Raw genomic sequence first — 112,131 nt, 5'->3', positions numbered from 1 at the left:
GGCGAGCTGGCACAGGCGGCCAGCAAGGACAGCATGCCGACGAGCACACCAAGGCGCAGCACACGGACGCTTGATCGGTGTTTGTCCGTATCCCCTGGGCTGGCTTGGGCCATGCGCAAACCTCGGCGGTGTCGATGCGCCGAGGTTATAACAAATCAATGGCTTGCAGAAAAGTTTTTAGGAATTGGAGGAGCTTGTGCGAGCGGGGTCCATCATTGAGCAGGCACTTCGATGTCCTGTTGCTGCAGGGTTTTGCCGGCGGCATCCCAGGCGACCAGGCGGTAGTGGCCTGGGTAGAGATAAAGCTGGTTATGCGAGTGATTGCGCAGGAAGGTGTAGCGATCGGCCGGCGTGGCGTTATCCGGTTCGCTCGGATAATGGGCGTCGATGACGCAGGGTATCGTTCCTGCGCACAGGTCGCTGCTGATCCGGTAAGGCACGCGTTTGCCGCCCAGCGTAAGCCACGATGGTCGTTGGGTGGGATCGAGCGGCATGCGTGGCATCATCACTTCGCGGCGCAATACGTCGCTGCGCATGATGCCTTGCACATCCAGGTCGCGTTCGAAGGCAGGCGGCACGATGACCGTGACGTCATGCTGGCTCGGATCTGAACTCCAGATCGTGTCTGCGCCATGCTGGCGCAGCACGTAAGGCACCGGCGAGGAGAATTTGCCGGCAATCGTGTTGTAGAACCCGAAGTCCAGGCCACCCACCGCAACATCGCGGAATTGCACCTGGTCCACGCTCAGCGGATCGTAACCACTGAGGCGTTTGAGCTGCGCCGCCATGGGCTGGATGGACCCACCGAGGTTGCCCGCTCGCTTGTCGATATGGGCATAGCCGGCATGCACGAACAATTTGGCCTGCGGGTCCTTGGCGAACACTTTTTCGTAGAGGCTATTCGCTTCAGCAGTATCGCGGTCGTCGACGGGTACGTTGTCCGGATCATAGGCCACGATGGTGTAGCCGAGCCGGATCGCCTGGCGCACGATCTCGCCATACAGGGGTTCAAGCAGGTATTCGCTGCCCGATGTATCGGTCACATAGCCGCGGTGCATCAGGTCGGTGTCCTTGGTGCTCAACGCCTCCACCGCAAAATACTGGAAGCCCAGTGCACGCAGGCGCGGAAGCAGGGCCAGCGTGAGTTCGCGGGTATGGGCATCATGGTGCGCCTCGTTCACCATCACGATGTGGCGCTTGGCGGCGAGCTCGGCCACTGCGGTGGCGGCGTCCACCTCCTGCCATTGGCTGGAATCGGGCAGCGGCAAGGACCTGGGCGGCGCGATACGGTTGTCGAACGGGAAGACCATTACCGCTTCGTTGTAGAGACCTAGCTCGCTGTCCACCGTGGCCAGCAATTGCTGCGCGAGCGACCTGTCGTCGCCACTCAGCAAAGGGATCACTGAAGCGACGTATTCGTGCCGCGCCAGCCCATTGGGGGCGCTGCCGAAGCGGGTCACTACTTCGCGGGCGGAGGGGGGCGAAGGCTGTCCATACGCGCTGATCGAGAGCATCAGCACGGTCGGACAAAGCAGGCACAGCACGTTCATCAGACGCATGGGCGTGGGGACGATGTCGTGGATGCGGCATCAGCCTGCACCCTAAGACAGGTAGCACGCAAGTACTTTTCTGTGGGTGATGTCGAGCTCGCCGAGGAGCCGGATTGGACCGCGCAAAATCAAGTACCAATGGGTTCGAAACGCGGCAGGCCATCGGTGGCCCGGCGGCCCGCAGTTTTTCAACAGCCCGTTCGCTCCCCGCTACAATGGTCCGATGAATGCTTCCCGCAGTGACGTACTGATCCTTGGTGGCGGAGTGATCGGCCTTGCCTGTGCGCTGCATCTGCTCAAGGGCGGAGCAAGGGTGCGCGTGTTGGAGCAAGGCACGCCCGGTTGCGGCAGTTCGCACGGAAATTGCGGCACGATCACGCCCAGTCATGCCGCGCCGATGACCATGCCGGGTACCTTGGGCGTGGCTTTGCGCTCGCTGCTACGCGCCGATGCGCCGCTTTACCTCAACCCGCGCCTGGATGGGCCCCGCTTGCGCTGGCTGATGGGTTTCGCGCGGCGCTGCACGTGGCGCGACTTCGAGCGCGCCGCGCAAGCACGGGCGGCCATTTTGCAGCGCTCGTACCGGCTGCTTGCCGAGTTGGTCCGCAGCGAGCGGCTGGATTGCGAATTCGTCGAAGAAGGCTTGCTGTACGTCTATCGCAGCAGCGCGCAGATGGCCGATGACGAGCATCACCACGCGCAGTTGCTCGACCGCTTGGGGATTGCCGTGCAACGCCTGCGTGGCGGCGAAGTAGAGGCCATTGAGCCGTCGCTTAAGGCGGGCGTGCAGGGCGGGATGTTTCATCCCGGCGATGCGCGCCTGCGGCCGGACCGCTATGCCGCCGAACTGGCGCGGCTGGTGCGCGAGCGGGGCGGCATCATCGAAACAGGCGCGAAAATCGAGCGTATTGCCACCGATGGAAAAGGCATCGTCAGCGTGGCGACGGCACTTGGCGATTTCACCGGCGATCGGGTGGTGCTGGCATTGGGTGCGTGGTCGCCGTTGCTCGGCAAGCAACTGGGCTTGCGCCTGCCAATGCAGCCGGGCAAAGGCTATTCGCTTACCTACACGCGCCCGGCACAGGCTCCGCGGCATGCGCTGGTGCTGCGCGAAGCCAAGGTTTGCGTGACCACCTGGAACAGCGGTTTCCGCCTGGGCAGCACGATGGAATTCTCCGGTTACGCGGAAGGAATCAATCGCACGCGCATCGACGCACTCCGGCGTGGCGCGGCCGAATGCCTGCGTGAACCGGAAGGCCCGCAATTGCAAGAGGAATGGTGGGGCTGGCGGCCGATGAGCGTGGACGAAATACCGATCATCGGTCCCAGCGCACGCTGGTCGAATCTGCATCTGGCCACCGGCCATGGCATGCTCGGCGTCAGCATGTCCGCGGCGACAGGGGAGCTGGTCGCCGCGCAGATGCTTGGCGCTGCGCCGGCGATCGATCCCGCGCCGTATGCGCCGTCGCGCTTCCATCTGTGAATACGCGTACGACCCACGCAATGAGCCATACGCTTTGAATATCCATCGCAGGAGTGATGCATGAGCGAGCGTTTCGACCTGATCGTGCTGGGAGCGGGTTCCGGCGGCTTGAGCGCAGCACAGCGCGCGGCCCGACTGGGTGCGCGCGTGGCCTTGTTCGATCCGGACGCACTGGGTGGCACTTGTGTCAATCGCGGCTGCGTACCGAAGAAAGCGATGTGGTTTGCCGCGCAAATCGCCGACATGCACCGGCTTGGCGCCGAGATCGGTTTCGAAAGCTCGCCGCTACGGCTGGACTGGGCGCGCTTTCGCACTCTGCGCGATCAATACATCGCCGGCATTCGCCATCGTTATGCAACGCGACTGGACACGGCCGGCATCCGTGTGATCACGCAAGCGGCGCGACTTGTTGCTAGCGACACGGTGCTTACGGCCCAGGGTATCGAGGCCAGTGCACCACATATCGTGATCGCCACTGGCGCAAGCCCGCGCCGGCTCGACATGCCGGGCTTCCAGCTCGGCATGTTGTCGGACCAGATCTTTATGCTGGATGCGCCGCCGCAACACATTGCGATCGTGGGCGGCGGTTACGTAGCGGTGGAGTTCGCTTGCCTGATGCGTGGACTCGGCTGCCGGGTGGACTTGCTGGTTCGCGAACATCTGCTGACCGGTTTCGATCGCGAGCTGGTCGAGGCGCTGGCAATGCAGATGCAGGCGCACGGCATCCGCATCGTGCGCAACACACGGCTCAAGCGTGCGCGCGGCGAGCCTGGCAAGATCACGCTGGAAGCGAACGATGGTGTCGAGCATGGCGTATACGATGCCGTGCTATGGGCCATAGGACGTGTTCCCAATAGCCATGACCTGGGCCTGGAGGCCCTTGGTGTGGAGCGCGACGAAGCCGGCCACATACTGGTCGACGCGTCCCAGGTTACCAGCGTGCCTGGCATCTACGCCGTGGGCGACGTAACCGATCGCAGGGCGCTCACGCCGGTGGCGGTTGCCGCAGGGCGAGCCTTGGCCGAGCGGCTGTTCGCAGGCCATGGCGAGGAGCCATTCGAAGACCAGGACATTCCCAGTGTGGTGTTCTCCGAGCCGCCGTTGGGGGCAATCGGCCTTACCGAGCAACAGGCACACGCCCGCTACGGCGATGCCGTGAACGTGCATACCGGCCGCTACACGCCCTTGCTGTGGATGGTGGCCGGGCGCTCCGAGCAGAGCATGGTCAAGCTGCTGAGCGTGGGCGAGGAGCGCAAAGTGGTCGGCATCCACGTCCTGGGGCCGGGCAGCGACGAGTTGCTGCAAGGCTTTGCCGTGGCCATGCGCAAAGGCCTGTACTGGCGGGACCTGAAGTCGACCATCGCGATCCATCCCACCGCGGCGGAGGAGCTGCTGTTGCTGCATTGAGCGCGGACGGGCGAAACTGGGCGGATGGATACCTTCACCCTGACCCGCGGCCACGCGCCACTACTGATCAGCCTGCCGCATGACGGCAGCTGGCTTCCCGAAGAACTGGCCGCGCGGATGCAGCCCGCTGCGCGCTGCGCGCCCGATACCGACTGGCACGTTGCCCGACTGTACGAGCCGCTGGCGCAGGAACTGGGGGCCAGCCTGATCAAGCCGGTGGCCTCGCGCTACCTCGTCGATTTGAACCGCCCGGCCGATGGCCACGCCCTGTATCCGGGCAGGCGCGAGACGGGGTTGGTGTCCACCATCGGCTTTGATGGCGAGCCCTTGTACCTGAGTGGGCAGGAGCCGGATGCGGATGACATCCAGCGGCGCGTCGAGACCTGGTGGCGCCCCTACCACGAAGCGCTGGCCGGGGAGCTGGCGCGGCTGCTGGCTCAGCATGGCCGGGCGGTGCTGTGGGACGGCCATTCCATCAAGAGCCGGGTGCCCATGCTGTTTGAAGGGCGCCTGCCGGATTTCAACCTGGGCACCGCCGATGGCGCGAGCTGCGACGCGGACCTGCAGTGGAGCCTGACCCGGGTGCTGGAAGCCCAGCGCCGTTACGACTTTGTGGTCAACGGGCGTTTCAAGGGCGGCTACATTACGCGTCACTACGGCCAGCCGGGGGAGGGGGTGCAGGCGGTGCAGCTCGAGCTGGCGCAGTGCCAATACATGGACGAAGAGAGCTTTGCCTGGGATCAGGCCAAGGCGGCGGGGGTGCAGGCGACCATACGTGAGCTGTTGCTTTGTTGCCTGGCCAAAGACTGACAGGTAGCGGGGTGGTAGCGCGGGTTTTGTTTAAATAGCTAGCGGCGACCTCGAAATTTTCCTACGTCCGTTCAGTTTCGGTATGCCGAGGTGGATGCATTGTTAGGGCCGTCACGCCGCCCGCGATAGCCGGGTTCCGGCCGGGTCCGTGGCAACCAAAATCTCGAGGCTCATGATCATGATGCGTAAACTTGCGATTGCTTCCCTGCTCGTGGCAGGTGTCGCTCTTTCCGGTTCGGTGCTGGCTCAGGATACGTCGGCTGCTCCGGCATCCGCGTCGACGTCGGCCACCACGGCCAAGCACGCCGCCCACCACAAGTCCTCGACGCACAAGACCCACAAGGCGAAGAAGGCCAGCAGCGGCACCACCGAGCCGGCCTCCAGCAGCACCGCTGGCAAGTAATTCCCTTCATCCGTTGCGGATGCAAAGACCCGGTGGGCGCAGGCCCCCGGGTTTTTTTATGGGCGCGCCAACGCTGCGATGCATGTAGGCTGGGATGATAGTCCCAGCTTTCTACGTAGCATCCCGATGCTGGGATTGCCATCCCAGCCTACGTGCAGCCAGACGTGCATACAGTGCGGTGCCGGGCACGTGGAATAGATCAGAGCACCCCTACAGCGGCGATGCACTTCAGTTCGATCGCGATCGGCGTCGGCAAGGCAGTGATGCCCAGCGTGGTGCGGCAGGCATCCACGCCCTGGAAGTATTCCGCGTAGAGGCGGTTGTAGACGGGGAAGTCGCGCGCCATGTCGGTGAGGAACACGGTGACGTCGACCAGGTCCTCCCAGCGCGCGCCGCTGGCTTCGAGAACTGCGCGCACGTTGGCGAACACCTGTCGGCACTGCTGCTCGATGTCGTAGCCGATCAGCTTGCCATCGGCGTCATGCACGTTGCCCGGGATCTTGTTGCTGCCCGGTTCGCGCGGCCCGACGCCGGAGAGAAACAGCAGGCCGCCCACGCGGCGCGCATGCGGATACGCGCCAACCGGGGCAGGGGCGGTGTCTGTGCGCACCACGCCGCTCATCGCAACTCCCCTGAGCGGGCCATCAGCAGCTCAAGCGCCTGCTCGTAATGGGGCCGCAAGGTTTCGCGCGACGAAACATGCATCCCTAGGTCATGCATATGGCCATTGGCAAGGCTGTAGCACCATGCGTGCACGGACAGCGGCTGGCCACGCTCCCAGGCATCCATCACGATGGTGGTCTGGCACACGTTGACCACCTGCTCGATCGCATTGAGTTCGCACAGACGCATATTGCGCAACGGCATCGAGTCCAGCGTGCCCAGCTTGTCCACGTGCTTGTAAGCCACGTCGCCGACGTGACGCAGCCAGTTGTCGACCAGGCCTAGCCGACGCTCGTCCAGCACCGCCTGCACGCCGCCGCAGCCGTAGTGACCCACCACGATGATGTGCTCCACTTTCAACGCATCCACCGCGAACTGGATGGTGCTGAGGCAGTTGAGGTCCGTGTGCGATACCACGTTGGCGACATTGCGTTGGACGAAGATCTCGCCGGGCGGCAGATCCACGATCTGCGTGGCGGGCACGCGCGAATCGGAGCAGCCTATCCACAGGTATTTGGGCGACTGCTGCTTGGCCAGGCGCTCGAAGAAGCTCGGATCGGCCTGCGTCACCGACGCCGACCAGCGGCGATTGCTGTCGATCAGATCCTGCAAAGGGCTGCTCATGATTTTTCCTTAGTAACGAATGCAGATATTGCGCGGCTCGGTGAAGAAGCGCAGCGCTTCGGCGCCGCCTTCCCGGCCGAGGCCGGATTGCTTGCTGCCGCCGAATGGCGTGCGCAGATCGCGCAGCAGCCAGCAATTGATCCACACGATGCCGAATTCAAGCTGGGCGCCCATGCGATGCGCGCGTGACAGGTCCTGTGTCCACAATGAGGCCGCCAGTCCGTAGCCTGAGCCGTTGGCGATGGCAATGGCTTGCTCCTCATCCTCGAAAGGAATCAGCGTGACGAGCGGACCGAAGATTTCCTGCTGGTTGGTAAGCGTGTCGTTGGCCAGTCCCTCAACCACGGTGGGGGCGATGAACCAGCCGTCGGTGCAGCGTCCGTCGAGTCGCAGCGCTTCGCCGCCGCAGAGAATGTTGCCGCCTTCCTCGCGCGCCTGTTCGATGCAGCGCATAACCTTGTCGAAATGCTCGCGCGAAACCATCGCGCCAAGATCGGTTGAAGCCAGCTCAGGGTCGCCCACGCGCAGTGCTTGCACCTTCGCGAGATAACGTTCGCGGAAGCTGTCAAAGATCGAGCGCTGCACCAGCAGGCGCGAGCCGCACAGGCAGATCTCGCCCTGGTTGGCAAAGCCCGAGCGCACGATGGTGTCGAGGTTCGCGTCGCTCAGATCGGCATCGGCAAACACGATGGCGGGGTTCTTGCCGCCCATTTCCAGCGACACTTTCTTGAATTGCGGCGCGGCCGTGGCGGCGATGCTTGCGCCGGTGCGTGTGCTGCCGGTAAAGGAAATGGCCTTGATTGCCGGATGCTCGATGATCGCCTGGCCGGTACTGGGGCCGCGCCCTTGCACGATGTTCAACACGCCGGGTGGAAAGCCCGCTTCAAGGCTCAGCTCGCCGAGCAGGGCGGCGGTGCAGGGTGTGATTTCCGAAGGCTTGGCCACCACGGCGTTGCCGCTCGCCAGGGCCGGTGCAATCTTCCAGGTGAACAGATACAGCGGCAGGTTCCACGGGCTGATGCAGCCGACCACGCCAAGCGGACGTCGCAACGTGTAGTTGATCGCGCCGCTTTCCATCGCATGCGATTCGCTTTCCCAACCCATGATGGCGGCGGCGAAAAAGCGCAGGTTGGCTACGGCACGTGGGATGTCCAAACGCTTGGCCAGCGCGACGGGCTTGCCGCTGTCGCGCGACTCCAGCGCCGCGAATTCTTCGAGCCGGGCTTCGATCAGATCGGCAAGCTTGTGCAGCAAGCGCGCACGTGTTTCGGCGGGCGTTGCCGCCCATCCCGGCGCCGCTTGTTGCGCGGCCTTGGCCGCTGCATCGACATCCTCGGCGGTGGAGTCGGGGCATTGCGCGAACACCGCGCCGGTGGCCGGCTCGTGGACGTCGAGCCATTGGCCGCCCGCAGAAGCCTGCAGGCGACCGTCGATCAGATTGGCGAGGCGGGTGCTTGGCATCCGCCCAAGCTTAGAGCCTGTCCGGGTGGAATGCACCGGACGCGTCCGTATGTCTTTATCTCAAGGAGTCGGGCTTGGCGTGGCGCTCCACGGATCGCTGATGGCACTCACATTGGCGGCATTGGCGAAGGGCGCAAGGCCGTACATGTCGAGCAAAGTGCGCAACACGTTGTAGTGATTGGCCGGGGTATTGCTCTGCGTGCCGGGCGCAATGCCTTGACCGACCCAGAACATCGGTATCTGGTTGGCCGAAGTTGCCGAGTCGTCTTCGTCGAACGTTACGATCAGCAGGCTATTGTGGGTTTGAGCCCACTGCGCGTAGGCGTCCATGTTGTTCTGCAGCCAGCTGTCGCCGGTACCCACGTCGCAGTCGTGCATGTCGTCGCACATGTTGGGGATTACGAACGAGACCGTGGGCAGTTGCGTGAAGTCAGTGGGGAACTCGCTGAACATCAGGCTGCTGGTGGTTGGCACGTTCGAGAAGTCCACCCATGGGGCGTGCTTGCGCGCGTACAGGCGATCGCTGCTCCAGCAATCGGTGGCGCCGTCAGAGGGCAGATTTTCCGCGTAACCGGTGAAGCTGTAGCCGGCCGTGATCAAGGCCGCGCCCAGGTTCGCGATATTGCCCAGATCCTGCGGACAGGAGTCGTCCGTCACGCCCTGCGTATCGCCTGAGAACAGCGCCAGGTAATTGGGCTGGCTCGGGTGGGTGATCGCAAAGGCCTGGTTGAAGATCACGCCTTGCGCGGCGAGGCTGTCCATATACGGCGCGGCGCCGCTGCCCAGGACCTGGACGTTTTCCTTGTTCTCCATCACTACGATGACGACGTGATCGTATTTGGGCGGTGCCGCCAACGCGATTTGCGCCGTGGCAGCGGCAAACAGGGCGAATATCCACTTCACTGTGTGTCTCATTCGTAACCCCTCAAGTGTGTGTGATTGACAATGACCATGCTTCGCGCGATCGGCCGCGCGCCGGGCACGCTACCGAGCAGCCATGACATTGAAATGACCTGGCCGGTAGTTTTTAAGCGCGATGGTCCCCGTGCGGGGCGAATGTGATTTGTGCGTGATTTTGAGGTGTTTGCTACGTCGAATTCGTAGGCTGGGATGACCATCCCAGCCTGCGCGATCAACTAAGCGCTTTGGTGCGCCCACCATCTACCGCAATACTCACACCATTGACGTAAGCGGCTGCCGGCGTGCACAGGAAGGCGATGACCGCCGCGACCTCTCCGGGCTCAGCAAAGCGCCGCGCGGGGACGGCGGCGGCCATTTCCTTGGCCAGCTCCTGTTCGCTGCGACCGGTTTTCTGGGCTTGCACGGCCAGTAAGCCGTCCAGTCGCGCCGTGCGCGTATAGCCGGGCAGCACGTTGTTGACGGTGATGCCATCGACAGCCACCTCGCCGGCCAGCGTCTTGGCCCAGGCGGCCATGGCGGCGCGCACCGTGTTGGAAACGCCCAGGCCCGGGATCGGTTCTTTCACCGAGGTGGAAATCACGTTCACCACGCGTCCGTAGCTACTGTCGCGCATGCCAGGCAATACCGTTTGCAGTAGCGTGTGCGCAGCCAGCACGTGTTGGCGAAAGGTATCTTCGAAAGCGGTGGTTTCGGCGCCATGAATCGGGCCGCCCGGCGGGCCACCAGTGTTGTTGACCAGGATATGGACCGGATGGGTTTGGACGATACCGAAAGCTGCGGCTTTCAGTCCGTCGCTGTCGGACATGTCCACACTGCGCCATGCATGCTGTTGCGAGGCGTGTTTGCGCGGCAAGCTGTCCGCGAGTGCGGCGAGGCGTTCGGCCGAACGCGCCAGCAGGGTGACGTCGGCGCCCAGTTCGGCAAGTTCGATCGCCGTCGCCCGGCCGATGCCCTGCGACGCGCCACACACCAGGGCGTGACGTCCGCTCAGATTCAAATCCATGGGGATCTCCCGGTCAGGAACGGCTGAACCATTGCATGGCCAGCGCGGCGACCCAGCAGGCCCAGGCCAGCCATTGACTGTAGCGCCAGCGTCGCCATAAGCGCGTGATCGCGGCATCGTCGATGGCGGCGATCGCCGGCGAGCGCAGCACGCTTTGCATGCGCAACCATAATTGCGGTCCATGCGCAGCCTGCGCGCTGCCGGTATCCACGATCACTTTCCAGTGTTGCGGATAGTCTTCGCGCAAATGCTTGGCGATGCGAAAGGGCAGCACGGCATGGGTGATGAAGCAGGCGAGGCCGATCACCAGCAAGCCGATGTAGACCACCACAAGAATCAAGGGCTTCTCCGCGGCAGGCCAAGATCCGCGCCAAGGGAATTGAGCAGGCCGTCGCCCTGCGGGGCCTTGCCGCAGACCGCGCCGCTCACTGCGCGCTTGTAGGAGTTGTCCATCAGGCCAATCCAGACTACGCCTTCCGGCCCGTGCTGGATTTTATAGCTGCCGCCCATGGTGGTGGTGGTGGGCGCGGTGCTGGGCGTGGTGCTGCTGGCAGTGGAGAACGTGCTGGCCGATTGCTCCCAGTAGGTGTTGTCCGTTTGCTGCTTGGACGAGCTGTACACCACCAGGTAGCGCGCACGGTCGCTGGTGATTTCAACGCTGCCGAACGCACCGCTGTCGCTGTTGGTCCAGCCCATGTATTCGCACAGCTTCACGTCCTGCGAGTCGATCGGCTGGAAGGCTTCATCGAGCTGCACGATGGTAGGCGCGAACAGATAGCTGCTGCTGGTGACGGAGCGCCCGACCAGCTCCGATTTCAGGCCGACCTTGTACGGCAGCTTCACGTCCTGCGGCAGCGCGAAGCTAAGGAAGTAGCTGCGCGAACCGTTGATCGCGGCCACCTGGCTGCCTGGGCCGAGTTCAAAGCGCTGCGGCCGCCAGGGCAGGCGCGTTTGATAGGAGAAGTCCGCGAAAGTCGTGCAACAGGGCGTCGCGTCGCTGAGTGCTTTCTTGGCGTCTGCCAAGGGCCGGATCGGCTGGCTCTGCGGCAGCAGGTCGGTAGGTCGCGGCAGCTTGACGCTATGGCAAGCGGCAAGCGCCAGGACGGATGCGAGGACGAGTAGCAGTTTGAAACGCATGAGTATTGCCCGAGGAATTAAAATTCGGCGCTCCCTGCCGCGCGTGGGTAGGGAATGGCATCACGGATATTGGTCAGGCCGCACACGTATACAAGCAGGCGCTCGAAGCCGAGGCCGAAGCCAGCATGCGGTACGCTGCCGTAACGGCGCAGGTCACGGTACCAGCCGTAGGTGGCAGGATCGAGACTGAACTTGGCCATGCGGCGATCCAGGTAGTCCAGGCGCTCCTCGCGCTGGCTGCCGCCGATGATTTCGCCGATGCCGGGGGCCAGCACGTCCATCGCGGCGACGGTTTTTTCGTCGTCGTTCAGGCGCATGTAGAAGGCCTTGATCTGCTCCGGGTAGTTCATGACCACGACCGGGCGGCCGACGTGCTTTTCGGCCAGGTAGCGCTCATGCTCGGTCTGCAGGTCCACGCCCCACACCACCGGGAATTCGAACTTCTGGCCGGAGTTCTTGAGGATCTCGATGGCATCGGTGTAGTCGATGCGCTCGAACGGCTGGCTGATGAATTTCTCCAGGCGCGTGATGGCTTCCGGCAGCACGCGCTCGGCGAAGAACGCCATGTCGTCCGCGCGCTCCTCCAGCACCGCCTTGAAGATCGCCTTCAGGAAGGCTTCCGCGCAGTCGGCGTTGGCGGTCAGATCGGCAAAGGCGATCTCCGGCTCCACCATCCAGAACTCGGCCAGGTGGCGCGGCGTGTTGGAGTTTTCCGCGCGGAAGGTCGGGCCGAAGGTGTAGACCTTGCTCATCGCCAACGCGTAGGCCTCGACGTTGAGCTGGCCTGACACGGTGAGGAAAGCCTCGCGGCCGAAGAAATCCTTGCGGAAATCGATCTTGCCTTTCTCGTCGCGCGGCAGGTTGGCCAGGTCCAGCGTGGACAGGCGGAACATGTCGCCCGCGCCCTCGGCATCGGAGGTGGTGATGATCGGGGTGTTGATCCAGAAGAAGCCCTGTTCGGTCAGGTGGCGGTGGATCGCCGTCATCATCGTGTGGCGTACGCGCGTGACGGCGCCAAACAGGTTGGTGCGCGGGCGCAGGTGCGCCACCTCGCGCAGGAATTCCATCGAGTGCTGTTTGGGCTGGATCGGATAGGTTTCCGGATCGTCGACCAGGCCGGTGACTTCCACGCGGTCGGCTTGCAGCTCGAACGCCTGGCCCTTGCCCTGCGAAGGCACGAGCGTGCCGCTGACGATCACGCCGGCACCTGCGGTGAGGTGTTTCACCTCGCTTTCGTAGTTGTCCAGGGTGGCCGGCACCACGGCCTGGATCGGATCGAAGCAGGAACCATCACTGACATTCACAAACGACAGGCCGGCCTTGGAGTCGCGGCGAGTGCGCACCCAGCCGCGTACAGTCACTGTGCTGCCGGCTTGAAGCTTGCCGGAAAGGGCCTGTTTGACGCTGACCACCGTCATGGATTGAAACTCCTAGGGAAGGCGCCCATCTGTTCATGGGCGTGAAGGCAAGCGGGCATGATAATGTAGCCCTTGCCGCACTGCGACACGCTGCATGCGCTCAAGTGCCCGATTCAAGACCGCAAGTCCTTATGACCATCTCGATCACCCCCTCCGCCCAGCAACGCATGCGCCAGTTCCTCGCGCAGGCGCCGTCCGCCGCAGGTGTCCGCTTTGGCGTGAAGCGCACCGGCTGTTCAGGTTTCGCCTATGTGGTGGATCTGGCCCAGCAGGTGGGCGAGGAAGACCAGACCTTCCAGATCGAGGGCGTGCCGGTGATCGTCGACGCCAAGAGCCTGCCGCTGGTGGAAGGCACCGAAATCGACTTCCAGCGCCAGGGGCTCAACGCCAGCTTCGTGTTCCATAACCCCAATGCCACCGGCGAATGTGGCTGTGGCGAGAGCTTCACGGTCGGCTGAGCGTCGGCCAGGGGACGATCCCGCGCAGATCCCGCTTCGGCGCGAGCGTCGGCATCCCAGCCAATTCAGCGACTTGCGCCGTTTCGCTCATCCCGCTTACAATTCCGCTTCTGTCCGCGCCGTGAAGGTGTTGGACAGCCCTTGCCTCACCGCCTGTCGCGGGAGGCTACGAGGCCCGTAAGGGTCCCATCCATAAGGAGTTTTCCCAATGACCTTGCGTCATTACGAAGTTGTATTCCTGGTCCATCCCGACCAGAGCGAGCAGGTTCCGGCGATGATCGAGCGCTACAAGACGCTGATCAGCTCCGACGGCGGCAAGATCCACCGCCTGGAAGACTGGGGCCGCCGCCAGCTGGCGTACCCGATCGTGAACCTGGCCAAGGCTCACTACGTGCTGCTCAACATCGAAGTGAGCCAGAACGTGCTGAACGAGCTGGAGTCGGGCTTCCGCTTCAACGACGCCGTGCTGCGCCACCTGGTGATCAAGCGCGACGAGGCTGATACCGAGCAGTCCTTCATCCTCAAGAGCAAGGAAAAGGATGACGCCAAGTCCTCGCGCCGCCGTGACGACGACGCCGAAGGCGATGACCGCCGCGTGGGTCGTGCCGATAGCGACGACGCCGACAACGAAGACTGATCCAGGAGCCAGCCGCCATGTCCAAGTTCTTCCGCCGCCGCAAGTTCTGCCGCTTCACGGCCGAAAAAGTCAAAGAGATCGACTACAAGGATCTCAACACCTTGCGCCAGTACGTCACCGAAAACGGCAAGATCGTGCCCAGCCGCATCACCGGCACCAAGGCGCGTTACCAGCGCCAGCTGGCCACGGCCATCAAGCGTGCACGCTTCCTCGCGCTGTTGCCGTACACCGACAACCACGACGTTTGATCGCTATACCCGCCTCGCCCTTGAAGGGCGGGGCGGTTTTCATCCCTTCGGACAACCGTCCACGGCTGCATCGGGCCACTCCGGTGCTAACGAATCGAGGAATCAATCATGGAACTCATTCTGCTTGAAAAGGTGCGCAACCTCGGCAACCTTGGCGACAAGGTCAATGTAAAGCCGGGTTACGGCCGTAACTACCTGCTGCCGCAGGGCAAGGCCGTGCGCGTGAACGCCGATAACCTTGCCGCGTTCGAAGCCCGTCGCGCCGAATACGAGGCCAAGGCCAACAATCTGCTGAGCAACGCCCACACACGCCAGGCCAAGCTGGCCGACGTGACGGTGACCATCAGCGCCAACGCTAGCCCCGAAGGCAAGCTGTACGGCTCGGTCGGCCCGCGCGAGATCGCCGACGCCTTGCAGGCGGCCGGTCATGACATCCACAAAGGTGAAGTGATCCAGGGCGAAGGCCCGATTCGCCACATCGGCGAGTTCGAAGTGGTGGTCAGCCTGCACGCCGACGTGCAGGGCTCGGTCAAGGTGGTAGTGGTTCCCGAGAAGCAGTAAGCCTCGGCGACCCTACGGATCGCGGTGCGCATGGCGCCGCCGTTCGATCTGGACCTAAGCAACCGACAAAGGCATTCGCGTCAACGCGAGTGCCTTTTGTTTTCTACGTGGGCGCACTTATCCCCGCCAGCCCACAAGATATCCACAGACTTATTGTCTTACACCGTGAGACAGCACCGCGTATGCTCGCAGCTTATGCCTGCCTACGCGGCTTTGCGCGTCTACCCTGCTACAGGGAATGTCCATGTCCTTTGCTCCCGAACGCAAACCCGCCCATAACTCCGTCGAAGCGTTGCGGGTACCGCCGCACTCCATCGACGCCGAGCAGGCTGTGCTGGGCGGCTTGATGCTGGCGGCCGATGCATTGGACCGCGTCGCCGACAAGCTCGGCGAGCAGGATTTCTATCGCAAGGATCACCGGTTGATCTGGCGCGCGATCAGCGAGCTTGCCAACAAAGGCATGCCTTGCGACGCGATCACGCTGGGTGACTGGTTCGAGGCCAACGGCCTGGCCGAAATGGTGGGCGGTGCGAGCTACCTGGTGGAGCTGGCCAACGCGACGCCGAGCGCGGCGAACATCATCGCCTATGCCGAAATCGTGCGCGAGAAATCCGTGCTGCGCCAGCTGATCGACGCAGGCACCGCGATCACCGAAGACGGCTACCGCCCGGAAGGCAAGACCGTGCACGAGGTGCTGGAGTCCGCCGAGCAGCGCGTGTTCCACATCGCCGAGTCCGGTGCACGCGGCAAGAAAGACACCGTATCCATGCGCGAGGCGGTGAAGGACGCCTTCCGCCAGTTGCACGAGCGGTACCAGAACCGCGGCCAGCTCACCGGCATCTCCACCGGATTCAGCGATCTGGACAACCTCACGTCGGGTTTGCAGCCGTCGGACCTGATCATCGTGGCGGCGCGACCGTCGATGGGGAAGGCCCAGCCGCTGGATGCGCGAATCAAGACGCTGACCGGATGGAAGCGCATGGGCGAACTGGAGGTCGGCGATGCGCTGGCTTCCGTCGATGGCGCGCCATCCATGGTGACTGGTGTTTATCCGCAGGGCGAGCGCCAGGTTTATCGCGTCCGCTTCTCGGATGGCCGTTCGGCTGAATGTTGCGACGAGCATCTTTGGACGGTTCACTATCGTCAGTGGGATCGTCCGCGAACCATAACCACGGGCGAAATCCGCAGCTTGCTGCAGCGCCGACGCTATCAGAAACGCCTGTGGATCGATCTCCCCAGCGGCGACTTTGGCCACAGCGAAAAACTGCCGCTTGATGGCTGGTTGTTGGGTGCCTTGCTGGGCGACGGCTCGCTTGGAGGCACTGCCGTGCGTTTCAGCGTCAAGGCCGAGGAAACTCTGAACCGCATGCGCGCCCGTGTCGGCGCGGAGCTGGAGCTGCAGTATGCCGGCCAGTACGACTGGCGCATCAAGCGTTGCACCAGCGAAGGCGCGAAGCGGGCACGGGTCAATCCGGTCAAACAGGGGCTTGAACAACTGGGTCTGTGGGGCCGAACCAGCTACGACAAGTTTATCCCGCGGGTTTATCTGGATGCCGCCAAGGATGTGCGGCTGGACGTGCTACGTGGCTTGCTTGATACGGATGGCTGGGTGGAGTCCTGGGGTAGCGTGCGTTTTTGCACAGTCAGCATCGAGCTGGCGCGCGACGTGTGCGAACTGGTGCGCTCGCTGGGTGGCTGGTGCTCGATGGCCGAGAAGCAGACTTCCTTCACCCATGAGGGCGAACGTCGGAATGGCGCGTTGGCCTACGTATGCACGATCAGCCACCCCGATCCGCAAAACTTGTTCCTGTTCGAAGGTAAGCGCGAGCGCCTGGAGAAAGGGCGCGTTCGTCGCAAGCAACCGGTCATCGTCTCGATCGAGCCGACGCGGCAGGCTGCGACGCAGTGCATATCGGTCTCGCATGCTTCGCGACTGTACCTGACTGACGACTATGTGGTGACTCATAACACCGCCTTCTCGGTCAACATTGCCGAAGCCTGTGCTCTGCGCGCCAAGAAGCCGGTAGCGATTTTCTCGATGGAAATGTCCGCTTCGCAGCTGGCCTTCCGTCTGATTTCTTCGGTAGGCCGCATTCACGCACAGCACCTGCGCACGGGCGACCTGGCTGAGGAAGATTGGCCGCGCGTCACCAACGCTATCGCGCTGTTGTCCGAGGCGAAGATCTTCATCGATGACACGCCGGGTCTTTCGCCGGTGGAAATGCGTTCACGCTCGCGACGCCTGGCGCGCGAGCATGGCGGCCTGGGCTTGATCGTGATCGACTACCTGCAGCTGATGCAGGTGCCCGGCAACAAGGAAAACCGTGCTACGGAAATTTCCGAAATCTCGCGCTCGCTGAAAGGCCTGGCGAAGGAACTCAACGTGCCGGTGATCGCACTGTCGCAGTTGAACCGCTCGCTGGAGCAGCGCGCGGACAAGCGGCCGATGATGTCGGACTTGCGTGAATCGGGCGCTATCGAGCAGGACGCGGACGTGATCATGTTCATCTACCGCGACGAGTACTACAACAAGGAATCCCCGGACAAAGGCCTGGCCGAGATCATCATCGGCAAGCAGCGTAACGGCCCCACGGATACGGTCAAGCTGACCTTCCTCGGGCACTACACCAAGTTCGAGAACTACAGCCCCGACTCATATACCGGGCACTTTTGAGCGACGTCTGCCCGCTCATTGCCATCTCCTTGCCCCGATCAGAGAGGGTGCTTGCCGGTAACCTATGCTGCAGCGGGCAGGAGCGGCAGACTTTATTGTTTGCGCGTCTTGTTCCCTTGAAGCTGCCAACGCCACTACAGCCAGGATCATGAGCCGCACCACCGTCGCTACCATCCATCTGGGCGCATTGCGCCACAATCTCGCGCGCATCCGGCAACTGGCCGCGCCCGCCAAGGTGATGGCGGTAGTCAAGGCGGATGCGTACGGACATGGCCTGGAGCGTGTCGCGCGCGCGTTGGATGGTGACGCTGACGCGTTCGCGGTGGCGTCGCTGGGCGATGGTTTGCGCCTGCGTGCGGCGGGTCATCGCCAACGCATCGTGGTGTTGTCGGGGCCGGATCAGGCCGGCGATATCGCGGAAATGCAGCGGCTGGGGCTGGATGCGGCGATTCATCATGAAAGCCAGTTGCGATGGCTGTCAGAAGCATCCCCGACGCGCGGGCGTCTGCGAGTATGGGTGAAGGTGGACAGTGGCATGCATCGCCTCGGTTTTGCACCCGAGCGTGCAGCGACCGTGCATGCTCAGTTGGCAGGCATGGCCGGCATCGACCCCGATATCGGCCTGATGACACATTTCGCCGAATCGGAGGTTTTCGACGGCGCGCGCACGCGCCAGCAGATTCTACGATTCCAGGCGGCGACCGAAGGCTTGTCCGGCCCGCGCTCGCTTTCCAATTCCGCCGCCGTGCTCGGTTGGCCCGACGCACGCGGCGATTGGGTGCGCACCGGCGGTTTGCTCTACGGCCTTTCTGTAGTGGAGGGGGGGAGTGGCGGCGATTTCGGCTTCCAGCCGGCCATGACCCTGTCCACGCGACTGATCGCCATCAACTCGATCAAACGGGGTGAGCGCATCGGCTACAACGGCCTGTGGGAGTGCCCGCAAGACATGCCGGTTGGCGTCGCCGCTATCGGCTACGGCGATGGTTATCCGCGCAGCGCTGTCGCCGGGACGCCGGTGCTGGTCGGAAACCGGCGCGTCCCGCTGATCGGGCGCGTCTCGATGGATCTCATCACGCTCGATTTGCGCGAAGCGCCGGAAGCCAAAGTCGGCGATCGCGTAGTGTTGTGGGGGCCGGAGTTGCCGGTGGAGATCGTCGCTGCGCAGGCTGGCACGATCAGTTATGACCTGACGTGCGGAATGACCCGGCGCGTACTTTTCGTAGAAGATGAGAATTGAAGGAAGGCTTTGAGTTCTATATTCAGTTCCCATCCAGCCGTCGGAGTACGCCATGGGTCTTGCGTCGCGAATTAAACCAATCAGCTATCTGAAAGCCAATGCGGCCGCAGTCCTGAAGCAACTCGCGGAGACCCGCGAGCCTATGGTCATTGCCCAGAATGGCGAGGCAAGGGCGGTTATCCAAGATATCGCTTCTTATGAGAGAACGCAGGAGACTCTGGCGTTGCTCAAATTGTTGGCGATGGCGCAAAAAGATCTGGAATCTGGGCGCACCACTCCGCTAGACGAGATTGTCACTCAGCTTCGCAATAAATACAGGTCGTGCTGACGCGGCACGAAGTGCAGTGCCTGAATCGCCACGGATCGGCGGTGCAGTCTCCGGTCGCGCTATAGCAATCGTCGTCTCGCGGTCTGCGATTGCCACGCGCTATGCTCGCTCCAACTTGAACTATTTCTACTACGTCATGGCCAAAGCCAAAACTGCCTATGTCTGCGCCGATTGCGGCGCCGAACACACCAAATGGCAAGGCCAGTGCATCGAATGCGGCGCATGGAACACGCTGTCGGAATTCGTGGTACAGCCGGCGCAGAAGTCCGTGGGCGCCGCAAGGCAAGGCGGCTATGCCGGCGCGGTCAATGGCGTGGCGCGGGTTACGCCGCTCACCGACGTGCTGGTCACGGCCGAATCGCGCAGCCTGACCGGCATCGGCGAACTGGATCGGGTGCTTGGCGGCGGCCTGGTCGATGGCTCGGTCGTGTTGATCGGTGGCGACCCCGGCATCGGCAAATCGACGCTGTTGTTGCAGATGCTCGGCACGCTGGGCGAAAAGCTGCCCAGCGTGTACGTGACCGGCGAAGAATCGCTGGCCCAGGTTGCGGCACGCGCGCAGCGCTTGGATCTGCCCTTGCAGCCGTTGCACGCCCTCGCCGAAACCGGCATCGAGCGTATTCTCGAACAGGTTTCCGCTACGCGGCCACGCGTGCTGGTGATCGATTCGATCCAGACGATCTGGACCGACCTGCTGACAGCGGCCCCCGGTTCCGTCAGCCAGGTACGCGAGTCGGCCGCCAAGCTCACCCGTTTTGCGAAGGAAACCGGCACCTCGGTGTTCCTCGTTGGCCATGTCACCAAGGAGGGCGGCATCGCCGGTCCGCGCGTGCTCGAACACATGGTCGACGCTGTGCTTTACTTCGAAGGTGAATCCGGCAGCCGCTTCCGTGTGTTGCGCGCCTTCAAGAACCGTTTTGGCGCAGTGAACGAACTGGGCGTGTTCGCCATGTCGGAAAAGGGCTTGCGCGAAGTGCCCAATCCTTCGGCGATTTTTCTTTCCGCCCACAGCGGTCCTACCTCGGGCAGCGCCGTAATGGTTACGCGCGAAGGCACACGTCCCTTGCTGGTGGAAGTGCAAGCCCTGGTGGATCAGTCCTCGTTGGGCAACCCGCGACGTGTGGCATTGGGCCTTGAACAGAATCGCCTGGCCATGCTGTTGGCCGTCTTGCACCGGCATGGTGGTGTGGCGGCCTACGATCAGGATGTGTTCGTCAATGTTGTAGGCGGCATCCGTGTGCAGGAGACTGCCGCCGACCTTCCGGTGCTGCTGGCCGTACTCTCGTCCTTGCGCGACCGCCCACTCCCGGAGAAAACCATTGCCTTCGGCGAAGTGGGGCTTTCCGGGGAAATCCGTCCGGTTCCCAACGGCGAAGAACGCATGAAGGAAGCGGCCCATCATGGCTTTCGGCGCGCCATCGTACCGAAGGCCAATGCGCCCAAGCAGGGACGGGTGGGCGAGATGGAAGTGGTGGGGGTGGAGCGTCTGGCGCAAGCGATCGACGCTTGCCGCTAGGCTGGGATTATCATCCCGGCCTACGTGTTGCTTAATCGACGGCGCGGTGCAGGATCAGTTCCAGCACGAATTTCGAGCCGAAAAACGCCAGTGCCAACACGCTCATGCCGATCAGCGTGAGGTTCACCGCGCTGCGTCCGCGCCAACCGTGCCGCCAGCGGCCGTAGACCAGGGCGCCAAACACCAGCCAGGCGATGATCGAGAGCACGGTCTTGTGCACCAGGTGCTGGCCGAACAGGTTGTTTACGAACAGGGCGCCGGTAAGCAGCGCCACCGTGAGCAACGAGAAACCGGCGCTGATCAGGCGAAACAGCAGGGATTCGGTCAGCGTCAACGGCGGAAGCGCGCTTAGCCATGGGCCGATATGACGGTGCCGCAGGGCCTGCTCCTGGATGGCGAGCAGTATCGCCATCGCCGCGGCAATCGAGAGCACGCCGAAGGCGAGCAGCGCCAAGGTCACATGCAGCTTGATATGCCAGTCCATCGACATGGGCGCGGTAGGTGGCGCGAAAAAGCTGTCGACGAACAGCAGCAGGGCACTTAGCGGAAACACGATCACGCCGAGTGCGACCACGGGGCGGGTGAGATTAACCAGCAGCGTCAACGCCGACACTACGCAGGCCACCAATGAAAGCGCGGCGAAGAAATGCAGGTCGAGTGCGCCCCGATGCGCCGCCAGCAGCCAGCCGGCATGCGCCAGCACGGCAAGGGTGGCAATGGCCAGGGCAGGCCGCGCTACCTTGGCTGGCGCAACGGTAGCGCGGCCGAAAAGCGGCCATGCCAGCAGCCCGCTGGCGAGCAGGTAGCAAAGGATGGCGAAGATGGACAGGGTCGCGAGCATGGCGTGCAAGTGTGGCACAGGGTGGGCATACGGTGAACGCGGCAGATGGCGGCACTTGCAATATTTAGATATTTGTCTAAATATCTATGGGTCGTTCAAGTCGATGGTGGGTCGTGAAGCAGCAAGCCGTATTTCGAGCCCTGGCCGATCCCACGCGCCGCGCGATTCTCAAGCGGCTGCATGGTGGGGCCATGAGTGCGGGCGAAATTGGTGAGGCTTTCGATATCACCGGTGCGTCGCTTTCGCATCACTTCGCCATTCTCAAGCAGGCCGATCTGGTGCGCACCGAGCGGCGTGGCCAATACATCGTGTATTCCCTTAACAGCACCGTGATGGAGGACCTCATGAGGTTGATGCTGGACCTGATTCCGCCGGCCGGGGGGCGAGGAGGCAAGCGATGAAACCCGTACACAGTCTGTTTTTGTCCGCGCTTTTTCTGCTGATCTTGCTGGCTGCCTTTTTTTGGCTGTATCCGCACATGCCTGCGCTCGTCCCCGTGCATTGGAACGCACATGGCCAGGTCAACGGCTATGCGAGTCCGCTCAAGGCCGTTGCCCTGCCATTGGCCATCATGGCGGTCATGGCGTTGCTTACCGTCGTATTGCCGGCCATCTCGCCGCGCGGCTTTGAAATCAGGCCGTTCATGACGGCGTTCGTGATCGTGATGCTGGCGGGCCAGGCTTGCCTATTGATGGTCAGCTTGGGCATTTTGTTGAATGCGGCAGGCCATCCGGCCGGTACCTTCGTGCTCAGAATGCTGCCGCTAGGTGTGCTGTTGATGATCGTCGGCAACTACATGGGCAAGCTGCGCAAGAATTTCTTCGTCGGAATCCGAACGCCGTGGACGCTTGCAAGCGATGAGGTGTGGGAACGCACGCATCGCGTTGCCGGATGGCTGTTCATGCTGGCCGGGCTGATCGTGGTTGTCGCGACCCTGGTCGATGCGCCGATCACTCTGTCCATCAGCGTGATCTTGGCGGCTGTATTCATTCCTTTTGTGTATTCCTACGTCATCTATCGACGCGTCGAACGCGACCGCTGAACGCAACATCGACTGCATGCATTCCCGACATTAGTCGGGTTGGTGGAGCGTTGTCTTTCGTTTGGGTTCCTTTGGCTTGCTACATGGAGAGGGCACATGAGCGTATCAACACCAAATAGTCCGCATTGCAAGCTTGCACTATGGCTTGGCGCTGCCGGTCTGCTTGCAACGGTGGCACTTTTCCCCTATGTCATCCAGCTTACGCCGCAGAAGTTCTCCGCGCTGCACAAGCCGCTATGGCTTGTCGTTTCGCTGGCGTCGCTTGAGACGGGCCTGCTGTGCTTTGCGTTTGCCTGGCTTGGGCTTTATCTGGGAGCATCCCTCGGTCTTGATGCGCCGTGGCTGCGTGCTTTTGTGTATCGGCGTCCTGTCCAGGGCGAGTCGCCAGCGCGCTGGCGATTAGCCGTGCTGTTTGGCTTGTTGGCGGGGATGGTTGTGGTTGGGGCATCTGCGCTGTGGCCGGAGTCAGCCGGTCAAGCCGGCTACATCGCGAGTGCAGTCAGCCAAGCCTGGCGTGGAGCACTGGCCTCTCTGTATGGTGGTGTCGTCGAAGAGACCTTGTGTCGACTGATGCTCATGACGCTGTTTGTATGGCTATTGTCCAAGTTGCGTCATGGGCAAGCTAAGGCATGGATGTATGTTGCGGCAGCTTTGTTCGCAGCCCTGCTCTTCGGGGGCGGCCATTTGTCATTCGCCGCTGCACTGGGAATGCATGCGCCCATGCAAATCGCGCGCATCGTACTGCTTAACGCAATGGTCGGTTGCGTATTTGGCTGGCTGTTCTGGAGGCATGGTTTGGAGCACGCCATGCTGGCGCACTTCAGTGCGGATATCGTGGTGCACGTAGTCGCGCCACTGGGATTTTCCTAGGCGGCCAGCCCTCCATGGCCGGTGCGGTCAGCAGCAAATCGCCAACGGATAAGTCGCGGACTTTTCTGGTATATTTGCTCGTTTCTCAGGTCATCAGCCCTCACCATGTTTGAGTCGCTCAGCCAACGCCTCTCCGCCACCGTCACCCGCCTGCGCGGCCGCGGCCGGCTGACCGAGGAAAACATCCGCGAATCGCTGCGCGAAGTGCGTATCGCGCTGTTGGAAGCCGACGTGGCACTGCCGGTGGTGCAGGCCCTGATCGAGCGAGTGAAGGTGCGTGCGGTCGGCCAGGAAGTGCTCAAGAGCCTGTCGCCCGGCCAGGCGCTGGTGAAGGTGGTCAGCGACGAGCTGACCGCGGTGATGGGCACCGCCAACGCCGAATTGAATCTCGCTCAGCAGCCGCCGGCCGTGGTGCTGATGGCCGGCCTGCAGGGCGCGGGCAAGACCACCACGGTGGCCAAGCTGGCGCGCTTCCTTACCGAGCGCAAGAAAAAGCGCGTGATGGTGGTGAGCTGCGACGTGTATCGTCCGGCCGCCATCGAGCAGCTGCGTACGCTGGCCGAACAGGTTGGCGTGAACTTCTTTCCGTCGGAGGGCGGCCAGAACCCGGTCGACATCGCCAAGGCCGCGATCAGCGCCGCGCGCAAGGAAGTGATGGACGTGCTGCTGGTGGATACCGCCGGCCGCCTGCACATCGATGAAGCGATGATGGCCGAGATCAAGGCGCTGCACGCCGCGATCACCCCGGTCGAAACCTTGTTCGTGGTCGATTCGATGACCGGCCAGGATGCGGCCAACACCGCCAAGGCCTTCGCCGAGGCGCTGCCGCTTACCGGCGTGGTGCTGACCAAGACCGACGGTGACGCTCGCGGCGGTGCGGCGCTTTCGGTGCGCTACGTGACCGGGCGTCCGATCAAGTTCCTCGGCGCCGGCGAGAAGACCGACGCGCTGGAGCCGTTCTACCCGGATCGTGTCGCCCAGCGCATCCTCGGCATGGGCGACGTGCTGTCGCTGGTCGAGGAAGTAGAGCGCAAGGTCGACCAGGAGAAGGCGCAGAAACTGGCCGAGAAGGTCATCAAGGGCAAGCGCTTCGACCTCAACGACATGCGCGACCAGCTCGAGCAGATGAACAACATGGGCGGCCTGGCCGGCCTGATGGACAAGCTGCCTGGTGTCTCCGCCTTGCCGGAGAATGTGAAATCCAAGGTCAACGATGGCGAGATCAAGCGCATGATCGCGATCATCGGTTCGATGACCAAGAAGGAGCGCCGCCATCCGGACCTGCTCAATGGTTCCCGCCGCGCCCGCGTGGCGCGCGGCTCCGGCACGCAGCCGGCGGACGTCAACCGTCTGCTGAAGCAGTACATGCAGATGGAAAAGATGATGTCCAAGCTGTCCAAGGGCGGCACCAAGGGCCTGCTGCGGCAGATGCGGGGCGCCATGAAGGGCATGGGCGGCATGGGCGGCGGGTTCCCGCCGATGCGCTGAGCGCCAACCCCTTCCTTTTTCCACCAATTTCATTAAACTATCGCGTTTACCGCGTCCGGCCTAGGGCGTGCTTGCCGGGTCTGCCGGCAACTCTGGAGCTTTCAACTATGGTCAAGATTCGTCTTTCGCGCGGCGGCGCCAAGGGCCGTCCGTTCTACCACGTCGTTGTGACCGACTCGCGCAGTGCGCGTGATGGCCGCAATATCGAGAATGTGGGTTTCTACAACCCCGTCGCTGCGGGCAAGGACAAGCGCCTTGAGCTGAACGTGGCGCGCGTGCAGGAGTGGGTGGCCAAGGGCGCCCAGCTGAGCGACAAGGTCGCCTCGCTGGTGAAGGAAGCCGCCAAGCAGGCTGCCTGAGCATGACTGCAGCCGGTCGGCGCGTCCTGGTCGGACGCATCGTCGGATTGCACGGCGTGCAGGGCTGGGTCAAGCTCGAATCCTGGACCGAGCCCCGCGCGCAGATCTTCAAGTACCAGCCCTGGCAGCTCACCGCGCCGGGCGGGGAAACAGAGGTCAAGGCTGTTATCGGTCGACCCCAGGGCAAGGGCCTAATCGCCAAGCTGCCGGGGGTGGACGATCGGGATGGCGCCGCGGCACTGGTAGGGCAGGACATCTACGTCGCCCGCGAGCTGCTGCCGCCGCCCGGTAAGGATGAGTATTACTGGGTCGATCTCGAAGGCCTCGAGGTCGTCACCACCGAAGGCGTGGCGTTGGGACGCGTGAGTCATGTGTTCGCGACCGGTGCCAACGACGTGGTGGTCGTAAGGGATGGCGAGCGCGAGCGGCTGGTTCCTTTCGTCCAGGGTGTGTACGTGCGTTCGGTGGATCTTTCCGGCGGGCGCATGGTGGTGGACTGGGATCCCGAGTTCTGAGGGTCCGATGCGCATCGATGTCGTCACGCTGTTTCCGGACTTCATGCGCCAGTGCGCCGCCGTCGGCGTCGTAGGGCGCGCGCAGCAGCGCGAGCTGTTGCAGGTGGAAACCTGGAACCCGCGCGATTACGCCACCGACAATTACCGTACCGTGGATGGCCGCACCTGCGGCGGTGGTCCCGGCATGGTGATGCTGATCGAGCCCTTGCGCAAAGCCCTGGCGGCGATGCGGGGGGCGGCACCCGAACCGGTGCATGTGATTTACCTCAGTCCGCAAGGAGCGCGGCTGACGCAGGGCCGGGTGGAAGCGCTGGCGAAATTGCCGCGCATCGCCTTGCTTTGCGGGCGTTATGAGGGTGTGGATGAGCGTCTGCTGGCGCACGAGGTCGACGAGGAGCTTTCCATCGGCGATTATGTGTTGTCCGGCGGCGAGCTGGGTGCCGCGGTGATCATTGACGCGGTGGGCCGCTTGCAGCAAGGCGCGTTGAACGATGCACAATCGGCCGAGCAGGATTCCTTCTCGAACGGTTTGCTGGATTGTCCGCACTATGCAAAACCGGTGCACGATGCACTGGGTGACGTACCGGAGGTGCTGCTTTCCGGCGACCACGCGGCGATCCACCGCTGGCGTCTGAAGCAGGCGCTGGGACGAACCTGGTTGAGGCGTCCCGACTTATTGGCGCAGCGCGCGCTGGATGCGAAATCCCGTGCGCTGTTGGATGAATTCCGCCGCGAGCATGCGATGGCGCAACAGCGGCAAAACGATGCGGCCGATGAAGACCGCAATCATTGAAAAAGACAGGTGTTGTCATGAACAAGATCATCGAACAGTTCGAAGCCGAGCAGATCACCCGCCAGCTGCCGGAGTTCGGCCCTGGCGACACCGTGGTGGTCAACGTCAAGGTGAAGGAAGGCAACCGTGAGCGCGTGCAGGCGTTCGAGGGTGTCGTGATCGCCAAGCGCAGCCGCGGCCTGCATTCGGCCTTCACCGTGCGCAAGATTTCGCACGGCACCGGCGTGGAGCGCGTGTTCCAGGCACACAGCCCGAGCATCGAATCGGTGCAGGTGAAGCGCAAGGGCAAGGTGCGCGGCGCCAAGCTGTACTACCTGCGCAACCTGGAAGGCAAGGCAGCGCGCATCAAGGAAGACATCGGCGCTTCGACCTCGGCCGACTGATTTAAGGCGGCGACCGCCTCAAGCAAAAAGCCCTGCGGAGCGATCCGCGGGGCTTTTTTGTGGCTGGGATGACCATCCCGGCAAGCTGTAAAAAAAGCTGGGATGGTCATCCCAGCCTACGTGTTCGGCCTACGCGGTGACCGCCAGCGGCTGCGGTTCCTGCAGGAAGTTGCCCTGCACGAAATCCACCCCGCAGGCGAACAGCAGCGAGGTGCTGGCGGCATCCTCCACCCATTCGGCCACGCTCAGGCGTTTCATCTCGTGCGCCTGCGCGCAGATCTCGGTGATCTTCTTCTGGTTTTCCGGGTGCTGCGGCAGGTCGGCCATGAAGCTGCGATCGATCTTCAGATAATCCGCGTCGATGTGGTTGAGCAACTGGAAGGAGTTGAGGCCGGAGCCGAATTGCTCCAGGGCGAAGAATCCGCCGAGCTTTTTCCAGGCGTTGATGAATTCCTGCGCGGGACGCAGCATCGTCACCACTTTGCTCTCGGTCATCTCCAGCACCAGGCGGCCATGCTTGAGGGCGGCCTGTTTCAGTGTGCGGTCCAGCCAGCTCAGCAGGTTGGCCTGCTGCTGCATGGAATCGGGAGTGAGCTTCACGAAGAACGTGGTCGGGATACCGTGCCGGTCGCGCGCCTTCAGTGCGTTGATGGCCTGGTTGAGCACCCAGCGATCGATCTCGGCATTGAGCCCGTATTTCTCCGCAATCGGCATGAAGAAGCCTGGCGAGACTTCCCCTTGCGGGCCGTTCATGCGCAGCAGGATTTCCGAATAGTCGCCCTCGGCATCCTGCAGGCTGATGGTCTGCTGGTGATAGAGCATGAATTCGTTTTGCGTAAGCGCGCGGCGCAGCAGGTCCAACCAGTTGCGCTCGCGTTCCGCATCGGCTTTTTCCCTGGCGGCCGGATCATGCAGCTCGCTGCGGTTGCCGCCCTGGCCCTGCGCGCTGCGCAAGGCCAGGCTGGCCTGGTTCAGCAGCATTTCCGAATTGGCGTTCTTTTCGCCCAGCAGGCTGCCGCCGATGCTTGCGGTCAGCGTGATCGACTGCGTGCCCAGATCGAAAATTCCATTGGAAATGGCTTTGTGCAAGCCGTCGATCCAGGCCCTGATCGCTTCGTCGGTGTCGGTATGCAGGATTACGCCGAGGGTGTGTTCGGCGAGCAGGCCGGCAATGTCTTTCGGGCCCAGTTGCGCGCTGACGCGATGCGCAAAGAGCGTCAGCAATTCGTCGGCCTTGCCGAGGCCGATGTTGTTGACGATCGGTGCCCAATTGTCCGGCTCGATCAGCAGCATGGTCTGGCCTTTATGCCCCTCACTGGCGGCCGCCACGGCGTTATCGATGTATTCCAGCGTACGGGCGCGGTTGAACAGGCCGGTGACCGGATCGCGCTGCAGCTGTTCCACCAGGGTCGGGTCGACCTGCTGGCGGCGGAACACGATCTGCAGGCACGGTTCGCCCTCGAAGGTGGCGTGCGCGAATTCGGCCGTGGCCGGGAACGTACTGCCGTCGGCGCGGCGGGCATGCAGTTCCAGGCGGTATTCGGCCTTCTCGCCTTTGGACAGGGCGCGCAACAAGTTCTTGAAGGCGTCTGCGTCGGCTGGGCCGATCAGGTCCAGCACCGGCAGGCCGAGCAGGTCGTCAAAATCGGTGTAGCCGAAGGTATCCAGGTAGGAGCGATTGGCGCGCACGTGCATGCCTTCGTGCACGTAGGCGATAGGGTCGTTCGAAGAGTCCAACAGGGCGTCGCAGCGGCGCTCCGATTCGCGCAGGGCCGCTTCCAGCCGCCGCACCTGGCGGCGCGCGTGCAGCGACTCGAATTCACGCCGCATCACGGTAATCAGCTGCTTGGGCTGGCTGCGTGCACCCACACCATGCACCACGCCATCCTGGAACATGTCGGCCACGCTTTGCTCGTCGATCTTCGCCACGCAGGCGATCAGGGCGATGTCGCGGGCACTGGCGTCGATCTGCTGGGCAACGCTACGCAACGACAGGTCCTTCACGGCCGGGTTGTACAGGACCAGGTCGGGACCGAGTTCCTCCAGTGCCGCATGCACCTGTTCGATCGTCGTGGCCCGCGCCGGGCGGACAGCGGTACCCGCGTTGCGCAACAAGGTGATGATCTGTTCCGCGTCCTCGACCGAGTTTTCGATGAAGAGGATCTTGATGACGGAGTCTGTCTTCATGGGCGTGTCGTGCTTTCCTTACGATCAGGCTGCTGGCGCGGAAGGTATCCGAGGACTAGCCGGCACAGGATGAGTGTTGTAACGGATTCCTTGCGTACCTGCCAGGGTTCATGCATGCATTTGGTGACGAAGCGCAGGCATTGGGGGATCCGCGGTGGTCGGCCATGCGGCCGGACTGGCCGGTCAGAGCGGCCGTTTGGACGGATCGCCGCCCACCTCGCGCACCAGCTTGGGTACCAGGTAGCCGGGCAGGCGGCCGCGCAGCTGCTCGATCAGCGACTGCGCCTGGGCATCGCTCACCTCGAAATGCGCCGCGCCCTGCACGCGGTCGAGCTGATGCAGGTAATACGGCAGCACGCCCGCGGCGAACATGCGCTCGGACAAGGCGATCAACTTATCGGCATCGTCATTGATTCCCTTTAGCAGCACCGCCTGGTTGAGCAAGGTGGCGCCAGCTTCGCGCAAGCGTGCGCAGGCCTCGTCCACGCCCGAATCGAATTCATGGGCGTGATTGGCGTGCAGGACCACCACCTTTTGCAGCGGCAACGCCTTGAGCCAGTCGATGAAAGCCGTGTCGATGCGCTCGGGCAACACCACCGGCAGGCGGGTATGGATACGCAGGCGGGCGACGTGGGGAATCTCCAGCAGGCCACGACTGAGTTCTTCCAGCTTGCCGGTGGCCAGGGCCAACGGGTCGCCCCCGGACAGGATCAGTTCGCTGATGGAGGCGTCCTGCCGGACATGCTCCAGCGCCTCGCACCATTGGCCGGCCGCCGCCATTTCCTCGCCGTAAGGGAAATGGCGGCGGAAGCAGTAGCGGCAATTCACGGCGCAGCTGCCGCTGGCGATCAGCAAGGCGCGCCCCTGATATTTGTGCAGCACGCCCTTGGCCGAGCGAGCGGCCATGTCACCCACGGCATCCATGCTGAAGCCGGCCAGCTGCTGCGTCTCAGCCAGTTGCGGCAGTACCTGCAGCAGCAGCGGGTCGCGGGCGTCGCCATGGCGCATGCGGGCAACGAAGCCGCGCGGCACCCGCAAGCTGAAGCCGGCATCCTCCGTAGGCAACTCATGGGCAAGCTGTTCCAGGCCCAGCAACGTCAATAATTCGCGGGCATCGGTAATGGCTTCGCGCCATAGCGTGCGCCAGTCGGCTCCAGGCAGTGATAGGCGTGCGGCGTGGCTTGCGGTTATCATAGTGAGTCTTGAACCGGGGTCAGTGCCCGGGAAATCCCTATTCTAGCCGCCTGTTGGCGTCATCACATCTGGAGCACAAAGCGCATGGCCACCGTCGGTCTCAACGACGTCAAGAAGGGTATGAAGATCCTTCACAACAACGACCCGTGGGTCATCACCGACGCCGACTTCATCAAGCCCGGCAAAGGCCAGGCGTTCACCCGCATCTTCATCCGCAACCTGAAGAACGGGCGCACCACCGAGCAGACGATGAAGTCCAGCGACAGCTTCGAAGTCGCCGACGTCGTCGATACCGACATGCAGTACCTGTACTCCGACGGCGAGTTCTGGCACTTCATGCACCAGGAGAGCTTCGAGCAGCACCAGGCCAGCAAGGTCGGCATGGGCGAGGCGGCCAAGTGGCTCAAGGGCGAGGAAGAGTGCGTGGTGACGCTGTTCAATGGCGAGATCATTGCGGTGCAGCCGCCGAACTTCGTGGAACTGAAGATCACCGAAACCGATCCGGGCCTGCGCGGCGACACCTCCGGCGGCGGTGGCAAGCCGGCCACGCTGGAAACCGGCGCCGTGGTGCGCGTACCGCTGTTCGTCAACACCGAAGAAATGATCAAGGTCGACACCCGTACCGGCGAGTACGTCAGCCGCGTCGGCAAGTGATGCATCGGCCCGCGGCGTAGGCTGGGATGCCAATCCCAGCATCAGGAAACCGCAAAGAAAGCTGGGCTGGTCATCCCAGCTCATGAACGAATCGGGGCGGGCATCGTAAGATGTGCCGCCCCGTCTCATATCCCCGATAGAAGACATCATGACGAGCCCAACCTCGCCGCAGTCCGTAGATGTACTCATCGAAGCCCGCTGGGTCGTGCCGGTCCAACCGCATGGCGTGGTGCTGGAGCACCATGCGGTGGCCATCCAGGCCGATCGCATCGTCGGCATCTTGCCGATTGTCCAGGCACGCAGCGCCTATGCTCCGCGCGAGCGCGTGGAGCTGGGTGAGCATGTGCTGATTCCCGGCCTGATCAACACCCACGCCCACAATCCGATGACGCTGATGCGCGGCCTCGCCGACGACCTGCCGCTGATGGTCTGGCTGCAGCAGCACATCTGGCCGGTGGAAGCGAAGGTGATCGGTCCGGAGTTCGTACGCGATGGCGTGGAACTGGCCATTGCCGAGATGCTGCGTGGCGGTACCACTTGCGCCAACGAAAACTATTTCTTTCCCGATGCGATCGGCGCGACCTACCGCAAGCATGGATTCCGTGCCGTCATCGCCTTGCCGGTGATCCAGTTTCCGACGGCGTGGGCGCGCACGCAGGACGAATACTTCGAGCGCGCCGGCGAAACGCATGACCAGTTCCGCAACGATTCGCTGATCAGCACCGCGTTTGGGCCGCATGCGCCTTATACGGTGTCCGACGAGTCGTTCGAGCGCATTCGTGTATTGGCCGACCAGCTGGATATTCCCGTGCATCTGCATCTGCACGAAACCGCGCACGAAGTGGACGAGGAGCGCAAGAAAAGCGGCCTGCGCCCATTCCAGCGGTTGCAGAAATTGGGCCTGGTCAACGACCGGCTGATCGCCGTGCACATGACCCAACTCACCGATGGCGAGATCGCCGCCTGTGCCGAGGCCGGCGTGTCGGTGGTGCATTGCCCGGAATCCAACCTCAAGCTGGCTTCCGGTTTTTGTCCGGTGGAAAAGCTGCGCAACGCGGGCGTCAACGTGGCATTGGGCACGGACGGCACCGCGTCCAATAACGACCTGGACATGTTCGGCGAAATGCGCACCGCCGCGCTGCTGGCCAAGGCGGTAGCCGAGGATGCCGCAGCTTTCGACGCTGGCTTTGCCTTGCGCACCGCCACCATCCAGGCCGCCAAGGCGCTCGGCCTGGAGGCAGAAATCGGTTCGATCGAAGCCGGCAAGCAGGCAGATCTCGCGGCGGTCCGCTTGAGCGATCTGGAAACCCAGCCCTTGTTCCACATCGTGTCGCAACTGGTCTATGCGACCGGCCGCCACCAGGTTACCGACGTGTGGATTGCCGGCAAGCGCAAGCTGGCCGCGCGCGAGCTGGTGGACATGGATCTCGAAGGCATCCTGTCGCGGACCCATGCCTGGCGCGAGCGTATCGCGGCCCTGGATCCGGCATGAAACGCTTTCTGGTCATGCTGATGCGCAAGCCGCCGATCGACCCGGCGGTCATCCCTCTGCACCAGCAGTTCCTGGCCTCGCTGCGCGAGCAGGGGCGTAATGAAATGTCCGGCGGTTTCGCCGATCAGTCCGGCGGCGCCTATCTGCTGCGTGCCCAGTCCATGCAAGAGGCGCTGGCCATCGCTCATCGCGACCCGGCGCATACTAGTGGTTGTTGGAACGTCACGGTCTACGAGTGGAATACGCATTAGCAGTGTGAAGGAGTGTTTCGCCATGCAAGCCACGCAAAACGTCAGCCACAAGGAAATCGCGCGCTTCGACAAGCTGGCCTCGCGCTGGTGGGATCCGGACGGTGAATCGCGGCCGTTGCACGATCTCAATCCAGTGCGCCTGGACTATGTTGCTGCGCGCGTGGCGCTGCGTGGCGCGCGCGTTGCCGACGTGGGTTGCGGTGGCGGCTTGTTGAGCGAGGCACTGGCCCATGCCGGCGCGGATGTCGTCGGCATCGACATGGGCCTGAAGGTAATCGAGATCGCGCGCTTGCATCTGCACGAATCGAAGCTTGAGGTCGATTACCGCAAGCAATCGTCAGCGGAACTGGCCGTGGCCGAACCGGCCAGCTTTGATGCCGTGTGCTGCATGGAGCTGATCGAGCACGTCCCCGATCCGGCTGCCCTGGTGCGCGATCTGGCGGCGATGCTCAAGCCCGGCGCGCGACTGTTCATGTCCACCCTCAATCGCACGCCGGCTTCGTTCGGTGCCGCGATCATCGGGGCGGAATACATCGCGCGGCTGCTGCCACGCGGCACCCATCACTACGCGCAATTCCTCAAGCCTTCGGAACTGGCGCGCCTGCTCCGGCAGGAAGGGCTGGAACTGGAAGACATCAGCGGCCTGGGCTACAACCCGCTCACGCGCAAGGCGTGGCTGAGCCGCATCACTGCCGTCAACTATCTGCTCTCAGCCCGCAAACCCGCATGAAGCCGTTACCCGCATCTGCCCAAGGCGTTTTGTTCGATCTGGACGGCACCTTGCTCGACAGCGCCCCCGATCTGCACGCCGCCTTGGGCATTTACTGTGCTGAAGTGGGTGCCACCGTGCCTCCGTATGCAGCGGTGCGCACCGTGGTGTCGCGTGGTTCGCGCGCCATCCTGCGCTGTGCTTTCGATGAAAGCGACGAAGCCCTGCTTGAGCGCATGCCGCGCTATCTGGAGCTGTATCACAGCATGATGTCGCGCCACACGCGTCCGTTCGAAGGCGTCGAACCGCTGCTCGATGCACTCGAACGCAGCGGCATCGCCTGGGGCATCGTCACCAACAAGCCGGGCTATCTCACCGACGACCTGGTGCGGCAGATCGGTTGGGCTGAGCGCGTGTGCGCGGTGATATCCGGCGACACCTTGCCGGTACGCAAGCCCGATCCCGCGCCGGTACTGCTGGCGTGCGAACGCGCCGGGCTCGATCCCGCGCGCAGCCTTTTCGTCGGCGACGATCGCCGCGACGTGCAGGCCGGTCATGCTGCCGGGCTCTACACCGTCGCGGTGCAGTGGGGCTATCTGGATGGTGGCGATCCGCATGCCTGGGGCGCTGATGCGGTGATCGAACATCCACGCGGATTGACCGAACTGCTCAAGTTGAAGGTCCCCGCGTGAGCGAAGAGGTTTCCCTCCACGGTGCCCTGCAAAGCTACGTCGACAAATGGCTGGCCGTGCAGCCGCAGCAGCGTACGGCGCTGGTGTTCGTCGACCCGGCCAAGTATCCGGGCCATGTCGCGTTGGCGGCATGGGAGCAAGAGCTGCTGTCTGCGGCTTACGGCATCCGTGAGCCGCACGTGGCGGCCACCAAGCTCAACTGGTGGGCCGAAGAACTCAGTGGTGCGGCGGCCAGCGGCGGCCGGCACCCGCTGACCCGGGTGCTGTTCGACGACGAGCGGGCGCATGCGATAGCGCCGGAACGCTGGCTGGCACCGGTGCTGGCGGCCATGGCGCAGCTGGAGGAGGGCACGGCGGTGGATTTTTCCGCCCAGCTCGCCGCTACCTCCGCCTTGCATGGCGCCCTGGCCGCGCTGGAAACCGCATGGTGGTATGGCGAAGCCGCATCGCCCGTGCGCGCCACGCGGATGGCCACGTTGAGTCACCTGCTCTTTGCCTTGCGTCGCCTGCAGGACGATGCGGAGCGGGACCGCCTGCCGCTGCCGATGGCGCGGCTGGCCCGTTTTGGCCTGAGTCGCGCCAGTTTGCGTCAGCCCAGCGGGACACGCGACCAGGCGATCAAGGCCCAGCTGGATGACTTGCGTTCGGCCTGGGCGGAAGCTGCCCGGCTCGACGGCCCGCTCAGCGTGTTCCGCGCGCTGGAGGCTGGCGAGGGCGAGCGGCTGCTGCGCAAGGCGGCTCGCGCCGCCGAGCCATTGAAGGTGCTGCAGACTGGCACGCCGAACAGTGGCTTGCTGGCGACTCTGCGCGCGTGGCGGGCGGCCCAGCGCTGGCAGCAACGAGTGGCCGGACAGCCCCGGTAGGCGGTCATAAACGCACTGTTTCCCGCGCGCCCCCTGTTGCGACGCGGCGAGCTGCCCCAACATAAGCCGAGCAAGCCTCGCTCCAGGGAATCCCCATGCATAGCCATGAAAATACCGTACGCCTGATGCCCGACGTCGCCAGCCAGGCACAGCCGCATCTGGCCGGCGCGCTGGATTGGGTTGGCATGGACGGCATCGAAGTGCCAGTGCTGTTCGATGCGGGGGATGGCACCGTCCAGCGCTCCAGCGCTCAGGTCGGCGCGTTCGTGAACCTTACTCGGCCAGACAAGCGCGGCATCCATATGTCGCGTCTTTACTTGCTGGTCGACGAACACCTGAGCGCCACGCCGGTCGATGCGGCCATGCTGCATGGTCTGTTGCGCGCCTTCCTCGATTCGCACAAGGATCTGGCCGATCGCGCGCGCATCAGCATCCGCTTCGATCAACTGGTGCGCCGCGCCGCGCTGCGTAGCAGCAACAGCGGCTGGCGTGCGTACCCGGTTTCCATCGAAGCCAGCCTGTGCGAGGAGGGTTTTCGCCTGGAACTGGGTACGGAAGTGGTCTATTCCTCCACCTGTCCCGCCTCGGCGGCCCTGTCGCGGCAGCTGATCCAGGAGCAGTTCGCCAAGGACTTTGGCGCCGGCAAACCGCTGGACCACGCCGCCGTACTGGCCTGGCTGGGCAGCGAGAAGGGCATCATCGCCACGCCGCATGCACAACGCAGCGTGGCGCGCCTGCTGGTGCGTTTTGCCGAGGACGCATCGCTGGACCTGATCGGCCTGCTCGACCGCGTCGAACAAGCGCTGGGTACGCCGGTGCAGACCGCGGTGAAGCGCGAAGACGAGCAGGCCTTCGCTCTGGCCAACGGCGGCAACCTGATGTTCTGCGAGGATGCCGCCCGCCGCATCCAGCGTGCGCTCGATGCCGACGACCATATCGCCGACTTCCATGTGCGGCTGGAACATCAGGAAAGCCTGCATCCGCATGATGCGGTGGCCTATGCCAGCAAGGGTGTGCCCGGCGGTTACGGGAACGGCCGCAGCTGATGCTATAGCCGGCAGCTGCGGTTGCTATCATCTCGCGCATTTGCCGCTAAGGAGTTCCCATGAAAGTTTGCCACGGACTGCTGCTGGCAGGTTTGCTCGCTCTCGCCGGCTGCAGCTGGATGCCGTTCGGGCACCACAAAGCGCCGCAGCAGCAGACGCTGATGAAATCCTTAAGTGGCGAAGTCGACTATCAGCTTGCGCACGAGCTGCCGCCCGATGCCTATCTGGAGGTCACGCTGTCGGACATCAGCAAGCGTGATGCGCCCGCGCGTGTCATTGCCAGCGATCACGTCGCACCGATTGGCCCGTCGCCGGTATCGTTCGTGCTGAGCTATGAACCGGACAGCCTGGCCGGCGGCACCGATTTCACCGTGTCGGCCTCCATCAAGCAGGGCGACCGCACCCTGGCCGCCAACGATGCGCAGGCGAGGGTGCTGGGCAATTCCGGCAACCATGGGCCGGTGCAGGTGGTGGTTTCCGAATCGCACTAGCGCCCACTGGACCTGTTTTTCAGCCCCCTGTGGGAAACTCAAGTAAAAACAAGTTTCTATAGAGGATGCTCGCGCCTGTTTGCCCTTGCGCCCAAGCAAATACATGCGCGCTCGGCAGCTATGCTACGATTTGCATCGCAAATGCAATGCATGGGCCGGCGCCAATGAAAACAGCCACTATTCCTTCCCTGCGTGTCGATCCCGGACTGCGGGAGGCCGCGGAAAGCGTGTTGAACAAGGGAGAGAGTCTCTCATCCTTCATGGAAGAGTCGTTGCGGGCGAACATTGCGCGGCGCCAAATGCAGCGCGAGTTCATTGCGCGCGGTTTGGCTTCCTATGAAGAGGCACAGCGGACTGGAGTCTACTTTTCTTCAGACGAAGTGCTGGCTGAATTGGACGGCATGTTGCGGGATGCGCAAGCAAAGGGAGGCCATCGTTGATCTATCAGGTTCGTTACACGGACGCAGCGCGCCTCGATCTGATCCGGCTTTATCGCTTTTTACTGCAAAAGGACCCGAATGCCGCCGAGCGGGCTCTGGATGCCATCCGCAAGGCCACCGGTGTGCTTGAATCCTTCCCGTTTACCTGCCGCAAGGCGGATCCGGACGATCCTTTCCTGCGCGAGTTGCTGATCTCATTCGGCAACTCGGGCTATGTCGCGTTGTTCAAAATCGATGGCGATCATACGATCACCATCGTAGCTATTCGCCATCAGCGCGAAGACGACTATCACTGAATGCCGTCTTTCAGCGGTCGAACGTCAAGCGCTCGCCGCGCACGCTTTCGTCGACGCGCAAGCCATCCCACACATGCTGTCCGTTGACGAACGTAGCGGCAATGGAGTGCTGGAAGGTATGGCCCTCGAACGGGGACCAACCGCACTTGGACAGCACCTCTTCGCGGCGCACGCTATGCGGTTTGCGCGGATCGACCAGCACCAGGTCGGCGGCGTAGCCTTCGCGCAGGAAGCCGCGTTCGTGCACGCTAAATAGCGTAGCCGGCGCGTGGCTGACGGCCTCCACCACACGTTCCAGCGTGAGCTTGCCCTCGGTAACGCGCTGCAAAGCCGCTTGCAGCGCGAATTGCACCAGCGGCAGGCCGGAGGGTGCCTTGTCGTACGCCTGCGCTTTTTCTTCCAGCAGATGCGGCGCGTGATCGGTGGCCAGTACGTCGATGCGGCTTTCCGCCACGGCCTTGATGATCGCTTCGCGATCCGCGGCGGTCTTGATCGCGGGGTTGCACTTGATCAGGAAGCCCAGCTGTTCGTAATCGGCATCGCTGAAATGCAGGAAGTGCACGCAGGTCTCGGCCGTGATCTGCTTGCCCTTGATCGGACCGGGCTGGAACAGCGCCAACTCATCGGCGGTGGAAATGTGCAGCACATGCAAGCGCGTACCGTGCTTGCGCGCCAGCGCGATCGCCAACCGGGTGGATTTGATGCACGCCTCGCGCGAACGGATCAGCGGATGCTCGCGCGCGGGGATGTTTTCGCCGTATTGCTCCCGCGCCTTGGCGTGCAGGGCGTCGATCATCGGGGTATCTTCGCAGTGCGTGATGATCGGCGTGGGCGCTTCGCGGAAGATGCCGTCCAGCGTATCCGGGTTGTCCACCAGCATGTTGCCGGTGGAGGCGCCCATGAACACCTTGATGCCCGGCGCGGCTTTTGGATCCAGCGCGCGGATCGCCTGGAGATTGTCATTGCTGGCGCCGAGATAGAAGGCATAGTTGGTGGCCGAGGTTTCTGCCGCGCGCGCGTACTTGGCCTCCAACGAGTCGCGATCCAAGGCCGGCGGCTTGGTATTGGGCATCTCCATGAAGCTGGTGATGCCGCCGGCTGCGCAGGCGCGTGATTCGTGGGCGATATCGGCCTTGTGCGTGAGCCCCGGTTCGCGGAAGTGCACCTGGTCATCGATCATGCCCGGCAACAGCCATAGGCCAGTGGCGTCGATCACCGGTTCGCCGGGGCGTGCGTTCAAGCTGTCGCTTATGGCGTCGATGCGGCCGTGCTTTACGCGCAGGTCGGCATGCCAACGGCGCCCTTCGTTGACCAGTTCGGCGTTCTTGATCAGCCAATCGGTGGACACGGAAACTCCTCAATCAAAGAAAATCCAAAAGGTTCGGGACTTGCGCTGTGCTCAGGAGGCCCCATGTTCCGGTTCCCTGTGGGGGGCGCGGCAGCTTGCCAGGTGAAAGCGCTCCGGCACCGGATCGTTGCCGCCCGAGCACAGCGGCTGGCAGCGCAGTATCCGCCAGCCGGCCAGCACGCCGCCCCGCCATGGACCGAAGCGGGACACGGCGATGCGTGCATAATCGGAGCAACTGGGGTAAAAGCGACAACGCTGTCCCAACAGCGGACTCACGTAGCGTTTGTAGAGGTTGAGCAGGAAGATGATCAATCGACTCACGGTGTTCACACGGCCGAAACCGCTTTGAGACCCAAGGACGCAAGTATTCCAGAAGGATGGTTGCCGGTGTGAAGGGTATTGGGCTATAACACCCGGCCGCCAAGGCCAAAACGGTGAAGGTAAATGGCGAAAACGACGCATAATCCGACCGCCGCCAAGCAAGCTGCCAAAGGAAAGGCAGCGGGCAAGGGCAACGAAACCAAGGCCACCAAGGCCAAGGTCGCTGCGCCCAAGTCCGTGAAAAAGGCGGCCCCGGCCAAGAAGGCCGAGGTGAAGAAGGCGCCAGCCAAGACAGCGGCCAAGCCGGCGCCGGCCAAGAAGGTCGTGGCCAAGCCGGCCCCCAAGCCGCAACCGAAGAAGGCCGAGCCAGTCAAGGTAGTGAAAAAGGCAGCCAAGCCCGAAGTGAAGAAGCCCGAGCCCAAGCATGCCGCGCCTGCCGCCAAGCCGGCACCGGTACCAGCCAAGAAGGCGGTCGAAAAAACCGTCGCCAAGCCGCCGGCCCATGCTCCTGTCGCGGCTTCGGCAACGCCCAAGTCGCGGGCGGAACCTACACAAACTGCAACACCTGAGGCCGTATCATCACCCGCCACCCGGCCCCTGACGGGCAAGGTAGCCAGCGCCGTGGGCCCCACGGCGCAGCGCGTAGCAAATGCCACTGCGCATAATTCCTCCAGCAAGAAGCAGAAAAGCACGCAGTCATCAATGAATAGCTCCGCCACAACGCTAGATAACGGTGTAACCCGCGAAGACGGCCGTTACGCCCTGCCCATCACCACGAACATCGATCTGCCTCAGGGCTATCGTCCTTCGTCCGACGAGGAGTACATGAATCCCCGTCACCTGGCCTACTTCCGCAACAAACTGCGCGCCTGGCGCGAGCAGCTGGTGGAAGAGTCGCGCCAGACCATGGAAAACCTGCGCGACGAGGTCCGCGACGTGGGCGACGAAGCCGAGCGCGCTACCCGCGAGACGGAAAACTCGCTGGAACTGCGCACCCGCGATCGCTACCGCAAGCTGATCTCCAAGATCGACAAAGCGTTGCGCCGCATCGAGGAAGGCCGCTATGGCTATTGCGAAGAGACCGATGAAGAAATCGGCCTCGAGCGCCTCGACGCCCGCCCCATCGCCACCTTGTCGCTGGATGCGCAGGAGCGTCGCGAGCATTTGCAGAAGCAGATGGGCGATTGACGTTCGTCCGATCGATATAACGAAAGCCCCGCCTAAGAGCGGGGTTTTTCGTAGGCTGGGATGCCAATCCCAGCATCGGGAAGTGGCCAAGAAGCTGGGATTGTCATCCCAGCCTACAGAGCCGCGGCTGCGTACGCCTTCAGCTTCGCCAACATCGCCGCCAGGCCGTTCGAACGCGTCGGCGACAAATGCTTGGCCAGCCCGATATCCTGGATGAAGGCAGGCTCGGTGGCGACGATCTCGGCCGCCGGGCGATCCGAATACACGCGCAGCACCAGCGCGATCAGGCCCGAAACGATGGCCGAGTCGCTGATCGCCTCGAAGTGCATGTTCGCGGCGTCGCCGCTGGGCACCAGCCACACCATCGACTGGCAGCCGTGTACGCGGTAATCCTCAGTCTTGCAATCGTCCGGGAACGGCGCAAGCTGCTTGCCGAGGTCGATCAGGTATTGGTAGCGCTCGGTCCAGTCGCCGAAGAAGGCGAATTCATCGACGATATCGTGTTGAGCCTGGGCGGCGCTGGCGGGGGCGAGAGTATTCATGGACCTATTATCGCGCGGTCCGTCCTAACTCGGGCCGAACCGCTCCATTTCAATGCTTGTCAATGCTTGGCCACGCTCCAGCGCGTGCCCTGGGCGCCATCCTCGATCACCACGCCCATGGACGTCAGCTCGTTACGGATCGCGTCCGCCCGGGCGAAGTCGCGCGCGGCGCGGGCGGCGCGGCGTTCTTCCAGCAGGGCCTCGACTTGCCCGGCATCCACCTCGCTACCACCGGCCTGCTTGAACCAGGCTTCAGGATCCTGCTGCAGCAGGCCCAGCACCGCGCCGCCGCCCAGCAAGGCGGCCTTGGTGGCCGGGCTGGGCGCCTGCCGCGCGGCATCGGCTAGCACCGACAATTCGGCCAGGGCTTGCGGCGTGTTGAGGTCATCGCAAAGGGCGGCTTCCAGGCGCTCCGGCACGGGCAGCGGCTGGGTGCCGTCAAGCTCGATGCCGCTCAACTCGCGCAGCACGCGGTACCAGCCATCCAGTGTGCTGATGGCCTGGGCGATGGCCGCATCCGACCAGTCCAGCGGCTGCCGGTAATGGCCGCGCAGCAGCAGCAAGCGCAACGCCTCATGCGGATGCATTTTGAGCAGGGCATGCACGTGCAGCACGTTGCCCAGCGACTTGGACATCTTGCGTCCATCGAAGGTAAGCATGCCGTTGTGCATCCACCAGCGCGCGAACACCTTGCCGCCGTGCGCGCAGGTGGACTGGGCGATTTCGTTTTCGTGATGCGGGAACAGCAGGTCCACGCCACCGGCATGGATGTCGATGGTTTCACCCAGGTGGGCGGCGCTCATGGCCGAGCATTCGATGTGCCAGCCGGGCCGCCCGCGGCCCCAGGGGCTGTCCCAGCCGGGAAGTTCCGGCGTGGACGGCTTCCACAGCACGAAATCGGTGGGATTGCGCTTGTAGGGCGCCACTTCCACCCGCGCGCCGGCGATCAGCTCGTCGGTGTCGCGGCCGGACAGTGCGCCGTAGGTCGGGTAGGCGGCCACGTCGAACAGGACATGGCCTTGTGCCTCGTAAGCATGACCGCCACGGATCAGCGCCTGGATCATTTCGATGATCTGGCCGATGTGCGCGGTGGCATGGGGTTCCACGTCCGGCGGGGCAATGCCCAGGCCGGCCATGTCCTCGCGATAGGCCTGGGCGAAGCGGCTGGTGATGCTGCCGATCGCCACACCCTGTTCAAGGGCGGCGGCGTTGATCTTGTCGTCCACGTCGGTGATGTTGCGGGCATACACGACCTGGGGGTAATGCCGTCGCAGCAGCTTCACCAGTACGTCGAACACCACCGGGCCACGCGCATTGCCGATATGCACGTAGTTGTAGACCGTGGGTCCGCACAGGTACAGCGTCACCCGGTTCGGATCGAGCGGCGCAAAGGGCTCGAGACGGCGGCTGAGGCTGTTGTAGAGCGAGATCGGCATGGCGGGCGGCGCGGTCGGGGCGAAGCCCGCCATCTTATCAAGCTCTTGCGGCGCCGCCGCCGGAAGCTCGAAAAAGTTCCGGCAACCGGCACGCAGCGTGGCACCAAATTGCGCCCGTTCTAAGCGTGGATTCAGAGTGAATTTGTTGCAATTTGACTATGCGCCAAAGGCGCCCTCAAGCCCTCTTCCGGAGGAATTTATGAATAACAAGATGCGGTTGATCGTTCTGCTCGCGCTCGCCGTGACGGCCACCGGCACGATGGCCCAGCAAGGCGGCTACTACCCCCCGCCGCCCCCTCCGCCGGGCGGTGCCGGCGCCGATAACGCGCACTATGCCTGGGCCGACGTGCTGCGCGTCGACCCGGTCTACGGCGTGGCGCGCACCTCCGCTCCCAGCACCCAGTGCTATGACCAGCAGGTGGTGCAGCAGACCCCGGGCAACAAGGGTGTCGGCACCGTGCTTGGCGCCGTGGTCGGCGGCGTGCTCGGCAGCACCATTGGCCATGGCCGCGGCAACACTGCGGCGATCGTGGGCGGTGCGGTGGCGGGTGGCGCGGTGGGTAATTCCGTCTCCAGCGGCGGACAGACCTACACCAGCAACCAGACGGTGTGCCAGCCGGTGAACCAGGTCAGCGAGCAGCGCCAGATCATCGGCTACGACGTGGAATATCGTTATCACGGCGACGTCTATATTTCGCGCCTCAGCTACGACCCGGGCGAACGCCTGCGGGTGCGGGTAAGCGTTTCGCCGGCCGACTGACCGGCACCTGCGCCCACTGAAGGCGGCCTCGCCTAGGGAGCCTCTGATCTCACTGCAGCACCCGTCACCGCACTGTATGCGCGTCTGGCGGCGCCCCAGTGGCGAAGGCAGACTGGCCGTCTGTCTAGACGCTGGGGCGCCGCCAGACGCGCATACAGTGCGGCCCCAACATTTTAAATTTTGATGACGGGGTGACGTCCAGAAGGCCCGCAGGGAGTGCCCCGCGGCTTGAACAGACGGCCAGTCTGCCCTGTGCCGCGCGGCACTGCCTGCGGGCCTTCTGGACGTCATGCCGGGTGTTGCAGTGAGATCAGAGGCTCCCTAGCGCGGCCGCTTTTCTTTTTGCGGCGCGAATTTTTTCTGTTGCATGGCAGCGAAATTCCCGTCATGATGGCCCTTCAACCACCCGGACCTCTCATGTCTTCAGCCGTCTATACCGCTACCGTGCTTACCAGTGCCCGCATGGCCGCTGGCATGACCTCGCGTGCGCGTCGACCGCTGAACCGACAATTGGCCGGGTAGGCTGTCGCTTTCGTTGCATGTGTAATACGACGACTAAACCCGGCCCTAGCGCCGGGTTTTTTGTTTTTTGGACTGGAGTCAACGATGTCGCTTCGTCACTTCCTCACCACCCAGGATTACAGCCGCGCTGAAATCGATGCCTTGCTTGAGCAGGCTGCGGTCTTCAAGCGTTCCCCGCGTGGCCAGCAGCTTGCCGGCAAATCCGTGGCGCTGCTGTTCTTCAATCCCTCGATGCGCACGCGCACGAGCTTCGAGCTGGGCGCATTCCATCTCGGTGGCCATGCCATCGTGCTTGCGCCAGGCAAGGATGCATGGCCGATCGAATTCCGTCCCGGCGTGGTGATGGACGGCGAAGCCGAAGAGCACATCGCCGAAGTGGCGCGCGTGCTCAGTCGCTATGTCGATCTGATCGCGGTGCGCGCTTTTCCCAAATTCCAGGATTGGTCGGTGGATCGCGAGGATGCGGTGATCAAGGCCTTCGCGCAGCACGCAACGGTGCCGGTGATCAACATGGAAACTATCACCCATCCTTGCCAGGAACTGGCGCATGCGCTGGCGCTGAAGGAGCGCTTCGGCGACCTCACTGGCCGCAAGTACGTACTCACCTGGACCTATCATCCCAAGCCGCTGAACACCGCCGTCGCCAACTCGGCGCTGCTGATCGCGACCAAGCTGGGCATGGACGTCACGCTGTTGTGCCCCACGCCCGACTACGTGCTGGATGAGCGCTACATGGCCTACGGCGAACAAAACGCCAGGGAAAACGGCGGCACGCTCACGGTCAGCCACAACATCGAAGAGGCCTACCGTGGCGCCGATGTGGTGTATGCCAAGAGCTGGGGTGCGCTGCCGTACTTCGGCCGCTGGGAAGCGGAAAAGCCGATCCGCGACGCGCACAAGCACTTCATCGTCGATGAAGCAAAGATGGCGCTCACCAACAACGGTGTGTTCAGCCACTGCCTGCCGCTGCGCCGGAACATCAAGGCCACCGACGCCGTGATGGATTCGCCGGCCTGCATCGCCATCGATGAAGCCGAAAACCGCTTGCACGTGCAAAAGGCGGTGATGGCATCGCTGATTGCGCAACGCTGATCACTGCGAGTCCATCATGTACCTGCCCAAGAGCTTTCACGAAACGCGCGTCGACATATTGCATGCGCTTATGCGCGATTACCCGTTTGCCACGGTCGTCATGCACGGTGCCGACGGCCTGGTGGCAAATCACTTGCCGTTGGAACTGGTCAGTGACACCGCGCTGCACGGACACGTCGCGCGTGGCAATGAACTGGCCAAGGCCGATGGCGTGTCGGTGCTGGTGATCTTCCACGGCGCCGATGGCTACGTCAGTCCCAACTGGTATCCGAGCAAACACGAAACCGGCCGCGAGGTACCTACCTGGAACTACGCGGTGGTACAGGTCCATGGTCGACTGCGGGTGGTGGAAGATCCGGCATGGCTGCGCCAGTTGCTGGAGCGGTTGACCGATCGCCATGAAGCTTCGCAGCCCAAGCCCTGGCACGTCAGCGATGCGCCGGCCGACCACATCGAGAAAATGCTGAGCCTGATCGTGGGCCTCGATATCGCGATCGAGCGTATCGAAGGCAAGTTCAAGCTGAGCCAGAACCATCCTGACGGCAATCGTGCGGGCGTGCTGCAAGGCCTGGCCGAACGCGAGGGCCGGCGCGATGCCGAACTGTCCGATCTGATGCAACAAGCCGAGGAACGTGGAAATGGGAGATAAGCAGCACCAATACCCGGTGCAGGTCGTGTGGACCGGCAATCACGGCACTGGCACGAAAACCTACCAGGGCTACGGCCGCGAGCACGAAGTGCATGTGGCCGGCAAGCCGGTGATCGCCGGTTCGTCGGATGCCGCCTTCCGCGGCGACGGCAGCAAGCACAACCCCGAAGACATGCTGGTGGCGGCGCTGTCGAGCTGTCACATGCTGTGGTACCTGCATCTGGCGGCGGTGGCGGGCGTGGTGGTCACCGCTTACGTCGACGAAGCTGTCGGTACGCTGGTGGAACATGGCAACGATGGCCGCTTTACCGAGGTCGTGTTGCGTCCGAGCGTAAGCATCAGCAAAGACAGCGATCCCGAAGCCGCCAAGCGGGTGCACGACGATGCGCACCATGCCTGCTTCATCGCCAATTCCGTCAATTTTCCGGTGCGCTGCGAACCGCGCATTGTCATCGAATCCGTGTAACCCACCTTTTTTGGATCTTGCATCATGAGCAAAGACATCGTTCTGGCCTTTTCCGGCGGTCTCGACACCAGCTTCTGTGTTCCCTACCTACAAGAGCGTGGCTGGGCCGTGCATACCGTGTTCGCCGATACCGGCGGCGTGGACGCGGAGGAACGCGCGTATATCGAGGCGCGCGCCAAGGAACTGGGCGTAGCCAGCCACGTCACCGTCGATGGCGGCCCGGCGATCTGGAACGGTTTCGTAAAACCCTTCGTCTGGGCGGGCGAGGGCTACCAGGGGCAGTATCCGCTGCTGGTGTCCGATCGCTACCTGATCGTGGACGCCGCGCTCAAGCGTTGCGCGGAGCTGGGCACCAAGGCGATCGCCCACGGTTGCACCGGCATGGGCAACGACCAGGTGCGTTTCGACCTGGCGGTGAAGGCGCAGGGCGACTACGAGATCGTGGCGCCGATCCGCGAGATCCAGAAAGAGCACACCGAAGTGCGCGCCTACGAGCAGAAGTACCTGGAAGCCAAGGGCTTCGGCGTGCGCGCCAAGCAGAAGGCCTATACCATCAACGAGAACCTGCTCGGTGTGACCATGTCCGGTGGTGAGATCGATCGCTGGCTGGTACCCGGCGAAGGCGCGATCGGCTGGTGCAAGCCGCGCTCCGAATGGCCGGCCAAACCGCTGCGCCTGAAGCTGAGCTTCGTCAACGGCGAAGCGGTGGCGCTGGATGGCGAGAAGATGGCCGGCCACCAGCTGCTGGCCAAGCTCAACACGCTGCTGGCGCAGTATGGCGTGGGCCGCGGCATCTACACCGGTGATACCACCATTGGCCTCAAGGGTCGCATCATTTTCGAGGCGCCAGGCTTGACCGCCTTGCTCGCCGCACATCGTGCGCTCGAAGAAGCCGTGCTCACCAAGCAGCAGAACCGCTTCAAGCCGGACGTGGCGCGCAAATGGGTGGAGCTGGTGTATGAAGGCTTCTTCCACGATCCGCTGAAGACCGATCTGGAAGCCTTCCTTGCTTCCAGCCAGGCCACCGTCAACGGCGAGGTCACGCTGGAAACCAACGGCGGCCTCATCACCGCGGTCGCGTTGGAGTCTGGACACATACTCAACGCCAAGGGAGCCACCTATGCGCAGGCGGCGGACTGGGGCGTGGCCGAAGCTGAAGGCTTCATCAAGCTGTTCGGCATGAGCAGCACGCTGTGGGCCGAGGTGAATCGATGAGCGCTGCGCTCGGCAGCTCCACCTTGCTGGATGCCACCCTGCAGCATTTGCGCGCACTGGTGTCATTCGACACGCGCAATCCGCCGCGTTCGATTGGTACCGGCGGCATCTTCGATTACCTGCGCGAACAGTTGCCGGGTTTCGACGTGCAGGTGACCGATCAAGGCGCCGGCGCGGTAACCCTGTACGCCGTGCGCGGCAAGCCGAAGTATCTGTTCAACGTGCACCTGGACACGGTGCCGGATTCGCCGCACTGGACGCGCGATCCGCACGTGCTGGAAGTGACGGCGGATCGCGCGATCGGCCTGGGCGCCTGCGACATCAAGGGCGCCGCCGCTGCGCTGGTTGCCGTGGCGAACGCCTGTGACGGTGATCTGGCCTTGCTGTTCTCCACCGACGAAGAAGCCAATGATCCGCGCTGCATTGCGGCCTTTCTCAAGCAAGGGCACCCCTACGAGGCGGTGATCGTGGCCGAGCCGACGCGTGGCGAAGCGGTGCTCGCGCATCGTGGCATCCATTCGGTGCAGATGCGTTTCAGCGGGCAGGCTGGTCACGCTTCGGGCGAGATCAAGGCCACCGACAGCGCCGTCCACCAGGCGATACGTTGGGGTGCTGCAGCGCTGGATCATGTGGACAGCCTGGCGCACGAGCGCTTCGGCGGTCTTACCGGCTTGCGCTTCAACATCGGTCGAGTGGAGGGTGGCATCAAGGCCAACATGATCGCGCCCACCGCCGATGTGCGCTTCGGCTTCCGTCCGTTGCCGAGCATGGACCCGGATCAGCTGCTGGAAACCTTTCGCAGCTTGGTGGAACCCGTGCCGATCAGTTATGAAGAGCTGTTCCGCGGGATGTCTTTGCCGGCGGGCGATGTCCCCAACGCCGAGGCACGGCGCCTTGCCGCACGCGACATCGCCGATGAACTCGGTATTCCCGTGGGCAACGCGGTGAATTTCTGGACCGAAGCGGCGCTGTTTTCCGAAGGCGGCTATGTCTCTTTCGTTTACGGCCCTGGCGACATCGCCCAAGCGCACACCGCCGACGAATGGGTCGCGCTGGATCAATTGCAGCAGTACGCCCAAACCATCTACGAGATCGTGAACCGTGGAAGCGCATAAGAACACTCGCCAGACCATCGTGCGCCTGCTCTCCGCCATGGGCAGCGCCAAGGAAATCCAGCAGTACCTCAAGCGTTTTTCGCAACTGGACGCCAAGCGCTTCGCGGTGGTGAAAGTGGGCGGCGCGGTGCTGCGCGACGAACTCAACGACCTTACTTCCTCGCTGACCTTCCTGCAGCAGGTGGGGCTCACCCCGATCGTGCTGCATGGCGCGGGACCACAGCTCGACGCGGAGCTGGAAGCGGCCGGCATCACCAAGCAGACCGTAAGTGGCCTGCGTGTTACTTCGCCCAAGGCGTTGGGCATCGTGCGTCGCGTTTTCCAGCAGCAGAACCTGCGGCTGGTGGAAGCGCTGCAGGCGATGGATACCCGCGCCACGTCGGTGCCTTCGGGCGTGTTCATGTCCAGCTTTCTCGACCGGGACGTCTACGGCATGGTCGGCAAGGTCGACAGCATCAATCTTGCGCCGATCGAAGCGAGCCTGCGCGCAGGTTCCATTCCGGTCATCGCCAGCCTGGGCGAAACGGACGAAGGCCAGTTCCTCAACATCAACGCCGATTTCGCCGCCAATGAACTGGTGCGCGTGCTGCAACCGTACAAGATCATTTTCCTCACCGGCACCGGCGGCCTGCTCGATGACCAGGGGCAGGTCATCGATTCGATCAACCTGAGCACCGAGTACGAGCACCTGATTCAGCAGCCCTGGATCAGTGGCGGCATGCGGGTGAAGATCGAACAGATTGCCGACTTGCTGCAGAGCCTGCCGCTGACCTCGTCGGTATCGATCACGCGTCCGTCGGAACTGGCCAAGGAACTGTTCACGCACAAGGGCTCGGGTACGCTGGTGCGCCGCGGCGAGAAAGTGTTCTGCTTCGAAAGCTGGGATGGCGTCGACCAGGTTCGCCTGCGCGGACTGATCGAATCCAGCTTCGGCCGCAAAGTGGTCGAGGACTATTTCGAACGCACCAGGCCGTATCGCGTCTATGTCAGCGAAAACTATCGCGCCGCGATGATCCTGACCCGCGAAGACGGCCTGGTCTACCTCGACAAGTTCGCCGTGCTGGACGATGCGCAGGGCGAAGGCTTGGGCCGCGCCGTATGGCTGGTGATGCGTGAGGAGAACCCCAGCCTGTTCTGGCGTTCGCGGCACGGCAACAACATCAACCATTTCTATTACGCGGAGTCGGATGGCTGTTACAAGCAGGAACGCTGGAAAGTGTTCTGGTATGGCCTCGATGGCTTCGACACGATCGCGCGTTGCGTGGAACATTGCGCCGCGCGCCAACCCACCTTGATCGACTGACGAATATGGTTATTTCCAACAAACGCATCGGCATTGTCGGCGCGCGCGGTCACACTGGCGCGGAACTGATCCGGCTCGTGGCGGCGCACCCCTCGCTTGAGCTGGCCTATGTTTCGTCGCGCGAGCTTAACGGCCAACGAGTTGAGGACCATGTCGAGGCCTATCGCGGCGATCTGCGCTACAGCTCGCCTGCGCATGAGGAACTGCCGGCGCTGGCGGCGGACGTGGTGGTGCTGGCCCTGCCTAACGGCAAGGCATCAGCCTGCGTGGAAGCCTTCGACGCAGCGGGCCAGGACCCACTGATCGTGGATCTGTCGGCCGACTATCGCTTTGACGATCGCTGGTATTACGGCTTGCCCGAACTCACCCGCCACAAATGGCGCGGCGAAAAACGCATCAGCAATCCCGGCTGCTATGCCACCGCCATCCAGCTAGCTGTCGCGCCGCTGAAGGATCTGCTCGCCGCGCCGCCGGTATGCTTCGGCGTATCGGGCTATTCCGGCGCCGGTACCACGCCCTCGGACAAGAACGATCCGGAAAAGCTGCGCGATAACCTGATGCCGTACTCGCTCACCGGTCATATGCACGAGAAGGAAGCGAGCCGGCATCTTGGGCTGCCGGTGGAATTCATGCCGCACGTGGCGCCGCATTTCCGCGGCTTGACCGTTACCACCAATCTCTACCTGTCGCGCGCCTTGAAGCGCGAGGACGTGCTGGCGCGCTTCCAGCAAGCCTATGCAGGCGAAAAGCTGGTACGCGTGCTCGACGAGGCGCCTTGGGTCAGCAAGATCGCCGGCCGGCATCACGCCGAGATCGGCGGCTTTGCCCTGTCGGCGGATGGCAAGCGCGTGGTGGTGGTTTCCACGCTGGACAACCTGCTCAAAGGCGCTGCGACGCAGGCCATGCAGAACATCAACCGTGCGATCGGTGTGGACGAATACACCTCGATTCCCACCGGACAAGAGGCTCACGCATGAGCGACCTCCTTTGGCAAAAAGCCGGCGTCGAAACCAACGCGAAGATCATGAAGTTTCTGGCTGGCGACGACGTGTTGCTGGACCGGGAATTTTTCCTGCATGACATCGTGGCCAGCAAGGCCCATGTGGAAGGGCTGGCCAACATCGGCGTGGTCAGCGCGAAGGAAAGCGAAGATCTCAGGCGCGAGCTGGAGGTGTTGGCCGAGGATTTTCGCGCCGGACGGTTCGTGCTGGATGAGTCCTACGAAGATGGCCATTCCGCCATCGAGGCTCGCTTGACCGAGCGCCTTGGTGATGCTGGCCGCCGCGTGCATACGGGCCGTAGCCGCAACGACCAGATTCTCGTTGCCACGCGCTTGTGGCTGAAGGAAAAGCTTGGGCTGCTGGAAACCCATTGCCGCGCTATCGCCGATGTGTGCTTGCAGCGTGCGGCCCAGCCGGCATTGCCCTTGCCTGGTTACACGCACCTACAGCGAGCCGTGGTGTCGTCCACCGCGATGTGGTTTGCCGGTTTCGCGGAAGGCTTCGTCGACAACGCCTGGCGCGCGCGACAAACCGCCGCGTGGATCGACACCAATCCCTTGGGTACCGCCGCCGGCTACGGCGTGAATCTGCCGTTGGATCGCGCGCATACCACGCAGGCGCTGGGCTTCGGCCGCATGCAGGTATCGCCCATCTACGCGCAGTTGTCCCGTGGCAAGTTCGAAATGGCCGCGATGGAAGCCTTGAGCAGCGCCATGCTGGACGCACGCCGCCTGGCTTGGGACCTGTCGCTGTTCACCACCGCCGAATTCAACTTTGTAACGCTGCCGGCCGAATACACCACCGGCAGCTCGATCATGCCCAACAAGCGCAATCCGGACGTAGTGGAGCTGCTGCGCGCATCCTATGCCACGGTTGCCGCGGCACGTTGCGAGATCGAGCAACTGCTATCGCTGCCATCGGGCTATCAGCGTGATCTGCAATTCTCCAAGGGATCGTTGTTCCATGGCGTGACCCATGGTCTGGCTGCGCTGGAACTGTTGCCCGATCTGCTCGCGCGCATGCAATGGAACGAAGCGAGCATGCGTGCCGCCATCGAGCCGGCGATGTACGCCACCGACGTGGCGATCGAACAAGCTGCCGCAGGGGTGCCGTTTCGTGAGGCGTATCGAGCGGCAGCGCAAGCGGCTCAGGCAGCTGGGGAGGGGCGTACGCCCGAATCCAGTCTTGCCGCACGCACCTCGCCAGGTTCGGGCAATGATCTGCAACTGGATACATTGAGACAACGTCTGGAAAATCTTTCGGCCTAGCGTATCGGTAATGAGCATCGTCAGTCTGCCCGAACACGCCTTGCCGCCATGGCGCCGCGCGGTGCTAAAGGTCGGCAGCAATTTGCTGGCCGCCGACGGCGGCGGCCTCACCTCGCGCTATGCGCAAGCATTGGCTGGATTTATCGACGCAAGCCAACGTGCAGGGCGCGAAGTGGTGCTGGTTTCTTCCGGTGCCGTTGCCGCCGGCCGTGCACTGTTGCGTACGCGCGCCTTGCCTGGGCCGGAGCTTGCGGCAAAGCAGGCGCTTGCCGCCCTGGGCCAGGCGCCGATGATCGCGTTGTGGCAGAGCCTGACGGAGCGCCCAGTGGCGCAGGTGCTGTTGACTCACGACGATCTGCGCAATCGCCGTCGCTACCTCAACGCGCGTGCCACCTTGCGCGAATTGCTGATGCTGCGCGTATTGCCGGTCGTCAACGAAAACGACACCGTGGCCGTGGACGAACTCAAGCTGGGCGACAATGACAATCTCGCCGCCATCGTCGCCGCCCTGGTCGATGCCGACCTGCTGCTGATTGCCTCCGACGTGGATGCGCTCTACAACGCCGATCCCCGTCATGATCCGGCAGCGCAACCTATTGGCCATGTGCCGCAATTGACGGCGCAAATCATTGCCATGGCTGGCGGCAGCGGTACTGGCGTGGGTACCGGCGGCATGCGCACCAAGCTGCAGGCGGCTGAGAAGGCAGCCGCTGCAGGCATCCCCACCGCACTGTTCAGTGGTCGCGAGCCCACTACGGTGAAAGCACTGGAAGCCGACTGTTTGCGCGGCACGCTGGTCGATGTTGCCGGCAATCGCCTGCAGGCACGCAAATACTGGTTGCGCCACGCGCCAGCCGGCAACGGTCACGTCAGCATCGATGCGGGGGCGGTGCGTGCCTTGACCGGCGGGCGCGCCTCGCTGTTGCCCGGCGGCATTGTTGATGTAGCCGGCGAATTCCACCGCGGCGACCTGGTGGAAATCGTCGACGCCAACGATCGCCCGGTGGCTCGCGGACTATGCCAGTACGGCGCGGCCGAGGTACGCCGCCTGGCTGGCAGGCATAGTCGTGATATTGCGTCCCTGTTGGGCTATAGCTACGGCGCAGAGGTCGTCCACCGCGATGACCTGGCCATCATCGCAGGAGAATCGGAAGCATGAGCGAGATTCGTACCCTGGCCCTGGCTTGCAAGGACGCCGCGCAAGCCATGTTTGCACTCGACAGCGAGAGCAAGCGCAGGCTGCTGCACGACATGGCGTCCGCGCTGGAAAACCAACGCGATGCCATACTCGCAGCCAATGCGCGCGACCTGCAGCACGCCACCGCCAAAGGCATCCAGGGCGCCATGCTGGACCGGTTGCGACTGGACGGAGCGCGCATCACCGGCATCGCCAACGCCGTGCGTGAAATCGCCGCCTTGCCCGACCCGGTCGGCCTGGTCACCCGGCGCGACACGCGCCCGAACGGCCTGGAAATAGAGCGCGTGCGCATTCCGCTCGGCGTCATCGCGATGATCTACGAGGCGCGCCCCAACGTCACCGCCGACGCTGCAGCCCTGTGCCTGATGGCTGGCAACGCTGTGATCCTGCGCGGCGGTTCCGAAGCATTGCATTCCAACCAGGCGATTGCTTCGGCCTTGCATGCCGCGCTGGAAAAGCACGACATTCCCGTTGCCGCAGTCACCCTGATCGAGGACTTGCGTCGTGAAACGATGATCGAGCTGCTGCAGCTCAGCGACATCGTGGACCTGGCCATTCCACGCGGCGGCGAAGGCCTGATCCAATTCGTCGCCGAGCACGCCCGCGTGCCGGTGATCAAGCACTATAAGGGCGTCTGCCATCTCTACGTCGATGCTTCGGCGGACGAGGCGCTGGCCCTGAACCTGCTGGTCGACGGCAAGACGTCTCGCCCCGGCGTGTGCAATGCGTTGGAAACGGTGTTGGTCCATCGAGACATCGCCGCGACCTTCTTGCCGAAGGCTGTGCAGGCATTGCAGGAGCGCGGCGTTGAACTACGCGGCTGCGATCGTTCGCGCGCGCTGGTGGATGGTTTGCGGCCAGCCACGGATGAAGATTATGCCGCCGAATTTCTCGACTTGATTCTCGCGGTCCGCGTGGTCGACGACCTGGGCATGGCCATCGGCCATATCCAGCGCTTCGGTTCCGACCACACCGAGGTCATTGCCACGCGCAACGACGAATCCGCTCGCCGTTTTGTACAAGCGATTCGCTCGGCGGTGGTGATGGTCAATGCTTCGTCACGTTTTTCCGATGGTGGGGAATTGGGACTGGGGGCGGAGATCGGCATTTCCACCACGCGCCTGCATGCGTACGGCCCGATGGGCGCGGAGGCGTTGACGGTGGAGCGATTCGTCGTGCGTGGCGATGGACAGGTGCGTCACCCGCAGAGCCGGGTCGTTGACTAAGCTTGCATGCAGATCTGTCCCGGATGTCCATGCTCCAGCGTTGAGCGGCGCCTGGCTGTGGGATAGGCTGGGCGCTCCATAAGGACACAAGGGGAGCGGGACGTGAAGGCATTTATTTGCGCAATGGCGATGGCCGGTATTTTCGCGGCAGGCTCAGCCTGGGGGACGGACGCAGCGCCGGCTAGCGACGCATCGATTCGTCAGCTGCTGGAAATTACCAATGCTCGCACCATGCTGGATGGCATCATGTCGCAGATGCGAACGACAATGCAGAAATCGGCATTGCAATCCGTGGGGCATCCGCTGGATGTGCAGGAACAGCAAATTTTGAGCAGCGGGATAGGCAAGGTGATGGATACTTTTCAGAACCAGCTCGCGTGGGACAAATTTGAGCCGATCATGGTGGAAATCTATCGCAAAAATCTGTCGCAACAGGAAGTCAACGACATGCTGGTGTTCTATAGGTCGCCGACGGGACGGGCATTGATTGCAAAAATGCCGGTGCTCCAGCAGGAAGGCGGAGAGGCCGGACAGAGATTGACGCAGGCTGCGATTCCTCAGGCTCGTCAGATCTTTGCGCAGATGATGGATGATATGAAAGCGCATGAGCTTGATAAGGCCAAAAAGGCCAGCCAAGCCGCCAAGCCCTGACGTCGGAAAAGAGGGCGCCGGGAAGTCTTGGCGAGATCCATTCGATCGTCGGCTATGAAGTCGGTGTGGGCCGGACTATCAACACTTGAGTCGGAGTGGAGTCGAGCCTAACTGCAGCTTGCGGGCACGGTTCGTAGCGAACAGGCAAGCAGGCTGGGATGTCATTCTCAGCTATCTGAAGCATGGGAGTGCTGGGACTGGCATCCAGCCTGCGCATCTAATGCATTGCGGCGCAGCGTTGGCTTAGGGCGAGAGTAGATCGCATTAAGCCTGCTCTTTCCAGCGCCGTACCGCTTGCGCAAACGCCAAGCAATCAGCAAACCGGTTATACAACGGCACCGGCGAAATCCGGATTACATCCGGTTCGCGCCAGTCGCCGATGATGCCGTGCTCGATCAGATATTCGAACAGGGTGCGCCCTTGCGCGCGGCCGCCCAGCACACGGATGGAGAGTTGCGAGCCGCGGCGCGCGGGATCTTTGGGCGTAACCACTTCCAGCACATCGGGTAGCTGCGTTTCCACCAGCCATTGCAGGTAGCCGGTGAGTTGCAGCGATTTCTCGCGCAGGCGTTGCATGCCGGCGCGATGGAAGACGTCCAGCGATACGCGCAGGGGGGCCAGCGCGAGGATCGGCGGATTGGAAAGCTGCCAGCCGTCCGCGCCGGGCGTGGGCACGAATTCCGGCCCCATCTGGAAGCGTGTGGTCTTGTCGTGGCCCCACCAGCCGGCGAAACGTGGCAGCGTGGCGCGTGCATGGCGCTCATGCACGAATGCGCCGCCCACCGCGCCAGGGCCGCCGTTGAGGTATTTGTAGCTGCACCAGATCGCGAAATCCATGCCGCTGTCGTGCAATTGCAGCGGCAAGTTGCCCACCGCATGGGCGAGATCGAAGCCTACTTGGCAGCCTTGCCGGTGCGCGAGCTCGGTGATCGCCTTCAAGTCGAACACCTGGCCGGTGCGGTATTGCACGCCGGGCAACAGTACCAAGGCGATGCGCGAGCCGTGTTCGGCAAGCGCGCGTTCAATGGCTGCCATCGATAGCGTGCCGTTGGGTTCGTCGCCTTCCAGTTCGATCAGCGACAGATTGGGACTGAAGCCGTGATAGCGGATCTGCGATTCGACCGCGTAGCGATCGGTGGGGAAGGCGCCGGCTTCGATCAGGATGGCGTGCCGGTCCGGCGTGGGGCGGTAGAAGCTCACCATCATCAGGTGCAGGTTCACGCCCAGCGTATTCATTGCCACGACTTCATCAGGCTGCGCGCCGACCACTTCGGCGAGGTGATCGCGCACGAACTCGTGATAATCCATCCAGGGCAGGCGGCCCTTGAAGTGGCCCTCGACCGCCAGCTCGCCCCAATAATCGAGTTCCGTATTGATGGCATCGCGCACCGCACGCGGCTGCAGGCCGAGCGAATTGCCGCAAAAATAATGACTGTCGCCGTGCTCGTGCGGCGGGATCAGGAATTCGTTGCGAAAATCGCGCAGCGGATCGGCGGCGTCACGGGCCTGGGCCCACTCGATGGTGGCTTCGTAGGAAATGGGCATCAATGCATCCGGGCAGGGCGTGGGGCGCATTTTAAGGAACTTCAGCCGGCTGTGCCGTCATGCTCGTGAAAGGAGGATGACAGCGGCGGCGCCAGATCACGCAATCAGGTGTTCAAATTGGCGGCGATAGCCTTGCAGCCCTGGTCGAAGCTTGCGGCCCAGGATTGCCCGGCCTGGCTGGCCGACGGGCGCGCGCAGCGCAACTGGATGGCGTGGCCGTTGCGGAACCAATAGCGTTCAATATAGGTATACGGCGTACCGCTTTCGCTCGCGGTATAGATGAAACTGTTCTGGTCGCCGGATGAGCGGGCGCTGGGCTGGTAGTCCTTCAGGTTTTTCGCCTTGGCCATTGCACCATTGACGTAGTCACCAAAGGCCTGGGCATCGGCTTCCTGCTTCACGGTCACGCTGACGCGTGCGAGCGTGCTGCCGGCGCTGGGAGAAGGATCGGGTACCTGGAACACGCGCACTTCCGGATCGCCGTCCACCTGCATGATGCCGACCCAGTTGGACGGAGTGCTGAAGTGCACATTGCCGGACGCCATGGTGACATCGTCTGCATTGGCCATCGCGATGCTGCTCATGGCAAGCAAGACTGTCACGACGATGTAGCGGCTGAATTTCATGCGTGTTCCTCGGGAAGCGTATTGGGTACAAAACGGCGTAACGGCAGCCCCAGCCATTCCAGCGCGGTGCCGTGAAACAGGCGGGCGCGGGCCGGTTCATCCAGTTCAAGCGATTCGATGCCGCTGCCGGGCTCCTGCTCCCCCAGCGGGAAAGGATAGTCGGTGCCGAGCATCACGCGGTCGAAGCCGGTCACATCCAGGAGATATTGCAGTGCCCGGGTGTCGTGCACGCAGGAATCGAAATACAGGCGCTTGAGGTATTCGCGCGGATTGCGCGGGTTGTCGGTGGCGACCAGGTCCGGGCGCATGCGGAAACCGTGCTCGATACGGCCGATGCTCCATGGAAAGCTGCCGCCGCCATGGGCCAGCATCACGCGCAGTTTGGGCAGCCGCTCCAGCACGCCGCCGAAGGCCAGGCAGCATCCGGCACGTGACTGTTCGGCCGGCATTCCCACCAGCCACGGCATCCAGTACTTGGGCATGCTGGCCGCGCCCATCATGTCCCACGGGTGCACCATCAGCGCCGCGCCCAGATCCGCCGCGGCCTCGAAGAAGGGGAACAGTTCCGGCGCGTCCAGGTTCCAGTCGTTGCAATGCGAGCCGATCTGTACGCCGCACAGGCCCAGTTCGTCGATGCAGCGCTCCAGTTCGCGAATGGCCAGTTCCGGCGCCTGCAGCGGCACCGTGCCGATGCCTGCGTAATGCCTGGGAAAATCCCGGCAGATGCCGCCCATGTGATCGTTGAGATGGCGGTGCAGTTCCAGCGCCTGGTAACCCGGTGCCCAGTACGAGAACAGCACCGGCACGGTGGAGATCACCTGCACGTTCACACCGAAGCGGGCGTAATCGTCAACGCGGTACTGCGGATCGAACGAAGAATCCCATACCTCGCGGAAGAACTTGCCGTCCTTGTAGATGCGATGCCGACCATCGCTGTGCGTCATTACTGGAAAGGCATCGTTGCCGTATTTGGCGGCAAGGTTGGGCCAGTCACGCGGGAGGATGTGGGCATGGGTATCGATTTTCAGCATGCCGCCAAGTGTAGCGCCTGCCGGGGCTGCCGGCCGTGAGGAGCGCGTGGCTACTCATGGATGCACGGGACGTTCGCCTTGCGCCGCCGCGGCTTCGAGCGGCCCGCGACTGACCACGTGGGCCAGCGTGTCGATGTTGTCGACCAGGCGGTCGCTGATACGGACCAGTTGTTCCGCGCGCGGACGGTCGTCCGCCATGGCCAGCAGGGTGGCCAGGCTGCGCTGCAGCTGGCGCAGTTCCGGGGCCGGTCCCGAGACCTGGTTGTTACGCAGCGCCACCGCCAGGGCGTGCAGCTGGGAAGCGGCCCGTTCCACAAAATGCGTCACTTCCACCTGCTCGGGCAGGCTGTCGCAGTCGTGCAGCAAGGCTTCCAATGTCATCCCCGTGCGCGCCAGGCGGTTGCCGTTGAGGAACAGCGCATTGGCCAGTTCCAGCAGGATCAGCGGGGTGGCCGGTTCGGCCTGCATGCGATCGATCGAGGCCTGCGCATTGGTGCGCGCGGTGCGCACGGCGGTGCGGGTTTCACGATGCGGGTGGCGTTGTTCCGGCCGCGCCAGCGCATGCAGGTAATCGGCATAGGCATCCAGCATGTCCGACAACGCGGGACGGGCGCGCTTCCGTTCCCAGGTGGGCCAGATCACGTAGGCGAGCAGGGCCATGCCGCTGCCAAGCACGGTGTTGAGCACACGATCCATCACGGCGGTGTCCGAATTCACGCCCTCGAACGACAACAGGATCACCACCGTGCCGGTCAGCGTCGCAACGGCAATGCCGTAGTGCGCGGTCGCCAGGTAGCGGAACGCCATGCACAGCACAGCCATCAAGGCGAGATGCGCCCATGGGTCGTGCGGCGTGACGTACAGCAAGGCGGTCGTCAGCACCAGGCCGAGAATGGTGCCCGCAACGCGCAACAGGCCGAAATTCAGCGTGGCCGCAAAATCCGAGCGCAGCACGATCGCCACCGTCATCGGCAGCCAGTAGCCGTGCGGCAAATGCCATAGCCGCGAGACCAGCAGCGCGATGCTCAGGCACACCGCGCAGCGTAGCGCATGCCGGAATGCCACCGAATGCGTGGTGAGATTCGCGCGCAGGGTGGCCAAGGCCGAAGTGCCTCGCAGTGCGCTCGGCAGGCGCGTTTCTGCCGCGGCCGCGCGCTGCTCGCCGCTTGCGCCGGCCCAATTGGCATTGCGCACGGCCGCGGCGAGCTGGCCGGAAAGTGCGTGGATATGCGCGGCAACGCTGTCGCTGCGGCTATGGTTGTCCAGCAGGGCGCGTTCGCTGGCTTGCAGGGTTTGCAAGGCGCGCGCGGCCTGCTCCGGCGAATCGCCGCTTTCCAGGGCCGCGACCAGTGCTGTCAGCACGCGCGCGGCATCGGCACGGAACATCGCAAGGATGCTTGCCGCGCCATGCAGCTCCGCCATCGCGACCAGTTCCAGGCGCATGCGTTCGGCCAGCTCCAGCAGCACGGCAAAGGCTTCCATTGCACGCCCGTGTGCACGATGGCGGCCAAGCAGCGTCTGCTGCAGCATTGTCATCGCATCGGCAAGCGCCGGTACTTCCTCTTCGTTTTGCTTGTTGTCCCTGGCCAGGGTCGCCAGGCCGCGGTAGACGGTGGCCAGCGCATGCCGCTCCGGGCCGTAGCGCTGCAATGGCCAGGCGGCAACGGAGAACAAGGTCAGCAGCAGACCGCCGGCGAATATCAGCGCGGCGCCGATCAAGGCGTCTGCAAGCGTGGTTGGCGTGGCCGCTGTGATCACCAGCAGGATCATGCTGGTCATGCCCACGCGCGCGATGTCCACCCCGAACACCACCAGCAGGCCGCCGAAGAAGCCGAATGCTGCGGTCGCGGTGAGGATTAACGGTAGATTCCCTCCGACCAGAAAGCCGCATAGGGAAGCGAGCCCCGCCGCCAGCGAAGCCAGCAGCAACTGCTGCAGGCGCTGCCGATAAGGGCCGGGCTGATCGGAAAACATGGTATCGAGGGCGCCGGCGCCGATCGCGAGGCCCGCTTCCCCGTGGCCAGTGAGCATGCCGACTGCCAGCGGCAAGACCACCGCGGCGGTATTGCGGATTACCACCCACACCGGTACGTCCGGACGCTTGGTTGCAGTCAGGCTTTGCAGCACGCTGGCGCTTAGCGAGTAGGCTCGGGTGGACATGGCGGGGAAAGCTGCCGGATTGCCAAGGATTTTGCCCTACCGGCACCGCCCTGTCGCGTGGCGATCGCACGAAAAAACGGCGCCCCGAAGAGCGCCGTTCTGTCAGAGTTCAATGCGGGTACTCCGCTTAGAACGTCTTTTCCGAGCCACGTCCGGCAAATTCGCCAGTGAGGGTGTTCACCCAGACCTTTTCGTCAGTGGTGATGTACTCCGGCACCTGGATCTCGATGCCGGTGTTGAGCTTGGCCGGCTTGGTGCGCTTGGTGGCGCTGGCGCCCTTCAGTTCCGGGGCGGTGTCCGCCACGATAAGCAGCACGCTGGTCGGTACCTGCAGGCCCACCGGCGCATCGTCGATGAGCTGCACGTAATAGCCCTCCACGCTTTCCACGATGTAGCCGGCGTTGTCGCCGACCAATTCCGGGCCGAGTGTGTATTGCGTGTAGTCCTCGTTGTCCATGAAAACGTAGGCGTCACCGTCCATGTACGAGAAGTTGGCCGCGCGCCGCACCAGTTCCATTTCCTTCAAGTCATCGTCGGCACGCAGGCTGAGATCGAACTTGCGACCGCCGGGAATGGAATACAGCGTGAAGCGGAAAGTGACATTGCCGCCACGCGCGGTAGGCGAACTGCGTTCGATGTCGCGCACCTGGTAAACGGTGCCTTCGTGTTCGACCACGTTACCTTTTTTGACGTCGGAAGCTTTCATGAGTGAGCCGATGGTTTAGGAATGAAAGGTTATTGGCCAGGGCGCTGGACTTTACTTCGGCTGCAGGCGCACCGCGCCATCCAGGCGGATCGTTTCGCCGTTGATGTAGCGATTGCCCAGGATGAACGCCACGGTGTTGGCGAATTCGTCCGGCTTGCCCAGGCGTGAAGGGAAGGGAATGGACGCTGCCAGCGACTCCTGCACCTGCGGCGGCATGCCATCCACCATCGGCGTCCAGAAGATGCCCGGCGCAATCGTCGCCACGCGAATGCCGAAGCGGGACAGCTCACGCGCCATCGGCAGCGTCATGGCCACTACGCCACCCTTGGAGGCCGAGTAGGCGGCCTGGCCGATCTGGCCTTCGTAGGCGGCTACGCTGGCGGTGTTGATGATCACGCCGCGCTCGCCATCCTCGCCCGCTTCGTTGTGCTGCATCAGCGCGGCACCGGCCTTGGCGACATTGAAGCTGCCCACCAGGTTCACCATCACGGTGCTGCTGAAGGTGCTCAGCGCCATCGGCCCTTCCTTGCCCAGCATGCGTCCGGCGCCCAGGATGCCGGCGCAGTTCACCACCACGTTCAGGCCGCCCAGGGCCTCCTTGGCCGCCTTGACGTTGGCGGCGACGCCTTCTTCGGAAGTGACGTCGGTGCGGAAGAAATGCCCGTTCAGCGCCTGGGCCGCGGCCTGGCCCTTTTCCTCGTTGACGTCGAACAGGGCGACGTGGCCGCCGTTCGCGGCCAGATGCTGGGCCACGGCATGACCGAGGCCGGAGGCGCCGCCGGTGACGATGGCTTTGACTTGATTGAGCTGCATGGGAAATCCCGTCAAGCGAAAAACGCAATGGTAACGCAGTGGGTCGACAGCTTGCCGAACGCCTCGGCCCCCTGGCGAAGCCGCGTAGGCTGGGATGAAATCCCCGCTTCTGCAAACCCGCAAGAAAGCTGGGATTTCATCCCAGCCTACGCCCTCTTTCAGGCGTGGCGGCGAAAGATCTCGTGCAGTGCCTGCGATTCGATTAACGCCGGAAAAGCAGCCACTGGCTGTGGCGGATTGGCGGCAAGCTGCAGTTCCTTCTGCCACACCCCTACGTCCCACCATCGGTCAAGTTTGTAGCCGGCCTGGCGCCAGACCCCGGCAGGCGCAAAACCCATGGCCTCGTGCAATGCCACGCTGACTTCACCCGGCAGCGTGATCACCCCCACCGCCTGATTGATGCCTTGCAGGCGCATCACATCCAGCAGCGCGGCGTAAAGCTTGCGCGCAATGCCACGGCGGCGTGCGTTCTCATGCACGTAGATGGATGTTTCCGCGATCCAGTCGTAAGCCGCACGTTCGCGAAAGCGTGTGGCGTAGGCATAAGCCAGTACTTCGCCACCGGCTTCCCACACCAGCCACGGGTAGTGCTGCAAGCGTGTGAGGATGCGCTGGCGCATCGCTTCCGCACCGGGCAGCCCGGTTTCAAAGGTGATCGCGGTATCGATGATGGTGGGTGCGTAAATCGAATGAATGGCCTCGGCGTCGGCCGCGCGGGCAATACGGATCATGACTGATATTTCCAGTTGCGTTGCTTGCCTTGCGCCAGCCATTCCAGCGCGGTGGCGATGCGCTTTTGGCGCGTGGCGTCGGTCTTGGCTTCGCTTATCCACTCGACGTATTCGCGCTGCGCGCTGGGACTGAACGCCTCGTATGTCTTGCGTGCGGCGGCATGCCGCTTCAGCAGGGTGGCGAAATCGTCGGGCAACTTGGGCGGTGGTTTGCGCGCCGCAGGGGCAGGTTTCCTCGTCACGCCGGCCTCCCTTAGCGTGACGGCTTTGCGAACGTAGGCGATCAATGCCTGCTTGCTCGGCAACTCCTTGATGGAGGTGAGCTTGCCGAACTGGCCCATGCCTTCCTTGTCCGTCGCGCCGACCACGTTCTTGCCATGCCAGAAATGAAAGCTGCAGTGCTGCTTGAATGCGGCCATGGAACACAGCAGCTTGCCTTCATGCAGGAAATGCGGGCAGCCCCACTTGATGCTTTCTTCCACTTCGGGAAAAGCGCTGTGCACGATGACACGCAGGTATTCGAGAATAGGCTGGGCGAAGTCAGGCGATTTCGCGATATAGGCGTCGATGCGGGGATCGTGGCTGACCATGATCTGCTTCGCTGCTATAGCTCTCGGATAAAGAAGCGATCGCAGCCGAAGTGGCCGGTGCCGCCCATGGGGGCGCACAACTGCGTAAAGCCGTGTTTGCGATACAGCGATTGCGCCGCATCCATCCCGGTCAGCGTTTCGATGTAGCAGCGCTTGAAGCCAAAACCGCGTGCCGCATCCAGGCAGCGTTGCAGCATGGCTGGGCCCGCACCGATGCCACGCGCCTCGGGCAGGAAGTACATCTTGCGCAATTCGCACACATCCGTCTCGCCGCCATCCAGCGGAGCGACGCCACCGCCGCCGACTATGCTGCCACCGCGCTCCACCACGAAATACGCACCGCCGGGACGCGCATAGGCGGCATGCATGTCGTCGACTTCGGGGTCGTGGATGGCGAAGCCCGGACCGTCGGCGCCGAATTCGGGCATGACGGTACGGATGATGTTGGCTACGGCGGCGCTATCGCGCGGCTCGATGGGGCGGATGGTGAACTCAGGCATGAGCGCCAACTTACCAGCGCGTAGGCTGGGATGCTAATCCCAGCTTTCTTTCTTGGAATCCCGATGCTTACGTGTCTGCCGTGGTCCGCGCCTTTGTCACCCGGCTCGCCGAGGGCTTGTTGAGCTGTGCCGAGAGCCACGCGCCGGTCGCCACCAGCATGTCCAGGTCGATGCCGGTCGTCAGGCCCATGCCATGCAGCATGTACACCACGTCTTCGCTGGCTACATTGCCGGTGGCGCCCTTTGCATACGGGCAGCCACCCGTGCCGGAGACGGCGCTGTCGACGACGCGCACACCTTCTTCCAGGCAGGCGAGGATGTTGGCGAGGGCCTGGCCGTAGGTGTCATGGAAATGCACCGCCAGGGCGTGCATGGGAATTTCCTGCGCGACCGCGTGCAACATGGCGCGCGCCTTGGCGGGCGTGCCGACGCCGATCGTGTCGGCCACGGACACCTCGTAGCAGCCCATCTCGTACAATTGCTTGGCAACCTTGACCACGTCGGCGATGGGTACTTCACCCTGATACGGGCAACCCAGGGCGGTGGAGACGTAGCCGCGCACTTTTACGCCTTCGGCCTTGGCTTCCTCCAGTACCGGCTGGAAGCGTTGCAGCGATTCGGCGATCGACGCATTGATGTTGGCGCGATTGAAAGCTTCGGACGCGGCCGTGAACACCGAAACCTCGGACGCACCGGCTTCGCGAGCAATGCGGTAACCCTGTTCGTTCGGTACCAGCACGGGATAGCCGACGCCAGGCACCTTGCGGATACGGTGGAACACTTCCGCCGCGTCGGCCAGCTGCGGCACCCAGCGCGGGCTGACGAAGCTGGTCGTTTCGATGGTCTTCAGGCCGGTGGAGGACAGGCGATCGATCAGCGCGATCTTGATGTCCGGCGGCAGCAGGGTCTTTTCGTTCTGCAAACCGTCCCGCGGGCCGACTTCGACGATCCGAACTTGAGAGTCTGTATTCATGCCGGGCTCCAGCAAGCTAAGGCGATACTCACGAGGCGAAGCGAACGAGTACGGTGTCGGCTTCCACAAACTCACCTTGCGTTGCACTTACGCTATCAATGGTTCCTGCGCGCGGTGCCTTCAAGGCCAGCTCCATTTTCATGGCCTCCATGACCAGCAATTCCTGTCCCTCTTCGACGGTGTCCCCCGCCTTGGCTTTCACCAGCACGATGCGTCCCGGCATGGGGGCGGCAATCTGGTTGCCGCCGCTGCCTTGCTTGGATTCCCAGGCAAACGCCGCCGCGCGCACGAACGCATGACGCTGGCCGTTCGAATCGTGCAAGGTGATGCGCTCCTGGTCGGCATGCATGCGCAGTCGCATGCCTTCATCGCCGAAGCGTGCGCTGAGCACCTCGCGATCCAGGCGCGCGCCGCGTACTTCACATTGCGACGTGCCGTGCTGCAAGCGGTAATCGCCGTCGTGGCCATAGGCCTCGACTTCGTAGCGTTGCTCGCGCAGACCCAGCGCGATGATGCGTTTGCCCGCATGCCCGACGCGCCATGCGTCAGCACGTGACCAAGGGGAGTAAGGGTCATTGCCGTGCACCGACGCGGCGACGAGCGTGCGTTCGTCGTGAAGCAGGGCGACGGTGGCGGCTGCGAACAGGACATGTTCAGAGGGTGCCGCATCGCCGGTTAGAAATTCATCAAGGTGGCGATCCAGGTAACCGGTGTCGATGCGGCCTTCGACCACGACCGGATGGCGCGCCAGCCGTTCGAGAAAGCCGATGTTCGATTTCGGCCCGACGATCTCGCATTCGGCCAGGGCCTCACGCAGGCGTTGCAGCGCTTGCGTGCGATCAGTGTCATAAACGATCAGCTTGGCGATCATCGGATCGTAGAAAATGGTCACCGTGTCGCCTTCGATCACACCGCCATCCAGCCGTACATGGCGCGACGGGGCGGGCAGGCGTAGCTGGCGCAGCTTGCCTGAGCCGGGCAGGAAGTTCTGCTCCGGATCTTCGGCGTACAGGCGCACTTCGATGGCATGCCCATGTGCCTGGACCTGTTCCTGTCGCAGCGGCAGCGGTTCACCGGCGGCGATGCGCAATTGCCATTCGACCAGGTCCAGCCCCAGCGTTTCCTCGGTGACGGGATGCTCCACCTGCAGGCGCGTATTCATTTCCATGAAATAAAACGTGCCGTCCTGGCCGACGATGAATTCGACCGTGCCGGCGCCGACGTAATCGACCGCCTTGGCCGCGGCGACCGCCGCTTCGCCCATCGCCTTGCGGCGTTCGGCGGTGAGGAACGGCGAGGGCGTTTCCTCCAGCACCTTCTGGTAACGGCGCTGGGCCGAGCATTCACGCTCGTTGAGGTGAATCACCTCGCCATGGGTGTCGCCGAACACCTGGAACTCGATATGGCGCGGGTGCTCCACGTAGCGTTCCAGGATCACTCGCGTGTCGCCGAACGAACTGGCCGCTTCGCGTTGCGCGGAGGCTAGCGCATCGATGAATTCCTTTTCCGTGCGCACGATGCGCATGCCCTTGCCGCCGCCGCCGGCCGCGGCCTTGATCATTAGCGGAAAGCCGGTCTTGCGTGCTTGCTCGGCAAGCACATCGGTGTCCTGATTGTCGCCGTGGTAGCCCGGCACCAACGGTACCTGGTGCTGTTCCATCAGCGCCTTGGCGGCCGCCTTCGAACCCATGGCGTCGATGCTTTCCGGGCGCGGGCCGATGAAAGCGATGCCAGCTTCCGTGCATGCGCGAGCGAACGCCGTGTTCTCGGAAAGAAAGCCATAGCCGGGATGAATCGCCTGCGCGCCGGATTTTTTTGCGACCTCCAGAATCGCATCGCTGCGCAGGTACGATTCGGCCGGGCGCGGGCCGCCGATCGGCCAGGCTTCGTCGGCCAGCCGTACGTGCTGCGCGTCGCGGTCCGCCTCCGAATACACCGCAATAGTATGGATGCCCAGCCGCCGGCAGGTGCGGATCACGCGGCAGGCGATCTCGCCGCGATTGGCAATCAGTACGCGCTCGAACATGCGGGTTCCTTGACCGGTTCGCAGAATGCAAAGCGTACAAAATTAGCAGATTTAGCCAACCGCGCCGATGCGCAGCGCAACAACTATTCGCCTTCCCAGTAGTCGGCGGTATCGCCCTGGCGCATCACGATGCGGATCATCTGCGGCTTGCCTTCCGCATCGGGCCCGAACTCGCCCAGGATGCCGTACTTGCTGGAGTCGGGGTATTCGCAGATCTCCGGCGATAGCTTGCTGCTCACCGCCAGATAACGCATTTCGACCGATCCAGTATTGATGATCTGGTGGGCGCTCTCGGGTCCGCCCGGTGGGCAGGCGAGGATGTCGCCCTGGCGGATCGGGTAGCACTCGGTGCCGACGCGAACTTCACCTTGGCCTTCCAGGATGAAGAACATCTCTTCATTGACGCGATGGTTGTGCAGCGGAAAGGCGCGCTTGCCTGGAGGAACGGCGGTGATGTTGTAGCCGAGCTTCTGCGCGCCCAGCTGCGCGGAAACGCGCCCCATGCGTGCCTCGAAGCGTTGCGCGGCGTCGCCGGTGGGCCCGAAGCCGGGCGGAAAAGCTTGCAGCTCGATATCGGCGATGTTGACGATGCGTTTCATGGCAAGCCTCGTTCGGGAAGGGGGTTATGCTGGGATTGGCATCCCAGCCTACATCCAGGCGGGGGTGCGTTTGTCGAGGAAGGCGCCTAGCCCTTCCTGGCCTTCTTCGGATACGCGCAGCCGCGCAATCAGAGCGGCGTTTTCCAGATCGAGGCGTTCGGCGGCGGCCTCGGTCAAGCCATGCATGTTGAAGGCGAGCTGCTTGGCTTCGCGTTGCGCCGAAGGGCCGGCCTTGGCCAAGTGTTTGAGCACCGTGTGCACGGCGTCGTCCAGGTATTCCGCGGCCACCGCCTCGTGCAGCAAGCCGATGCGTGCGGCGGTTTCGGCATCAAAGATTTCGCCGGTCAGAAACAGGCGTCGCGCCTGCCGGACACCGATCGCGGCCATCACATAAGGCGAGATCACCGCGGGCACCAGGCCGAGCCGCACCTCGGTCAGGCCGAACTTCGCGCTGTCCACGCCGATGGCGATGTCGCAACAGGCGATCAAGCCCACGCCGCCGCCATAAGCGGCGCCATTGACACGCGCCACGGTGGGCTTGGGCAGGAATTGCAGCGTGCGCATCAAGGCGGCCAGGCGCAACGAGTCTTCGCGGTTTTCCGCCTCGCCGGCCTTGGCCATGCCGCGCATCCAGTTCAGATCCGCGCCGGCGGAAAAGCTGGCGCCCTCGCCGGTCAGCACCACTACGCGCACGGCCGGGTCGCTGCCGGCAGCATGCAAGGCGGTGGTCAGTTCGGCGATCAGCCGGTCGTCGAAGGCGTTGTGGACATCCGGGCGGTTGAGGCGAAGTTCGCGCACACCGGCGTGGTCGGCCACTTGGATGGAAGAAGTCATGGGGCGCTCATGCGAGGGAGAGGAGGGTGCAAAGCGTAAAACAAGCCAGGCTGCTAGAAGACAAGTCGTATTGGCCGGATCGCGGCGGGCGACGCAAGATGGAGCCCCTCCTGCCGCACCGCTCCCAGCATGTCCACTGATACCCGTTCGCTGTTCACCGCGCAGTCCGACGCCTACCGCACCAATCGCGCCACCTACGACCCCGCCTTCTTCGCCTGGTTGGCCCGGTCCGCTCCCAGCACCACGCGGGCCTGGGACTGCGGCTGCGGCTCGGGCCAGGTGACCGAGGACCTGGCGCGGCACTTCGAGCAGGTCGTGGCCACCGACATCAGTGCATCCCAGCTGGACAAGGCGCCGTGCCTGGACAATGTCCACTACCTCTGCTAACCGGCGGAACACACTTCATTGCAGCCTGAGAGCGTCGACCTCACCCTGGTCGCCCAGGCCCTGCACTGGTTCGACCTGCCGCGCTTCTATGAGGAGGTCCGCCGTGTCTCGCGCGCCAATGCGCTGCTGGCGGTGGTCTCCTACAACCTGCTGGACATCACGCCGGAACTCGACGCCCTGGTGCGGCACCTCTACCACGATGTAGTCGGGGCTTACTGGGCGGCTGAGCGCAGGTACGTGGAGACCGGTTACGAAACACTGCCCTTTCCCTTCGAGCGCGTGGCGACGCCCGCCTTCGGCCTCAGGGCGAGTTGGGATTTGTCGCGCCTGCTGGGCTACTTCCAAAGCTGGTCGGCGGTGGCCAGCTACCGCGCGGCCACCGGCCAGGACCCGGTAGAGCCCCTGCGGGAGCAATTCGCTCGCGCCTGGGGCGATCAGTCGGAGCGCGCGGTGAGCTGGCCGCTGACCATCAAGCTGGGACGGGTCGCTTGAGCGGACCTACACCAAATGCGAAAAAAGGATACAATGCGAACCATTCTTATTTAGAAGCATGACAACTGTGCGCCTGTCCGATTTGCCCAAAGGTGCTAACGCCGTGGTTGAACAAGTCGAAGATGCCCATGCCGATGACCTGATTGCGCAGCGCCTGCGCGACCTGGGCTTTGTGGCGGGCGAGCAGGTCAGGCTGGTGGCGCGCGGTCCGGTGGGCGCCGATCCCCTGCTGATCCAGATTGGTTCGACCCGCTTCGCCTTGCGTCGCGCCGAAGCGGCGCGCGTTACGGTGCGGGAGGTTGCATGAGCGCCGGTACGCTGCGCATCGCTTTGGTCGGCAATCCCAACTGCGGCAAGACAGCCCTGTTCAACCAGCTCACCGGCGGGCGCCAGAAAGTGGCCAACTACGCCGGGGTCACTGTGGAGCGCAAGGAAGGGCGCTTCACCGCGCCGTCCGGCCGCGTGCTGCAGGTCCTGGACCTGCCCGGCACCTACAGTTTCGATGCCGCCAGCCCGGACGAGCAGATCACCCGCGACGTACTGGAAGGTAACTATCCCGGCGAGGCAGCGCCCGACCTCATCATTTGCGTAGCCGATGCCACCAACCTGCGCCTGCATCTGCGCTTCGTACTGGAAGTGAAGCGGCTTGGCCGCCCGGTGGTGCTGGCCTTGAACATGATGGACGCGGCGCGCCATCGCGGCATCACGATCGACGTACCGCAATTGCAGCGGCGCCTGGGCATACCCGTGGTGGAAACCATTGCCGTGAAACGTGGTGGTACGCGGGCGCTGGTCGAGCGTGTGGATGGTGAGCTGCCCGATGCCCCGCCCGCATTGCCCGACGACCCGGCTAGCCGCGCCAGCCTGCACGATGAAGTGCGCCAGTTGATGGCAGCCACTGTGAGCATGCCGCGCGCCACCGCCGTGGTCGACGACATGCTCGATCGCTGGGTGCTGCATCCCGTCTTCGGCGTGCTGACGCTGGCGGTGGTGATGTTCCTCGTGTTCCAGGCGGTTTACGCCTCGGGCAAGCCGATGAGCGACCTGATCGGCAATGGTTTCGCATGGCTCGGCCAACATACGGCTGCGGTGCTGCCGGCCGGCCCCGTCCACGACCTGGTGGTGAGCGGCATCTTCGGCGGCCTGGGCACGGTGCTTGGCTTCCTGCCGGTGATCCTGGTGCTGTTCTTCTTCATCCTCATGCTGGAGGAGTCGGGCTACCTGCCGCGCGCAGCGTTCCTGCTCGATCGCCTGATGGTTTCGGTGGGGCTGACCGGGCGTTCCTTCATTCCCTTGCTGTCGAGCTTTGCCTGCGCCATTCCCGGCATCATGGGTACGCGCAGCATCACCGACCCGCGCGATCGCCTGGCCACCATTCTGGTCGCGCCGCTGATGACCTGTTCGGCTCGGTTGCCGGTGTACGCCTTGCTGATCGGCGCATTCATTCCGGCTCGCCGTGTGCTGGGCATTTTCAACCTGCAGGGCGTGGTGCTGTTCGCGCTGTATGTCGCCGGCATTGCCGGTGCGATGACCGTAGGCTGGGTGATCAAGCGCATTCGTCGCGACAAGAGCGAACATGCGTTGCTGATGGAGCTGCCTTCGTATCGCTTGCCCAGAGCACGCGATGTTGCCATCGGCTTGTATGAGCGTGGCGCCATCTTCCTGAAGCGCCTCACCGGCGTGATCCTGGCGCTGACCGTGTTGATGTGGTTCATCTCCACTTTTCCGGCTCCGCCGGCAGGCGCCACCGGGCCGGCCATCAATTACAGCTTTGCGGGTTATGTTGGCCGTTTCCTGCAGCATCTGTTCGCGCCGCTGGGTTTCAATTGGCAGATCAGCCTATCGCTGATTCCCGCTTTTGCCGCGCGTGAGACGGCGGTGGCCACGCTGGCAACTGTCTATGCGGTCAGCGGCGACGCGCAAGGCGGCGGGCTTGCCCATGCACTCACCAGCAATTTCCCGTTGGCCAGCGCGCTGTCGCTGCTGGTGTGGTTCGCCTTTGCGCCGCAGTGCATGTCCACGCTGGCGGTGATCCGCCGTGAAACGCAGTCCTGGCGCAATGTGGTGATTTCCTTCAGCTACATGTTCGCGGTGGCCTACGCGGCATCGTTCATCACCTATCAGGTGGCGAGGTTGTTTTCGTGAATACGGGTTTGCTGATCCAGTACGTGGTGATCGGCCTGGCCGTGTTTGCCAGTGCGTTGTACGCGTTCCGCAAGCTCGCCCCGCAGCTCACCAATCGCTGGCTCGCGTCGGCGTCGATCCATTTCAGCCAGCCGGGACATGCGGCGTGGGTGCGCACCATCGGACGTCGTCTGCAGCCCAAGCAGGCTACCGGTAGCTGCAGCGATGGTTGCAGTACTTGTGGTGCGTGCGGTCCGAAGCCGCCGGCCAATATGCGTAGCGATGCCATGCCGCTGGAATTTCGGCCGCGGCAGCATTGATCCCATAGTGCGAAATGGTTGCGCGCATGTAGGCTGGGATGACGATCCCAGCTTGTCATGCGATACCTCGCTGCTGGGATTGCTATCCCAGCCTACGCACGAAGCCCCTCTCCCGGAGGGAGAGGGGCGGTAGCGAAGTGGCAAATCAGTACGGGTTGGCACCCGAATAGTCGTTGTTGATCGTGCTGTTGAGTTGGCTCATTACGTTCGAATCGGTCGTGGTCAGGCCGAGTTCGCGGTTCCGGTCCAGCGAGTACGACGAGAAATTTTCCGAGCCCACGAAGGCCACCGCATTGGCAGTGCCATAGTCGGCCACGATCGCCTTCGCGTGGATGTACAGCGAGGTGTTGTCGTTCGGATAGGTGGCGATGCTCGCGCCAGCCGACTTCAGTGCATCCAGGTTGCTGTAGTACTTGCTGTTGTCGGTCATCACGATGGTCAGGCTCACACCGCGCGTAGCGGCGTTCTCTAGCGCACTCACGATGCCGCTGTCGCCCATCTCCTCGTTTTCCACCACCAGGCTGGTGGTGGCGTTATTGATGATGCTGAGCAGGGAGCTGCGCGAGTTGGTCGGGCTCCAGATCAGGTCATCGCCGGTCGGCGGTGTCACCGAGGTCTGCGCGAAATCCGCGTTGAAGGTGGTTTCGATCGCCGCCATGTCGTTGGCGTCGTTCTCGATCACACCGAAGTCGCGGCTGGTGCTGTAGTAGCGGCTGGTGAAGTTCATCGACATGATGGCGACCTGCGCGTTCGCGCTACCGTAGTCGATCAGGATGCTCTTCTGGTGAGTGGCCGCATACGTGGTCCACGCCCAATTGACCTGCACGCCGCAGCCGCTGAGCTGGTTGTACGCCGTGGTGTTGTTCCTCTGCTCCAGGTTCACGTCCAGGATTACGCGAACCGTAACGCCGCGCGCAGCTGCGTTGCACAGATCGTTCTGTGCCGTGGTGTCCTGCAGCTCGTACATCGTCATGTCGATGGTCGACTGCGCGGAGTTGATCAGATTGTAGAGCGGGGTAAAGCCCTGGTCGGGCTCGGTGATCAGCGTCTGCTGCGCAAAGGCGGGCAGCGCGAAGCCGAACGCACAGGCGGCGAGCGCCGCGGCTTTCACGAAGCTGGAACGGTTACTGCGAAAGTTCATGACTTGATCCTTATGTCTAGTGAGATGGACACGCATTCCCTGCGCTGTTCCGCTACCGCGCTCCCTACGCGGTTTGTTCGGCTGGCCGGCGATGCCGGGCTTTCCCCTATCAAACAGTGCGTGCTGCACTACAGCCGAAGGGGCGCATCTCAACGGGTGACAATGACAGGAATCTTTCGTTGATGTGGCAGACAACGCGTGCGTTCATGCACCGTGCGATTTCGTCATCACGGAGTGAATGAGTCGAAAATGAGATCGATAGAAATGTCGTGCCGCGCACATCTTGTGCACATCTGTCGATGTGCGAGCGCTTTAAACAGCTATGCGTAAGAGTCAGCTACGCGCAAGCTTGGGATGAAGGTAGGCGCGATGACGCCAAAGATCGGCGATCGAGATGCCAAGCGTAAGAGCTGCCAGCAAGGGGATGAACGGAAAATCGGAAAGATCATGCATGCGCGAGAAGGCGCTCAGGACCATCACGCCAACCCAGATGAAGCCAGGCTTCGAATCACTGATGCGTGCGAAGAAATCATTCTTGATCGTGCCACGTCGCCGGGATCTACGTATTGCAAAGATGAAACAAAGCGCGATCAGCCACTCCACGTAGGGCACGGCTCCCGTTTCCTGCACGACAAGACAGCTTATGCACGCCATCGGGATTGCGAGCCTGCGCAGCCATGGCCATCGGGATGGTACGGATTCGGGCAAGCCTTGCCATTGGTCGAACCACACGGATCCCGCAAAGAGCAGCCAAAAGCCAAAGGTGGCGCTCCAGCTTATTGCAAAGGCCTTGGTCGTTGCGGATAGGTCGATCCGCCCGGGAGCCGAAGCGTCCACCGGGAAGAAAAGGCGCAGGAAATAAATCGCGGTTACCGCCAGCGCGACTCCGAATGCAGCCAATCCCATCTGGAACGAACGCAATGCGAAGCGTGGCCAGGTCATTGGGCCGCGCGTAGCTGCGCGAAACCAGAACAGCGCATGTTGCCGATCGATGGACGGAGGGAGCTGCTGAAAATTGCCGTGGCCGAGCAGGGCTTGCACCAGATGCGCGATTCCGCGGACTCGTCCGACGGACGCAGCCACGACACATGCACGCAGCCAGCTGAAAGGGCTTTGCAGCAGCGCAATGTTTTTTTGCAGAATACCCAGTTCGGGATACTTGCCGTATTGCTTTCCTATCCGCTGCGCAAGCACGCGATGGTTGGACGGAAGCAGCTCCCACAATGTCGTTTGCCGCTCACGCAGGTTCTTCAGCGCTACCGGTTCAATACCGGACAGCACATGATCCAGATCGAAGAAGTGGAGCAGAGCATCCATGCAATCGGCCGAAATCGTCTTGGGTTGCTGGAACAGACGCTGCAATACACGGTGTCCGCTCTGCTGCTTGACTTGGATCGACCAGAATTCTTCGCGTGCGTGCAGCCAGTTGGACAAGACTTGCCCGTTGCTCGCTTCCGTCGCTGCGCGGATGATTTCGTTCGTCAATGCGTCGAAGTTGATGGCCGACACGGCCATCGTCACGATGTTCGCCTGTGCAGGCATTGGCTGCGGCGATGGCGATTGCACCTGCACAGCTTCGGAATTCTGTGCGAGGGCCGCTTGCGTGGCTATCGGATGGGCCGTGGCGGCAGGCCGCGTATTCACATGCGCCAGCACCATCTTGTAGGCCGCATGCAGTCGCTGAAAAGCTTCCGGGTCTTCATCCGGGCGCGTTGTACGCAACAATCGCGCATACGCCCGCTTGACGCTGGCGACATCCGCATCCGGCGCAAGTCCCAATAGCTCGAACGCCCAATTCAAAGCTGCGTTTCCAGCGAATCCAGCGCATCACTGAAGGTTTTGCGGTGCTCCTGGATCAGGCGCTCGTCCTGCGATTCCAGGACTTGCCGGAAATGGCCTATCCACTGCTGCAGTACCTGGCGCGCCGAGAGATATTCCTCGAACAAGCGTTCGGCACGTGCGAGCAGGGCGAGGTTTTCCTGCTTGGCGCGCGGATGAATTTTCAGCTCGGACAAGGCGGCCAGGCGAGCGTGGATTTCCTCCTCGCTGAGCATGCCGGGATTTTGCTGCAGCAGCAGTTCATGGCGCAGGCCATTGGCTTTGGGCGTCGCTTCCACTTGCAGCACACCATTGATGTCGTAGGTAAAGCGCACGACGACCTCGTTGGCGGCGATGGAGAGCGTGGGGTTGAGCGCAATCTCCAGTTCGCCTAGCTTGATATTGTTCTCCACCATCGGGTTTTCGCCCTGGTAGATTTTCAGCGACAGCCTGGCCTGCCGCTCCGTCATCGGCCAGTAGCTGCTTTCGCGGCTGATCGGCACAACGCTGTTGCGCTCGATGATCGGCGAGAACAAGCCGTTCTGCACCTGTCCCTGCGTATTGCGTTGACCTATTTCAACGCCGAGCGTGTAAGGACACACGTCGGTGAGAATGACTTCTTCCAGCTTGGCGTTGCGGCTCTTCAAGCCCGCAGCGACGCAGGCACCCAATGCGATGGCTTCATCGGGGCTGACGTGGCGCAGTGGCAACTTGCCGAACATGCGCGCAATCAGCCGGGAGACCAGCGGCATGCGGCTGGCGCCACCCACCAGCACGATTTCGTCGAGTTGCTCCGGGCGCAAGCGAGCGTCGCGCAAGGCGCGCTCCAGCGGCATGCGCATGCGCTGCAGCAAGGGTTCGGCCAGATGGAGAAAGCGATCCTGGTCGACGCGCCATTGAATGTCGTGCTTGCCAATGAGACCGGTCACGCTCACCTCGGGCTGCTGGCTCAGGCTGCGCTTGGCCAGTTCAAGGCGGCGGCGTAGCAGGCCGCGTTCGACCGGGGAGAAATCGTCGGTGCGCAGTTTCAGGTCGCCCACGCAGGCGGTCTCAAGGACGTCGAGGAAATCCTCGCCGCCCAGATAATTGTCGCCGGCGCTAGCATGCACCTCGACCACGCCTTCGAACATTTCCAGCACCGACACGTCGAAAGTGCCGCCACCGAGATCGAAGACCAGGAAGCGGCTGCCTTCCCTGCGCTCCTGTAGCCCATAGGCGAGCGCTGCGGCGGTCGGCTCGTTGATTAGCCGCTCCACCTTGATGCCAGCCAATTCACCGGCGGCGCGCGTGGCCTTGCGTTGCGCGTCCGAGAAATAGGCGGGCACGCTGATCACGGCTTCCTGCACTTTCTCGCCCAAGGCGGCCTCGGCATCGGCCAACAGCGAACGCAGTACCAGGGCGGACAATTCTTCCGGGCGGAAACTGCGTTGCCCCAGCTGCACCTCACGCGCGGTGCCCATCCAGCGCTTGAACGCCGCGACGCTGCTGTTGGGGTGGCTGATCAGCCGGTCGCGGGCGGCGGCGCCGACCAGGATGTGGCCGGCTTCGTCGACGCTGACCACCGAAGGCGTGAGGTAGTCCCCCAGCGCGTTGCGGAATAGTTGCGGTCCTTGCTCACCGTAGTATCCGATCAGCGAGTGCGTGGTGCCCAGATCGATGCCGACGATCATGCTGTTGCTTTCCCCTGTACTTCCTTGAAAGACATGCGACGAGGCGCGGATCGGGATTGGCACCCAACCCGCGCAGCGCGTTACATGCGGAACACTCCGTAGCGCTGTGGCTCGATCGGCGCATTCATCGACGCCGAAATGGCCAGCCCCAGCACGCGGCGGGTATCGGCAGGATCGATGATGCCGTCGTCCCACAGCCGTGCGGTGGCGTAATAGGGATGGCCTTGCCGCTCGTACTGATCGCGGATCGGCGCCTTGAACGCCTCTTCCTCATCCTTGCCCCAGCTTTGGCCGGCCGCTTCCAGGCCGTCGCGCTTCACCGTCGCCAGCACGCTTGCGGCCTGTTCGCCGCCCATCACGCTGATGCGCGCATTCGGCCACATCCACAGGAAGCGTGCGCCATAAGCGCGGCCGCACATGGCGTAGTTGCCGGCACCGAAGCTGCCGCCGATCACCACCGTGAATTTCGGTACGTGCGAGCAGGCCACCGCGGTCACCATCTTGGCGCCGTCCTTGGCGATGCCGGCGTTCTCGTATTTCTTGCCGACCATGAAGCCGGTGATGTTCTGCAGGAACACCAGTGGCACGTTGCGCTGGTTGCACAGCTCGATGAAGTGTGCGCCCTTGAGCGCGGACTCGGAAAACAGGATGCCGTTGTTGGCGACGATGCCCACCGGGTAGCCGTGGATATGCGCGAAGCCGCACACCAGGGTCTTGCCGTAGCGCGCCTTGAACTCGTGGAATTCCGAGCCGTCGACGATGCGCGCGATGACCTCGCGGATGTCGAAGGGGCGGCGCGTGTCCTGCGGAATCACCCCGTACAGCTCTTCGGCCGCATAGCGCGGCTCCGCCGGCGGCTTCACCGCCAACGGCATCGCCTTGCTGCGGTTGAGGCTGGCGACGATGTCACGTGCGATCGACAGCGCGTGCGCGTCGTTCTCGGCGAAGTGATCGGCCACGCCCGAAGTGGCGGTATGCACGTCGGCGCCGCCCAAGGCTTCGGCGTCCACCACTTCGCCGGTGGCTGCCTTCACCAGCGGCGGGCCGCCGAGGAAGATCGTGCCTTGTTCGCGCACGATGATGGTTTCATCGCTCATCGCTGGTACGTAGGCGCCGCCCGCGGTGCATGAGCCCATCACCACCGCGATCTGCGCAATCCCCAAGCCCGACATGCGCGCCTGGTTGTAGAAGATGCGGCCGAAATGCTCCTTGTCCGGAAACACCTCGTCCTGCATGGGCAGGAACGCGCCGCCGGAATCGACCAGGTAGATGCACGGCAGGCGGTTCTCCAGCGCCACTTCCTGCGCACGCAGATGCTTTTTCACCGTCATCGGGAAATAGGTGCCGCCCTTGACGGTGGCGTCGTTGGCGACGACCACCACCTCGATGCCATGCACTCGGCCAATGCCGGTGATGATGCCGGCGGCAGGTGCCGCGTCGTCATACATGCCATGCGCGGCAAGCGGCGAGAGTTCCAGGAACGGCGAGCCGGGGTCGAGCAGGGCGCGGATGCGTTCGCGCGGTAACAGCTTGCCGCGCGCGGTGTGCTTCTCGCGTGCCTTGGCGCCACCGCCTTCGGCGCTGCGTGCAAGCTGCTGGTGCAGCTTCTCCACCTGGTCGCGCAGGCTCGCACTGCTGGCCTGGAAGTCGGGGGAACGGGAATCGATCTCAGAAGTAAGGACGCTCATGGGACGTGCAAAGATCGCCTGGGCAAACCACAGATGATAGCGGTTACCGGCCTCTCATAAAAAAACGCCGGTCGCACGCAGGCTGGGATGACAATCCCGGCATTCCTCCCGCATCCCGCTGCCGGGATTGCCATCCCAGCCCCCCAAAAAAAACCGGCCGCCCGAAGGCGGCCGGTTGGATGGAAGCTCGAACGCAGAATTACTTCTGCTTCGAAGCATCCTTGGAGGCATCCTTCGCAGCGTCGGCGGCCTTGTCGGCAGCCTTCGAAGCGTCGGTGGCGGCGCTCTTCATCGCATCGCCAGCAGCCGGAGCGGCGGCGGTGGAAGCCGGAGCAGCAGCCGGAGCAGCAGCGGTGGAAGCCGGAGCAGCAGCCGGAGTGGCCGGAGCAGCAGCGGTGGAAGCAGCGGCAGCCTTCTGAGCCTGGTCAGCAGCCTGCGTGGCAGCTTGCTGGGCCGTGTCAGCCGACTTCTGCGCGTCCTGCGCGCCTTCCTGTGCGCCGTTGCTGCAAGCCGCCAGCAGCGCGACGAGCGCGGAGGCGAGAAGGGTACGCGTGAACTTCATGGTGGATCTCCTTAGCCGTGGAATGCCAATTGGCGGATTATTAATAGCGCTTTCACGTTAACGGCGCTACCGGTTTTTACTAACAACTTTTATGCCGCATTAAACCAGGCCGGGGTTTGCACCCCGGTCTGGCGCTGAGAAAGCGCGCTTGAGTTTAGTCCAAACGTTCCACCGCCAGGGCGGTCGCTTCGCCGCCGCCGATGCATAGGGCGGCTACGCCGCGACGCAAGCCGCGGGTTTTCAAGGCATTGAGCAGGGTCACCACGATGCGCGCACCGCTGGCGCCGATCGGATGGCCAAGGGCGCAGGCGCCACCATTGACGTTGAGCTTGTCATGCGCAACGCCCAGTTCGCGCATCGGCGCCATCGCCACCACGGCGAAGGCTTCGTTGACCTCGAACAGGTCCACGTCGTCCACCTTCCAGCCGGCCTTGTCCAGTACCTTGCTGATCGCGCCGACCGGGGCGGTGGTGAACCATTCCGGTTCCTGCGAATGCGTGGCGTGGGCCACGATGCGCGCCAGCGGCTTCACGCCGCGGGCCTTGGCGTCGTCAGCCGACAGCAGGACCAGCGCCGCGGCGCCGTCGGAGATGCTGGAGGAGCTGGCCGCGGTGATGGTGCCGTTGTCCTTGCGGAAGGCGGGCTTCAATGTCGGGACCTTGCCGATGTCCGAGCGGCTGGGCTGCTCGTCGGTATCCACCTGCACGTCGCCCTTGCGGCCGGCGACGGTCACCGCAACGATTTCATCGGCGAACGCGCCGGAGGCCTGCGCGGCCTGCGAGCGCTTGACCGATTCGATGGCGAAGGCGTCCTGTTCCTCGCGGCTGAAATGGTATTTGTCAGCGCACAGCTCGCCGAACACGCCCATCGCCTTGCCGTCGTAGGGGTTGGTCAGGCCGTCCCAGGCCATGTGGTCGATCATCTTGCCTTCGCCGTAGCGAATGCCGCCGCGGGCGTTGACCATGTGCGGGGCATTGGTCATCGACTCCATGCCGCCGGCCACCACCACGCTGGCCGAACCGGCCTTGATCAGGTCATGGCCGAGCATGATCGCCTTCATGCCCGAACCGCACACCTTGTTGATGGTGGTGCAACCGGTGGCCGGGGGCAGGCCGGCGTTGAGGGCGGCTTGGCGGGCGGGTGCCTGGCCGAGGTTGGCCGGCAGCACGCAGCCCATGATCACTTCGCTCACGTCCTTGGCGGCGATACCGGACTGCTCAAGCACGGCGCGGATGGCGGTGGCGCCTAGGGTGGGGGAGGGGACGCCGGTGAATTGGCCGAGGAAGGAGCCGATGGCCGTACGCTTGGCAGCGGCGATGACGATATCCGACATGGGGATCTCCGGGGGAGCTTTTAGGCGCGTCGCGCCGAGGAAGGGATAAGCGAATTATCGCAGCCCACACTGCTTTGCAGCAAATCGGAGCTTTTTCGTGAGAAACAACGCATTCCCTCCACTCGCCTTCCGCCAGACTTAACGAATAAGCTATGGACGGATGCCGCTGTCTGGGAGTGGCGGCATTACCTTGGGAATAACATCATTCAAAGGGTGAGGGTTATGGCAACTGGGATGCAGGCATTGCGCCGCCGTGAAGTCGCGCTACTGGTCAGTCTTGCCGTGGGTTTGAGTGGTTGTGGGGGAGGGAGCAACAGCGCTGTAAAAGCGACGTTTCCGCCCGGACCGTCGCCGAGCCTGCCGCCTTCGCCCGCGCCGGCACCTTCGCCTGCGCCCTCGCCGGCTCCTTCGCCGACGCCCAGCTCGAATGTGCCGACACCGCCGCTCGACGCGCAGCTGTCCCTGACCAATACCTATGCGGCGCAGAAGGCGGGTTACACCGGCGCCGGCATCACCATCGGTGTGGTGGACAGCGGCATCATGCGCTCCAATCCAACCGTTGGCGGACGGGTAACGCAAGAGCTGATCTACGTCGATCCGACGCAGAACAACACCAGGATCGATGACGTGGTCGGACACGGCACCTGGGTGTCCGAAATGGCGGCTGGCGCCGCTTCGTCGCAATTTCCCAACTATGCTGGCGGCGTCGCGCCGGGTGCGAACCTTGTATCCGCGCGCATTATCGCCGACAGCGCGCCGGACGATAACGGCTCCACCCCGCCTTCGACGGTGACGACCAGCGATGCGCAGTTCTTTCAGCAGGTCAACTCCGACCTGATCACTGCCAATGTAAAGGTAATGAACAACTCCTGGGGCGGGATCACCTGGGATACCACCAATAGCACGCTCAATGCCGCGTTTGACGCTGCGTACGCACCTTTTGTCGAAACCCATGGCGGCCTGGTCGTATTCGCGGCCGGCAACGACTCGCAGGCCAACCCGAGCACGATCGCTTCGTTGCCCAGCTACGTGTCCGATCCGAACCTGCAAAAGGGTTGGCTGGTCGCGGTGGCGTTGAACAGCAACAACCCCACGCAGCTCGAAACCTATTCGAACCAGTGTGGCGTTGCGAAGAATTATTGCCTCGCCGCACCGGGCGACGTGATCGTGCTGGACAAGAATGCCACCGCCGGCTCCAGCAATCCCGCTTACTACATCGTGGAAGGCACGTCCTTCGCCGCCCCCATCGTTTCCGGCGCGGCGGCGCTGGTATGGCAGGCGTATCCGTATTTCAGCAATGACCTGGTGCGCCAGACCTTGCTGGGCACGGCCACGCCACTGGGTGGTTCGCAACCCAATCCCACCTTCGGTTACGGTGCGTTGAATGTGGGGGCGGCGGTGAACGGCCCGCAGCAGTTCAATTGGGGCGATGTGGAGGTGGGCTTCAGCGGAACGTCGAGCTGGAACAACCCGATTTCCGGAAATGGCGGCTTGATCCTGGATGGGCCCGGTACGCTCAACCTGACCAAGCCCTCCACGTACAACGGCAATACAACGGTCAAGGGCGGTACCTTGAACGCGGTGTCGTTGACATACAGCAACGCTGTCACGGTCAACGGTGGCGCGCTGAACGCCGGTTCGATCACGGATATGGTTACCGCGGTGAACGGCGGTACTTTGAATGCCGGAACGCTGTCGTCTACCCAGCAGATCCAGGTTGGAGCAGCGGGAACACTGGCGGTTACGGGAACCGGAACCGGTCCGTTGATCAAGGGCAATGTCAGCAATCAAGGCACGCTGGTGGTGAGTCCCAGCAACAATCTCACCATGACGGGCAACTATTCCCAGTCGGGTGGCAAGCTGGCCGTATCGTTGGGTACTTCCCTGCAAGTGACGGGTTCGGCCGCGCTCACCAATAGCGCGGGTTTGTACGTCTACGGTGCCAATCAAGGCTACCTAGCAAATAGCAAAACCATGGTGCTGTCGGCGAGCAATGGCTTGACCGGCACGTTCGCAAGCGTTTCTACGCCATCGACGGTCACCCTGCAGGCCACCTTGGGCTACGACGCCAACGATGCCTGGCTCAACGTGACGCAAGTCAACCTCACCCAGGCCGCGGGTTCGCCATATTCTTCCGCTGCGTATGTGGGGGCTCTGCGCACGCAGAGCGCGTTCAATACCATCAACAGCGTGATGAGTGGTTCGAACGCGCAGCCGCTGCCAAGCGGCTTCGTCAGCGGTGCCGCCAGCATCCAGCAATCGCAGAGCACCGCCGAGCTGCAAAAATCCTTGAGCAGCCTTTCCGGCCAGATGTATGCCACCAGCGCAGCGATGACCTTCGAAGCCATCGATGCCGACACCCGCGCGCTGTCCGACCGCTTCGACAGCCTGCTCGACAGCCCGCAAACGTTCGAGCGCAACAGTAAATTCCAGAGCTGGTCGCAGAACCTGGGTTACCAGGGCAGCTTCTCGCGCAGCGGCTACGACAATATGGGCTTCCAGCTCAACGGCAGCATGGTCGGCGGCGATCGCATGCTGGGCAATGGCGCCGTGATCGGTTACGCCATCAGCCACAGCCAGGGGCTCGGCAATCTGCAGCAGAGTGCCGATCAGGGCTTCAGTCGCGCGCTGGAAGGCATGGTGTACGGCGGCATCGTGCACGGCAACTGGTACACGATGGGCCGCTTCGGTGTAGGTAGTGACTGGCAGAACACCCGCCGCGAACTGCTGTTGGGCAGCCAGTACGCCGGGGTGGGAAGTTTCAGCAACGGCCACTACCAGGTGGCCTATAGCGAAAGCGGTTACCGCTTCAACGCGGGCAAATGGAAACTCACTCCGTACGCCGACATGGAATATGCCAATGTCGAACGCGACGGTTTCAATGAACTGGGCGGCGCCGGCTTTGGCTTAAGTTCTAGCGCGCAGAACGTCCAGCGCTGGCAGGCGGGCATCGGCTTGCGCGGTTCGCGCCAGTGGCAAATGCCCGATGGCAGTAGCCTCAGCCTGCAAGCCCGGTTCCAGTGGCAGGATGCCTTCGCCATGCACGGCGTGATGCCCTCGGCCAGCTTCACGGCCTTGCAGCAGTTCATGCCGATCAACGGCATCGGATTGTCGCGTTACGGCAGCATCGCCGGCGTGTCGTTGAACTGGCGTTTCTCGGCGCGTTCGCAGTTGTCGCTCGGTGCGGATCAATACAACGCGCAGCGCGAACACGCGACGATGGGAACCCTCAATTACAGCCTGCGGTTCTGAGCTTGCCGTGACCAGCTCCCTCCCCTACGTGTAGTAGGGGAGGGTTGGGGTGGGGTGAAGCAACCTCGCGAAAAAGTCTGTAATCCCTTAAAACCGTCATTCCCGCGAAAGCGGGAATCCATCTTGTTGGCTTTTTGCATCAGAGCAAAGTGGATTCCCGCTTCCGCGGGAATGACGGCCATGCAGAGGGTTGCGCCGGCATGACCGCGATACGTGGGGTGGCGCGTTACTCTCTACCGTGAAACAACTCACGCCCGATCAACATGCGACGGATTTCATTCGTCCCCGCGCCGATCTCATACAGCTTCGCATCGCGCAGCAAGCGCCCGGTGGGGTATTCGTTGATATAGCCGTTACCGCCCAGCGTCTGGATCGCTTCCAGCGCCACCTGCACGGCGTTCTGCGAAGCATTGAGCAAACACGCGGCCGGATCGATGCGCGATTTCACGCCGGCGTCGAATTCCTTCGCCACCATGTAGGCGAAGCCGCGTGAGCTTTGCAGCTTGGTGTACATGTCGGCGATCTTTGCCTGCATCACCCCGAAGGTGCCGATCGGGGCGTTGAACTGCTTGCGCTCGCGCGCATAGGGCAGGGCGATATCCATTGCCGCCTGCATCAAGCCGATCGGGCCGCCGGAGAGCACCAGGCGTTCGGTATCCAGGCCGCTCATCAGCACCCGCACGCCTTCGTTCACTTCGCCCACGATGTTCTCGGCGGGAATCTCGCAGTTGTCGAACACCAGTTCGCAGGTATTGGAGCCACGCATGCCTAGCTTGTCCAGCTTCTGCGCCGTGCTGAAACCAGGCATGCCTTTTTCGACGATGAAGGCGGTCATGCAACGACTGCCCGCGATTCGCGGCGCGGTGCGCATGTAGACCAGCAACACGTCCGCATCGGGCCCGTTGGTAATCCACATCTTCGAACCGTTGGCCACCCATACGTCGCCACGCTGCTCGGCGCGGCAGGTCATCGAGCCGACCACGTCGGAGCCGGCGCCCGGTTCGCTCATCGCCAGCGCGCCGACGTATTCGCCGGAGCACAGCTTATGGATGTACTTGCGCCGTTGCGCTTCGTTGCCGTTGTGGAAAATGTTCTGCACGCACAGATTGGAATGCGCGCCGTAGGAAAGCCCCACCGAACCGGACGCGCGCGAGACTTCCTCCATCGCCACCATGTGTGCCAGGAAACCCATGCCGCTGCCGCCGTATTCCTCCGGCACGGTGATGCCGAGCAGGCCCAGGTCGCCCATCTTGCGCCACAGGTCGTGCGGAAACAGATTGTCGCGGTCGATATGGTCAGCGCGCGGCGCGATCTCCTTTTCCGCGAAGGCGCAGACGCTTTCGCGCAGCAGGTCGATCTCTTCACCGAGCGGAAACGGGCGCATGACGAACTCCTGGGGAAGGGGGTATGAGGCCTGCAATTGTAGCGCAGGGGTCCTTCCCGGCTCTGACGCGGCGCAGCGTGCCGCTACCCTCTCCCTGGCAGGGAGAGGGTATTGAAAGGCTTACGGCTGCACCTTCGCCAGCTTGCCCTTCAAGACCACGCCGGACATCAAGAAGCCCACGTGGCACTCGTACTTTTCGCTGTCGCGGTATTCGTTGTCGTAATCGCTGACGATATCGACCACCGCATTGGCGCCGGCCGCCTTCGCCTGGTCCTGCAGCGCGATCAACACCGACTGCAAGGCCCAATCGCAGGTCTTCTGGTCGGCCTTGCCGAAGGCATTGGTCTTGCGGTTGACGCTGACGTCCTCCTTGAGCACGGTGACCTGGCCTTGCGGACCACTGCCGGCCAGATAGAACTTCACCGTGCCATCCAGCTTGCCGGACTGGGTCGCCTCCGCCACGGCATTGGCGAACGGGTAGTGCGTGATCTTGTCCTTGGCCGATGCTAGCGCGGGAACCGTCAGCGCCAGCGCGGCGGCCAGCAACATTCCAACTTTAGTTTTCATACCCTGTTCTCCTTGATTGGTAAATTTTCAGCACAACCCACCATTCACCGCCAACACCTGTCGCGTGATGTAGCCCGCTTCCGGGCTGATCAGAAACCGCACCGCCGCGGCGACTTCATCTGCCGTGCCGGCGCGTTGCATCGGAATGACCTTGAGAATCTCTTCCAGGGGCAGCTCTTCGCTGGTCATGTCGGTATCGATCAAACCCGGCGCCACGCAGTTGACGGTGATCTTGCGCTTGGCCAGCTCCACCGCCAGCGCCTTGGCCGCGCCGATGACACCCGCCTTCGATGCGCTGTAATTGACTTGGCCGCGATTGCCGATCAAGCCCGAGACAGAAGTGATGCATACGATGCGCCCGGCCTGGCGGCGGCGAATCATCGGCATGATGATCGGGTGCAGCACGTTGTAGAAGCCGTCCAGATTCGTACGCAGTACCTGGTCCCAGTCATCGTCGCTGAGCGCGGGGAAGGCGCCATCGCGCGTAAGCCCGGCGTTGCATACGACACCGTAATAAGCGCCATGCGCTTCGACGTCCGCTTCCAGCGCCGTTGCACAGGCAGCCCGGTCGGCTACGTCGAATTGCAGAACCCGTGCCGTACGACCCAATGCCCGAATCATCGCGCCGACCTGTTCGGCTTCCTCGCGGCGGCTGCGGCAATGCAGGACGATGTCATGGCCCGCTTGCGCCAGCTTCAAGGCGATAGCGCGGCCGATGCCACGACTGGAACCGGTGACCAATACTGTTTCAGCCATGCGGCTACTCCTTGGATTCCTGTTCGAAGAACGCGTTCACATCCGGTGGGCTGAACACGTTCAGGCGTGCCTCGGCGTGGATGCCGGGGCCTTCGATGTGGCAAAGAAAAACAGCCATGCCCTGCTCGTCATGGAACTCACGCACTGCTTCCACCCGCAGACGGGTGCCGGCAGGAAAGCTATCGACGTTGCACGAATAGTGCCGGGTACCTAGCAGAAACCCCAGCTGTACTGGACACTGTTGCGCGCGGGCGCGACAGCCGGCCCAGGCGGCGATGGCCTGCGCCATCAACTCCACGCCCACCCATGATGGCATGCTGCCATCCTCATCCACGAACAGGCCGCCTGAGTGGACCGTCCGCGTGCAAACGATACGCTCGCCTTCCACTTGCTCGATGCCGTCGAGCAGGATCATCTCCCCGGCATGCGGTACCACCTCGGCGATGGGCCACGGCGTCATGCGCCATCTCCCAGGATCAGTGCTGCGTTGTTGCCACCGAAGGCGAAGGAATTGCTCATCAGATAACGCCGCCCACCCGCGGGCAGATGGCTGTCGACGTGGGTGAAGTTCAAGGCGGGAAACGCAGGATCGGCTTGGCCATCCCATCTGTGGGGTGGTAGGCGGCGTTCGGCACGCGCATCGCTCAAGCTCAACCAGCAGAAGGCCGCCTCCAGCGCACCGGCCGCGGCAAGCGTGTGGCCAGTCAGCGATTTGGTCGACGAACAGGGAATGGATGTCCCGAACATGCCTGCCACGGCCTGGGCTTCCATGCTGTCGTTATGCTCGGTGGCCGTGCCGTGCAGATTGATGTAGTCGATTTGCGTGGCGTCCAGTCCTGCATGCTGCAAAGCCTGCTGCATCGCCTTGGTTGCCCCGGCGCCTTGCGGATCCGGTGAAGACATGTGGTAGGCATCGGAACTGGCACCGCTGCCGAGCAGCTGCACCGGGCCGGGCTCGCGCGTCATCAGGAACAATGCCGCCGCTTCGCCGATATTGATGCCGCGGCGGTGCTTGGAGAACGGATCGCAGCGTTGCAGATCGATCGCTTCCAGGGCGTGAAAGCCGTTGATGGCCAGACGGCATAGCGTATCCACGCCGCCGCAAACCACGGCATCGCACAAGCCGATCCGCAGCAGACGCTGCGCACTCATCAGCGCGCGCGCACCGGATGTGCATGCGGTGGAGATGCCATAGCATGGCCCGGAGATTTCCAGCCACTCGGCGAGAAATTCCGCCGGTGCGCCCAGCTCCTGCTGTGAGTAGTGATATTCGGCCGGCCACTTGCCGTCGCGGCGATAGGCGGCAATGCCGTGCGTTGCTTCTTCGATGCCGGTGGTGCTGGTGCCAAGTATCACGCCGACACGCGCTGCCCCATAGCGCGCGATCGCTGCGCGGATGTCGGCTTCAATTTCCAGCGCCGCGGCGAGCAACAGGCGATTGTTGCGATTGTCGCGATAGCCCAGCCTGTCGGGCACGGGTGGAAGTTCCACGCGCACGCTGCCCAGTGGCGGCTGGTGGCCTGGAATCCAGCCTTGCTCCGCACGGATACCGCTGTCGTTGCCCGCGAACATGGCTTCGGCGACCGTGGTCTTGCCGGCGCCAAGGTTGCAGACCACACCAAGGGCGTTGAGGTAAGTGTTCATGGCAAACCCGTAGGCTGGGATGCCAATCCCAGCATCGCGCGGCATGCGTGCACGGCCGTGCTGGGATTGGCATCCCAGCTTACGGGGCGCGCGGTGAGTTTGGCCTTTTTCCTCATGCCAGCGGTTTCCGCGCCGCCACGTTCACCAGCGTCTCCTCCCTTTGCCCGGGCGGAGGCGGCGCCCGCAGGCCCCAGCGTTCCAGCAGGCCGAAGTCCTTGGAACGGCTCCACCACAGATAGGGCAAGGACACGTTGCTCGCGTCGAATTCGAAGCCCTGTCCGCGCAGCATCTCGAGGTATTCCTCGGCGCTCTTCTGCACTTCCATGGGATGCCGGAAAAACCAGCGGATCACCCAGGTGTCGATATAGGCCTTGGTCGATTCGGCGAACAACAGCCAGCCGCCTGGTTTCAACACGCGCCAGAACTCGGCCAGCGCGCGCTCCTGCTCCACCAGGTGATGGAAGGTCTGATGGCAGAACACGATATCCACGCTGCGATCGGGCAGCGGCATTTGGGCGCAATCGGCTGCATGGAGTTCGACCGAGATGCCTTCGCGCGCGGCCTCTGCTTGCGCAAGCTCGATGCTGTGCGGGTCGGCATCCAGGCCCAGCATATGCGTGGGCTGGAACGCCTCGCGCAGCAGGCGGAAGGATTTGCCCTGGCCGCAGCCGACGTCCAGCAGCAAGCCGCCTTGTGGCAAGGGTTCCCCGAACAGTCGCTTCAGGTCATTGATCGCCACGCGCAGCACGTGATGCTGCCACGTGTGAGTACGCAGGAATTGGAAACCGATGCGGGTTTCTTCGACGTAGGTTGGGCTGGCGTAGTTCATGATGCGAGGGAAGGGGATTGTTGCGGATCACGGCGCAGTCGCTGTTCGACCGCATCGATGAAAACCCGGGGGGATTGGAGCTGCATCTCGCCGTTGGCGATGTTGACTGCCACCTGCACGCTGCTTGCACGCGTGACACGCTGGCCGGTGGACGCATCCCGAATCAGATAATGGATCAACAGACGGTTCTGCCATTCGATCAAATCGGCGCGCACCACGAGTCGTTGCCCAAAGCGGGCCGCTTGCACATAGCGCAACTGCAGATCGATCACCGGCCAGGCATAGCCGGATGCCTTCATCTGCACATAGTTGTGGCCGATTTCGTCGAGCAGCGCGCAGCGCGCCACTTCAAGATACTTCACGTAGTGGCCGTGCCAGACCACGTCCATCGAATCGACGTCGAAGAACGGCACCAGGATTTCCACGTCTTTATGCAGCACGCCGCTAGTGCGCATCGGCGGCCTCCTTCGGTTCAGGCCGTTCGGCCGACTGCCAGTAAGCGTAGAAATTGAACCACTGCTGCGGCGCGATCAAGCATTGCTGGGCCAGATGCTCCGCGTAGCGTCCCACCCAGTCGCGAATGGTCGCGTCGCGCCGTCCGCGTTCCCATTGCGCCTGATCGAGGAACCCATCCAGATAGATGCGGTAGCGGCCCTCGACCTTCAGGCAACACAACAGATTCACCGGGCAGCGCAGCAGGCCGGCCATCAGCCAGGGGCCTTGCGGAAAAGCCGCCGCGTGGCCGAGAAAATCCACCGTCACCCGCCGTCCATCGTTCAGCGGCACCCGGTCACCGGCAATCGCCAGCCATTCGCCGCGTTCCAGCCGTTGTGACAGATCCATCATCATCGCCGTATCCAGCTCGCTCACCTGGATCAGCCGCATGCTGCGGTCGCCGGCTTCGCCTAGCAGGCGGTTGAACTGCGCAACGTGGCGGTTGTGCACCAGCACGTTCAGCGGGACCTGTTCGCTTAGTTCGGCCATTGCCCGGCACACGTCGGGATTGCCAAGGTGTGTGACCACCAGCATCTCGCCACGGCCACCTTGGCGGCTGCGCAGCAGGCGCGAACGTACGCCGGAAGGATCGACCAATTGCACTTGTTCGTAGCGCAGCCGGCCGCGCCATACGTCGAGCCGGTCCAACAGGTTGTCGGCGAAAGCGATGAATTGTTTGAATACGCTGCCCAGCGTCGGCTGCAATGTCGGCTTGCCGCTCCATTCGGCCAGATAGCTTTGGTATTGCCGGATATTGCGCCGCGCGGCGCGCGCGGAGGCGAAGAAATACAACACGATCAGATACAGCACCGGCGCCAGCAAGCGACGGCCGAAAACCCGCACGCTGAGGGCGGTCAGCCACATCAGCACAAAGCTGCCGCGCTCCTTGTGGGTAGACCAGTGGCGCTCCTGCAGTCCTTGCGCACTCATGCTTCGACACTCCATGCGAGCCGGCCGGAAGAATAGGCGGTATTGCCGCGACGATAGGCGAAATACAGTTTGTGTCGCGCCGTATCGTAACGAAGGCTCAACTCGACCCGATCGCCGGGGCGCAGCAGGCGCTGGAACTTGAGCGCTTCCATCAGCTTGCATCGTACGGGTGTGCCAAAGCGCTGCGCCGCCAGCGCCAGCGCCCAGGCGATCTGCACCGCGCCAGGCAGCACCGGAGCCTGTGGAAAGTGGCCGGCGAAATAGACCAGCTCAGGTGGAATCAGCAGCTCCAAGGCCCACACGCCGTCCTGCTGCTGTTCGTCCAGCACCACCGGATCGCGCGCCGCGGTCATGTTGCACCTCGCAGGCGCCGCCGCAGCAGCCATTCGCCGATAAACAGCGTGCCCATGATGAAATACACCAGCAGGCCGTTGTACAGCGTCCACCATTTCAGCGGCGCCCATACCGTGAGTGCCGCGGACACCACGCCGTTGAACACGAAGAAGCCGACCCATACCCAAGTGACCTTGCGTGTATAGGGTATTGCAGCATCCGGCAGGTCGGGCTCGCGCACGCGCGCGATGCGTTCCACCAGCGGTGGCCCGAACTTCAAGCTGAGGCCGAAGGCGCACAACAGCAGCGCGCTGATCAGCGTGGGATACCAACGCAACAAGGTCGCTTCGCCGCTCAATGCGAGCAGGGCGCAATAGACCAAAGCCGCACCCAGCATCCAGCGCCCGCCCGGCTGCTTCAGCAGGCTGGGCGCGCGGATCAGCCAGATCGCACCCAGCACCAGCGCGAACATCGGCGGTGGCACCCGGTCCATGCCGAAATACACCACGAAGGGGTAGAGCACCCCGGCCAGTGGCAGAAGGATCGAGGTCAGCTTGCGCATGCGTCCTGCTGGGCCTGCACGAAGGCGGCAAGAGTGGCGACGGTGGTGAAATGTTGGCGCGCGTCCTTCGAGTCGGAGGCGATGCGAATGTCGTAGCGCTTCTGCAGCGCCAGCGCCAATTCCAGCGCATCCACCGAATCGAGGCCGAGGCCTTCGCCGAACAGCGGCAGATCCGGCGGAATATCGTCCACCGTGACATCCTCCAGATTGAGGGTGTCGATGATCAGTTGCGCGATATCCTGTTGCAGTGCGTTCATGCCGAGTATTCCTTCAAGATCTTTATTCGTAGACGGAAAAAGGGCGGTCCTGCCGTTTTTCCATTCGACCAGCCAGGCCCAGGTCCGGGCTCGTCTGCAGCGGATCATTCGCGCTTGGCAAGTGCTCCGCATTGGGCCAACCATGCTCTGCGTTAGCCAGTTGCAAGGCGTCCCGATAGACATGTTGCAAATGCTCATTGAGCCGACGCGAAGCGATCGGCAGTGGCGCCGTTGCATGGAAGGTTTCCGGCGCGATGTCCGGACCCACGCGCAGGGTGACGCGTACGCGCCGTTCCGGAATGCGGTACCAAGGCTCGGCTTTGGTCAGCGTGGTGGGCCGCACCGTAATGAAAACCGGCGTAATCACACGCGCGCCGCGTAGCGCGATTGCTGCGGCGCCACGATGAAAGACCGGTGCCCGGTTCGGTGCCGTACGGGTGCCTTCGGGAAAGACGATCAGGGTTTGCCCTTCGCGTAGCGCGTCGGCCGCCTCTTCGAGCATATCCGGGCTGCCATTGTTGCTGATGTATTGCGCGCTGCGTACCGGACCGCGCGTAAACGGATTGCGCCACAGGCTTTGCTTGACGATGCAATTGGCATCGCGGATATGCGCGATCAGGAACACCACGTCGATCAGCGACGGATGATTGGCAATGATCATCTGCCCAGGGCGGCCAAGCCGCTCCGCACCCTGGAATTCGAACTCCAGCACCCCGCTGCGGTACATGAACTGCACGTGCAAGTAGAACGCCCTGCTTATCGCATTGCGTACCCTGCGGCGGCGCGTTGCCGCATCGCCGGGCAACAAGCCGAGCAACGGCAGAATGAACAGCCGCAGCACCAGGCCGCCCAGGCCGAACAGCACGAAACTCGCGCCGGTGGCCAATAGCCGCCAGAGATAGTTAGCGCCGCTGGAGCGCTTTAGCGGATGCGATGCCATGTCCATCGACGTGTTTTCCATGCATGTTCGAGTCTGTCTTCGCCGCCATGCAGGGCGCGAACGAAATCCAGGGCGTGCGGCCAGGTAGCGGTCGTGGACGTCCCTTGCTGCGGTTCCAGGCACAGCTCCCAGCCTTGATCGGCAGGCGCGGCCGGATTCGAATCGATTCCCCCAACTCTCAATGCGACAGCATACGAAAACGGCACATCGTCGATCCAGCCGTCATAGGCGCTGGGCGGGCGCTCCTCGGCTATCACCACCAGCACCGCCGGTGCGCCCTCGCCCAACAAGGCCGCCGCTTCCACCATGGCGTGCTCGAACGTATCCGCCTCGCCGGCAAGCGCCACCGATTCGCCGTGCTGCCCGCGCAGGATCGACCATTGCCCGGCGATGGCGTTGTGCACCGACAGGCCGAACTGGGTGGGCGAAAGCGGTTGCCCGTCGGCTACTTCGCTGAGCAGCGCAAACGTGCGAGGTGTTTCACCGTGGCGTGAGGCGAACACGAAAGGCAATTGTTCCTGCTCGCCGCATAACGGCCATGCGGCATGCATGGTCATGCGCGCCAGCCGGCTGAGGCGACGGCGTTGCATCGGTGGCAGGAATTCGCAGCCGGGTTGCTCGCCGTTGTCGGGCAGGCGAACGGGATGATGCGCCCATGCTTGCCAGGCTTCGTCGGTGTTTAAGCCGGGAGCCCAGGCATGCAGTTGGTCGATGCGGAATTTCATGAGACTGGGCTCCTCCCCCTGCTTGCAGGAGGAGGTTGGGAGGGGGTGGAACAATCTCGCGGTGAACTCCAACTGTGTGGCAAGCGCGGGCAACCCCACCCCAGCCCTCCCCTGCCAAGCAGGGGAGGGCGCCGTTCCAGGTCACTGGCGATCAGCGCAGGCATCAAACCATTGCCCTGAAGATCAACGAAGTATTGATGCCGCCAAACGCGAAGTTATTGTTCATCACATACTCCGCGCTCATCGTGCGCCCCCCATTCACGATGTAATCCAGCTCCGCACACGCCGTATCCGGCTCGACCAGGTTGATGGTCGGCGCAAACCAGCCGTCGCGCATCATCTGCAGCGCCCACCACGATTCCAGTGCGCCGCAGGCGCCTAACGTATGGCCTACGTAACTCTTCATCGAGCTGATCGGCACCCGCTTGCCAAGCACCTGCGAGGTGGCATGACTTTCCGCCACATCGCCACGATCCGTGGCGGTGCCGTGGGCGCTGACGTAATCGATCGCATCGGGCGCAAGCTGCGCATCCTGCAGCGCCAACTGCATGGCCATGGCCATGGTTTCGCTGGTGGGTTGGGTCACGTGGTTGCCGTCGGAGTTGCAGCCGAAGCCGACGACCTCCGCATAGATGCGTGCACCGCGTGCCAGGGCGTGTTCGTATTCTTCCAAAACCAGGGTGGCGGCGCCTTCGCCTACCACCAGGCCGTCGCGCGCTTTGTCGAATGGACGCGGCGTCAAGGTGGATTCGTCGTTGCGCGTACTGGTAGCGAACAGCGTATCGAAGACCGCCACGCTGGGGCCGGAGAGTTCTTCCGCGCCACCGCACAGCATCAGCTTCTGCTTGCCTTGCTGGATGCTCTCATAAGCGTAGCCGATGGCCTGGCTGCCCGAAGTGCAGGCGCTGGAGGTCGGCAGGATGCGGCCCTTCAGGCCAAAAAACACACCGATATTCACCGCGGTAGTGTGCGCCATCATCTGCACGTAGCTGGTGGCCGTCACTCCCTGCATGGAACCGGTTGCCAGCATGCGGCCCATCACGCGGATCGGTTCCACGCTGCCACCGGAAGAGCCGTAGGCCACGCCCATGCGTCCATCGCCGATGCTTGGATCATCCCGCAAGCCGGCATCGCGCAGCGCACGTTCGCTTGCCGCAACGGCCAATTGCGCCACGCGGCCCATCGAGCGCAGGTGCTTGCGTGGCCAGTCGGGGATCTGGAAATCGTCCACCGGGCAGCCCAGCCGGCTGTTCAGCGATTCAAAGAAATTCCACTCCGGCATCTTGCGCACGGCGTTACGGCCCTGACGCAGGCGCGGCTCGATCTGCGACCAATCGTGCCCTAGCGGGGTGATGCCGCCCATGCCGGTGATGACGACACGCTTCATCGGCGCGTGCTCCGTGCGAAAGCTAAGTTCATGACAAAGAAATCCGTGATGCGGTACTGGCTGGCACCAGCAAGGCGGTGAAGCCGATGCCCAGCAACAGCGTAAGGCCGAAATCCTGCAGCGCGGGCATCGAACTGAACGCCAGCAGGCCGAACGATAACAGGGCGGTGGCGGCGGACAGCAGCACGCTGGCATACATCGCGCCCGGGCGATGCGTGACGTGCGGTTCGCCTTCGCGCAGGAACACGGCGTAATTCGCACCGACGCCCAGCACCAGCATCAAGGCCATCCAGTGGAACAGTGTGAGGGCATGATGCAGATAGCCCAGCACCGCCAACGTAAAACCGATACCCAGCACCGGCGGCGCAAGCACGCTAGGCATGCTGCGCCAGCCATAACGCCAGCCGAATACCGGTACGATCAACAGCACGGCGGCCAGCAGCCAGAGACTGGCGTAGCGGCGGTAGCGGCCAAACAGTTGCGATACGCCGGCGGCTTTATCCACCAGCGTCACGCCCGGTAGATTCGCCGCGGCTTGTTGCAGCGCCGTGTTCGAAGCGTCGCCCTGCGGCAACACCAGCGATGCAGCACCGCCGGATGCTTCATCACCCATCCATAGATAACGAAACGGCGTGGCGGCCGGCGTTTTCAACCAAGCCTGCAAATGCAGGGGTGTGCCGGGCCATGCCTGCAGCAAGCGGTCGATATCCGCATCGCGAAAGCCGGCCTCATGCAGCCATTGGTGAGTGCGCCCGGCTTGAGCGAACAGCGGCGCTATCAGCGCCTGATTGGCCTGCTGGCGCTGCAGCGACGGCACCATGCCCGCTAGCCCCACCCAGCCTTGCAGCTGTCCCGCATCCGTCATGGCTTGCAGGCGCTGCTCCAGCGCTTCTTCGCGTTGCAGCACCTGCTCTTCGTTCGCGCCCTGCACCAGATAGAACTGTGTACTGTTGCCGAGGCCGGTCACGTCGCGAATCTGCTTCTCTTGAGCGACCAGTGTGCTGGGTGGCGAGATCAGCAAGTGCACATCATCGTCATGATGCATTTGCAGCCAGCCCGGTAGGGCCAGCAGCAAGGACATCGCACCCAGCAAAATACCCCGGCGCCCAGCAACGCAGCGGGAAATCGCACTTTGCAACACCAGGGCGCCGCGAACCGAGACATGGGTAAGCGGCTTGGCCGGTGTTTGTAGCAACGCTGGCAGCAAGAAGAACACGCTCAAGCAGGCCACTACCATGCCCACCATGGCGAAACACGCCATTTGCCGTAGCGCCGGGAACGGCACCAGCCCCAACAAGGCGTAACCCAGCAGCGACGTGCCCAAGGCCAACAGCAGCGCAGGGCGTACCTGCCGCAAGCCCTGGCCCGGGTTCCAATTGCTGCCGGCATTGGCGCGTGCGGTCAGATATTGAATCGAATAGTCCACCGCTTCGCCGAGCAGCGCCGCGCCGAACACCAGGGTGAGCAGGTAGATCTGGCCGAACACCAGCACGCTCACCGTGGTGGCCGCCACGATACCGATGGCGGTGGAAAGAAATGCCAACAGCAGTGGGCGAGGCGAGCGGAACACCAGCAGCAGCAACAGCGCGATGCCTAGCGTGGAAATCAGGCCTACCCGGTGCACGTCGCGCTCCGCATCGCCCCGTGCGGTGGCGGCGTAGAACAAGGCGCCGGTGCGCAGTACGCGAGTACCTGGGTGATCGTGCTCGATGCTGTGTTCGGCCTGATCCAGTACCGCCAAGGCACGGCGTTGGATGCCATCGTCGTACGCCGATCCGCTCAACGTCGCCGTCACCAGTACATAGCTGCCGTCATCGCGATGCGCAGTCAGCAGATTGTCTTCCGGCAACAAGGGCGAGCGGCTCCACGGCTGCTGTTCCAGCCAGTGCTGCAGCCAGCCGAAAGGATCATCCTGCAGGCGCGTGCCGACGCCGGTGACGAAAGGCTCATTGATGTGCTGTGCCAGGGCTTGCCTGGGATCGTAGCCGGGCTGTGCGAGCGCCTGGCGATCCGCTTCAGTCAGCAGGCTAAAGCGGTGCTGCAGATACGGCGCAAACAGCTGCTGCAGATCGAACGGTGGCAACTCGGCGGTGACCGAAGCAAACACCTTGTCTTTGGCCAGCAACTGCCCGAGTTCGCGTGCGGCTGCTTTCGCTTGTTCGTCATCCTTGTTCGCCGCCAGCAGGATCACGCGATTGCCATTGGCATGGGCCAATCGTTGCGCAGCGACTTCGGCCAGCGGATTGCGCTCGGTGGCCGGCAGCATGGCCAGCAGGTCGGTCTGCACCGGCGAGCGCCCACGCCCAAACAGCAACCACGCGCAAGCCACGGCGAGCAGCAGCGTCGCCAGCATGAATCCCACCGCGCGTAGCCACAGGTTCCGTTGCGTCATGGCACGTCGAGCGCGTGCTTTTCCAGCGCGCTCAACGGGCCGGCGTCGTGGGTATCGGTCATCTGGATATCGGTTTGCGTGCCATCCTGCATGATGATGCGGATGCGTTGCAGGTAGTTGCCACCGTCGAGCTGGATGCCGCGCAATACTTGCGCCATCCGCGATTGCCTGGGCGTGAAGTGCAGACTCCACTGCGCTGCGCTGCCATCCGCCTGCACGTCGAACTGACGCGTCACGGCGTCGAGCTGCCCGGTCAGCATGCCCTGCAGCATCTGCGAGATCTGGTTGATACCGCGTTCGCTCCGCACCGGCTGCATATGACCGTCGGCATCAATGCGCATCGTGCGCGATCCAGTCAGCGCTAGCGTTTGCTGATACGGCTGCTTTACTTGCCAGAGCATGCCGTGGCCGGTGACGAACAGCAGCTGGCCGCTGCTGGATTGCGCCTGGGTCAGGGCCGGGCTTTGGCGTTGCTGGGTGAAACTGGCGCGGACGGCGCTGTGCTGGCTGAGCCGATCGATGATCGAGTGGAGCAGATCCGTGTTTTGCGCATGGGCGCTACAGCAAACAAGCAGCAACACGAGTAGGGCGCATCCGGCGAACCTGTTCAGCAGGCCGCGGGGATGGTGAGTCATGCAGGACATGCAGCGCTCCTCTTCCGCTTACGCCACAACAGCACCGGCGCCCGCAGCAGCATCCCCAGCAATAGCCGTGTATGCATGGCGGAAATGCGCAGATTGTCGTGCAGCATGTGGAAATGGGACAGGCCGTTTTCCGGGTACACCACCCGGGTTGGCAGATTGCGCACTGGTACACCACGCCAGATGAGGCGTACCGCCACCTCGGTATCGAAATCCATGCGCGCGGGCAGGGGCGCGCGATCGATCTCGGCACACGTTGCTTCCAGCGGGTACAGACGGTAGCCGCACATCGAATCACGCAGCATGAACGACAGCGTTTCCAGCCACACGCATACATGCGTGACGTAGCGTCCATATAGCCGGGCGCGCGGTACGCTGTCGTCGTAGATCGGCTGGCCGCAGATCAGTGCCTTGGGCCGGGCGCGGCCCTCGGCCAGGAATCGCGGCACGTCCGCCACGTCATGCTGGCCGTCCGCATCGATCTGCAGGGCATGGGAGTAACCGGCATCGCGCGCCGCGATCAGGCCGGAGGTGATCGCGCGCCCCTTGCCGCCGTTGCGCAGCAGCCGGATCAGCCGTACCTCGGGCGAAACCAGGCCATCGAGCACCGCCCGCGTGGCTTCGTCGCTGCCGTCATCCACGATCACCACGGGCAAGCCATGCGCGCGCAGCGCCGCGACCGTGCTCGCGATGGTGTCCTTGTGGTTGTAGATGGGAATCAGCGCGCAGGGATGGAAAGCTCCCGCGGCGGCGGTTGGCGCGAACGGCATGGCCTACGTTCAGCGCGTTAGCAGCGCACGCACGGCGGCGACTACATCGCCCACCGTGCGCACGGTTTTGAAATCCTCGGGCTTGATGCGCATGCCGGTCATGTCCTGCACCTGGATGGCGAGGTCCACGGCATCGATGCTGTCCAGTTCCAGCTCGGTGAACAGGTGCGTGTCGGGGGTGACCCGGGCAGGGTCGATCTCGAACATTTCGCGCAGCACGTCCTTGAGCCTGGACAGGATGTCCTCGTCACTGATCCCGGTTTTCAACATTGCGTTCATACACACCAACCTGCTTGCGGCCATGCATGCCTGTCCGTGGCCCTTATCGGCCGAGTGCTCGCACACTGCAGCGGGATAGGGCCGAACCAGGCGTCGATTTTTTCCTAACCCGCGCAGCGGGTTCCCCTGAAACCTTTTTTGCCCATGGCGACAATGCCTTAGCGCGCCACGGACGCGGAAAATTCTAGCAGAACTGCCGGCTTCCCGCCGTCAAGCGGCTGAATCGCGGGGTCGTGGCGCGCCGATAATTTCAAAACTGCATGGTGTAATTTTCCAGATCGGGCGCGGCACGAATGGTTGTCGCTATGCCCAGGGCCATGCGATCTTTGCGCGCATCAACAGGGAATCCATGACATGACTGCGCGTGGGCGTTGGCTCTTGCTTTTGCTGGTGGCTGTTGCGGCGGTCGGCTTGATCGACTTTTTTGCCTTTCGGCTAGGGCAGATGACGGCGCGCCCGCCGGTCGCCTCGGTTGCACACCGGCTGCCGCTGCGCCCCGCGCCGCTCTATCGACCGCCGATCAAGCCCTATCAGCCTCCGTTTACGCAGGAGCAGTTCCGGCAGTTCCTGACCGAGGCCAGAAGCGCCGAGGCGATCGCCGATCCCTTGCAGCGATGCCTTGCCTATCCAGATCCCCCGGGCCTGCATTGGTCCAAAGCCGTGACGGATGCCTATTGCCACTATCAGCTTGATGCGCTGATCAAACCCGATGAGGTGCGCCGATTGATTCAGGCAGGCCATGCTGCCGAGCTGGACCGTCGCTGTGCCGAAATATTGCATGCGCAGCTTACGCAGCCCGGTGCGCAATCGGCGCTGGATCGCACCTTCAATATCGATTTCGCGGTAGCTTCGCCGGCTACCCGCGCACTCGTGGATGCTTGGAAGCGCCAATCGCCGCAGAGCCCCTTTGCCCTGGCTGCCAGCGGCCTGTCATATGTGGTGATGGCCCAGTCGGCTCGAGGCAGTGAATACGCCTATAAAACCTCGCAAGAGCAATTCGAATCGATGGGTCGCCTGCTGCAGCAGGCACGGACCGATCTGGATGCAGCGGTGAAGCTCGATCCGCAGCTTAGCCCCGCGTACGCAGGCATGCTTTATGTAGCGATGCTAGGCAGCGATCCTGGGTATGGGATGAGTGCCGTGAAGCGGGGCTTGGCGGCCGACCCGGCAAATTATCCGATCTACGCGCGCCTGGCCTGGATGTCGCAGCCCAAGTGGGGCGGTAGTGTGCCGCAAGTACAAGGCGTCGTCGCCGCTGCTCAGCGTCATGCCAAAGACAATCCCCTGTTGTTGCTGCTGCTTTCCGAAAGCAAGGGCGGCGACGCCTATGTGGAAAACTGTCCCTGCAGCCGGGAGCAGGAGGACGACATTTACCAGCATCTGTTTGCGGAGCCGGGGACGGTCGGCATGTTCATGAGCGCTGGCTGGGGCGCGCATCACCGCAATCGAGCCGACCTATCAGTGATTTATCGTTCCGAGCTTCTACGCTTCGATCCCACTCAGCTAGAGCATCGCCAAGGGCGCGCGTTTGACTTGCCTGGGCTTGGGCAGGCGGATTGGGCCTTGGCAGAAGGAAATGCGCTGGTGGCCATGGCGCCGCAAGACGAAAACAGTTACGAAGTGCGTGGCTTCGTCTATCAGGCGCTGAGTCAGAGCGACCGTGCGGTTCAAGATTACGAACAAGCTATCCGGATCAATCCGGATGACACCTGGGGATTGCTGCAGTTGGGCAATCTTTATGCCTTCATCCTGCATGATTGGGACAAGGCGTGGGTATTGGCCAATCGCATGGTCCAGCTTCATCCCGAAGATCCACGCGGGTGGTTGCTTCGCGCCAAGGTCGAGCAAGCCCAGCCTCGCAAGGGGTTGGATCGGACCATCTCCGACTTTGTCGCGCGATTCGGCAACGATCCTGCCCAACAGGAATCGGTCGCGGAAATGCAGTCATTGCGGGCACTCAGTCCAACGGCTACTGCGCGATGATCGCCGTATCATGAAAAAAGCCGCCGGTTGCCCGGCGGCTTTTTCGTCACACATTGGCGGCGATTACTGCCCGCGCATGCGACCGGCAAAGCGCGGCGCGCCATTGCCCATGTGCGGCAGCTTGATCTTGCCGATGGATTCGATGCGCTCTTCGGCCAGGCGGTCGGCGGCCTTGTAGGTCGGCACGCCCTGCGTCTTGCTGATCTCGAAGATGCGGCCCAGGTTGTAGTAAATGGTGCGCATCATGCGCATGGCGCGTTCGCGGTTGTAGCCATCGATTTCCAGCGACACGTTCATCACGCCACCGGCGTTGACGGCGTAATCGGGTGCGTACAACACGCCGCGGCGCTGCAGTTCTTCACCGATACTGTCGTTGGCGAGCTGGTTGTTGGCCGCGCCGCAGATGATCTTGGCCTTGATGCGGTCGATGGTTTGCTCGTTCACCGTGCCGCCCAGAGCGCAGGGCGAGTACACGTCGGCGTCGACGTCGTAGATTTCGTCCAGGCCCACCGCTTCGCAGCCCAGTTCGTCCACGCAGCGCTGCACCGCATCCTTGTTGATGTCGGTGACGAACACCTTCGCGCCCTGTTCGCGCAGCAGCTTGATGAACTCGCTGCCCACGTGGCCGGCGCCCTGCACGGCGTAGCTGTACTTGCCCACGTCTTCATTGCCGTGCTTGAAGTTCAGCGCGGCCATCAGGCCTTGCAGCGTGCCGAACGCGGTGAACGGCGAGGGGTCGCCCGAGCCGCCGTGCACCTGGTGCACGCCGGTGACGTATTCGGTTTCGCGGAACACATATTCCATGTCGTTCACGTCGATGCCCACGTCTTCGGCCGTGATGTAGCGGCCGTTGAGCGAGTTGACGAAACGGCCGAAGGCGCGGAACAGCGCTTCGGACTTGTCCTTCGACGGATCACCGATGATCACCGCCTTGCCGCCGCCCAGGTTCAGGCCGGCCACCGCGTTCTTGTAGGTCATGCCGCGCGACAGGCGCAGCACGTCGTTCACTGCGTCTTGCTCGGTCTTGTACGGCCACATGCGCAGGCCGCCCAGTGCCGGGCCCAGCACCGTGTTGTGGATCGCAATGATGGCTTTCAGGCCGGCGTCTTTGTTGTGGCAGAAGACGACTTCTTCGTGGCCTGTTTTAGCGATGGTTTCGAAAATCATTGGAACGTGGACTCCGCGTCGGACGGTGCTTGGGGACGGCACTGTGTAGGGAAAAGCGTTGGCCCCGCCAAGGACCTGACGCCTGAAACTCAAACCCCAGCAGGGCGCTGGGGTGAGTGAGTTATCCCAATAATTGTATTACGAGCCGCAAAGTCAGCGCTTTCGCATCGCAGCAAAGAAAAGCCCCGCACGCGGCGAGGCTTTTCCTGATGCACATGTAAGCGGTGTGTTTATCCTTGAACCCACACACCTACGCGCAGATGCCAGCCATCCGGATGCTGTTCCCAATGCGGATGCACGTAGTGGTAGCCCGGGCGCACCGCTTCCCAATGGCCGCGCACAGCCACGTATTGAGCGCCGTTCCAATGCCAGTAAGCGTGCGCCCAGACATAGCCGCGGCGCGGCGGCGGCACTTCCTCGATCACCGTCACCGGCGGCGGCTGCGGCGCGATCACTTCCACCACTTGCGGCGGCGGGGGCGGTGCCGGCTGTGCGACATACACAACGCGGTGCGGACGCGGGGCCGGCTGTTCCACCACGCAACCGGCGAGGGCTGCCGTCGCACCGGCGACGAGCAGCAAAGAGGCAAAACGCAATGACATGATTGTCCCCAGAGATGTTTTGGATCGGAGCTGCCGATCCGGTCAGCGCCACAGGCAAGTCTAAATAAGGCGAACCCGTTGTGCAGCCAGTCTTCATCACGCGATGAAGCGCAGTTTCTTGCGTGTAGGGCGGCGGTCGGCGGCCCCACTGATCGTTGCGTCGTCTCCTTGATCGAGGCCGCTATGCGCGGCTGTCGGGAGCAGGAACGCGAGCGTATCCGGCGATGTTGACGTGATTGCTTTCGGTGGTTCAGGTAGCAGCCGAATTACTTGCGACGGATCTGGCTCCCTCCCCTGCCGAGGCAGGGGAGGGAGCCAATGGCATCGAAATTTTTAACGGCTTTGGCCCTAGAAATAAAACGAACGGTCGTGCTATTTTTTGGCCATGAACGCTGCCACGACCCCGAGCAAGGGCGCCGCCACCCGCGAGCTGATCCTTGAACACGCCTACGAGCTGGCCCGCCAGGACGGCCTGGAAGGGCTTTCCATCGGCGCCCTGGCCCTGGGCGTGGGCATGTCCAAGAGTGGCGTGTTCGCCCATTTCGGCTCCCGCGAAGAACTGCAGCTGGCCTTGTTGGAGGCCGCCACCCGGCGCTTCCTGGATTTCGTGATCCGGCCGGCCGTACAGCAGCCGCGTGGCATGTTGCGCCTGCGCGCCATCCTGGAACGCTGGTCCGAATGGATTCGCATCCATCACACCGGCTGCGTGCTGATGAGCGCCGTCGTGGAATACGACGGGCGCGAAAGCGGCCCGCTGCGCACGCACGTGAAACAGCAGCAAGCCGGTTGGCGCAATGAAGTAGTGCGCGCCATTCGCCAGACCGTCGAAGTGGGTGATCTGCGGGCTGATACCGATGGCGAGCAACTCGCCTTCGAGCTGTATTCGGTGATGCTCGGCCTGCACCACGACGCCAGCCTGTTCGACTTCGACGAAGCGCACCGCCACACCTGGGCGGCGATCGATCGCCTGCTCGCCAGTTACCAGCCTTGAGGAGGCAGCATGACACGCCAAACGTCCGGTACGCGGCATCATTCCTCGCGAACTCCCTTGAAGCTGCGCGCCCTGCGTCTGGGCTTCGCAGTAGGCAGCCGGCTTGCACCCACGAGCACCGTGGATCGCGCGGCACGCTTGTTCGCTACACCTTTCGCCAGCAGCCGTAGCCGTGCGCGCGCAGCGCAGCCGGACGAGGCCATGCAGCGCGGCGAACTGCGCGTCGGCGATGAATCCATCGCAACTTATGTGTGGGGCGATCCATCCAGGCAGCCATACGCCTTGCTGGTGCATGGCTGGTCCAGCTTCGGCCTGCGCTATCTGCCGTGGGTGGCGAAATTGCGCGAGCAGGGTTTGGCCGTGGTGACTTTCGACCAGCCCGGTCACGGCGCCAGCAGCGGCAAGCTGTGCACCATGCCGGATTTCATCGCCACCATTCGCGCGGTCGGCATGCAATTTGGTAACGCAGCGCTCGCCGTAGGTCATTCCATGGGTGGCGCTGCTGTGGCCTTGGCTCAGGATGTGGCATGGCAGGTGCAGCGCATGGCGTTGATCGCACCCGCTGCCGATCTGGAAGCCGCCACGCAACGCTTCATTCGCTTCGTGCGTCTAGGCGAACACTTGCGCGAGCCGCTGCTTTCCTGGTTCGAGCGCCGCACTGGCGTGCACGCACGCGAGCTGCAAGTACACCACCATGTTCCTACGTTAGGTCAGCCGGGCTTGATCGTGCACGACCTGGACGATCGCGAAGTGCCGTGGGAAGAAGGCGAGCGCTACGCACGCTATTGGCCGGGTGCCCGCCTGCTTACGACGCAAGGTCTAGGGCATCACCGCATCTTGGACGCGCCGGAAGTGATCGAGGCGACGCTGGCGTTTGCACGCGGCGAAACGGTGGGCGATCGTGTGGTGGCCACACCAAACTTGCCGTTCGGCCTTGCGTAGGCTGGGATGAAATCCCAGCATGCCACGCATACGACAGCAGTGCGGCTAGGTATCGCAACTTATTGCAACAGCTGGATGGCAGGCATGAAGGCGCCGCGGTGACGCGCGTGCCTTCTAAGGAATTCATCCAGGGTAATCTTTTCCGAAATGCATGAGCCATCTCCCTGCCCTGTGCGATCGAATGTAGTAGATCGGGTTGTGCGGTTGGACCAGTGGCTACATCCGGCCAAAGAGGCCAAGTGATCGGTCCCTGGCGGAGCGACTGTGATGTTATACGCCGACTGTTCAGGGGGCGCAGGGGGGCTCACGAATGGATACCCCGCATTGTTTGTTCTAGCGGCTGGGACAAACTCCCCGTCCCCCTGTGGATCTCGATGCTGCATATAGCGCTGTGTGCCATCGATGTAAATGTAGGCAGTAGCGATATTTTCACCTCGAATAATGGTTTCCACCGGCGTCGTGTCGGTAGACAATGGCACGCCCGCCACGCGGTAGCGCTCTCCCACAAAATCGGTGCGCAGGGCTCCAAGAGTTCGGGCAATACTGTCGTGGTCTCCTGCTGGAAGAGCCTCGCTTAGGGTAAAGAGCGTCTGAGAAAGAGGGAATGATCTCTCATCCGGGCTAACACTAAAGAGAACGCCGGTCTGCCCAGGTTCCCATCTTTGGAAACTCCGCCTGTCGTAGTAAAGATAGACCCCTGGGGGACCTGGTGGGGTTGGAATATCATCATTAACAAGCCAACGGTAAAAACTCCAGGCCATATTGTTATCGTAGCGCATCGGATAGGTGTCACGTAATCCGCCTCTGAAAACACGATGTGCGGCGATTTTGAGCGCTTCTAAACGCTGATCAGTGGGGGTGTCCTTAGGAATAAGATCTTCATAATGGACGAAAGTGAACCATTTATGAGGGTCGGCATGGAGCGGAAGCCAGGCTGCCGCAAGCACCAGGATGATCCATTTGGCTAATTTTTTTTTATTCATGGTGACAGGACTCTTATTTGGAAGAAATGGTGATTTATTTCTTTTATCGATCACCTTCTCGGGGCTGGTGAAGGACATGGCATTGTTGAAGCACTCGGGATCTGTTGGAACCTTGCGTCCAGGAGGAAATCGACGAATCGTAATCAGTATGCAGTAGACAGTGGAGATGAAAAATAAAAAAAATAGAGTTTGTAACAAAATATTAGGTATTTTAATATTGACCGATGATGGATGTGGGATGGGCTGACATCCCAGCATCGCAATGTAGACAGTACAAACGATGCAGGATTGCAATCCCTGCCTACTCGCGCGCTTTATACCGCGCCCCATCCAACACCCCTTCCGACTTAGCCACCATTACCGCGGTCAGCGCATCCCCGGTCACATTCGCCGAGGTGGAACACATATCCAGCAAGCGATCCACTGCCGCCACCACTGCGATCACTTCCAGCGGCAAGCCCACGGACGACAGCACCAGGCCCATCACCACCAATGCGGTGCCCGGAACGCCCGCCGCGCCAATCGAAGCCAGCGTAGTTGTCACCACCACCGTGACCATCTGTGCAAGAGAAAGCTCGATGCCATACGCATGGCTGGCAAAGATCGTCACCACCCCGAGGTAACACGCCAGCCCCGCCATGTTCACGGTAGAACCCAGTGGCAGCACGAAGCTGGCCACGCGCGGATCCACGCCCAGTCGCGTCTGCGTGTTCTCCATGTTCAGCGGCAGGGTGGCTGCGCTGCTGGCCGAGGAATACGCAAACAATTGCACCGGTATCATCTTGCGCAGGAAAGGCAGCGGATGGATGCGCCATAACAGCAGCAGCGCACTGCACACCACGATCATGAACAGCAGCATGGATGCATAACCCACCGCCACCAGCGAGCCGAGGTGGCCAAGCACGGCAAATCCGTGATCCGCGGTAACGTAGGCCATCAAGCCGAACACGCCTAGCGGTGCGAACTTCAGCACCATGTGGATCAGCTTGAACACCACGCTGGCCAGGCTGTTGAAGAAATCGCGCACGGTGGTGGCAGCCTCGCCAGCGAAATTGATCGCCAAGGCGAACAAGGCAACGAATACGATCGTGGGCAGCAGCGCGCCTTCCGCAAACGCCTTGAACGGATTGGAAGGAATCGCACTGATCAGCGCATCCTTGATGCTGGTAGGCGCGGCGGCCGCCGCCTGCACGCCCGTGACGCCAAGCGTGAAGCCTTCGCCCACTCTGAACAACGTGGCCAGGCCCATCGCGATGCTGGCCATCAGCGCCATCGTTACGGCGTAGATGGCGATCGACTTCCATGCGATCCGCCGCATCGTGGTCATATCGGAAAGCGAGGTGATGCCGCATACCAGCGAGACGAATACCACCGGTATCACGCACATGCGGATCAGCGACATGAAAACCTCGCCCAACGGGGCCAGCAGCTTGGCCGGCTCACCCGCGAAGTGACCGACCGCAAAGCCAAGCGCCATCGCGACAAGGATCTGATGCCACATTTCCAGGCGTGGAAAGCGGCGGGTGGCGGCTGCGTGCATGGATTTCCTCCTCGATGCTGCATCCCGTTGCAGCGATGAAGAAAGCTTCTAGCAAGCCGGGGCTGGGCTGTATTTAGGGGAAGTACGAAAATTCGGCGCGGCTGCATTTCGCCCGTGCTGCACAGGCGTCGGCTTGCGCCGGGCGGTCCCGCAAGCACCCGTTTAACAGGCAACCCCATTAGAATGGTTGCAGTTGGAACATCCCCGTTCTCGGAGTCCCCATGAGTTCCCCCGCCAAGCACGTTCCTGCCACTTCCGCGCAGGCCGAAACCAGCCCCCTGCGTTTCGTCACCGCCGCCAGCCTGTTCGATGGGCATGATGCCGCCATCAATATCATGCGCCGCATCATTCAGTCCCAGGGCGCGGAAGTCATTCACCTGGGCCACAATCGCTCGGTGGAGGACGTGGTTCGTGCTGCACTGCAAGAAGATGCCGACGCGATCGCGCTGTCGTCCTACCAGGGCGGCCACGTGGAGTACTTCAAGTACATGGTGGACATGCTCAAGGAGAAGGGCGCCGCCCACATCCGCGTGTTCGGCGGCGGCGGCGGCACCATCACCCCGGAGGAAATCCGCGAGCTGCAGGCCTACGGCGTGGAGCGCATCTACCACCCCAACGACGGCATGAAGCTGGGCCTGGTGGAAATGATCGAGGACGTGATGCTGCGCGCCGGCAACGCGGCCGCCCAGCGCGAACAGAACACCGCCGTGGTGCCGGCCAAGATCGACATCGACGACGAGATCAGCATCGGCCACACCCTTTCCGCCATCGAAGAAGGCAAGCTGAGCGAGGCTGAACTCGCGCGCCTGCGTAAGGAATGGTCGCTGGCCGGCAAGCACACGCCCGTGCTCGGCATGACCGGCACCGGCGGCGCGGGCAAATCCTCAGTGGTGGATGAACTGCTGCTGCGCTTCCTGCACGCTTTCCCGGGCATGCGCATTGCCGTGCTCGCCGTGGACCCCACGCGTCGCCGCAGTGGTGGCGCCCTGCTGGGTGACCGCATCCGCATGAATGCATTGCGCAGCCATCGCGTGTATATGCGCTCCATGGCTACGCGCCGCCAGAACGCCGCTACCAACGAAGTGCTGCACGACTGCATCAACTTCCTCAAGAGCCAGCCCTACGACCTGGTGATCGTGGAAACCGCCGGCATCGGCCAGAGCGATTCGGAAATCGTCGACCTGGTGGATTTTCCGGTCTACGTGATGACCAGCGACTACGGCGCCGCCAGCCAGCTGGAAAAAATCGACATGCTCGATTTCGCCGAGCTGGTCGTGCTGAACAAGTTCGACAAGCGCGGCGCCGAAGATGCGCTGCGCGACGTGCGCAAGCAGTGGAAGCGCAACCGCAACGCCTTCACCTTGAAAGACGATGACGTGCCGGTGTATCCCACCATCGCCAGCCAGTTCAACGATCCGGGCGTCACCTGGATGTTCACCAACCTGTGCCGCCTGTTACGCGACAAGCTGGCCCTTTCTTCTTCCCCCTCCCCTTCCAGGGGAGGGCAGGGTGGGGTTGCTTCGCACTCGCGGTGTGATTGGACTCCTCAGCTCGACGTGACCCTGAAAGAGCCTCGCGCCACCGTGCTGATTCCCGGCGCGCGCGTTCGTTACCTGGCGGAAATCGCCGAGCAGGGCAGGGGCATCAACAGCGAGATCGAGCGCGAAGCCGAATTCGCCAGCAAGGCCCAGCATTACTACGAATCGCTCAAAGAACTTGGCGACGAAAAACTGCCCGGCGAACTGGACCGCTACGACCACGAAGCGACCCACGACTCCAACGCCGACCGCACGCTGATCGTGTTGCGCCAGCGCTACAACGCTGCCCTGCGCGAACTCAGCCACGAAGCCCTGCACCTGCTGCGCGACTGGCCCAAGCTGTACAAGTCGGTCACCGATGAAGTGAACGAGTACAAGGTGCGCGACAAAGTGATCCGCGTGGAGAACTACCGCGATTCGCTCAGCCACCAGAAAATTCCGAAGGTGGCGCCGCCCAAGACCAAGGACTGGGGCGACCAGCTGCGCTTCCTGATGCGCGAAAACCTGCCCGGCCACTACCCCTACACCGGCGGCGTGTACCCCTATCGCCGTACCGGTGAAGACCCCACCCGCATGTTCGCGGGCGAAGGCACGCCCGAGCGCACCAACCGCCGCTTCCACTACCTGAGCCAGGGCGGTGCCGCCACGCGCCTGTCCACCGCGTTCGACTCCGTAACCCTGTACGGCGAAGATCCCGCGCCGCGCCCGGACATCTACGGCAAGATCGGCAACTCCGGCGTCAACATCGCCACCCTGGACGACATGAAGAAGCTGTACTCCGGCTTCGACTTGAGCGCGCCGACCAGCTCCGTGTCCATGACCATCAACGGTCCGGCGCCGATCATCCTGGCGATGTTCATGAACACCGCGATCGACCAGAACGTGGAGAAATACCTCAAGTCCGACGCCGCGCGCTGGACCGAAGCGCAAAAGCGCATGGACGAACTCTTTGCAGGCAAGAAGCGCCCCGTCTATTCCGGCGAGCTGCCCAAGGGCAACGAAGGCCTTGGCTTGAGCCTGCTGGGCGTAACCGGCGACCAGCTGGTCGATGAGCAAACCTACGCCCGCATCAAGGAAGAAACCCTGCAAACCGTGCGCGGCACCGTGCAGGCGGACATCCTCAAGGAAGACCAGGCGCAGAACACCTGCATTTTCAGCACCGAATTCGCGCTGCGCATGATGGGCGACATCCAGCAGTACTTCGTCGACCACAAGGTGCGCAACTTCTATTCGGTTTCCATCTCCGGCTATCACATCGCCGAAGCCGGCGCCAACCCGATCAGCCAGCTCGCCTTTACGCTCAGCAACGGCTTCACGATTGTTGAGTACTACCTCGCGCGCGGCATGCACATCGACGATTTCGCGCCGAACCTGAGCTTCTTCTTCTCCAACGGCATGGATCCGGAATACACCGTGATCGGCCGCGTTGCCCGCCGCATCTGGGCGCGCGCCATGCGCGAGCGCTACGGCGCCAGCGCCCGCAGCCAGATGATGAAGTACCACATCCAGACTTCCGGCCGCTCCCTGCACGCGCAGGAAATCCAGTTCAACGACATCCGCACCACCCTGCAGGCCTTGTACGCGCTGTTCGACAACTGCAACAGCCTGCACACCAACGCCTACGACGAAGCCATCACCACGCCCACCGAAGAAAGCGTGCGCCGTGCCGTGGCCATCCAGATGATCATCAACAAGGAACTGGGCCTCAACTTCAACGAAAACCCCTGGCAGGGCAGCTACGTTGTGGACGCCCTTACCGACATCGTCGAAGAAGCGGTCTACAAGGAATTCGAGGCCATCAGCGAACGCGGCGGTGTGCTTGGCGCCATGGACACCATGTACCAGCGCGGCAAGATTCAGGAAGAATCGATGTACTACGAACAGAAGAAGCACGACGGCAGCCTGCCGCTGATCGGCGTCAACACCTTCCTGCCCAAGGACCACGGCGGCGAAATCGCCACCGAGATCGAGCTGATCCGTTCCACCGAGGAAGAAAAGGGCCAGCAGATCCAAAACGTGCAGGCCTTCGGCAAATCCCGCAACGGCCTGGCCCCGCAAAGCCTCAAGACGCTACAGAGCACCGCGCGCGAGCGTAAAAACGTGTTCGAGCAGCTGATGGAAGCGGTGAAGTACAACTCGCTGGGGCAGATCAGCCACGCGTTGTACGACGTGGGCGGCGAATACCGCCGGAACATGTAAATCAGCCCACGCCCCAAGCTGTCCACTCCCTCTCCCCTGCACAAGCAGGGGAGTGTCGTAGGCTGGGATGGCAATCCCAGCATCTGCGTGCCGCATGAAAAGCTGGGATTGTCATCCCAGCCTACGCGCTGGCGCAGAATTGGACGCGTGCGCAGGCTTTGCAGCCTCTGAATCGTATCCCGGGAGCCGACAATGATTAAGTTGATCGCAGCCAAATCGATGGGGGGGCGCCTACTCGAACTGCGTTTTTCTGATGGCGCGACGGGCGTTTATGACTTTGGTCCTATCGTGGACACGGTTACGGCCATGACCGATCCCCTTCGCGATCCTGACTTTTTCGGGCGCTACTACATTGAACTTGGCGCCCTGGCTTGGCCCAATGGCCTGGATTTCAGTGCCGGCTCGTTGTATCGACGCTTGCAAGACGAAGGAAAGTTAAAGCGCGACGTCAGGGCGGCATAGTCCAACCCATGCCCTCCAGCCCTCTCCCCCGGGGAGGGCCGTAGGCTGGGATGGCAATCCCAGCATCTGCGTGCCGCATGAAAAGCTGGGATTGTCATCCCAGCCTACGCGCTAGACCGCTGCGGCAACGCTTGGTTCGTTCGCATGTACCGACGAATTCAGCAGGCCCGGATCGACCTTCTTCCGCTTAGACCAATCAACCAAGTTGGCAGGTCTATACGTGCCATCACTCCTCCAGCGCTCAAACACCGACGCATCAATCGTCTCGTTGACGACGTTGTGTGCCATGTCGTCAGTAGTCGCAGGTTCGACGCCCATCTTCCGATAGTAGGGGATGAACAAATGGGCTGTGCGATACAGCCCATAGGCCATTTCCTTGAATGAATCGTTGATGGGAGCCTCGCAGGCGCCGCCATCGATGCTGATGTCGCTCTTGAATTGAAGACCCTTTGCCTTGGCCTTGTCCATGAGCCATTTAAGCGGACGTTGGGCTAGAAGATCATCGGCGTACCCGCCTCCAACGTTGGCGTGCGCTCCGACAAACCAACGCTGTTCCACCCTATCGATGCCTGGAAAGGCATAGACCCCCGTGGCGTTAGGATCACCCCTGAGGTGAGGCCATGTCCAAAGGGTAGGTGCGAACGCCTTGCGATGTTCATCGATGGCCAGTGCGTGATAAGCCGTTTCGTTATCGATCCACAAGTTGGTTTGCAGAAAGTTGTATTGAGAGCGACTGATCAGCGGAATATTGCCGAATGGCAACCCAAGCGCACCCACCGTATCCCACACCCCGACGAACCCGATGGCGATGGGCTGGGAATAGGTCAGCAACCAACGCTCTTCGATGGGAAGATTCTTTTGCTCCGATGGAGCAAGCTTGCAAAGCTCTCGAATAGAACGGCCATTGGCTTTTCTATACCGGGCATAGAGCTGCTGTACGGACAGCGGCGAACCCGCCGTGAGGAGCCCGAGCTTGGAGATCAACCCTGAGAGTGCGCGAGCCGTATACGCACCTCTACTGAAGCCGAAGATAAACAGCTTGTCGCCAGGGTTGTAGTGTTCAACTAGCCACTCGTAGGCATCGATGACTTCGGCGTCCAGTCCGTAGCCAAAAGCCCCGCCCATGAAACGCTGGCCGAAGAGCGTGCCGACACCTTGGCTGTAGTAGCAGATTTGCTCGTCGCTAATGGAGCAAAGCGATTTGGCGCGCCACACATTGGTGTTGTTTTCGACCGTATTCCAGGTACCATCCAGGAACAGCGCTATCCTCTTACCATCCGCCATGACACCTCTCCTCTGAGTGGGTGTTAGCCGAAGACCAAGATTTACGCGATCCTGATAAATACGGTATCACGGGCTTTCGCGTGTAAAGATTTCAAACGCACCGGACGTATCACCAGCAGTTCGAGGCGAATGCGTTCATTCTTGCCGCAGGCTACCTACTCCCTCCCCTGCAAGCAGGGGAGGGTTGGGGTGGGGTAAGCCCGAGCTTGCCAAAAATTTCCCAACCATCTAATAAGCGGCCGGCGTAGGCTGGGATGAAATCCCAGCGTCGTTTGCCGCATGGCTGAGATGTTATCCCGGCTCGCGTCTGGCCTGGCGGCACCCCAGCCCTTGCAGCCTTAGGATTTATTCCTGTCCGATTTTCTCTGGATGCTTGACCAGGTACGTTCGCATTTCCGCCACCTGCGCCCGGAATTCGGATCGATCCCCAAAATGATCGATAAAGTAGTGAATGGTCTCGTAGCGACCCGGCAGATCATGGTCCATCAGATAGCAGGCGCGCACGATGTAGCCATCCGCATTGTCCGGGTAGTGACTGATCAAGGTATCGGCCAGCGCCTTGGCCTTTTCCGGTTGATGACCCGCATGGTTGTACAGGTCGCCTAGCAAGGCCATGGCTCTCTCGGTGTCGGGTTCGCGCAGCAAAATGGCTTTATAGGTGTCTTCCGCTTCTTTGGTATGGCCCGTTTCCGCGTAGATAGTCCCTAACGCCAACGCAATGCCATTATTGTCGGAAAAGCGCTGCGCCATCCGCAGGATGCTTTGCACAGCACCATTGGCATCGCCTAGCTTCCTCATCAGCTCCGCTCTCCACTGCAATACGTCGGCATCGGTGGGATTGAAACGGAGCGATTGTGAATAAAGTTCAATGGCCAGGTGAGGGTCCTTATCGTTGGCTACATATGCCAAATCATTGAGGTCGCTGTAACTGACGTTGTCGTCAGCGGCGGCTAGTACCTTCTTCAGGGATTCGAATGGCGTGTAGCCACAATCGCAAGTGGCGGAATAAAACGCCGGCATGGAGGCCACCATGCGCAGTAGCGGATTGCGGGCCACGAGAGCGCTTGCTTCGTGCCTTTGCTCGCGCACGCCACCAAACATGCCGCCCCATTTCGGCTGCGCTAGATTCATCATCTGGACGCGGATCTTAAAGTTCGCAGGGTCGACCCTCAAACCCGCTTC

Annotated in this window: 112 protein-coding genes and 1 pseudogene (2 of these 113 running past the window's edge); 53 read left to right on the top strand and 60 right to left on the bottom strand. The window is 62.7% G+C overall.

All coding sequences use genetic code 11. The features are described from left to right. Together QQJ96_RS20000 and QQJ96_RS19995 are read right to left on the bottom strand one after the other, a co-directional pair. Positions 1-35 carry the 5' portion of a C40 family peptidase gene (locus tag QQJ96_RS20000; protein WP_284333821.1) on the bottom strand. Its footprint begins 457 nt before the window's first position, so 35 of the gene's 492 nt are visible here — the first part of the coding sequence; its start codon is at positions 33-35; its stop codon lies beyond the left edge, outside the window. A gap of 177 nt (positions 36-212) precedes the next feature. Continuing rightward, positions 213-1,559 carry a hypothetical protein gene (locus tag QQJ96_RS19995; RefSeq protein ID WP_284333790.1) on the bottom strand — a complete coding sequence of 449 codons (1,347 nt, stop codon included), beginning with the start codon at positions 1,557-1,559 and terminating at the stop codon, positions 213-215. A gap of 214 nt (positions 1,560-1,773) precedes the next feature. On the opposite strand from QQJ96_RS19995, the gene QQJ96_RS19990 reads away from it, so the two are divergent. The 4 genes from QQJ96_RS19990 (at position 1,774) to QQJ96_RS19975 (ending at position 5,653) form a co-directional block, all read left to right on the top strand. Next, positions 1,774-3,033: an NAD(P)/FAD-dependent oxidoreductase gene (locus tag QQJ96_RS19990; protein WP_284333789.1), complete on the top strand. Its 1,260-nt coding sequence runs from the start codon at positions 1,774-1,776 to the stop codon at positions 3,031-3,033. Between the two features lie 60 nt (positions 3,034-3,093). Then, positions 3,094-4,440, top strand: coding sequence for a glutathione-disulfide reductase (gorA, locus tag QQJ96_RS19985; RefSeq protein WP_284333788.1), 1,347 nt, complete (start codon positions 3,094-3,096; stop codon positions 4,438-4,440). Positions 4,441-4,464: 24 nt separating this feature from the next. Next, positions 4,465-5,250 carry an N-formylglutamate deformylase gene (gene hutG, locus QQJ96_RS19980; protein WP_284333787.1) on the top strand — a complete coding sequence of 262 codons (786 nt, stop codon included), beginning with the start codon at positions 4,465-4,467 and terminating at the stop codon, positions 5,248-5,250. 178 nt (positions 5,251-5,428) lie between these two features. Continuing rightward, positions 5,429-5,653 carry a hypothetical protein gene (locus QQJ96_RS19975; protein WP_284333786.1) on the top strand — a complete coding sequence of 75 codons (225 nt, stop codon included), beginning with the start codon at positions 5,429-5,431 and terminating at the stop codon, positions 5,651-5,653. A 199-nt stretch (positions 5,654-5,852) separates the two neighbouring features. Here the strand turns inward: QQJ96_RS19975 and QQJ96_RS19970 are convergent, their stop codons facing one another. The 8 genes from QQJ96_RS19970 to asnS form a co-directional block, all read right to left on the bottom strand. Further along, positions 5,853-6,275 carry a RidA family protein gene (locus tag QQJ96_RS19970; protein WP_284333785.1) on the bottom strand — a complete coding sequence of 141 codons (423 nt, stop codon included), beginning with the start codon at positions 6,273-6,275 and terminating at the stop codon, positions 5,853-5,855. Next, entirely contained in the window at positions 6,272-6,940 is a 669-nt protein-coding gene (gene can / locus QQJ96_RS19965; RefSeq protein ID WP_284333784.1) for a carbonate dehydratase, read from the bottom strand. The genes QQJ96_RS19970 and can overlap by 4 nt, the downstream gene beginning before the upstream one ends. 9 nt (positions 6,941-6,949) lie before the next feature. Next, positions 6,950-8,401 carry an aldehyde dehydrogenase gene (locus QQJ96_RS19960; protein WP_284333783.1) on the bottom strand — a complete coding sequence of 484 codons (1,452 nt, stop codon included), beginning with the start codon at positions 8,399-8,401 and terminating at the stop codon, positions 6,950-6,952. 60 nt (positions 8,402-8,461) lie between these two features. Next, entirely contained in the window at positions 8,462-9,316 is an 855-nt protein-coding gene (locus QQJ96_RS19955; protein WP_284333782.1) for an alkaline phosphatase family protein, read from the bottom strand. Positions 9,317-9,533: 217 nt separating this feature from the next. After that, positions 9,534-10,325 carry an SDR family NAD(P)-dependent oxidoreductase gene (locus tag QQJ96_RS19950; RefSeq protein ID WP_284333781.1) on the bottom strand — a complete coding sequence of 264 codons (792 nt, stop codon included), beginning with the start codon at positions 10,323-10,325 and terminating at the stop codon, positions 9,534-9,536. Between the two features lie 13 nt (positions 10,326-10,338). Continuing rightward, positions 10,339-10,656, bottom strand: a complete 318-nt coding sequence (locus QQJ96_RS19945; RefSeq protein WP_284333820.1) for a hypothetical protein — start codon at positions 10,654-10,656, stop codon at positions 10,339-10,341. A 5-nt stretch (positions 10,657-10,661) separates the two neighbouring features. Further along, positions 10,662-11,462, bottom strand: a complete 801-nt coding sequence (locus tag QQJ96_RS19940) for a MalM family protein (protein WP_284333780.1) — start codon at positions 11,460-11,462, stop codon at positions 10,662-10,664. Between the two features lie 17 nt (positions 11,463-11,479). After that, positions 11,480-12,880 (bottom strand): asparagine--tRNA ligase, encoded by a 1,401-nt coding sequence (gene asnS, locus QQJ96_RS19935; protein ID WP_284333779.1) that lies wholly within the window; start codon positions 12,878-12,880, stop codon positions 11,480-11,482. 131 nt (positions 12,881-13,011) lie between these two features. Here asnS and QQJ96_RS19930 point away from each other — a divergent pair, with 131 nt between their 5' ends. The 8 genes from QQJ96_RS19930 to radA all read left to right on the top strand — a co-directional run bounded on the left by QQJ96_RS19930 (position 13,012) and on the right by radA (position 20,539). After that, positions 13,012-13,338 (top strand): HesB/IscA family protein, encoded by a 327-nt coding sequence (locus tag QQJ96_RS19930; RefSeq protein ID WP_284333778.1) that lies wholly within the window; start codon positions 13,012-13,014, stop codon positions 13,336-13,338. Positions 13,339-13,546: 208 nt separating this feature from the next. Then, the gene (gene rpsF / locus QQJ96_RS19925; RefSeq protein ID WP_284333777.1) at positions 13,547-13,975 is read left to right on the top strand and encodes a 30S ribosomal protein S6; all 429 of its coding nucleotides are present in this window, start codon (positions 13,547-13,549) and stop codon (positions 13,973-13,975) included. Between the two features lie 17 nt (positions 13,976-13,992). After that, positions 13,993-14,223 (top strand): 30S ribosomal protein S18, encoded by a 231-nt coding sequence (gene rpsR, locus QQJ96_RS19920; RefSeq protein WP_017462785.1) that lies wholly within the window; start codon positions 13,993-13,995, stop codon positions 14,221-14,223. 108 nt (positions 14,224-14,331) lie between these two features. Beyond that, a complete protein-coding gene (gene rplI, locus QQJ96_RS19915) occupies positions 14,332-14,784 on the top strand; it encodes a 50S ribosomal protein L9 (protein WP_284333776.1) in 453 nt (150 codons plus the stop codon). A 244-nt stretch (positions 14,785-15,028) separates the two neighbouring features. Next, positions 15,029-17,458: a replicative DNA helicase gene (gene dnaB, locus QQJ96_RS19910; RefSeq protein ID WP_284333775.1), complete on the top strand. Its 2,430-nt coding sequence runs from the start codon at positions 15,029-15,031 to the stop codon at positions 17,456-17,458. Between the two features lie 148 nt (positions 17,459-17,606). Beyond that, positions 17,607-18,695: an alanine racemase gene (gene alr / locus QQJ96_RS19905; RefSeq protein WP_284333774.1), complete on the top strand. Its 1,089-nt coding sequence runs from the start codon at positions 17,607-17,609 to the stop codon at positions 18,693-18,695. Between the two features lie 52 nt (positions 18,696-18,747). After that, positions 18,748-19,023, top strand: a complete 276-nt coding sequence (locus tag QQJ96_RS19900) for a type II toxin-antitoxin system Phd/YefM family antitoxin (RefSeq protein WP_284333773.1) — start codon at positions 18,748-18,750, stop codon at positions 19,021-19,023. A 136-nt stretch (positions 19,024-19,159) separates the two neighbouring features. After that, entirely contained in the window at positions 19,160-20,539 is a 1,380-nt protein-coding gene (gene radA / locus QQJ96_RS19895) for a DNA repair protein RadA (RefSeq protein ID WP_284333819.1), read from the top strand. Positions 20,540-20,570: 31 nt separating this feature from the next. Here radA and QQJ96_RS19890 read toward each other — a convergent pair whose 3' ends face one another. Then, positions 20,571-21,380, bottom strand: coding sequence for a cytochrome C assembly family protein (locus QQJ96_RS19890; protein WP_284333772.1), 810 nt, complete (start codon positions 21,378-21,380; stop codon positions 20,571-20,573). 113 nt (positions 21,381-21,493) lie between these two features. Here QQJ96_RS19890 and QQJ96_RS19885 point away from each other — a divergent pair, with 113 nt between their 5' ends. The 8 genes from QQJ96_RS19885 to rplS all read left to right on the top strand — a co-directional run bounded on the left by QQJ96_RS19885 (position 21,494) and on the right by rplS (position 26,830). Next, positions 21,494-21,781: an autorepressor SdpR family transcription factor gene (locus QQJ96_RS19885; protein WP_284333771.1), complete on the top strand. Its 288-nt coding sequence runs from the start codon at positions 21,494-21,496 to the stop codon at positions 21,779-21,781. Then, positions 21,778-22,422, top strand: coding sequence for an SdpI family protein (locus QQJ96_RS19880; protein ID WP_284333770.1), 645 nt, complete (start codon positions 21,778-21,780; stop codon positions 22,420-22,422). Before QQJ96_RS19885 ends, QQJ96_RS19880 begins: the two co-directional genes overlap by 4 nt. A 96-nt stretch (positions 22,423-22,518) precedes the next feature. Next, entirely contained in the window at positions 22,519-23,292 is a 774-nt protein-coding gene (locus QQJ96_RS19875) for a CPBP family glutamic-type intramembrane protease (RefSeq protein ID WP_284333769.1), read from the top strand. A 105-nt stretch (positions 23,293-23,397) separates the two neighbouring features. After that, a complete protein-coding gene (gene ffh / locus QQJ96_RS19870; protein ID WP_284333768.1) occupies positions 23,398-24,780 on the top strand; it encodes a signal recognition particle protein in 1,383 nt (460 codons plus the stop codon). Between the two features lie 107 nt (positions 24,781-24,887). Beyond that, complete coding sequence (gene rpsP / locus QQJ96_RS19865; protein ID WP_284333767.1) at positions 24,888-25,139, top strand: 30S ribosomal protein S16; 252 nt, start codon at positions 24,888-24,890, stop codon at positions 25,137-25,139. Positions 25,140-25,141: 2 nt separating this feature from the next. Next, positions 25,142-25,654 carry a ribosome maturation factor RimM gene (rimM, locus tag QQJ96_RS19860; RefSeq protein WP_284333766.1) on the top strand — a complete coding sequence of 171 codons (513 nt, stop codon included), beginning with the start codon at positions 25,142-25,144 and terminating at the stop codon, positions 25,652-25,654. Between the two features lie 7 nt (positions 25,655-25,661). Next, entirely contained in the window at positions 25,662-26,447 is a 786-nt protein-coding gene (trmD, locus tag QQJ96_RS19855) for a tRNA (guanosine(37)-N1)-methyltransferase TrmD (RefSeq protein WP_284333765.1), read from the top strand. Between the two features lie 17 nt (positions 26,448-26,464). Continuing rightward, the gene (rplS, locus tag QQJ96_RS19850) at positions 26,465-26,830 is read left to right on the top strand and encodes a 50S ribosomal protein L19 (protein ID WP_115493837.1); all 366 of its coding nucleotides are present in this window, start codon (positions 26,465-26,467) and stop codon (positions 26,828-26,830) included. Between the two features lie 129 nt (positions 26,831-26,959). On the opposite strand, the gene QQJ96_RS19845 is transcribed toward rplS, so the two are convergent. Continuing rightward, the gene (locus tag QQJ96_RS19845) at positions 26,960-29,017 is read right to left on the bottom strand and encodes a GGDEF/EAL domain-containing response regulator (RefSeq protein WP_284333764.1); all 2,058 of its coding nucleotides are present in this window, start codon (positions 29,015-29,017) and stop codon (positions 26,960-26,962) included. 183 nt (positions 29,018-29,200) lie between these two features. Beyond that, positions 29,201-30,211 (bottom strand): EF-P beta-lysylation protein EpmB, encoded by a 1,011-nt coding sequence (gene epmB / locus QQJ96_RS19840; protein ID WP_284333763.1) that lies wholly within the window; start codon positions 30,209-30,211, stop codon positions 29,201-29,203. 84 nt (positions 30,212-30,295) lie between these two features. Here epmB and efp point away from each other — a divergent pair, with 84 nt between their 5' ends. The 10 genes from efp to QQJ96_RS19790 all read left to right on the top strand — a co-directional run bounded on the left by efp (position 30,296) and on the right by QQJ96_RS19790 (position 37,145). After that, positions 30,296-30,865, top strand: coding sequence for an elongation factor P (gene efp / locus QQJ96_RS19835; RefSeq protein ID WP_284333762.1), 570 nt, complete (start codon positions 30,296-30,298; stop codon positions 30,863-30,865). Between the two features lie 148 nt (positions 30,866-31,013). Next, positions 31,014-32,357, top strand: a complete 1,344-nt coding sequence (locus tag QQJ96_RS19830; RefSeq protein ID WP_284333761.1) for a TRZ/ATZ family hydrolase — start codon at positions 31,014-31,016, stop codon at positions 32,355-32,357. Next, on the top strand, positions 32,354-32,608 hold the full coding sequence (locus QQJ96_RS19825; RefSeq protein WP_284333760.1) for a YciI family protein: 255 nt from the start codon (positions 32,354-32,356) through the stop codon (positions 32,606-32,608). Before QQJ96_RS19830 ends, QQJ96_RS19825 begins: the two co-directional genes overlap by 4 nt. Before the next feature lie 22 nt (positions 32,609-32,630). Beyond that, positions 32,631-33,338 carry a bifunctional 2-polyprenyl-6-hydroxyphenol methylase/3-demethylubiquinol 3-O-methyltransferase UbiG gene (gene ubiG, locus QQJ96_RS19820; RefSeq protein WP_284333759.1) on the top strand — a complete coding sequence of 236 codons (708 nt, stop codon included), beginning with the start codon at positions 32,631-32,633 and terminating at the stop codon, positions 33,336-33,338. Further along, complete coding sequence (gene gph, locus QQJ96_RS19815; RefSeq protein ID WP_284333758.1) at positions 33,335-34,009, top strand: phosphoglycolate phosphatase; 675 nt, start codon at positions 33,335-33,337, stop codon at positions 34,007-34,009. Before ubiG ends, gph begins: the two co-directional genes overlap by 4 nt. Then, positions 34,006-34,872 (top strand): squalene/phytoene synthase family protein, encoded by an 867-nt coding sequence (locus QQJ96_RS19810; protein ID WP_284333757.1) that lies wholly within the window; start codon positions 34,006-34,008, stop codon positions 34,870-34,872. The genes gph and QQJ96_RS19810 overlap by 4 nt, the downstream gene beginning before the upstream one ends. A gap of 95 nt (positions 34,873-34,967) precedes the next feature. Next, complete coding sequence (folE2, locus tag QQJ96_RS19805; protein ID WP_284333756.1) at positions 34,968-35,918, top strand: GTP cyclohydrolase FolE2; 951 nt, start codon at positions 34,968-34,970, stop codon at positions 35,916-35,918. Positions 35,919-35,977: 59 nt separating this feature from the next. After that, complete coding sequence (locus tag QQJ96_RS19800) at positions 35,978-36,409, top strand: YbaY family lipoprotein (RefSeq protein ID WP_284333755.1); 432 nt, start codon at positions 35,978-35,980, stop codon at positions 36,407-36,409. A 164-nt stretch (positions 36,410-36,573) separates the two neighbouring features. Beyond that, positions 36,574-36,849, top strand: a complete 276-nt coding sequence (locus tag QQJ96_RS19795) for a YlcI/YnfO family protein (RefSeq protein ID WP_284333754.1) — start codon at positions 36,574-36,576, stop codon at positions 36,847-36,849. Next, on the top strand, positions 36,846-37,145 hold the full coding sequence (locus QQJ96_RS19790) for a type II toxin-antitoxin system RelE/ParE family toxin (RefSeq protein WP_284333753.1): 300 nt from the start codon (positions 36,846-36,848) through the stop codon (positions 37,143-37,145). Before QQJ96_RS19795 ends, QQJ96_RS19790 begins: the two co-directional genes overlap by 4 nt. Before the next feature lie 10 nt (positions 37,146-37,155). Here QQJ96_RS19790 and QQJ96_RS19785 read toward each other — a convergent pair whose 3' ends face one another. Both QQJ96_RS19785 and yidD read right to left on the bottom strand, forming a co-directional pair. Next, positions 37,156-38,493: a dihydroorotase gene (locus QQJ96_RS19785; RefSeq protein WP_284333752.1), complete on the bottom strand. Its 1,338-nt coding sequence runs from the start codon at positions 38,491-38,493 to the stop codon at positions 37,156-37,158. A gap of 51 nt (positions 38,494-38,544) precedes the next feature. After that, on the bottom strand, positions 38,545-38,814 hold the full coding sequence (gene yidD / locus QQJ96_RS19780) for a membrane protein insertion efficiency factor YidD (protein WP_284333751.1): 270 nt from the start codon (positions 38,812-38,814) through the stop codon (positions 38,545-38,547). 123 nt (positions 38,815-38,937) lie between these two features. On the opposite strand from yidD, the gene dksA reads away from it, so the two are divergent. Next, entirely contained in the window at positions 38,938-40,002 is a 1,065-nt protein-coding gene (dksA, locus tag QQJ96_RS19775) for an RNA polymerase-binding protein DksA (protein ID WP_284333750.1), read from the top strand. A gap of 113 nt (positions 40,003-40,115) precedes the next feature. On the opposite strand, the gene QQJ96_RS19770 is transcribed toward dksA, so the two are convergent. Continuing rightward, the gene (locus QQJ96_RS19770; protein ID WP_284333749.1) at positions 40,116-40,544 is read right to left on the bottom strand and encodes a SufE family protein; all 429 of its coding nucleotides are present in this window, start codon (positions 40,542-40,544) and stop codon (positions 40,116-40,118) included. Between the two features lie 59 nt (positions 40,545-40,603). After that, a complete protein-coding gene (gene cysS, locus QQJ96_RS19765; RefSeq protein ID WP_284333818.1) occupies positions 40,604-41,980 on the bottom strand; it encodes a cysteine--tRNA ligase in 1,377 nt (458 codons plus the stop codon). A 199-nt stretch (positions 41,981-42,179) separates the two neighbouring features. Here cysS and QQJ96_RS19760 point away from each other — a divergent pair, with 199 nt between their 5' ends. The 12 genes from QQJ96_RS19760 to QQJ96_RS19705 all read left to right on the top strand — a co-directional run bounded on the left by QQJ96_RS19760 (position 42,180) and on the right by QQJ96_RS19705 (position 54,446). Then, positions 42,180-42,740 carry a glycine zipper 2TM domain-containing protein gene (locus QQJ96_RS19760; protein WP_284333748.1) on the top strand — a complete coding sequence of 187 codons (561 nt, stop codon included), beginning with the start codon at positions 42,180-42,182 and terminating at the stop codon, positions 42,738-42,740. A 606-nt stretch (positions 42,741-43,346) separates the two neighbouring features. Further along, positions 43,347-44,354 (top strand): N-acetylornithine carbamoyltransferase, encoded by a 1,008-nt coding sequence (locus QQJ96_RS19755; RefSeq protein ID WP_284333747.1) that lies wholly within the window; start codon positions 43,347-43,349, stop codon positions 44,352-44,354. 16 nt (positions 44,355-44,370) lie between these two features. Beyond that, positions 44,371-45,003 carry an FMN-binding negative transcriptional regulator gene (locus tag QQJ96_RS19750; RefSeq protein WP_284333746.1) on the top strand — a complete coding sequence of 211 codons (633 nt, stop codon included), beginning with the start codon at positions 44,371-44,373 and terminating at the stop codon, positions 45,001-45,003. Then, complete coding sequence (locus tag QQJ96_RS19745; RefSeq protein ID WP_284333745.1) at positions 44,993-45,469, top strand: OsmC family protein; 477 nt, start codon at positions 44,993-44,995, stop codon at positions 45,467-45,469. The genes QQJ96_RS19750 and QQJ96_RS19745 overlap by 11 nt, the downstream gene beginning before the upstream one ends. Before the next feature lie 21 nt (positions 45,470-45,490). Next, a complete protein-coding gene (locus QQJ96_RS19740; RefSeq protein ID WP_284333817.1) occupies positions 45,491-46,684 on the top strand; it encodes an argininosuccinate synthase in 1,194 nt (397 codons plus the stop codon). After that, positions 46,681-47,799, top strand: a complete 1,119-nt coding sequence (locus QQJ96_RS19735) for an acetylornithine deacetylase (protein WP_284333744.1) — start codon at positions 46,681-46,683, stop codon at positions 47,797-47,799. Before QQJ96_RS19740 ends, QQJ96_RS19735 begins: the two co-directional genes overlap by 4 nt. Positions 47,800-47,836: 37 nt before the next feature. After that, positions 47,837-49,102 (top strand): acetylglutamate kinase, encoded by a 1,266-nt coding sequence (locus QQJ96_RS19730; RefSeq protein ID WP_284333816.1) that lies wholly within the window; start codon positions 47,837-47,839, stop codon positions 49,100-49,102. A gap of 5 nt (positions 49,103-49,107) precedes the next feature. Next, the gene (argC, locus tag QQJ96_RS19725; RefSeq protein ID WP_284333743.1) at positions 49,108-50,079 is read left to right on the top strand and encodes an N-acetyl-gamma-glutamyl-phosphate reductase; all 972 of its coding nucleotides are present in this window, start codon (positions 49,108-49,110) and stop codon (positions 50,077-50,079) included. Then, positions 50,076-51,371, top strand: a complete 1,296-nt coding sequence (gene argH, locus QQJ96_RS19720) for an argininosuccinate lyase (protein WP_284333742.1) — start codon at positions 50,076-50,078, stop codon at positions 51,369-51,371. The genes argC and argH overlap by 4 nt, the downstream gene beginning before the upstream one ends. A 10-nt stretch (positions 51,372-51,381) precedes the next feature. Continuing rightward, positions 51,382-52,530, top strand: a complete 1,149-nt coding sequence (gene proB, locus QQJ96_RS19715) for a glutamate 5-kinase (protein ID WP_284333741.1) — start codon at positions 51,382-51,384, stop codon at positions 52,528-52,530. Next, positions 52,527-53,795: a glutamate-5-semialdehyde dehydrogenase gene (locus QQJ96_RS19710; protein WP_284333740.1), complete on the top strand. Its 1,269-nt coding sequence runs from the start codon at positions 52,527-52,529 to the stop codon at positions 53,793-53,795. The genes proB and QQJ96_RS19710 overlap by 4 nt, the downstream gene beginning before the upstream one ends. Positions 53,796-53,897: 102 nt before the next feature. Beyond that, positions 53,898-54,446, top strand: coding sequence for a DUF2059 domain-containing protein (locus QQJ96_RS19705; RefSeq protein WP_284333739.1), 549 nt, complete (start codon positions 53,898-53,900; stop codon positions 54,444-54,446). A 264-nt stretch (positions 54,447-54,710) separates the two neighbouring features. On the opposite strand, the gene kynU is transcribed toward QQJ96_RS19705, so the two are convergent. The 13 genes from kynU to QQJ96_RS19640 all read right to left on the bottom strand — a co-directional run bounded on the left by kynU (position 54,711) and on the right by QQJ96_RS19640 (position 67,580). Next, on the bottom strand, positions 54,711-55,991 hold the full coding sequence (kynU, locus tag QQJ96_RS19700) for a kynureninase (RefSeq protein ID WP_284333738.1): 1,281 nt from the start codon (positions 55,989-55,991) through the stop codon (positions 54,711-54,713). A gap of 104 nt (positions 55,992-56,095) precedes the next feature. Then, positions 56,096-56,617 (bottom strand): hypothetical protein, encoded by a 522-nt coding sequence (locus tag QQJ96_RS19695; protein WP_284333737.1) that lies wholly within the window; start codon positions 56,615-56,617, stop codon positions 56,096-56,098. After that, the gene (locus QQJ96_RS19690) at positions 56,614-57,648 is read right to left on the bottom strand and encodes an amidohydrolase family protein (RefSeq protein WP_284333736.1); all 1,035 of its coding nucleotides are present in this window, start codon (positions 57,646-57,648) and stop codon (positions 56,614-56,616) included. The genes QQJ96_RS19695 and QQJ96_RS19690 overlap by 4 nt, the downstream gene beginning before the upstream one ends. Before the next feature lie 54 nt (positions 57,649-57,702). Then, entirely contained in the window at positions 57,703-59,808 is a 2,106-nt protein-coding gene (locus QQJ96_RS19685) for an FUSC family protein (RefSeq protein WP_284333735.1), read from the bottom strand. 127 nt (positions 59,809-59,935) lie between these two features. Next, positions 59,936-60,514, bottom strand: a complete 579-nt coding sequence (gene efpL / locus QQJ96_RS19680; protein ID WP_284333734.1) for an elongation factor P-like protein EfpL — start codon at positions 60,512-60,514, stop codon at positions 59,936-59,938. Positions 60,515-60,565: 51 nt separating this feature from the next. Then, positions 60,566-61,327, bottom strand: coding sequence for an SDR family oxidoreductase (locus QQJ96_RS19675; protein WP_284333733.1), 762 nt, complete (start codon positions 61,325-61,327; stop codon positions 60,566-60,568). Between the two features lie 158 nt (positions 61,328-61,485). Continuing rightward, the gene (locus QQJ96_RS19670) at positions 61,486-62,058 is read right to left on the bottom strand and encodes a GNAT family N-acetyltransferase (RefSeq protein WP_284333732.1); all 573 of its coding nucleotides are present in this window, start codon (positions 62,056-62,058) and stop codon (positions 61,486-61,488) included. Next, the gene (locus QQJ96_RS19665) at positions 62,055-62,648 is read right to left on the bottom strand and encodes a YdeI/OmpD-associated family protein (RefSeq protein ID WP_284333731.1); all 594 of its coding nucleotides are present in this window, start codon (positions 62,646-62,648) and stop codon (positions 62,055-62,057) included. The genes QQJ96_RS19670 and QQJ96_RS19665 overlap by 4 nt, the downstream gene beginning before the upstream one ends. 14 nt (positions 62,649-62,662) lie before the next feature. Continuing rightward, complete coding sequence (locus QQJ96_RS19660) at positions 62,663-63,148, bottom strand: GNAT family N-acetyltransferase (RefSeq protein WP_284333730.1); 486 nt, start codon at positions 63,146-63,148, stop codon at positions 62,663-62,665. Between the two features lie 67 nt (positions 63,149-63,215). Then, positions 63,216-64,121 (bottom strand): hydroxymethylglutaryl-CoA lyase, encoded by a 906-nt coding sequence (locus QQJ96_RS19655; protein ID WP_284333729.1) that lies wholly within the window; start codon positions 64,119-64,121, stop codon positions 63,216-63,218. 28 nt (positions 64,122-64,149) lie between these two features. Continuing rightward, entirely contained in the window at positions 64,150-66,147 is a 1,998-nt protein-coding gene (locus QQJ96_RS19650; protein WP_284333728.1) for an acetyl/propionyl/methylcrotonyl-CoA carboxylase subunit alpha, read from the bottom strand. Positions 66,148-66,230: 83 nt separating this feature from the next. Continuing rightward, entirely contained in the window at positions 66,231-66,746 is a 516-nt protein-coding gene (locus tag QQJ96_RS19645; RefSeq protein ID WP_284333727.1) for a cupin domain-containing protein, read from the bottom strand. Between the two features lie 48 nt (positions 66,747-66,794). Continuing rightward, entirely contained in the window at positions 66,795-67,580 is a 786-nt protein-coding gene (locus tag QQJ96_RS19640) for an enoyl-CoA hydratase-related protein (protein ID WP_284333726.1), read from the bottom strand. A 129-nt stretch (positions 67,581-67,709) separates the two neighbouring features. On the opposite strand from QQJ96_RS19640, the pseudogene QQJ96_RS23545 reads away from it, so the two are divergent. The 4 genes and pseudogenes from QQJ96_RS23545 (at position 67,710) to QQJ96_RS19615 (ending at position 70,903) form a co-directional block, all read left to right on the top strand. Then, positions 67,710-68,459 (top strand): annotated as a pseudogene (locus QQJ96_RS23545) (class I SAM-dependent methyltransferase). A 67-nt stretch (positions 68,460-68,526) separates the two neighbouring features. After that, positions 68,527-68,766: a FeoA family protein gene (locus QQJ96_RS19625; protein ID WP_284333723.1), complete on the top strand. Its 240-nt coding sequence runs from the start codon at positions 68,527-68,529 to the stop codon at positions 68,764-68,766. Further along, positions 68,763-70,604 carry a ferrous iron transporter B gene (feoB, locus tag QQJ96_RS19620; RefSeq protein ID WP_284333722.1) on the top strand — a complete coding sequence of 614 codons (1,842 nt, stop codon included), beginning with the start codon at positions 68,763-68,765 and terminating at the stop codon, positions 70,602-70,604. The genes QQJ96_RS19625 and feoB overlap by 4 nt, the downstream gene beginning before the upstream one ends. Then, positions 70,601-70,903, top strand: coding sequence for a DUF6587 family protein (locus QQJ96_RS19615; protein WP_284333721.1), 303 nt, complete (start codon positions 70,601-70,603; stop codon positions 70,901-70,903). The genes feoB and QQJ96_RS19615 overlap by 4 nt, the downstream gene beginning before the upstream one ends. A 145-nt stretch (positions 70,904-71,048) precedes the next feature. On the opposite strand, the gene QQJ96_RS19610 is transcribed toward QQJ96_RS19615, so the two are convergent. From QQJ96_RS19610 to QQJ96_RS19585, 6 genes are all read right to left on the bottom strand, one after another. Next, a complete protein-coding gene (locus QQJ96_RS19610; RefSeq protein ID WP_284333720.1) occupies positions 71,049-72,044 on the bottom strand; it encodes a phospholipase D-like domain-containing protein in 996 nt (331 codons plus the stop codon). 333 nt (positions 72,045-72,377) lie between these two features. Continuing rightward, positions 72,378-73,844, bottom strand: a complete 1,467-nt coding sequence (locus QQJ96_RS19605; RefSeq protein ID WP_284333719.1) for a J domain-containing protein — start codon at positions 73,842-73,844, stop codon at positions 72,378-72,380. Next, entirely contained in the window at positions 73,841-75,532 is a 1,692-nt protein-coding gene (locus QQJ96_RS19600) for a molecular chaperone HscC (RefSeq protein WP_284333718.1), read from the bottom strand. The genes QQJ96_RS19605 and QQJ96_RS19600 overlap by 4 nt, the downstream gene beginning before the upstream one ends. Before the next feature lie 80 nt (positions 75,533-75,612). After that, positions 75,613-77,220 (bottom strand): carboxyl transferase domain-containing protein, encoded by a 1,608-nt coding sequence (locus QQJ96_RS19595; protein ID WP_284333717.1) that lies wholly within the window; start codon positions 77,218-77,220, stop codon positions 75,613-75,615. Between the two features lie 199 nt (positions 77,221-77,419). Further along, a complete protein-coding gene (locus QQJ96_RS19590) occupies positions 77,420-77,782 on the bottom strand; it encodes a hypothetical protein (RefSeq protein ID WP_284333716.1) in 363 nt (120 codons plus the stop codon). 154 nt (positions 77,783-77,936) lie between these two features. Then, the gene (locus QQJ96_RS19585; protein WP_284333715.1) at positions 77,937-79,115 is read right to left on the bottom strand and encodes a thiolase family protein; all 1,179 of its coding nucleotides are present in this window, start codon (positions 79,113-79,115) and stop codon (positions 77,937-77,939) included. 222 nt (positions 79,116-79,337) lie between these two features. On the opposite strand from QQJ96_RS19585, the gene QQJ96_RS19580 reads away from it, so the two are divergent. Continuing rightward, positions 79,338-82,367, top strand: a complete 3,030-nt coding sequence (locus QQJ96_RS19580; protein ID WP_284333714.1) for a S8 family serine peptidase — start codon at positions 79,338-79,340, stop codon at positions 82,365-82,367. Between the two features lie 226 nt (positions 82,368-82,593). On the opposite strand, the gene QQJ96_RS19575 is transcribed toward QQJ96_RS19580, so the two are convergent. The 18 genes from QQJ96_RS19575 to QQJ96_RS19490 form a co-directional block, all read right to left on the bottom strand. Next, on the bottom strand, positions 82,594-83,751 hold the full coding sequence (locus QQJ96_RS19575) for an isovaleryl-CoA dehydrogenase (RefSeq protein WP_284333713.1): 1,158 nt from the start codon (positions 83,749-83,751) through the stop codon (positions 82,594-82,596). A gap of 120 nt (positions 83,752-83,871) precedes the next feature. Then, positions 83,872-84,318, bottom strand: coding sequence for an excinuclease (locus QQJ96_RS19570; protein ID WP_284333712.1), 447 nt, complete (start codon positions 84,316-84,318; stop codon positions 83,872-83,874). A gap of 27 nt (positions 84,319-84,345) precedes the next feature. Beyond that, positions 84,346-85,074 (bottom strand): 3-oxoacyl-ACP reductase FabG, encoded by a 729-nt coding sequence (gene fabG / locus QQJ96_RS19565; protein WP_284333711.1) that lies wholly within the window; start codon positions 85,072-85,074, stop codon positions 84,346-84,348. A 4-nt stretch (positions 85,075-85,078) separates the two neighbouring features. After that, positions 85,079-85,534, bottom strand: coding sequence for a hotdog family protein (locus tag QQJ96_RS19560; RefSeq protein WP_284333710.1), 456 nt, complete (start codon positions 85,532-85,534; stop codon positions 85,079-85,081). Beyond that, positions 85,531-86,718, bottom strand: a complete 1,188-nt coding sequence (locus tag QQJ96_RS19555) for a beta-ketoacyl-[acyl-carrier-protein] synthase family protein (RefSeq protein ID WP_284333709.1) — start codon at positions 86,716-86,718, stop codon at positions 85,531-85,533. The genes QQJ96_RS19560 and QQJ96_RS19555 overlap by 4 nt, the downstream gene beginning before the upstream one ends. Before the next feature lie 112 nt (positions 86,719-86,830). After that, on the bottom strand, positions 86,831-87,547 hold the full coding sequence (locus QQJ96_RS19550; protein WP_284333708.1) for a class I SAM-dependent methyltransferase: 717 nt from the start codon (positions 87,545-87,547) through the stop codon (positions 86,831-86,833). Beyond that, on the bottom strand, positions 87,544-88,002 hold the full coding sequence (locus QQJ96_RS19545; protein WP_345782717.1) for an acyl-CoA thioesterase: 459 nt from the start codon (positions 88,000-88,002) through the stop codon (positions 87,544-87,546). Before QQJ96_RS19545 ends, QQJ96_RS19550 begins: the two co-directional genes overlap by 4 nt. Beyond that, positions 87,992-88,972, bottom strand: a complete 981-nt coding sequence (locus tag QQJ96_RS19540) for a lysophospholipid acyltransferase family protein (protein ID WP_284333707.1) — start codon at positions 88,970-88,972, stop codon at positions 87,992-87,994. The genes QQJ96_RS19545 and QQJ96_RS19540 overlap by 11 nt, the downstream gene beginning before the upstream one ends. Next, positions 88,969-89,325, bottom strand: coding sequence for an ApeI family dehydratase (locus QQJ96_RS19535; protein ID WP_284333706.1), 357 nt, complete (start codon positions 89,323-89,325; stop codon positions 88,969-88,971). The genes QQJ96_RS19540 and QQJ96_RS19535 overlap by 4 nt, the downstream gene beginning before the upstream one ends. After that, positions 89,322-89,867, bottom strand: a complete 546-nt coding sequence (locus tag QQJ96_RS19530; protein WP_284333705.1) for a COG4648 family protein — start codon at positions 89,865-89,867, stop codon at positions 89,322-89,324. Before QQJ96_RS19530 ends, QQJ96_RS19535 begins: the two co-directional genes overlap by 4 nt. Next, positions 89,855-90,124 (bottom strand): phosphopantetheine-binding protein, encoded by a 270-nt coding sequence (locus tag QQJ96_RS19525; RefSeq protein WP_284333704.1) that lies wholly within the window; start codon positions 90,122-90,124, stop codon positions 89,855-89,857. Before QQJ96_RS19525 ends, QQJ96_RS19530 begins: the two co-directional genes overlap by 13 nt. 22 nt (positions 90,125-90,146) lie before the next feature. Further along, positions 90,147-91,085: a lysophospholipid acyltransferase family protein gene (locus tag QQJ96_RS19520; protein ID WP_284333703.1), complete on the bottom strand. Its 939-nt coding sequence runs from the start codon at positions 91,083-91,085 to the stop codon at positions 90,147-90,149. Beyond that, positions 91,046-91,789, bottom strand: coding sequence for a beta-ketoacyl synthase chain length factor (locus tag QQJ96_RS19515; RefSeq protein WP_284333702.1), 744 nt, complete (start codon positions 91,787-91,789; stop codon positions 91,046-91,048). The genes QQJ96_RS19520 and QQJ96_RS19515 overlap by 40 nt, the downstream gene beginning before the upstream one ends. Positions 91,790-91,952: 163 nt before the next feature. After that, positions 91,953-93,176 (bottom strand): beta-ketoacyl-ACP synthase, encoded by a 1,224-nt coding sequence (locus tag QQJ96_RS19510; RefSeq protein WP_284333701.1) that lies wholly within the window; start codon positions 93,174-93,176, stop codon positions 91,953-91,955. A gap of 28 nt (positions 93,177-93,204) precedes the next feature. Beyond that, positions 93,205-95,568: an MMPL family transporter gene (locus tag QQJ96_RS19505; RefSeq protein WP_284333700.1), complete on the bottom strand. Its 2,364-nt coding sequence runs from the start codon at positions 95,566-95,568 to the stop codon at positions 93,205-93,207. Next, positions 95,565-96,203: a LolA family protein gene (locus QQJ96_RS19500; RefSeq protein ID WP_284333699.1), complete on the bottom strand. Its 639-nt coding sequence runs from the start codon at positions 96,201-96,203 to the stop codon at positions 95,565-95,567. Before QQJ96_RS19500 ends, QQJ96_RS19505 begins: the two co-directional genes overlap by 4 nt. Beyond that, positions 96,200-96,979, bottom strand: coding sequence for a glycosyltransferase family 2 protein (locus QQJ96_RS19495; RefSeq protein ID WP_284333698.1), 780 nt, complete (start codon positions 96,977-96,979; stop codon positions 96,200-96,202). The genes QQJ96_RS19500 and QQJ96_RS19495 overlap by 4 nt, the downstream gene beginning before the upstream one ends. 9 nt (positions 96,980-96,988) lie before the next feature. After that, positions 96,989-97,258 (bottom strand): acyl carrier protein, encoded by a 270-nt coding sequence (locus QQJ96_RS19490; RefSeq protein WP_284333697.1) that lies wholly within the window; start codon positions 97,256-97,258, stop codon positions 96,989-96,991. Between the two features lie 354 nt (positions 97,259-97,612). Here QQJ96_RS19490 and QQJ96_RS19485 point away from each other — a divergent pair, with 354 nt between their 5' ends. Beyond that, positions 97,613-99,241, top strand: a complete 1,629-nt coding sequence (locus QQJ96_RS19485) for a tetratricopeptide repeat protein (protein ID WP_284333696.1) — start codon at positions 97,613-97,615, stop codon at positions 99,239-99,241. A gap of 63 nt (positions 99,242-99,304) precedes the next feature. Here QQJ96_RS19485 and QQJ96_RS19480 read toward each other — a convergent pair whose 3' ends face one another. Together QQJ96_RS19480 and QQJ96_RS19475 are read right to left on the bottom strand one after the other, a co-directional pair. Then, entirely contained in the window at positions 99,305-100,408 is a 1,104-nt protein-coding gene (locus QQJ96_RS19480; protein ID WP_284333695.1) for a Glu/Leu/Phe/Val dehydrogenase dimerization domain-containing protein, read from the bottom strand. Positions 100,409-100,638: 230 nt separating this feature from the next. Next, on the bottom strand, positions 100,639-101,010 hold the full coding sequence (locus tag QQJ96_RS19475) for a hypothetical protein (RefSeq protein ID WP_284333694.1): 372 nt from the start codon (positions 101,008-101,010) through the stop codon (positions 100,639-100,641). A 385-nt stretch (positions 101,011-101,395) separates the two neighbouring features. Between QQJ96_RS19475 and QQJ96_RS19470 the strand changes: the two genes are divergently transcribed. Together QQJ96_RS19470 and QQJ96_RS19465 are read left to right on the top strand one after the other, a co-directional pair. Next, entirely contained in the window at positions 101,396-102,001 is a 606-nt protein-coding gene (locus QQJ96_RS19470) for a TetR/AcrR family transcriptional regulator (protein WP_284333693.1), read from the top strand. Between the two features lie 9 nt (positions 102,002-102,010). Beyond that, complete coding sequence (locus QQJ96_RS19465; RefSeq protein ID WP_284333692.1) at positions 102,011-102,943, top strand: alpha/beta hydrolase; 933 nt, start codon at positions 102,011-102,013, stop codon at positions 102,941-102,943. Between the two features lie 59 nt (positions 102,944-103,002). Here the strand turns inward: QQJ96_RS19465 and QQJ96_RS19460 are convergent, their stop codons facing one another. Together QQJ96_RS19460 and QQJ96_RS19455 are read right to left on the bottom strand one after the other, a co-directional pair. Next, positions 103,003-104,256 (bottom strand): hypothetical protein, encoded by a 1,254-nt coding sequence (locus tag QQJ96_RS19460; protein WP_284333691.1) that lies wholly within the window; start codon positions 104,254-104,256, stop codon positions 103,003-103,005. Next, positions 104,228-105,466 carry a dicarboxylate/amino acid:cation symporter gene (locus QQJ96_RS19455; RefSeq protein WP_284333690.1) on the bottom strand — a complete coding sequence of 413 codons (1,239 nt, stop codon included), beginning with the start codon at positions 105,464-105,466 and terminating at the stop codon, positions 104,228-104,230. The genes QQJ96_RS19460 and QQJ96_RS19455 overlap by 29 nt, the downstream gene beginning before the upstream one ends. Positions 105,467-105,687: 221 nt before the next feature. Here QQJ96_RS19455 and QQJ96_RS19450 point away from each other — a divergent pair, with 221 nt between their 5' ends. Both QQJ96_RS19450 and QQJ96_RS19445 read left to right on the top strand, forming a co-directional pair. Beyond that, positions 105,688-109,203: a methylmalonyl-CoA mutase family protein gene (locus QQJ96_RS19450; protein ID WP_284333689.1), complete on the top strand. Its 3,516-nt coding sequence runs from the start codon at positions 105,688-105,690 to the stop codon at positions 109,201-109,203. Positions 109,204-109,395: 192 nt separating this feature from the next. Then, positions 109,396-109,665, top strand: coding sequence for a DUF2442 domain-containing protein (locus QQJ96_RS19445; protein WP_284333688.1), 270 nt, complete (start codon positions 109,396-109,398; stop codon positions 109,663-109,665). A gap of 111 nt (positions 109,666-109,776) precedes the next feature. On the opposite strand, the gene QQJ96_RS19440 is transcribed toward QQJ96_RS19445, so the two are convergent. Together QQJ96_RS19440 and QQJ96_RS19435 are read right to left on the bottom strand one after the other, a co-directional pair. After that, complete coding sequence (locus tag QQJ96_RS19440; protein WP_284333687.1) at positions 109,777-110,949, bottom strand: DUF2235 domain-containing protein; 1,173 nt, start codon at positions 110,947-110,949, stop codon at positions 109,777-109,779. 345 nt (positions 110,950-111,294) lie between these two features. Then, positions 111,295-112,131: the 3' portion of a tetratricopeptide repeat protein gene (locus QQJ96_RS19435; protein ID WP_284333686.1), read on the bottom strand. It continues 759 nt past the right edge of the window; only the last 837 of its 1,596 coding nucleotides appear in the window; its start codon lies beyond the right edge, outside the window — the gene reads right to left on this strand; its stop codon occupies positions 111,295-111,297.

Origin of the sequence: Dyella flagellata, assembly GCF_030160275.1 — a bacterium.
Taxonomy (GTDB): domain Bacteria; phylum Pseudomonadota; class Gammaproteobacteria; order Xanthomonadales; family Rhodanobacteraceae; genus Dyella_B; species Dyella_B flagellata.
The sequence above is the reverse complement of the archived record's forward strand: the minus strand, read 5'-3'. Positions and strand labels throughout refer to the sequence as shown.

Coding starts and splice junctions, on each gene's coding strand:
- QQJ96_RS19995 (WP_284333790.1), bottom strand. CDS start 1,559: ATGCGTCTGATGAACGTGCTGTGCCTGCTTTGTCCGACCGTGCTGATG.
- QQJ96_RS19990 (WP_284333789.1), top strand. CDS start 1,774: ATGAATGCTTCCCGCAGTGACGTACTGATCCTTGGTGGCGGAGTGATC.
- gorA (WP_284333788.1), top strand. CDS start 3,094: ATGAGCGAGCGTTTCGACCTGATCGTGCTGGGAGCGGGTTCCGGCGGC.
- hutG (WP_284333787.1), top strand. CDS start 4,465: ATGGATACCTTCACCCTGACCCGCGGCCACGCGCCACTACTGATCAGC.
- QQJ96_RS19975 (WP_284333786.1), top strand. CDS start 5,429: ATGATGCGTAAACTTGCGATTGCTTCCCTGCTCGTGGCAGGTGTCGCT.
- QQJ96_RS19970 (WP_284333785.1), bottom strand. CDS start 6,275: ATGAGCGGCGTGGTGCGCACAGACACCGCCCCTGCCCCGGTTGGCGCG.
- can (WP_284333784.1), bottom strand. CDS start 6,940: ATGAGCAGCCCTTTGCAGGATCTGATCGACAGCAATCGCCGCTGGTCG.
- QQJ96_RS19960 (WP_284333783.1), bottom strand. CDS start 8,401: ATGCCAAGCACCCGCCTCGCCAATCTGATCGACGGTCGCCTGCAGGCT.
- QQJ96_RS19955 (WP_284333782.1), bottom strand. CDS start 9,316: ATGAGACACACAGTGAAGTGGATATTCGCCCTGTTTGCCGCTGCCACG.
- QQJ96_RS19950 (WP_284333781.1), bottom strand. CDS start 10,325: ATGGATTTGAATCTGAGCGGACGTCACGCCCTGGTGTGTGGCGCGTCG.
- QQJ96_RS19940 (WP_284333780.1), bottom strand. CDS start 11,462: ATGCGTTTCAAACTGCTACTCGTCCTCGCATCCGTCCTGGCGCTTGCC.
- asnS (WP_284333779.1), bottom strand. CDS start 12,880: ATGACGGTGGTCAGCGTCAAACAGGCCCTTTCCGGCAAGCTTCAAGCC.
- QQJ96_RS19930 (WP_284333778.1), top strand. CDS start 13,012: ATGACCATCTCGATCACCCCCTCCGCCCAGCAACGCATGCGCCAGTTC.
- rpsF (WP_284333777.1), top strand. CDS start 13,547: ATGACCTTGCGTCATTACGAAGTTGTATTCCTGGTCCATCCCGACCAG.
- rpsR (WP_017462785.1), top strand. CDS start 13,993: ATGTCCAAGTTCTTCCGCCGCCGCAAGTTCTGCCGCTTCACGGCCGAA.
- rplI (WP_284333776.1), top strand. CDS start 14,332: ATGGAACTCATTCTGCTTGAAAAGGTGCGCAACCTCGGCAACCTTGGC.
- dnaB (WP_284333775.1), top strand. CDS start 15,029: ATGTCCTTTGCTCCCGAACGCAAACCCGCCCATAACTCCGTCGAAGCG.
- alr (WP_284333774.1), top strand. CDS start 17,607: ATGAGCCGCACCACCGTCGCTACCATCCATCTGGGCGCATTGCGCCAC.
- QQJ96_RS19900 (WP_284333773.1), top strand. CDS start 18,748: ATGGGTCTTGCGTCGCGAATTAAACCAATCAGCTATCTGAAAGCCAAT.
- radA (WP_284333819.1), top strand. CDS start 19,160: ATGGCCAAAGCCAAAACTGCCTATGTCTGCGCCGATTGCGGCGCCGAA.
- QQJ96_RS19890 (WP_284333772.1), bottom strand. CDS start 21,380: ATGCTCGCGACCCTGTCCATCTTCGCCATCCTTTGCTACCTGCTCGCC.
- QQJ96_RS19880 (WP_284333770.1), top strand. CDS start 21,778: ATGAAACCCGTACACAGTCTGTTTTTGTCCGCGCTTTTTCTGCTGATC.
- QQJ96_RS19875 (WP_284333769.1), top strand. CDS start 22,519: ATGAGCGTATCAACACCAAATAGTCCGCATTGCAAGCTTGCACTATGG.
- ffh (WP_284333768.1), top strand. CDS start 23,398: ATGTTTGAGTCGCTCAGCCAACGCCTCTCCGCCACCGTCACCCGCCTG.
- rpsP (WP_284333767.1), top strand. CDS start 24,888: ATGGTCAAGATTCGTCTTTCGCGCGGCGGCGCCAAGGGCCGTCCGTTC.
- rimM (WP_284333766.1), top strand. CDS start 25,142: ATGACTGCAGCCGGTCGGCGCGTCCTGGTCGGACGCATCGTCGGATTG.
- trmD (WP_284333765.1), top strand. CDS start 25,662: ATGCGCATCGATGTCGTCACGCTGTTTCCGGACTTCATGCGCCAGTGC.
- rplS (WP_115493837.1), top strand. CDS start 26,465: ATGAACAAGATCATCGAACAGTTCGAAGCCGAGCAGATCACCCGCCAG.
- QQJ96_RS19845 (WP_284333764.1), bottom strand. CDS start 29,017: ATGAAGACAGACTCCGTCATCAAGATCCTCTTCATCGAAAACTCGGTC.
- epmB (WP_284333763.1), bottom strand. CDS start 30,211: ATGATAACCGCAAGCCACGCCGCACGCCTATCACTGCCTGGAGCCGAC.
- efp (WP_284333762.1), top strand. CDS start 30,296: ATGGCCACCGTCGGTCTCAACGACGTCAAGAAGGGTATGAAGATCCTT.
- QQJ96_RS19830 (WP_284333761.1), top strand. CDS start 31,014: ATGACGAGCCCAACCTCGCCGCAGTCCGTAGATGTACTCATCGAAGCC.
- QQJ96_RS19825 (WP_284333760.1), top strand. CDS start 32,354: ATGAAACGCTTTCTGGTCATGCTGATGCGCAAGCCGCCGATCGACCCG.
- ubiG (WP_284333759.1), top strand. CDS start 32,631: ATGCAAGCCACGCAAAACGTCAGCCACAAGGAAATCGCGCGCTTCGAC.
- gph (WP_284333758.1), top strand. CDS start 33,335: ATGAAGCCGTTACCCGCATCTGCCCAAGGCGTTTTGTTCGATCTGGAC.
- folE2 (WP_284333756.1), top strand. CDS start 34,968: ATGCATAGCCATGAAAATACCGTACGCCTGATGCCCGACGTCGCCAGC.
- QQJ96_RS19800 (WP_284333755.1), top strand. CDS start 35,978: ATGAAAGTTTGCCACGGACTGCTGCTGGCAGGTTTGCTCGCTCTCGCC.
- QQJ96_RS19795 (WP_284333754.1), top strand. CDS start 36,574: ATGAAAACAGCCACTATTCCTTCCCTGCGTGTCGATCCCGGACTGCGG.
- dksA (WP_284333750.1), top strand. CDS start 38,938: ATGGCGAAAACGACGCATAATCCGACCGCCGCCAAGCAAGCTGCCAAA.
- QQJ96_RS19770 (WP_284333749.1), bottom strand. CDS start 40,544: ATGAATACTCTCGCCCCCGCCAGCGCCGCCCAGGCTCAACACGATATC.
- cysS (WP_284333818.1), bottom strand. CDS start 41,980: ATGCCGATCTCGCTCTACAACAGCCTCAGCCGCCGTCTCGAGCCCTTT.
- QQJ96_RS19760 (WP_284333748.1), top strand. CDS start 42,180: ATGAATAACAAGATGCGGTTGATCGTTCTGCTCGCGCTCGCCGTGACG.
- QQJ96_RS19755 (WP_284333747.1), top strand. CDS start 43,347: ATGTCGCTTCGTCACTTCCTCACCACCCAGGATTACAGCCGCGCTGAA.
- QQJ96_RS19750 (WP_284333746.1), top strand. CDS start 44,371: ATGTACCTGCCCAAGAGCTTTCACGAAACGCGCGTCGACATATTGCAT.
- QQJ96_RS19745 (WP_284333745.1), top strand. CDS start 44,993: ATGGGAGATAAGCAGCACCAATACCCGGTGCAGGTCGTGTGGACCGGC.
- QQJ96_RS19735 (WP_284333744.1), top strand. CDS start 46,681: ATGAGCGCTGCGCTCGGCAGCTCCACCTTGCTGGATGCCACCCTGCAG.
- QQJ96_RS19730 (WP_284333816.1), top strand. CDS start 47,837: ATGGGCAGCGCCAAGGAAATCCAGCAGTACCTCAAGCGTTTTTCGCAA.
- argC (WP_284333743.1), top strand. CDS start 49,108: ATGGTTATTTCCAACAAACGCATCGGCATTGTCGGCGCGCGCGGTCAC.
- argH (WP_284333742.1), top strand. CDS start 50,076: ATGAGCGACCTCCTTTGGCAAAAAGCCGGCGTCGAAACCAACGCGAAG.
- proB (WP_284333741.1), top strand. CDS start 51,382: ATGAGCATCGTCAGTCTGCCCGAACACGCCTTGCCGCCATGGCGCCGC.
- QQJ96_RS19710 (WP_284333740.1), top strand. CDS start 52,527: ATGAGCGAGATTCGTACCCTGGCCCTGGCTTGCAAGGACGCCGCGCAA.
- kynU (WP_284333738.1), bottom strand. CDS start 55,991: ATGCCCATTTCCTACGAAGCCACCATCGAGTGGGCCCAGGCCCGTGAC.
- QQJ96_RS19695 (WP_284333737.1), bottom strand. CDS start 56,617: ATGAAATTCAGCCGCTACATCGTCGTGACAGTCTTGCTTGCCATGAGC.
- QQJ96_RS19690 (WP_284333736.1), bottom strand. CDS start 57,648: ATGCTGAAAATCGATACCCATGCCCACATCCTCCCGCGTGACTGGCCC.
- QQJ96_RS19685 (WP_284333735.1), bottom strand. CDS start 59,808: ATGTCCACCCGAGCCTACTCGCTAAGCGCCAGCGTGCTGCAAAGCCTG.
- efpL (WP_284333734.1), bottom strand. CDS start 60,514: ATGAAAGCTTCCGACGTCAAAAAAGGTAACGTGGTCGAACACGAAGGC.
- QQJ96_RS19675 (WP_284333733.1), bottom strand. CDS start 61,327: ATGCAGCTCAATCAAGTCAAAGCCATCGTCACCGGCGGCGCCTCCGGC.
- QQJ96_RS19670 (WP_284333732.1), bottom strand. CDS start 62,058: ATGATCCGTATTGCCCGCGCGGCCGACGCCGAGGCCATTCATTCGATT.
- QQJ96_RS19665 (WP_284333731.1), bottom strand. CDS start 62,648: ATGGTCAGCCACGATCCCCGCATCGACGCCTATATCGCGAAATCGCCT.
- QQJ96_RS19660 (WP_284333730.1), bottom strand. CDS start 63,148: ATGCCTGAGTTCACCATCCGCCCCATCGAGCCGCGCGATAGCGCCGCC.
- QQJ96_RS19655 (WP_284333729.1), bottom strand. CDS start 64,121: ATGAATACAGACTCTCAAGTTCGGATCGTCGAAGTCGGCCCGCGGGAC.
- QQJ96_RS19650 (WP_284333728.1), bottom strand. CDS start 66,147: ATGTTCGAGCGCGTACTGATTGCCAATCGCGGCGAGATCGCCTGCCGC.
- QQJ96_RS19645 (WP_284333727.1), bottom strand. CDS start 66,746: ATGAAACGCATCGTCAACATCGCCGATATCGAGCTGCAAGCTTTTCCG.
- QQJ96_RS19640 (WP_284333726.1), bottom strand. CDS start 67,580: ATGACTTCTTCCATCCAAGTGGCCGACCACGCCGGTGTGCGCGAACTT.
- feoB (WP_284333722.1), top strand. CDS start 68,763: ATGAGCGCCGGTACGCTGCGCATCGCTTTGGTCGGCAATCCCAACTGC.
- QQJ96_RS19610 (WP_284333720.1), bottom strand. CDS start 72,044: ATGAACTTTCGCAGTAACCGTTCCAGCTTCGTGAAAGCCGCGGCGCTC.
- QQJ96_RS19600 (WP_284333718.1), bottom strand. CDS start 75,532: ATGATCGTCGGCATCGATCTGGGCACCACGCACTCGCTGATCGGATAC.
- QQJ96_RS19595 (WP_284333717.1), bottom strand. CDS start 77,220: ATGAGCGTCCTTACTTCTGAGATCGATTCCCGTTCCCCCGACTTCCAG.
- QQJ96_RS19590 (WP_284333716.1), bottom strand. CDS start 77,782: ATGAAGTTCACGCGTACCCTTCTCGCCTCCGCGCTCGTCGCGCTGCTG.
- QQJ96_RS19585 (WP_284333715.1), bottom strand. CDS start 79,115: ATGTCGGATATCGTCATCGCCGCTGCCAAGCGTACGGCCATCGGCTCC.
- QQJ96_RS19580 (WP_284333714.1), top strand. CDS start 79,338: ATGGCAACTGGGATGCAGGCATTGCGCCGCCGTGAAGTCGCGCTACTG.
- QQJ96_RS19575 (WP_284333713.1), bottom strand. CDS start 83,751: ATGCGCCCGTTTCCGCTCGGTGAAGAGATCGACCTGCTGCGCGAAAGC.
- QQJ96_RS19570 (WP_284333712.1), bottom strand. CDS start 84,318: ATGAAAACTAAAGTTGGAATGTTGCTGGCCGCCGCGCTGGCGCTGACG.
- fabG (WP_284333711.1), bottom strand. CDS start 85,074: ATGGCTGAAACAGTATTGGTCACCGGTTCCAGTCGTGGCATCGGCCGC.
- QQJ96_RS19560 (WP_284333710.1), bottom strand. CDS start 85,534: ATGACGCCGTGGCCCATCGCCGAGGTGGTACCGCATGCCGGGGAGATG.
- QQJ96_RS19555 (WP_284333709.1), bottom strand. CDS start 86,718: ATGAACACTTACCTCAACGCCCTTGGTGTGGTCTGCAACCTTGGCGCC.
- QQJ96_RS19550 (WP_284333708.1), bottom strand. CDS start 87,547: ATGAACTACGCCAGCCCAACCTACGTCGAAGAAACCCGCATCGGTTTC.
- QQJ96_RS19545 (WP_345782717.1), bottom strand. CDS start 88,002: ATGCGCACTAGCGGCGTGCTGCATAAAGACGTGGAAATCCTGGTGCCG.
- QQJ96_RS19540 (WP_284333707.1), bottom strand. CDS start 88,972: ATGAGTGCGCAAGGACTGCAGGAGCGCCACTGGTCTACCCACAAGGAG.
- QQJ96_RS19535 (WP_284333706.1), bottom strand. CDS start 89,325: ATGACCGCGGCGCGCGATCCGGTGGTGCTGGACGAACAGCAGCAGGAC.
- QQJ96_RS19530 (WP_284333705.1), bottom strand. CDS start 89,867: ATGCGCAAGCTGACCTCGATCCTTCTGCCACTGGCCGGGGTGCTCTAC.
- QQJ96_RS19525 (WP_284333704.1), bottom strand. CDS start 90,124: ATGAACGCACTGCAACAGGATATCGCGCAACTGATCATCGACACCCTC.
- QQJ96_RS19520 (WP_284333703.1), bottom strand. CDS start 91,085: ATGGAAAACACGTCGATGGACATGGCATCGCATCCGCTAAAGCGCTCC.
- QQJ96_RS19515 (WP_284333702.1), bottom strand. CDS start 91,789: ATGAAATTCCGCATCGACCAACTGCATGCCTGGGCTCCCGGCTTAAAC.
- QQJ96_RS19510 (WP_284333701.1), bottom strand. CDS start 93,176: ATGAAGCGTGTCGTCATCACCGGCATGGGCGGCATCACCCCGCTAGGG.
- QQJ96_RS19505 (WP_284333700.1), bottom strand. CDS start 95,568: ATGACGCAACGGAACCTGTGGCTACGCGCGGTGGGATTCATGCTGGCG.
- QQJ96_RS19500 (WP_284333699.1), bottom strand. CDS start 96,203: ATGACTCACCATCCCCGCGGCCTGCTGAACAGGTTCGCCGGATGCGCC.
- QQJ96_RS19495 (WP_284333698.1), bottom strand. CDS start 96,979: ATGCCGTTCGCGCCAACCGCCGCCGCGGGAGCTTTCCATCCCTGCGCG.
- QQJ96_RS19490 (WP_284333697.1), bottom strand. CDS start 97,258: ATGAACGCAATGTTGAAAACCGGGATCAGTGACGAGGACATCCTGTCC.
- QQJ96_RS19485 (WP_284333696.1), top strand. CDS start 97,613: ATGACTGCGCGTGGGCGTTGGCTCTTGCTTTTGCTGGTGGCTGTTGCG.
- QQJ96_RS19480 (WP_284333695.1), bottom strand. CDS start 100,408: ATGATTTTCGAAACCATCGCTAAAACAGGCCACGAAGAAGTCGTCTTC.
- QQJ96_RS19475 (WP_284333694.1), bottom strand. CDS start 101,010: ATGTCATTGCGTTTTGCCTCTTTGCTGCTCGTCGCCGGTGCGACGGCA.
- QQJ96_RS19470 (WP_284333693.1), top strand. CDS start 101,396: ATGAACGCTGCCACGACCCCGAGCAAGGGCGCCGCCACCCGCGAGCTG.
- QQJ96_RS19465 (WP_284333692.1), top strand. CDS start 102,011: ATGACACGCCAAACGTCCGGTACGCGGCATCATTCCTCGCGAACTCCC.
- QQJ96_RS19460 (WP_284333691.1), bottom strand. CDS start 104,256: ATGGGGCGCGGTATAAAGCGCGCGAGTAGGCAGGGATTGCAATCCTGC.
- QQJ96_RS19455 (WP_284333690.1), bottom strand. CDS start 105,466: ATGCACGCAGCCGCCACCCGCCGCTTTCCACGCCTGGAAATGTGGCAT.
- QQJ96_RS19450 (WP_284333689.1), top strand. CDS start 105,688: ATGAGTTCCCCCGCCAAGCACGTTCCTGCCACTTCCGCGCAGGCCGAA.
- QQJ96_RS19445 (WP_284333688.1), top strand. CDS start 109,396: ATGATTAAGTTGATCGCAGCCAAATCGATGGGGGGGCGCCTACTCGAA.
- QQJ96_RS19440 (WP_284333687.1), bottom strand. CDS start 110,949: ATGGCGGATGGTAAGAGGATAGCGCTGTTCCTGGATGGTACCTGGAAT.